This window comes from Bradyrhizobium sp. BR 10289, from assembly GCF_019455385.1.
GTDB lineage: Bacteria > Pseudomonadota > Alphaproteobacteria > Rhizobiales > Xanthobacteraceae > Bradyrhizobium.
Genome location: NZ_JACOFR010000010.1, coordinates 55,952 through 170,266 on the forward strand (window position 1 = coordinate 55,952; position 114,315 = coordinate 170,266).

Genomic DNA, 114,315 nt, shown 5'->3' on the forward strand with positions numbered 1-114,315 from the left:
CGGTCGCGCGGGAGCCATCGGCGATCGCGAGGCGGTGCGAGGGGGAGGGCGAGCACAGGGAGAAGCGCCAGCCCTGGGGATCGTCGGCGATATCGGGCTTGAAGCTGATCTCGATGGCCTCGCGCGAGACCTGCATTGCGAAGGCGTCGAGCGGCAGATTGAGCCCGAAGCCCCTGGCCTTCAGATAGGCCTCCTTGAGTGTCCAATAGTCGAAGAAGCGCTCGATCGCCGCCGGCTCCGGCAGGCTGCGCAGAGTCTCGACCTCCTCCGGCGCAAAGAAGCGCAGTGCGGTGGAGAGCGGCGCGACCCGCCGCGACACGGTCTCGACGTCGACGCCGACGGCTTCGTGCCCGGACACCACGCAGGCGACGCAGCCGTCTGCATGCGACAGGCTGAAATGCAGCGCGGTGGAGGTCTTGGGCGATGCGACGAACGGCCGCCCATAGCGGCCGGCCGCGAAGGACCAGTCGGTGGGGGCAACGTCGGGCGCAATCTGCGACAGCGCCAGGCGCAGCATCGCGTGGGCGAAAACATACTGGCGCCGGTGCCGCTCGAACATGAAGCGGTCGGCGCGGTGTCGTTCGTCGACCGAGAGCAAACGTCGGCACGCGTCGGCTGCGCCCGGCGCGTCAATGGTCTCGATCAGTCCGACAAACAGTTCAATCCTGTCGTCTGCCATCAATCAGGCCTTTGGCGTCAGGCAGAGGCCCAATCCCCGGCCCTGACGGAAGAATCAACTGAGCAAGAAACAACTGAGCGGAACCCGTCTAACGGTCCACCCGGGCGAATTCTTGTCGATCGTTGGACGGTTTACGGGCGCAAGCTTGTGCGAGCCCCCCAAGCGCGGCAGGCGTGCGGCCGTTATCCGAAGATTCGTGCGGCGTCTCCGCCGACTGGTCTTACTTTTTCTTCTTGGCCTTCTTCGCGCCGCCCAGCACCGACAGGCTGGCATCGACTTCCTTCAGCGCCGACTGGAGCTTCTTCTTCTCGTCGGTCAGCAGCTTCTGCAGGGCCTTGCGGTCCTTGTCGCTCAACGAGGTGCCTTTGGTAAATTTGATGAAACCCATAATACGCACTCCCCCGGTTGAAAATAATCGTCCAAATCAAAAGGCGAGAATAATCTTGCGCGGTCGCGCCAAATAATCAAGATGCAACTTGATCATTCACAGCTTTGACGAGTGAACCCGTATTCGCCCGTCCTGCACGGCCGGTCATGCCGCCCGGCGCGCGAGCAATCGGCCGAGCGGCGTGTTGGGTTGGGCGACGGCAGCCCCCAGCAGCGCGACGAGATCCTCCATCCACGCGCCGACCCTGTGACCATCGAGCAGCTCGCCCTTGTAGTTGCATGAACCGGTGATTCCGGTCGGGCGCTCCTTGAGCATCAGCGACAGCCAGGTCTGGTCGATCGGCAGCACCGGCTGCCCCTCGCGCGCGACATTGCCGATCGAATGCGTGACGATCTCCGGCAAATCGAGCGGCTGGCGCAGCGGATTTTGCAGGGTGAAATAGACCTGGAGCAGCCTGGCCGGGTCGATCCCGGCCTGCTCCAGATGGTCGGCCAGCAGGTTGAACGGCAGCTCCTGCCGCGCATGTGCGTCGAGCACGCTCTGGCGCACCCGGACGAGCGCCTGCGCGAACGACAGATCCGGCGTGATCTGCGTGCGGACGATCACCGTGTTCTCGAACGGTCCGACGATTCGGTCGGTGTCCGGCTGGGCGCGATTGGCCATGGCCGTGGCAACCGCGATGTCGCTGCGGCCGGTCTGTGCCAGCAGCAGCGCCTTCAGGCCGGTGAGCAGGCACATGAACAGCGTGGCGTTGTGCCGGCCGCTGAATGCCGTCAGCCTGCCGATCAGATCCGGCTCCAGGCTGATCGGATGGTGCCCGGTGGACGCGCCCGGGCTTGCCTCGCCGTCAAAGATCGGCGCCGCACCGCGTAAATTCTCGGTCCACTCGGCGGCTTGCCGGCGGGCGGCGTCGGTGCCGCACCACCAGTGCTGCCAGCGGGCGACGTCCGAAAAGGCCGGTGGCGGCTTTGGCAGCGGTGCCGAGGGACGTCCCGCCAGCGCCGCATAACGGCTCGACAATTCCTCGAACAGCACGCCGATCGACCAGCCGTCGGCAACGGCATGATGCAGCGTCAGCAGCAGCACGTGTTCCTCGGCGTGGAGCCGCAACAGCCGCGCCCGCAGCAGCGGCGCCCGCGCGGTGTCGAACGGGGTGTAGGTCTCCTGCTCGATCAGCAGATCGATCTTTCGGGATTCGAGGGCCTGGCGCCGCTTGTTGTTGTGGCGACGCCCGTCGCCGATGGTCTCGACGGCAAGGACGGGTCCGAGCTCGCTGGGCGTGGCGATGCGGCTGACGGGTTCACCGTCACGCCAGCCGAACCCGGTCCGCAGCGATTCGTGGCGGCGCACGATGTCGCCGAAGGCCTGGGCGAGAGCAGCCGGATCTAGCGGGCCCTCGAGACGGAAGGCGAAGGGCAGGTTGAACAGCGGCAGCCCCGGCAGGTTCTGCTCGATGCGAATCATCTGGTCCTGCGCGATCGAGAGCGTCGGCGGGCCATGTTCGGCCAGCTTTGCATGCGCCAGATTCGGCAGGCTTGCGGCAGGCTGGTGCGGCTTGGCCGCCACTGCCTCGTCGACCCGGCGGGCCAGCTCCTCGATCGTCGGTGCCTCGAAGATGGTCTTGATCGGCAGCGACACGCCGAGTGCGCGGGCAACGCGCGCCATCGCTTGGCCCGCCAGCAGCGAATGGCCGCCGAGATCGAAGAAATTGTCGGTGACGCCAAGACTCTCGACCTTCAGCAGGTCGACCCAGATGTCCGAGAGCACTTTTTCGGTGAAGCGCCGTGCCGGCACCGCCGCATCCGGTCCTGCGGCTTCCTGCTGTGCCGGCGCGAGCAGCGCCGACCGGTCGATCTTGCCATGCGCGTTGAGCGGCACCTGATCGAGGAACAGGAATGCGGACGGGATCGCGTGGCTCGGCAGCCGGCTCTTCAGGAAGTCGCGCAGCGCGCTGGCGCTGGTCCGGGTGCCAGCCCTTGCGACGATATGGGCGATCAGCCTGACATCGCCGCTGGCTTCGCGGCGCGGCTCGACGATGCCGGCGCGCACGGCCGGATGGTCGGCCAATGCGTTCTCGACCTCCTTGAGCTCGATCCGGTAGCCGCGGATCTTGACCTGATGGTCGGCGCGTCCAAGGCACTCGATTGTGCCATCGGCGCGTCGGCGGGCGAGGTCGCCGGTCCGGTACAGCCGCGCGCCCGCATGGCGCGCGAACGGATCGGGGATGAAGCGCTGCCGGCTCTGCGCGGGATCGTTGACATAGCCCCGTCCGACTCCGGCGCCGGTGATGCAGAGCTCGCCGGTCACGCCGACCGGCAGCGGCTGAAGGTTGTGATCGAGCACATGGAGCTGGGTATTCGGCAGCGGCGCACCGACCGGAACGTTTGTCGTGGTCACGGTCGGTGCCTTGGTCAGGCGATGCAGCGACACGTCGTCAGAACATTCCGATGCGCCATAGGCATTGATCAGCGGCACCTTCGGGCAGCGCGCGAACCAGGCGCGGCAGAGATCGACCGGCAGCGGCTCGCCGGTCGAGATCAGCAGGCGCAGCCGCGCAAAGGCGCGTTGGACCTTCGCCTCGTCCATGCGGTCGAGGATCACGCGGAGCAGCGATGGGACGATCTCCAGCACGGTGATGCCCTCGCGCTCGATCTCCTGCGCGAGCAGGAGCGGGTCCTGCACGACCGCGTTGCCGCAGACATGCACGCGCGCACCGACCATAGGCCCTGCGAGGAACTGCCAGATCGAGATGACGAAGCTCTGCGGTGCTGTTTGGGCGATGACGTCCTTGGCCGACAGCCCAAGCTCGGAAATCAACGAGGCCAGATGGTTCGAGAGCCCACGCTGTTCGATCATCACGCCTTTCGGCGCGCCTGAGGAGCCGGAGGTGTAGATGAGATAGGCAAGGCTCGAGGCTGCGCGCCGCACCGCGCGCGCCGGCTTGGTCGATGCAGGCGCGAGCACGTCTTCGAGCTCCGCCACATGGATGCGCTCGACCAGCGGTTCGAGCAGCGCCGTGACCATCGGTGATTGCGCGCGCCCGGTCAGCAGCACGCGGGCGCAGCTCGATCCGAGGATGGTCGCCAGCCGCGCCGGCGGCTGCTCCGGGTCGAGATTGAGGAAGGCCGCGCCCGCGCGCTGCACGCCGGTCATAGCGGCGAGCAGATCGGGCCCGCGCTCGGCAAGCAAGGCGACCACGTCCTCCGCACCGATGCCTTCTCGGGTCAGCCAGCGCGCGACTGCCTGGCTGCGGCGCGCCAGCTCCCGATAGGTCAGGGACCTGCGGCCGTCGGACGCCGCGATCGCGTTCGGCGTTGCCTTGGCCTGGCCATCGAAGCGTTCGCTCAAATTTCCGCGCACGGTGAAATTCGCCTGTAAGCCCCGGCCCTTCGCCAGCAGCTGGCGCTGTTCCGCCGCGGTCAGGAGCGGCAGCCGCGAGATACGCTGCTCCGGATTGGCGATGACGGCCTTGAGCAGCGTCTTGAACTGATCGGCCATGCCCTCGATCGTCGCCGCGTCGAACAGATCGGTGGCGTATTCGAAGAAGCCGGTGAACCGGCCGTCGGCCTCGACCAGCTCGAGCGTGATGTCGAAGCGTGCGACCTTCGGATCGACCTCCAGCCGCCATGTCGACAGGCCGGGAAAGCGGGCCGCCTCGATCGAGGCGTTCTGGAGGATGAACATGATCCGGAACAGCGGATTGCCGTCGTTCCGCCGCGCGATCTGCAATGCGCGAAGCACTTCCTCGACCGGCAGGTCCTGGTTGCGATAGGCATCAAGCGTGACTTGCCGGACCCGCCGCAACATCTCGCCGAAGCTTGGATCGCCGCCAAAATCGTTGCGCAGGATCAGGGTGTTGGCGAACAGCCCGATCAGGCGCTCGCTCTCGATCTGGTTGCGGTTGGCGATCAGCGATCCCGTCGCGACGTCCTCGTGGCCGGTGTGGCGGAACAGCAGGCACTGGAACACCGCGAGCAGCGTCATGAAGGGCGTGACGCCCTGATCCTGACTCAGCGCGCGGACCTCGCCCGAGAGCGCCTTGGAGAACTCGAAATAATGACGGGCGCCGTGGCCGCTCCAGATCTCCGGCCGTGGCCGGTCGGTGCGCAGCGGCAGGGTGGTGACGCCGTCGAGCTGCGTCCGCCAATAATCGAGCTGCTCCTTCGCCGCCGGTGTCTCGGCCCAGCTCTGCTGCCACAGCGCAAAGTCGCGATACTGGAAGGCGGACGAGGGCAGTGCTGCCACGCTCTTGCTGCGCGCGGCGGAATAATGCGCGGCAAGCTCCTCCCAGAACAGCCGCTGCGACCAGCCGTCGGTGACGAGGTGATGCACGTTCACGACGAGCGCGTGGCTGGATTTGTCGAATGACAGCAGCGTGACTTTCAACGGCGGCTCGAGCGCCAGGTCGAATGGATGTTGCGCGAGCTTGAGCGCCTCGCGCCGGATCGTGGCGGTCCGCTTGTCCGCAGGGCAGGGCTTGAGTTTGATTCTCTCGAAGCACGGCGGCGACTGCAACACACGCTGCGCCGGCTCGCCCTGATGTTCGATGAAGACCGAGCGCAGCGCCTCGTGGCGGGCGCAGATCGCGGTGAGGCTCGCAGAGAGCGCCGCGACGTCGACCAGGCCCTTGATGACCGCGACCTCGACGACGTTATAATTGTAGCGGGTCGGATCGAGCCGCGAGAGCACGTACATCCGCTGCTGCTGGAACGAGAGCGGCGCATCGGCTGCGGCTGTCCGGCGCCACGCCGGCAGCGCCGTTTGGCGGTGGGTTGTGGCAGTCTCGATCCGCTCCGCCAGAGCCGACACCGTGGCGCAGTCAAAAATGTCTTCGAAGGAGAAATCGACGTTGAAGCGCTCGCGCAGGCGCGAGCGCATCTGCGTCACTGCGAGCGAATCGGCGCCGAGCCCAAAGACGTCCTGGTCGATCCCGACCTGCGGCAGCTCCAGCAGGCCGGCCCAGATCTCCGCAAGCTGGTTCTCCAGCGCATTGCGCGGCAGGTGCGCTTCGTCGGGGTCGTCGCCCGTGGCGATCAGCTCGGCCAGCGCATTGCGCTTGACCTTGCCGCTGGCGCCCTTCGGCAACGCGCCCACACTGCGGATCAGGCTCGGTACCTTGTAGGCGGCAAGACGCTTTCGCGCGAACTGGCGCAACTGATCCGAGCTTGCCTCGGAGTTTTGCCTGAGCACCACGACCGCCGCGACGTTCTCGCCGAGCTTTGGGTGCGGGACGGCGAACACGCCGGCCTCCAGCACCGCGGGATGGCTGAGCAGGACCTCTTCGACCTCGAGCGGTGAGATCTTCTGGCCGCCGCGGTTGATGACGTCCTTGATGCGGCCGACGATGAAGAGATAGCCGTCGGCATCGAGATAGCCGAGATCGCCGGTCCGGAACCAGCCGTCGCGGAACGCGGCCTCTGTCGCCGCCTCGTCATTATAATAGCCGCGGCTCATGTTGGGCCCGCGCAGCATGATCTCGCCGTGCTCGCCGCTTGCGAGCGTGCGGCCCGTCTCGTCCATGATCGCGATCTCTGGACCCGCGGCACGGCCGACCGATCCGACCTTGCGCAGCTCGAACGGATTGGCCGCGATCTGCGAGGCCGCTTCCGTCATGCCATAGGTTTCGAGCACGGGAACGCCGAACGTCGCCTCCAGCCCGTTCAGAATCGCGGGCGCGAGTGAGGACGAGGCCGAGCGGATCACGCGCAGCGAGGACGCTCGAACGCGATCCGGGTTCGCTTCGGCCGCCGTCAGCAGCGCGCGATGAATGGTCGGCACCGCCGTGTACCAGGTCGGTTGCAGCTCTCGCATCCAGCCGAAGAACGACAATGCGTCGAAACCGTCGGTGCAGATCACGCTGGAGCCGGCGGCCAGCGCCGTCAGCAGGCCGGAGATCAGGCCATGGGCGTGAAACAGCGGCAGCGCATTGAGCAGGCGATCGCGGGGTCCGAGCGACAGCACGTGGCCGGCATTATAGGCGGACAGGCATACATTGCGGTGCGTGAGCGGCACCATCTTCGGCCGGGCTGCCGTGCCCGAGGTCAACAGGATGAACGCATCGTCGTCGCCGCGCGAGGCCCCGCTGGCGCTCGCGGGCCCGATCACCGGGCCCATGAACGCGCAGCCGCCGAGATCGTCTTTCGGCCCCGGCACGAAATCGATCACCGCAATATCCAGCGCCCTGGCAACATCACGGCTCGGTGAGTTCATGTCGGACCGGGTGACGAGCGCCTTTAGTTCCAATTCGCTGAAATAGCGCTGCAGCTCGTCCGCGGTGAGATCGGGATTGACGGGGACGCAGGCGCCGCTCGATGCGACCGCGATCATGGCCAACGCGCTGTCGGCGCCGCGCGGCAGTGCAACGCCAATCCGGTCGGAAGGTGCGATGCCGAGCCCGCGCAGGGTACGGATGAGGTCCTGCACCCGCTCGCCAAGTGCGCCATAGCTGAGAGCAGGCCGGCTAGGCGCCATAAGGGCGGGCGCAACTGGTGTCTTGCGGGCGTAGAAATCGAGAAGGCCGCCGATACTGGCGAATATCTTCGTTTCGGGGCTTGCGCCGTCCGATCCCTCTCCCGCTCCGGATGCAATGTCTGACAACGCCATTCCCTTTTGATCCGATTGAGCTATTCTTCCCAAGACTTAGGGAACGCGTCCAGTCTGAGGTGAAGTTTGAGCCCCAAAATCTGTGGTTGAGGGGCCCTAAAGCCCTTCGACGGAGTGATGGTCGGGCAGAATCACCATGCTGGAGAATGAGCCTGTTACGGGGATGGACGGCGGGCTGAAGCGCTGGCTCGAGGGCATCGGCCTCGGCCACTATACCGATCTGTTCGCGCAGCACCGCCTCGATCTCGACGTCATGGGGGACCTGACCGAGGCTGACCTGGTCGAGCTCGGCCTGCCGCTCGGCGACCGCAAGCGGCTGCGGCGGGCGATGGCGGCGCTGTTCCAGGCCGAAACCGCCGAGCCGCCGGCGCCAGTGGCGCGTCCGCAGAGCCGGACGGAGGCCGGTGCCGAACGGCGCCAGCTCACCACCATGTTCTGCGACATGGTCGATTCCACCGCGCTCTCGGCGCAGTTCGATCCGGAAGACGTACGCGACATGATCGCGAGCTTCCGCGAGACCTGCGTCCGCGTGGTCAAGCATTACGAAGGATTTGCCGCCCGTTTCGTCGGCGACGGTATTCTGGTCTATTTCGGCTATCCGACGGCACATGAGGACGACGCCGAGCGCGCCGTGCGGGCGGGGCTCGAGATCGTGCGGGTGCTGTCGACGGCGCGCGCGATCGAGCCGCGTGGCACGCTCAGCCACTCGCCGGCCGTCCGCATCGGGATTGCGACCGGCCTCGTCGTGGTCGGCGATCTCGTGGGCCAGGGTACGGAAGAGCGCGACTCCGCGGTCGGCGAAACCGTCAATCTCGCCGCGCGCCTGCAAGCCCTGGCGCCGCCCAATGGCGTTGTGATCTCGTCCTCGACGCAATCGCTCCTGAAGGGGAAATTCGACTATCGCAATCTCGGTGTCCATGCGCTGAAGGGCATCTCGGAGAAGGCGCAAGCCTGGCACGTGGTGCGCGCCACCCGGGTTGAAACCCGCTTTGCCGCCGCCATGGGCGGACGCTTGACGCCGCTGGTCAACCGCGAGGAAGAGATCGCGCTGCTGATGGGCCGCTGGCAGCAGGCGAAGGATGGTGACGGCCAGGTCGTCGTCAAGTTCGGCGAGCCCGGCATCGGCAAGTCGCGCATCGTCCAGGAGATCTTCGAGCGGATCGCGGGCGACCGCCACGGCCAGGTCTCGTTTCAGTGTTCGCCCTATTACACCTCCACCGCGTTCTATCCGTTCTCGGAGCAGCTCAAATTCTCCCTCGGCCTTGATCGTGAGGATACCTCCGCGCTGTCGCTGGCCAGCCTTGAGACCGCGATCGCGGCCGCGCATGGCGACGTGGAACAAGTCGTGCCGCTGTTTGCCGCGCTTCTGTCCATCCCGACGGGAGACCGCTATCCGCCGCTCGAGCTGTCGCCGCAGCAGCAGAAGGATGCCACCGTCGCGGCATTGGTCAGTCATTTTCTTGGCCTCGCGCGCGAGATGCCGCTGGTGATCGCGTTCGAGGATCTGCACTGGATCGACCCGACCTCGCGAGAGGTCCTCGATCTCCTGGTTGACCGGGTGCAGAACCGGCCGATCCTGGTCGTCATCACGGCGCGCTCCGAATTCCAGCCGAGCTGGAATGCGCATTCGCACATCACCACGCTGGTGCTGAACCGCCTGAGCCGGCAGCTGCGCACGACGCTGGTTGAGCGGGTCGCCGGACGGGAGCTGCCCAAGGAGGTCGTCGAGGAGATCATCGTCAAGACCGACGGCGTGCCGCTGTTCCTGGAAGAGCTCACCAAGACCGTGCTCGAATCCAACCTCCTGACCGAGCGGCACGGGCGCTACGTGCTGTCGGGCCCGTGGCGGCAGCTCGCGATCCCCGCGACGCTGACGGACTCGCTGATGGCGCGGCTCGACCGGATGGGTCCGTTCAAGCGGATCGCGCAGATCGGCGCCACCATCGGCCGCGAGTTCTCCTACGAGACGCTCCAGGCCGTCGCCAACACGCCGGCCGAGCAGATCGAAGCCGCGCTCAATCATCTGGAGGAGGCCGGGCTGATCATGCGCCGCGGCCATCCGCCCGATGCGCTCTACACCTTCAAGCATGTGATGATCCAGAACGCCGCACATGCCAGCCTTTTGCACAGTGAACGGCGCAAGCTGCATGCGCGGATCGCGCAGGTGCTCGCCGAGATGTACCCGGAGAAGACCGATCGCGAGCCGGAGCTGCTTGCCCATCACCTGACCGAGTCGGCCCAGAGCGAGGGCGCCGCCAGCTTCTGGCTCAAGGCCGGCAAGCAGTCGGCCAAGAGCGGCGCCAATCTGGAGGCGATCGGCCATCTCAGGCGGGGCCTCAGCGTCGTGCAGGCCAATCCGCGCATGCAGGGTGCCGACGAGATGGAGCTCGAGCTGCGCATCGCGCTCGGCAACGCGCTGATCGCGGCCAAAGGCTACGCCGTGCAGGAAGTCGAGGAGAACTACATCCGCGCGCTCGAGCTCGGCCAGCAGCTCGACGACGATGAAAAGGCGTTTGCCGCCACCCGGGGGCTCTGGGTCTGCCATTTCATCCGCGCCGACCTCACCCGTGCGCACGATCTCAGCGTCGAGCTGTTGAAGTTCGCCAAGCGCGAGCGGCTCAACGAACGGGCCGATCCGGCGCAGCAGACCGGCTATCTGATCGAGGCGCATCGCTCGATCGCGATGACCATGCTCTATCGCGGACGCTTTGCCGCCGCGCAGCACCATCTGCATCGCTGCATCAACCTCTACAGCCCAGATCTGCACTCCGATCTGATGGAGCGGCACGGCACCGATCCGGGCGTCGTCTCGCTGTCCTATCTCGGTTATCTCCTGTGGTTCCTGGGCCGGCCCGACGCGGCGCGCCAGCACAGCGAGCAGGCCATTCTGCATGCGGAGAAGCTCCGTCATCCGTTCTCGCTCGCCTTCGCGCTCGTGTTCGGCGCCTATCTCTGCCAGCATCTGCGCGACATCGAGGGCACGCGCGATCATGCCAACCGCGCCATGATCATCGCCACCGAGCACAATTTCCTGCACTGGAAACAGCAGGCCGCGATCCTGCGCGGCTGGGCGCTGGCGCAGCTCGGCGAGGCCGACGAGGGCATCAGCCAGATGCGCTTCGGCCTCGACGAATACGAGGCGATGGATTCCTGGCTCGCCGGCTGCTGGTTCCGCTGCCTGCTCGCGGAAGCCTATGCCAAGGTCGGGATGCGCGATGCCGCGTTGCGCGCGCTGGACGGCGCGCTCGCGACCGCAAGGCGCACCGGGGATCACTCCTACCTCGCCGAGGTCTATCGCTTGCAAGGGGAGATCACACTGTCGGACGGCGACCCGGCGTCGGTGCAGGAGGCCGAGGAGCTGTTCGCGCTGTCGCTGGAGACCGCGCGCAAGCAGGGCGCGTTGTCCTGGGAGCTTCGCACGGCGGTCAGCCTCGCACGCCTGTCGCACGAAGCCGGCAAGCGCGAGCATGCAAGTCTTCTTCTGGTACCGATCGTCGGCAAGTTCAGTGAAGGTTTTTACACGTCGGACCTGAAGCAGGCGATGCAGCTGGTCAACGAGATCGCGGGGGACGTGCCCGTTCGCGAACGCGTCGATCCGTGACATGGGAGATATCGATGCCGCTCGTGCGCGCTACGTCGAAAGAATCGCAAAGCGCGAGCGGATTTCCTCAAAGCGTCTGCTCGCAGCCCTCGGTGCCGTGCCGCGCGAAAACTTTCTGCCGAAGGGGCCTTGGCGCATCAAGAGCGAGGCGGGGAACAGCTACCGCCTGACGCCGGACGCCGATCCGGTTCATCTCTACGACAATGTGCTGGTCGCGATCGACGCGCGCCGCAAGCTCGACACCGGACTGCCGAGCCTGTGGGCGCATTTCATCGATTTGCTCGACATCGGAGAGAAGGATCGCGTCATCCAGATCGGCTGCGGGCTCGGCTATTTCTCGGCGGTGTTGTCAGAGATCGTGGGACCGAAGGGCGGGGTCCATGCCATCGAATGCGACGAGCGTCTCGCGGCCCGCGCTGCGGCCTACCTTCGCGATTATCGCAATGTCGAGATCATTAACGGCGACGGCTGCGAAGACATCAGCGAACCCGCCGACGTGATCATCGTCCATGCCGGCTTCTCGCACCCGCATCCGCTCTGGCTCCGGTCGCTCCGCCCCCGCGGCCGACTCCTGGTGCCACTGACCCAGCGCGACCGCGAAGGCGCCGCCCTCAAGATCACTCGCAAGGGCAAGGGTTTTGAAGCCGAAGCGGTCCAGCAGATCCGGATATTCCCCGGCCAGGGCCGCGGCGCGACCGCGCTCGACGACCGCGTCGCCGACTGGTGGCAGCGCGCCTCCGCCCTGGCGCCGCTGCGCTTTCGCGAGATTGAGCAGGGGTTGCCGTCGGATGGCTAACGCTTCGTTTCATTTTACCTTGATTGCGAATCCAAGTTTCCAACGCCACCCGCCACAGCTATGACTGCCGCCTGATGGCCATTTGAGCGCGCTCCATGCATTCCGTTGCACTGCTGACTGCCAGCTATGCCAAGGATATCGAACGCTTTTCGCTGCTCAGCGAGAGCATCGACACCTGGCTGACGGGATATACGCGGCATTATGTTCTCGTTAACGATGAGGACGTGCCACTGTTTGCGCGGTTCGCGTCCGACAAGCGCGTCATCGTTCCGGCCTCCCATTATTTGCCGAAGTGGCTGTGGGCACTGCCGCCGGCGCTTCAGTTTCTGAGCAAGCGCCGCGTCTGGTTGTCGATGCTGTCGTTGCCGGTGCATGGCTGGCACATCCAGCAGATCCTCAAGATCGCCGGCGTCCTCAACGCGTCCGAGCAGCGCGTCTGTATTCTCGACTCGGACAATCTGTTCTTCCGCGAATTCGACGTCGGCCAATATGCCGGCGGTGAAAAGACACCGCTATTCGTCACGCGCAAGGGGATCGACGAAGGCCACCCGTTGCACGTGCTGTGGCTCCGCACCGTCGATCAGCTCCTCGGTATCAAGCAGCGCTCGTTTCCGGCAGACGATTATGTCGGCAACGCGCTGGTCTGGGACAAGGATGCCGCGCGGGCGATGACGGACGCCATCAAGTCGGCGACCGGCCTCAGCTGGGCTCTTGCGCTGTGCCGGAAGAAAAAGTTCTCCGAGTATCTGCTTTACGGAAACTTCGTCGCGAGCTCGCCGGAATATCTGGCGAGGCATCGTGTCACCGAGGACAGCATCGCCGTCTCGCACTGGGACGACACCCGTCTCGATCGTCCGGCGATCGAAGCGATGATGGCTGCCGCCTTGCCCGAACAGGTCGCGCTCTGCATCCAATCCTACTCGTCGACCTCGATCGACGACATCCGCGACGTATTCCGTCTCAGCTCGCGCGATCGTCGCGGCCCGAGCCTGTCGCCGGATGACATGGGCGACACGGCACACTTCGAAATGCCGAAAACGCGCTGAGCCGCGTCTTCAAGCGTCCTTCGTGAACTTGCTGATCACGTCCATGAAGGGCTTCGGCTTGAACTCGCCGTCGAGCGGCAGCGGCCGGTTCGGCTGCTTGTCCTTGCGGGCGAAGGTGCCGTTGATCCAGCTGTAGCGGTCCGAGAGGCCCCAGGTCAGAATCGAGCGCACCGGCCCGCTGGTCGATATCGAGGTCAGGAGATCGTCGACGCGCTTGGCGACGATGGCGTCGCGCTCGGCCGGATTGCCCGCCAGCTTCTGGTCGTCGACGTCGAGCTCGGTGACATACACCTCGAGGCCCCAGGAGCGGACTTCGGTCACGAACTCCGCAAGCCCGTGCGTGTCGATCTCGAGCTCGGCATGCAGATGCGATTGCAGTCCGACCGCGTGTAGCGGCACGCCTTGATCGAGCAGATCCATGATCAGGTTACGATAGGCCGCGCGCTTGGCGATGAACGAATCCTTTGCCGATTCGATGTCGTATTCGTTGATCGCGAGCTTGACGTAGGGATCGGCGGCCGCGGCGGTACGGAAGGCCAATGGAATCCAACGGTCGCCAAGATGCTGCGTCCAGAACGTATCGCGGCGGTCCTTGATGCCCCTGGGATTGTCAGGGATGGGTTCGTTGACGACGTCCCACGATGTCAGCTTGTCCTTGTAGTAGGACACGACGGTGTTGATGTGATCGACATAGGCACGCTCGACGGCCTTCGAATCCTTGATCTGCTTGGTCCAGTCGGGAATATCGTGATACCAGGCGAGCGCATGACCGCGCATGGTCAGGTCGTTCTTCTGGGCGAAATCATAGATGGCGTCGGCGCGCTCGAAGGCAAACGTATGCGCATCCGGCCGCAGCATCGGCCATTTCAGTTCGAGCACCGGCACGACCTGCGTGCAATAGGTGCTGATCGCTTCGCCAAGCCTGGGATCGGCCTGCAGATCCCAGAGCGTCGCCGCCGCACCGAAGCCGGGGCGGCGCTGCGCGAGCTTCGAGGCGGGCAACGCCGACGCGGATGCGCCCGCCGCGAGCGTTGCGGCGCTGCCGAGAAGAAATTCGCGTCTGTCGAGCCTGGTCAATTGGCGCGTTCCTTTGGGAACCAACGCGCCATCGTACCAAGTGGCGGCTTACAACGCCGGGCTTTTGCGTCGTTGGGTTAACCAACATGGCGCTGTTCCAGTGTGGATCAGGATTTTTGCGCCCTGCTTGCGAAAACAGCTTGAGTGAAAGGGCAAATTTAACGCTAACGGGCGAAAGAGGCGTCCAACCTCCATTCGCCGCCCGATCTGCAAACTTATGTGACACTCTTACGCGATGCTGCGGCGCATTTCGTTCGCCCGCCAAGATTCCGTTAAGGCCCGTTGGTCGACGGCCGTCATCATCGTAACGGTCCCGTATGCTGAACCGCCATTTCTCGATCTATCTCGTCGCCTACATCCTGCCCGCGGCGGTGGGCTTCTTCGCGGTCACCGCCTATACGCGGCTGCTCACGCCCGCTGAATACGGCGTCTATGTCGTCGGCATCAGCCTGGCCGGCATTCTGGGCGCGATCTTCTTCGCCTGGATCAAGCTGTCGGTATCTCGCTATCAGGCGATGTCGGCGGAGGTGGACTTTCGCGGAACGGCGATGGTCGCTTTCGCCCTGACGGTCGCGGTGCTCTGCGCCACGACTCCGCTGGTCTTCCTGTTCCGCAGCGACGTCAGCGTCGAGCTGCTGCTGGCCAGCATGTTCGTGGCGATCATGGCCAATGCGGTCGACGTCGGCCAGGAGTTCGAGCGCGCCAAGCTGCGCCCCTATCGTTTCGCGGCGATCTCCATCGTGCGCAGCGTATCGAGCGTCGGTTTTGGCCTCGTCGGCATCTGGCTCGGCTGGGGCGGCATGGGCCTGCTCGCGGCCTTTGGCCTCGGCTCGCTGACCGGCATCATTCTCAATCTCGTCGGCGACCGCACCAGGATCGCGCGCTTCCAGCGGAGCCAGTTCATGCAGCTGGCACGCTATGGCCTGCCGCTGACGTTGGCCGGTCTCTCGGTCGCGCTGTACTCGACCTGCGACCGTCTGATCGTTGCCTATCTCCTCGGCAAGGACGCCGCCGGCATCTTCGGCGTCGCCGCCGATCTGCCGCGCCAGTTCATGGTGATGGTCGCCTCCAGCGTTGCAGCGGCCACCGTGCCGCTGGTGTTCCGCTCGCTGGCGGAGAAGAACATCGAGACGACGCGGGAGCGGCTGAACGAGAGCCTCGAACTGCTGCTCGTCGTCGTCGCGCCCGTCGCGATCTGGCTGGCGCTCGCGGCGGATCAGGTCGCCGGCACGCTCGTCGGTGTCGATTTCCGGGCCGGCGTGTCGGCACTGCTGCCGACCCTGGTGCTTGCCCGCTTCTTCGGCATTGCCAATCAATTCTACGTCCAGATCAGCTTTCAGCTCGCCGAGCGGCCGTTCATGCTGGCGGCGCAGTCGTTCGTCACACTGGTCCTGAGCGTGGCGCTGATGTTCGCGCTGGTCGCGGGCTACGGCCTCTATGGTGCGGCGCTGGCGACGCTTGCGACCGAGGTACTCGGCTTCGTCGTCGCCGTCGTCCTGATGCACCGCGCCCATCCGGTGCCGTTCGATCTCAACCGTCTCGCCGGCGTGGCAGCCTCCGCCGCGGCGATGGCCGGTGCGATCCTGGTTGCGCGGTCGCAGGTGGCGGGCACCGGCCTCGTCGCGTTGATCATCGTGAGCCTGGCCGGCGGGCTGGCTTATGCCGCTGCGGCGTGGCTGTTCAACGTCGCGAATATCCGGACGCTGTCGCTGCGCTTCGTCCGGGGCTTCGATCGGAAGGCGCTGGGCGTCTGAGCTTTCGACGGGGCGCCGCCTCGTTGCCCCTACCATTGTAGTCAACGCCGAGCGCGCGGGGCAGGAGTTCCCTTGCGCTCTATTCCTCGCCGCGGAATGTCGCCAATGATGCGGGCCGTCGCGTGACATTTCATAGCGGCGGCCCGAGCCATGTCCGGTTGCGCTTGAAAAGCAAAGGTCGTTCTGCTCATAAAGGGCCTGAAATTGCGCTCCATACGCGCAAAAGAGCCCATCGACTAAAGTCGATAGCCAGCGAGGAAACAAACCAATGCGCAAGCTCACTTTGGCCATTGCCGTGATCGCCCCGATGCTCGGTCATGCCGCATCGGCCGAGGACACCGTCAAGATCGGCTACATCGATCCGCTCTCCGGCGGCGGCGCCAGCGTCGGGGAGGGGGGCCTGAAGACCTTCCAGTATCTCGCCGACGAACTGAACGCCAAGGGCGGCATTCTCGGCAAGAAGGTCGAGATCATTCCGCTCGACAACAAGACCAATCCGCAGGAGAGCCTGGTTCAGGCCCAGAAGGCGATCGACGCGGGGGCCCATTACATCACGCAGGGCAACGGCTCGTCCGTCGGTGCGGCGCTGTCCGACTTCGTCACCAAGAACAACACGCGCAATCCCGGCAAGGAAGTTCTTTACTTCAACTACGCCGCCGTCGATCCGAGCCTGACCAACGAGAAGTGCAGCTACTGGCATTTCCGCTGGGATGCGAGCTCCGACATCAAGATGGAAGCGCTCACCAACTACATGAAGGACACCCCATCGATCAAAAAGGTGTACCTGATCAACCAGGACTATTCGTTCGGCCAGTCGGTGCGCACCGATGCGCGCAAGATGCTGGGCGCCAAGCGTCCCGATATCCAGATCGTCGGCGACGAGCTGCATCCGCTGCTCAAGGTCACCGATTTCTCGCCCTACATTGCCAAGATCAAGGCCTCAGGCGCCGACAGCGTCGTCACCGGCAATTGGGGTCAGGACATCGCGCTGCTGCTCAAGGCCGCCGCCGATGCCGGTCTGAAGGTCAACTGGTACACCTATTATGCCGGCGGCGCCGGCGGTCCGACCGCGATCAAGCAGACCGGTCTCGACCACCAGGTCTTCCAGATCACCGAGGGCTTTGCGAACTCCGGCAACAAGGCTGCGATGGAGTACGAGAAGGCGTTCCGCGCCAAGGTGAACCTCTCGCTGTGGTACCCGCGCGCGGTCAACGAGATGCGGATGTTCAAGGCCGCGGCCGAGAAGGCCAACTCGATCGATCCGGTCAAGGTGGCGGCGGCGCTCGAGGATCTCAAGTTCGAGGTTCTCGACGGCGGCCAAGGCTTCATGCGCAAGGACGACCATCAGTTCTTCCAGCCGATCTACATCTCCTCCTTCGGCAAGCTCACCGAAAGCGAGCCGTTCGACGAGGAGGGCACCGGCTGGGGCTGGCATCTGGTCTCCAAGGTCGATACCGCCCAGGCGATGGTCTCCACGACCTGCAAGATGGCGCGGCCGTAATCATCGGGCTTGCCGTCCTCCCGCGGCCGCGACGGGCAATGGGAGGACGGCAACCGGACGACGTTTGATCGGATTTGCCGGGACCGCCGGGCCCCGGCCAGAGACGAGTGCGCTGTGCTTGAACTCATTGTCATTTCGACCCTGAACGGTGTGCTGTTCGGCATGCTGCTCTTCCTGCTGTCGAGCGGGCTCACCGTCATCTTCAGCATGATGGGCGTGCTCAACTTCGCCCATGCCAGCTTCTACATGTTAGGTGCCTTCTTCGGCTTCCAGCTCACCAAATGGATCGGCTTCTGGCCGGCGCTGGTGCTGGCGCCGCTGCTGGTCGGCGCCATCGGCATGGCCGTGGAGCGCTATGGCCTGCGCAACACCCACAAGCACGGCCATGTCGCCGAATTGCTGCTGACCTTCGGCCTTGCCTTCGCGATCGAAGAGATCGTGTCAATGATCTGGGGCAAGAGCCCCGTGGACTATCGCGTGCCGGCGCTGCTCGACTTCCCGGCCTTCACGATCTTCTCGACCAACTATCCCGCCTACAAGATCTTCATGCTGGCCGTGTCGGTCGTGATCTTCGTCGCGCTGCTGATCGTGCTCAAGCGCACCCGCGTCGGCCTGATCGTGCAGGCGGCCCTCACCCATCCGCACATGGTCGGCCATCTCGGCCATAATGTCGGGCGCGTGTTCATGGTGGTGTTCGGCGTCGGCAGCGCGCTGGCTGGCCTTGCCGGCGTCATCGCCGGCCCCGCGCTGGTGACTCAGTCCGACATGGCCGCGGCGCTCGGGCCGATCCTGTTCGTGGTCATCGTGTTCGGCGGCCTCGGCTCGTTGCCTGGCGCCTTCATCGCCTCGCTCGTCATCGGTCTGGTGCAGACCTTTGCGGTCGCGCTGAACGGCTCGCTCGCCGGCGCCTTCGGTCCGCTCGATCCGTCGGCCGGACCATCCGTGCTCACCGACATCTGGAACGTCACGATCGCCCAGGTCGCGCCGATCGTGCCTTATCTCTTGCTGGTGATCATTCTGATCGTACGCCCCCTGGGCCTGATGGGGACGCGCGAATCATGACCACGGCGACGACTTCGACATCAAAGCTCGCCGACAAATCCTCCGGCGATGGCTTGCGCTTCTACGCTGTCTGGCTGATGGGCATCGCCGCGCTGATCGTGCTGCCGATGATCTTTTCCTCCGGCGGCTCGCTGACGTCGTTCAGCCTGATCGGCATCGCGATCGTGTTCGCGCTGTCCTACAACATCCTGCTCGGTCAGACCGGCCTGTTGTCGTTCGGTCACGCCGTGCATTACGGTCTCGGCGGCTTCGCCGCCTGCCACATGATGAATGCGGTGGTCTCGCATGGCTGGCCGATCCCGCTGCCCTTCATTCCGCTGTTCGGCGGGCTCGGCGGCCTCGTCTTCGCGATCATCATCGGCTGGGTGATGACCAAGCGGGCCGGCACGGTGTTCGCGATGATCTCGCTCGGGATCGGCGAGCTCGTCGCATCGTCCTCGCTGATCCTCCGCTCGGTGTTCGGCGGCGAGTCCGGCATCACCACGGATCGTACCGCGCTGCCCAAAATGTTCGGCTGGTCGTTCGGCCCGCAGCTCCAGGTCTATTACCTCATCGCGTTCTGGCTGGTGCTGTCGGCGATCGCGATGTACGCGCTGACCCGCACGCCGCTCGGCCGGATCAGCAACGCGGTTCGCGACAATCCCGAGCGCGTCCAGTTCATCGGCTACGATCCGCATGTCGTCCGGTATCTCGCCTTCTGCTTTGCCGGGTTCTTTGCCGGCGTTGCCGGCGGCCTTGCCGCGATCAATTTCGAGATCGCCAACTCCGCCTATCTCGGCGCGATCCAGTCCGGCCTCGTGCTGTTCTCGACTTTCATCGGCGGCACCGCCTATTTCTTCGGCCCGATCCTTGGTGCGATCCTGGTGACCTATCTCCAGCTCGGGCTGACCAGCGTCACCAGCGTCTGGCAGCTCTATTTCGGCATCATCTTCATCGGCATCGTGATGTTCTCGCCTGGCGGGATCGCCGGCCTGCTCATGATGCATCGGCCGCTGGTTCGGGCGGGAACACTGTGGACGGTGATCCCATCCTATTTCGTCGCAATCGTGCCGACTGTCGCGCTCGCCTGTGGTGTCATCCTCACGATCGAGACCGTCTCGCGCTATTCCGGCGGAGAAGCCATCAACCTGTTCGGCATCGGTTTCAAGCCGCAATCGCCGGTGACCTGGATCGTTGCCGCGGTTCTTGTCGTCGGCGGGGCGTTCGTTGCGCGGCTGACGTGGCGGAGGATCGCCGATGCATGGGATCGCGCAGCCACGGTCGCCCGTGACCGGGGGTACCTCGCATGAGCGCAGCAGCCATCGAAGTCCGCGCCGTCGAAAAACGCTTCGGCAATGTCGGCATCATCCGCGACCTCAATCTGAGCGTCGCGCAAGGCGAGCGCCACGCCATCATCGGTCCGAACGGTGCCGGCAAATCCACGACGTTCAACCTGATCAGCGGCCACATCAGGCCGACCTCGGGCGAGGTGAAGCTGAACGGCGATGTGATCTCGGGCCTGCGGCCCTTCGAGATCAACCGCCGCGGCCTGTCGCGCTCGTTCCAGGTCACCAACGTGTTCGCGCGCATGTCGGTTTGGGAAAACGTGCGTTGCGCCGTGCTCTGGGCGACCGGGCATCGCTACGCGTTCTGGAAAAACGTCGACAGCCTGCCCGAGGTGCGCGAGCGTACCGCCCGGATCCTGGACGACATTCATCTCACGCATCGGCGCGACGTTCCGGCGGGCCTGCTCACCTATGCCGAGCAGCGCGAGCTCGAGATCGGCATCACCATCGCCAGCGGCGCCACGGTCGTCATGCTGGACGAGCCGACCGCCGGCATGAGCAATGCCGAGACCGAGCGGGCCGTGGCGCTGATCCGGCGTCTGACGGAAGGAAAGACGCTCGTCATCGTCGAGCACGACATGAGCGTCGTGTTCGGTCTCGCCGACCGCATCTCGGTGCTGGTCTACGGCCACATCATCGCCTCGGGCACGCCGGAGGAGATCCGGCGCGATCCCAAGGTCAAGGAAGCCTATCTCGGCGAGGAGGCACACTGATGCTCGAGGTCAGGGATCTCCACGCCTATTATGGCAAGAGCCACATTCTCCAGGGAGTCGACCTCGATGTCGCCGCGGGCGAGGTCGTCAGCCTGCTCGGCCGCAACGGCGTCGGCCGCTCCACCACGGTCAAGGCGATCATGGGCGAGGTCGCGCCGCAAGGCACGATTCGCTTCAAGGGCAAGGACATCGCCGGCCTGCCCAGCTACAAGATCGCGCGCCTCGGCCTCGGCTATGTGCCTGAACATCGCGATATCTTCCCGAGCCTGACGGTGCGGCAAAACCTGCTGCTCGGCATCAAGGACACGCGCCGACCCGGCAAGTGGCGGCTGCAGGACATGCTCGACATGTTCCCGAATCTCGCCGCGCGCGCCGATACGGCCGCGGGCGTGCTGTCCGGCGGCGAGAAGCAGATGCTCACGACCTGCCGGACGCTGATGGGCGATCCGGATCTGATCATGATCGACGAGCCGACCGAGGGTCTTGCGCCGCTGATCGTGCAGCAGGTCGGCGATCTCATTGCGCGGATCGCGCAAGCCGGCGTCGCGATCCTGCTGGTCGAGCAAAAGCTCTCGATCGCGATGCGGATCTCCAAGCGCGTCTACATCATGGGGCACGGCCGCGTCGTCTTCGAAGGCACGCCGGACGAGCTCAAGGCCAATGCGGCCGTGCGGCAGGAATGGCTCGAGGTCTGACGCTCACATTGCCGTGTGACGCCCACGCAGGACAGGATGGCTGCGTGATGCGCATACGCATCTGAGTTCTAGGCTACATCTCGGGCTTCATATTCGGGCTATCGTGATGTCCGCCGCCATCGCATCGATGCGGCCGATGATAACCAAAAAGACAAGGGAGGGCGCTGACGCTGGCCTGTGCGCCCGCGCGTCGCGCTGTGCCTGGGAGGAGATGCATGCCCGGAAATCAACTCGTCCGTGGGGCCATTGCTCTGTTCGCGGTTTTCGGAGCTGCCTCGGTAGCTGTCGCCGGAAACTACGACACAGGCGCGACCGACACGACGATTAAGCTCGGGCAGACCATGCCCTACTCAGGACCGGCCTCGGCCTATTCCGCGATCGGCCGCGCCGAGATCGCCTACTTCAAGATGCTCAACGACAAAGGCGGCATCAACGGCCGCAAGGTCGAGCTGCTCAGCATGGACGACGCCTATTCGCCGGCCAAGACCGTCGAGCAGGTGCGGCGGCTTGCCGAGAGCGACGAAGTGTTCGCGATGTTCTCGATGCTTGGCACCGGCCCGAATATCGCAGCGCAGAAATATCTCAATGCCAGGAAGATCCCGCAGCTGTTCCCGTCGAGCGGCGCCAGCCGCTGGAATGATCCGCAGCATTTCCCGTGGACCACTGGCTCGCAGCCGACCTACCGGACCGAAGGCCGCATCTACGCCAAGTGGATCCTGGCGAACAAGCCCGATGCCAAAATCGCCGTCATCACGCCGAACGAGGATCCGGGGCGTGACTATCTCGCCGGCTTCAAGGAGGGCCTCGGCGAGCACGTCAACCAGATCGTGTCGGAGGCGACCTACGAGACATCGGATCCAACCGTGGACTCCCAGATCGTCAAGTTCAAGGCGGCCGGCGCCGATGTCGTCTTCAACGAGTGCACGCCCAAATTCGCGGCGCAGGCGATCAAGAAGATCGCGGAGCTCGGCTGGAAGCCGCAGATCATTCTTCCCGCGGTCTCCAACTCCGTCGGTTCCGTATTGGTCCCGGCCGGGCTCGACAATTCCGTCGGTATCGTCACCGGCGCCTTCCAGAAGGACCCCGGCGACCCGCGCTGGGAGAACGACCCCGGCATGAAGGCGTGGCGCGAATGGATGAAGACTTATAATTCCGGCGCCGATCCCGCCGACATCTTCAACGTCACCGGCTACACCATGGCGCAGATGATGGAGCTGGTGCTGGAGCGCGCCGGCAACGATCTGACGCGGGCCAACGTGGTGAAGCAGACCCAGTCGTTCAAGGACGTCGAGCTGCCGATGCTGCTGCCGGGCATCAAGCTCAACACCTCGGCCGAGCAGGTGACGCCGATCCGCCAGCTGCAGATGGCGCGGTTCAACGGCAAGTCCTGGGAGTTGTTCGGCGACGTGATCGGCGAATAGGATCGGCGCATCGTGACGGGTGGGCTGGCAGTCAGCCTTACCCGCTTGTCATGCCCGCCTTGATGCTTCCTCCAGCCACGGTGAAGAGACGATGACTGGCCCCCTCAGCGGTATCCGCGTTCTCGACCTGACGAGCGTGCTGTTCGGCCCCTATGCCGCGCAGATGCTCGGTGACTGGGGCGCCGACGTCATCAAGATCGAGCCGCTCTCGGGCGATACTTGGCGCTACACCGGCGTGTTCCGCAACCGCGGCATGAGCGGCCAGTTCATGGCGGTCAACCGCAACAAGCGCAGCCTCGCGCTCGATCTGAAGCATCCGGACGGCAAGGCGGCGCTGGCGAAACTGATCCCGACGGTCGATGCGCTTGTCACCAACGTGCGGCCCGCCGCGATGGCGCGGCTTGGCTTCGGCTATGAGGCCTGTGCAAAGCTCAATCCGCGGCTGATCTATGCCGCCGCCACCGGCTTCGGCCAGGACGGTCCATGGGCGGCGCGGCCCGCCTTCGACGAGATCATCCAGGCCGCGTCCGGCCTAGCTTCATCGATCGGATCGGACGACGAACCGGAATTCGTCCCGAGCCTGATCGGTGACAAGATCTGTGGCCTGGCGATGGTCGGCGCGGTGTCCGCGGCCTTGTTCCGGCGCGAGCGCAGCGGGCAGGGCCAGATGGTCGAGGTGCCGATGCTGGAAACCATCGCCGGCTTCAACAGCATCGAGATGCTGGGCGGCCATGCTTTCGATCCGCCGATCGGCCCGACCGGCTACAAGCGGATGAAGAACCGGCGCCCGGTGCAAACCAAGGACGGTTGGCTGACGATGTTGCCTTATTCCGGAGACAATTGGTGCGCCTTCTTCGAGGCCGTCGGCCGTCCCGAATTGAGCGACGAACTCGGCGTGCGAGATCCCGTGCTGCGCTCCCAGAACATCGACAAGATCTACGACCGCATGAGCGAGATCGGTCCGACCCGGACCACCGCAGAATGGGAAGAATTGCTGCTGCGGCTGGACGTGCCGCACACCGCTTTCGCGCGGCTCACCGAGATCGGCGACCAGCCGCATCTCGCCGCCGTCGGGCTGTTCGCCGATATCGATCATCCCACCGAAGGCCGCATCCGGCAGGCGCGCCCGGCGACGAGGTTTTCCGAAAGCCCGGCCGCTATCCATCGCATGCCGCCGCGCCTCGGCGAGCATTCGCGCGAGGTGCTGCGCGAGGCGGGTCTGAGCGATGCGGAAATCCAGGCGGCGATCGACAGCAAGGCGGTCGGCGTCGGCTCCTGAAGCGTTTTCGAGTGAAGCAGATATCGGTACGCGGTAAGAAAATTTGGAATGCAGTTCAAGATCCGAAATTGCGGATCGCGGTGATCAGCACCGCTGCGAGCATGGCGAGCGATACCGACAGGGCCATGTTCCTGGCCAGGCTCTTGGTGCGGCTCCCGGGAAGGACCACGAGGCCGGTGGTCAGGAGCGCGACGCCGGCTGCGGCTGCCGCAATCTGAGAAAGAATATGCGCCATCTGCTCACGCTCCGATATGCGGCCGGCGGGCTAGACTCGACGATAAGGGGCGCGTCGCACAATTTTCTGTGATGACGGTCACATCCGGTGGACATTGTGCCGCAGCGATTCGCGACCAGCTCCAGACCGGCCCGAGCCTCCGGCCACCTTCCGCCTTCGCGAACCCTCGTATATGAGAGGTTTGCTGCCCGCAGGTCCTGATATCGCCGGATAGGGAACGCAAGGTGGCTGCGATTTCTTAATCCAATGATCGCAATCTGATCGATACAGCGCGGACTGGTACTGGACCGGGGTATGGCATGAAAGACCTGATGACGACGGCGCAATCCACCTCGGCAATGCGGCGTTGGCGGCCCCCCGGACTGGTCGCACTGGCAACTTTCGCCGCCCTGGCGGCGCTGACCGTCAGCGCCGAGGCCGCCAAGCAGGCGCGCCAGCCGGCCGAGGCGGTGGCGCCGCGCGAGGCCGGCGAGCCGATCATGGCGATCGTGTCGATCAAGAGCCAGCAGGTCACCTTCTACGATGCCGACGGCTGGATTTTGCGCGCGCCGGTCTCGACCGGCACGACGGGCCGCGAGACGCCGGCCGGCGTCTTTGCCATTGTCGAGAAGGACAAGGACCACCACTCGACCATGTATGACGATGCCTGGATGCCGAACATGCAGCGCATCACCTGGAACGGCATTGCGCTGCATGGCGGGCCGTTGCCCGGCTATGCCGCCTCGCACGGCTGCGTGCGGATGCCCTTCAACTTCGCCGAGGGCCTGTTCGACAAGACCAACATCGGCATGCGGGTGATCATCTCGCCGAACGACGCGGCGCCGATCGATTTTTCCCATCCCTCGCTGTTCGTGCCGAAGCCGGAAGCCATTGCGGCCGCGCCCGGCCGTATCGGCAAGCTGTCCGCCGAGGCCGAGGAGGCCACGCGCGCGGCCGACGAAACCAAGAAGGCTGCTTCAGCCGCCGCAAAGGAAGCGCAGTCGCTTCCGGCGACGCTGCGTAAGCTGGAGCAGCAGAAGACCAAAGCCGACGTCGAGAACGCCTATGCCGACAAGCTGGTTGCGAATGCCAAGAACGACCAGGCCAAGGCAAAGGCGGACGAATTGAAGCAGAAGGCAGCCGCCAAGGCTGCGGATGCGGCAGCCCAGCTCGATGCTGCCAAGGCCGCCGCCCAACCGAAGCGCGATGCCGTCGCCGCCACCAAGGAAGCGGCGAAGGTCGCTGCGGCCAGGAAGGCCGATGCCGTGAAGGCCGCGCTCGATGCGAAACTCGCGCTCGAGCCGGTCTCGGTCTACATCAGCCGGTCGACGCAAAAGCTCTATGTGCGGCGAAACACCCACAAGCCGGCGCCGGATGGTGGCGGCGAGGTGTTCGACACCAGCATCGAGGTTCCCGTCACCATCCGCAATCCCGACCAGCCGCTCGGCACGCATATCTTCACCGCGATGGCGAAGAGCGACACGGGGTTGCGCTGGAGCGTGGTCACGATCGACGACGGCGACAATGCCAAGGACGCGCTCGACCGCATCACCATTCCACAGGAGGTATGGGACCGCATCGGGCCGACCGCATTGCCGCGTTCATCGATCATCATCTCGGACGAGCCGCTGAGTGCCGAGACCAACTATCGCACCGAGTTCGTCGCGGTGCTGAGCAATCATCCGCAGGGCGGCTTCATCACGCGCAAGCCGACCGCGCCGCCGCCGATGGAAATGGCAAGCGACGACGGCTGGGGCGGCAATGGCTTCTTCTTCTTCGGCCAGCGCGATCTCAATCCGCAGCCGGTCAATCCGCGCCGCCGCGGCCAGTATCAGTACTATCAGCCGGCTCAGCCGATGCAGCGCAGTTTCTGGTAGGGCGCGCGACTGAAGCCCGCCGCTACCGCCGCGCCTCGATCACGATCGCCTGGATCCTGGCCTCGACGGGGCCGGGGCCGTGCCGCGTCCGGATGTCCTCGGCCAGGGCGTCCGTCGCCGCCTGAAGCTTGCTCGCGTCTCTGGCCTCGATCTCGTTTCGGAGTGGCGTTCCCTGGCAGTAGGCGAATGCCACATATTCAGGCGTCGGCGCGCGGCTCACCCCGGCGAGCGTCTCGATTGCGACGTGGCGGAAGCCCGCCTGCTCCAGCTCGGCCTTGATGACGGCCTTGTCGTGATAGCCGTGCGGCGTCCGTGCCATGAAGCGAGGCGGATCGTCGGGAAAGACCTTTGCGAGCACCCGCGTCGCGTCGTCGGCGAACACATTCTCCGCGATGCGGTCCCAGACGTTGAACACGAACGTGCCGTCCGGCCGCAGCACCCGCTTTGCCTCGGCATAACCCTTGACGCGATCCGGGAAGAACATGGCGCCGAACTGGCAGCAGACCACGTCGAAGCCGGCATCGTCGAAGGGCAGGGCGGTGGCATCGGCCTGGCGCCATGTCACGCGCGGGTCCTCGCTTTGGCGCTGCGCCGCGACCGCAAGCATCGGCTCGTTGAGATCGGTTGCGATGTAGCGGACGTCGGGCGGCAGCGCTGCGGTCACGGCCCGCGTGACGGCACCGGTGCCCGCGGCGGTTTCCAGCACTGTTGTCGGGACGAGCGCGGCGATGCGCCTGGCGAGATCGGCGGCGTAGTGGGCGAAGATCAGCGGAACCAGATACTCGTCGTAGATTTTCGGAATCGAGCCGGCGAAGACCTTGTCGGTGCTGGACATGCTTGCCTCGCTGAAGGTTCGGGCACGATGTTGATGTTAACACAGCTCCCAACTGGCGCTCTAGAGGCGAGGTGAACCGAGGGCCGCTAGCGGCTCGACGCGTTTGTGACGACCTCGCGGATCGGCCGCGTGCCGTCCCAGTTCAGCGCGGCCTGGCGTACCTTCTCGAAGAATGGCCCCTTGGTGCCGCTGATGTCGGAGATCTCGATGACGGTTCCGGGATGCGCCTGCGTGTCGAAATAGGCAAAGCGGCCCTGGTCACCGCCGATCTGGCCCTCGTGGCCGATCCTGTAGCCAAGCCCGATCGCCCTGTCGTAGAGCGCCTGGTAGTCGCGGCTCCAATAGGACATGTGCTGCAGGCCTTCGTAGCCGGCGTCCAGAAATTCCTTGTACAGCGAGGGCGCGTCGTTGCGCTGCTGGATCAGCTCGATCTGGAGATCGCCGGAGTTCGCCAGCGCAATGCTCATCTCGACCGCGGACTCCTGGCCGCGATGGCGGAACCAGTCGGTCTTGACGCGGTCCATGTAATACCAGGGACCGACACCCATCACCTCGATCCAATGCGTCATCGCGGCGTGGATATCCCGCACCACATATCCGTTCTGGCGCACCGCGCCGAAGATGCGGCTCATGCCCGCGCTCCTGTTTTCAGCTTATTTAACTCGGATTGTCGGCCTGCATGGTTCGAGACGCCCGCTTTGCGGGCTCCTCACCATGAGGGTCCATATCCCGCCGCGAAACCAGTCTCATCCTGAGGAGACCGCGCAGCGGTCGTCTCGAAGGATGGTCGCACGCGAGTCTCCCGCCTCGCTTGTTCAGTTCACCTCGATGCCCGCATCCTTGGCGACCTGCTTCCAGGCTGTGATGTCGCGGGCATTGATGTCACGCTGCTCGTCGCCGGGCACGAATTGCGGGGTGATGCCGAGGCCCAGCAGCTTCTGCTTGACCTCGGCATCATCGAGCGCGTCCTTGAGCGCCGCCTGCAATTTCTGCGTGATCGGCGGAGCAAGGCCGGCCGGCGCATACATCGCCCAGGACAGGCTGCGGTCGAACGGCACGCCCTGGTCCTTGTAGCTGGCGACATCGGGCAGGCTCGGCGAACGCTCGCCGCAGGCCGCCAGAGCCTTGATCGAGCCGTCCTTCACCAGCGGCGTTGCGGTCGCCACGTCGAGTGTCGCGAGCCGGATGTGGCCGCCGAGCAGGTCGCCGGCGAGTTTCGCGATGCCGTTGAACGGCACATGCTCCATCTTGATGCCGGTCTGCTGCATCAGGATTTCGGCGCAGAACTGCCCGGTCGAGCCAATGCCCCAGCTGCCGTACTGGATCGGCTCGCCCTTCTTGGCCAGCGCGATCAGGCCCTTGATGTCATTGGCGGCGAAATCCTTGGTCGCGACCAGCATGATCGCGGAGACGCCGACGCGGCCGATCGTCGTAAAGTCCTTGATCGAATCGTAAGGAAGCTTCGGATAGATCGCCGGCGCCAGCACATGCGTGGTCATGCCGCCGACGGTGATGGTGTAGCCGTCATTCGGCGACGTCGCGACCATCTGCGTGCCGAGCGTGCCGGCCGCGCCCGTGTGGTTCTCGATATAGATACTCTGCCCGAGCGTCTTGCCCATCTTGTCCGCGAGCAGCCGTCCGACCACGTCGCCACCGCCGCCGGCGGCGTAAGGCAGCAGCATGCGAATCTTGTGGGTCGGGTAAGCGGCGGGATCCTCGGCACGCGACGGCAGCGTTGCCGACAGAAAGGCGAGAAATGAAAGCGTGACGGTGCGCAGCATCATGATGCCATTCCCTAATCTTCGAAACGAAATCTATAGGCGTCGCCGTGCCTGACGACGCGGCCGGCGGTCGGCGCCGGAAAATGGCCTGTCAGCAGATAGCTCGGCGTATCCGCAAGCTCCTCCAGTAGCGCCATTCGCGTCGCCACCGCTGCGGCCGGATCGACATCGGCGGCATTGGACAGCCACGGTGCGGCGCACTGGATCGGATGGTGGATGACGTCGCCGGACATGACCGCGTGATCGTGGCCGCCATTGAGATGGATCTGCATGTTGCCGGCGGTGTGACCCGGCGCCGGCGCGAAGCGCAAGGCGGCGTCGCTATCCCGGAACAGGCGATGATTGGTCTCGACGAATTCGGCAAGGCCGGCTGCGACCACAGGCAGCACGGAATCCTCGAACGACCCGTGGTTCACCGGGCTCTTCGGCCCGGCACTATGCGCGGCCTCGAAATGCCGGTACTCCTCGCGGCCCATCAGATAGCGGGCATTGGGGAAGGTCGGCACCCAGCGGCCATCGAGGAGCCGCGTGTTCCAGCCGACGTGATCGACATGCAGATGCGTGCACATCACGAAGTCGACCTCTTCGGGCGCGACGCCCAGCGCCTGCATATTCTGGAGATAAGGCTGGTCGAGATCGTTCCACACCGGCACGCGCGGCCGCTTCTTGTGGTTACCGCAGCAGGTGTCGACGATCGCGGTCCAGTGCGGCGTGCGCACCAGATAGGAGTGGTGGCTGAGGACGAAGCGGCCGGTCTCCGGCTCGATATAGCGATGATCGAGCCAGCTCCGGTTCTCCGCGATCACCTGATCGGTGACGTTGGCGAACAGCCAGGTCTTGTCGAACGCAAGTGACGGGATCTCGCTGACGAGATCCACCCGCATGCTGCCGATCCTGATTTGCCGCATGGTTTCAGTTCTTCAGGAGGTCGCCGAACGGTACCCAGCGCGTGCCGTCGAAACGGATCAGCTGAAGGCTCGTCATCGGCGTGTAGTGCTCCGGCGAATTGTTCACCGCGGTGCCGTTGATCAGCATCGGCAGCTTGACGTCCTGCAGGCTTGTCGCCTGCTTCATTACATTGGCGCGGGTGAGGTTGTTGCCTGAGGCCTTCAGCACCGTCACCAGCGTCTGCGCGATCGTGTAGCCATAGACGTTGAGCCAGTCGCTCTTGTTGGCCTCCGGCAGGTACTTGTCCATGAATGCCAGCCATTCCTTGTAGCCGGGGTCATCTTTGTTGGCGGGATCGGTCGCGTCCTTAAGATACTGGCTGGAGATCACGCCCGTCGAGTTGTCCTTGCCGGCCGGCTCCAGCACGCCCCTGATCGAGGCCGAGACGTTGGAGATGATCGTCGTGGGCTTCCAGCCGATCTCACCGATCTTGCGGATCGCTTGGGCTGCAAACTTTGGTGTCGCCGCGACCAGCACGACATCGGCGCCCGCGGTCTTCAGTTGCAGGATCTGGGTGTCCACCGTCGGCGCCGAGGTCTCATAGGCCGCGCGCGCGACAATCGCTTCGCCGCTGCCGAGCCCTTCCTCCAGCGCCTTCAGATAGTCCTTGCCGAGATCGTCGTTCTGGTAGAGCACGCCGATCTTCGCATTGGCGTGGCTCGCCTTGATGTACTTAGCGTAGGCAATCGCCTCGTCGCGATAGGTCGGCTGCCAGCCGACGGTCCACGGAAAATTCTTCGGGTCGTCCCACTTCGCGGCGCCGGAGCCCAGGAACAGCTGCGGCACCTTGCGGTCGTTGAGATATTTGTGGACGGCGCTGTTGGTGGGTGTACCGACGCCGCCGAAGATCAGCAGCACCTCGTCGCTCTCGACCAGTTTTCGCGTCTGCTCCACCGTCTTCGGCGGGCTGTAGGCATCATCCGCGATGATCATCTGGATGCGGCGGCCGTTGACGCCGCCGTCGTCGTTCACTTTCCGGAAATAAGCTTCGGCCGATTTCGCGATTTGCGCGAAGGCCGAGACCGGGCCGCTCAGCGGCGCGGTGGTGCCGATCTTGATGGTCTTGTCGTCGGCGCCGGGATCGTACTTGCTTTGGGCGGGGGCGGCGCTGGCGGCTAACAGCGGCAACAGCATGCAGGCCGCACGAAGGCTGGCAAAGCGCGCCATGGCGTCATCTCCCCAAATTGCTCCCCGCCTCTCAAGGGGCGGAGTTGAAACGCGAGAACAGCGCCCGCAATCAGCTTGCAGGCCGCGACCGTTGCCGCCAGACTGGCGAAACGAACGATCGTTCGTACGGTTGACTAGCGAACGATCGTTCGTTAGTCAAGCCGTCATGGCTCTCCACACCTCCAGCACGGCACACGCGGCTGCGCCCACGACGCGCCAGCGCATTCTTGACGAAGCGCTCAATCTGTTTGCGCAGAGCGGCTATGGCGGCGCCTCGATGCGCGAGCTGGCGCGCCGCGTCGGCATCCGCGAAAGCAGCCTCTACAATCATTTTGCCGGCAAGGCCGCGATCCTCGAAGCGATCGTGAGCGAGCATGGCCCCGCCAGTTCTGCGAGCCGGCTGGAAGAGCCGCGCTACAAGCAGCTGTCGCGCCAGCCGGCGGCGTTCTGCCGGCTTTTCGCGCTGGATCTCGTCGAGCAATGGTCCGAGCCGCGCGAGCACCAGTTCCAGAAGGTCATCACCGCAGAGCGCAACCGCGTGCCCGGCATCCGCGCCAAGTTCGCCGATCAGTTCTATGCGCGCGAGCAGCGCCTGATGACGGATTATTTCCGCGGTTTTGCGCTCGCCGGCCTCATCTCGACGCCTGATGCGCGCGAGACCGCGCGGCTGTTCGCGGCCGGGCTCATTTACATCCGTCTCGAGCACTACGTGATGGGTGCGACGCCGTCGCCGCGACCCAAGGTGATCGAGGCGATCGACCGCTATCTCGCCTTCTTCCTGTCGCTGATCGCGGCAGGCCATGATGACAACAAGAAACGAAAACCCAAGGGAGAGAACCGTGGCAAGGCTGCCCCTGATTGATCCGGAGACGACGAGCGGCGACATCCGCGCCTCGTTCGACCGCATGCCGGTCAAGCTCAACATCTTCCGCATGATGGCCCATGCCGAGGCCAACATGATCCCGGCGATGCGGCTCGGCAACTCGATCCTGCACAAGCAGAAGCTCTTGGCCGTCAACCGCGAGCTGCTGATCCTGCAGGCCGCGCAGCTCGAAGGCGGCGCTTATGAATGGCGCCAGCACGTGCCGATCGCGCTCGGCGTCGGTTGCACGCAAGACCAGATCGATGCGGTGGAGCGCAGCGACTACGAAGCTGCTGCGTTCAGCGATGCCGAGCGCGCGCTGCTCAAATTCGGCCGCGAGGTCGTCGAGAACGTCCGCGTGTCCGAAGCCACCTTCGCGGCTGCGCGCGCGCATTTCAGCGACCAGGAGATCGTCGAATCCATCGTTGCGCTCGGCTTCTACATGATGATGGCGCGCGTCACCGAGGCCACCGAGACCGATCTCGATCCTGCGGCCGGCATGCAGGTCTATGACGGCGGCAAGAGATAGGCGGCTGCGATGAGCGAGACCGAGAGCAAGCCGGAACGCTACGTCCGCCCGCCCAGCGCGGAGTCCCTGGGCGAGGCGCCGGGCAGGGGACGGCTGAAGGGCCGCCGGATCCTGATCGTCGGCGGTGGCCAGCGCGTGTTCGACGCCGCCACCGATCCGATCGGCAACGGCCGCGCCATGAGCATCTTGTGCGCGCGCGAGGGTGCGAAGGTCGCGGTGGCCGATCTCAACCACACCTCCGCGCAGCAGACCGTCAAGCACATCGCCGATGAAGGTGGCGAGGGCTTTGCCATCGCCACCGACGTCACGAGCGAAGCTGAGGTGCGACGCATGATCGACGAAGCGCATCGCGCGATGGACGGCCTCGACGGCATGGTGCTGAACATCGGCACCTTCGGCAAGATTGGCCTCGACAACGTGTCCCCTGAGGAGTGGAACAGGATCTACGACGTCAACGTGCGCGGCCCCATGCTGTGCTGCCGCGCAGGCCTGCCCAAGTTCGACAATGGCGGTTCGATCGTCTTCATTTCCTCGATCGCCGCGCTGAGGGCGGGATCACAGATGGCGGTCTACGATTCCTCGAAGGCCGCGCTCGGCGGCCTGATGCGCAACATCGCCCATCTCGGCGCGCGCCGCGGCATCCGCGCCAATCTCGTCTATCCCGGCCTCGTCGACACCCCCAACGGCCGCGAGGCCGGCGCCGGCCGCCCCAACCGCGGCAAGGGCCACGTCCCCTTCGGCCGCCAGGCCACCGCATGGGAGATCGCCTACGCCGTGCTGTTCTTCCTCTCGGACGAGAGCGTCTATGTCACCGCGCAGACGCTGGCGGTCGATAGCGGGTTGAGCGGGATGTAACCTCCGTAGCCCGTCGGCAGATTTGTGCATCCGGTCGGCGAGGTCAGCCATGCCGCGCACGATGTGCTAACACATCCGCTCTCATGCCTCTCGCGGATATTCCCACCCCATGAAAACCACCCTGCTCAAATCCGAAGACTACACCCGCTCACCCTGGAAGAACGGCGGCGGCATCTTCACCGATATCGCGGGTGCCTATCGCGCAGGCAGCCCGACCAGGGACTGGAATAGTCTGCTGTGGCGCTTCGCCTCGACGCCGATCGTGGCGCCCGGTCCGTTCTCCCACATGCCGGGCATCGATCGCCTCCAGATGGTGGTCGGCGGACGCGGGCTGGTGCTGAAATCGCCTACGCAGGAATTCGACGAGCGCGAGCCGTTCACGACCGTGCGCTTCACCGGCGAGATGGAGATCGTCACCGCGCTCGAGGCGGGTCCGGTCGAGGTCGTGAATCTGATGGCCCGGCGCGGCGCCGCGGAGATCGAGCTCGTGGCTCTGAAAGAGCCCGCCGACCGGTCCTTGCCGGCTGGAACGCACCTGGTTTATGCGGCTTCCGGCGATTGCGGCATTCGTCTCAATAACGAGGATTTTGCGATTTCGCACGAATGCACGCTGAAGGTGGAGTTGACCGAGGCGTCCAAGCTGACGCTTATCTCGGGGCTGGCCGTGCTGGCGTCGATCCGGCTGATCGGCTAGGCGGAAGCCGTCGCTGCGGCGTGCGAACAATCCGCGCAACTGGCCAGGTTGGCGCGGTGCCACCGGCGCACTATATCTGCGCAGATGCAGACCGCCGCCGAGGGCAGGATATGAACGCACCAGACAAAAGCCCTACACTGTCCGACGGCGTCGTCCATTGGATGATCAATGGCACGCGCGGCGAGCGCTTCATCGACAACATCTTTGCCGAGATGTGCAACCGGCTTCAGCAGGCCGGCATTCCGCTGAAGCGGGCGACGTTTCACGTGCTGATCCATCATCCGCAATGGTTAGGGGCGCGCTTCATGTGGGCCGACGGCATGCGCGAAGCGGAGATCGCGCTGGTCGATTTCGACGTCCGGGGGCGCTCCGAATATATCGGCAGTTCCGCCAACGAAATACAGGAGGGGGCGACCGAGGTGCGCGAGAATCTCGAACGGGATCCGGCACTCGGCCGCAAGCACGCGCTCTATGACGAGATGCGGGCGAAGGGCCTCACGGATTATGTCGCCTGGCCGCTGTACCACACACTCGGGAAGCAGCATCTCGTCACCTTCGCGACCGACCGGCCTGGCGGTTTCGACGAGGCCCATATCGTTGCCCTCAAGAACGTGTTGCCGGTGCTGGCGCTTGTCAGCGAAATCCGCGTCAAGAACCGCCTGGCGCGAACGCTGCTTGAGACCTATGTCGGCGCGCATGCCGGCGAGTTGATCCTGGCCGGCGCCACAAGGCGGGGCACCGGCACGACGGTGCGCGCCGCGATCATGATCTGCGACCTGCGTGACTTCACGAAAATCTCCGACAACTGGCCGCGCGACGACGTCATCGATCTCCTCAACGACTATTTCGACGCGATGTCGGAGCCGATCGCGCGCCACGGCGGCGAGATCCTGAAATTCATCGGCGACGGCCTGCTCGCGATCTTCCCGCTGAGCGACCCCAGTGCCTGCGCCAACCTGCTGCACGCCGTGACCGAGGCCCGTGACGCCATGGCCGCGCTGAATGCGCGGAACAACGGCACGGGCCGCGCGCCGCTGAACTACGGCATCGGCGTCCATGTCGGCGACGTCATGTACGGCAATATCGGATCGTCGAGCCGGCTCGACTTCACCGTCATCGGCCCCGCCGTCAACATGGCCTCGCGCCTGGAGGCGCTGACCAAGCAGGTCGGACGGCCGGTGCTGTTGTCACGCGACTTCGCCGAGCTGGTGCAGCCGAAATTCCAGCTCGAGCGAATCGGCAAATACGAGGTGCGCGGCTTCAGCGATCCGATCGAGCTGTTCGCGTTTTAGCCTGGCTCAGGGACGTGATCGCGAGCTGACGCGAGAGCTCTCCGGTTCGGAGTCCTGTTGCCAACGCGGGAGTGGGCGACTACGCTTTCCCAAAGGTAGTCTCACACGTTCCTGCGATTGGCCGCACGTTCATGCCAAAATTCCTGCGCATCGGAGTCCATCAGTCGAACGTATCGGGCTACACGTCGAAAGCGTGGTGCATCAGGCGAACGGGCTCGACGATTTTCCTGAAATGGGGCGCGGTCGAGGTCCAGGGCACCGGTGCCGTGCGAAAGGTCTACTGGACGCGCCTGCCGCAGGAGAAGACGATCCGCTGCCGCACCGCGCAGCGCGCCCAGGATTATGCCAAGGCCGCGATCGCGCGGCGGCGCAGCCATCGCTATGAACCGCTGACCGGCTCGATCGCGAACCGGCCCCGATCGGTCGAGCCCGCTGCCGGCCTCAAACAGGCTCTCGCCACCATCCTGATCGTCGACATCGTCGGTTCGACTGCAAAGGCGGCCAAACTGGGCGATGCGCGGTGGACCAAGGTGATGGGGCATTATTACGCCGCGGTCCGCAAGGAGCTGAAGAGCTCACGCGGCAAGGAAGTCGTGACGACCGGTGACGGCGTGGTCGCGACTTTCAAGGCGCCGGGCGCGGGAATCACTTGCGCCAACGCGATCCAGAAGGCGGTGCGCACGCTCGGCCTCGAGATCAGGGTGGGGCTGCACGCCGGCGAGTACACGATCAGTGGCGGCGAGATGGTCGGCCTCGCCTTCCACATCGTCACGCGCGTCGCAGCGAAAGCGCGCGCCGGCGAAGTTCTGGTGTCGAGCGCGGTAAAGGATCTGCTGAAGACCCAGTCCGCGGTCGGCTTGAGGGATCACGGCCTGCACCAGCTCAAAGGCGTGCCGGAGCGCTGGCGGCTCTATCGGGTCGAGAGTTAGTGGCTGAGCTCGGTTATGCCTCGGCTGGCAAGCGCAGGGACGGCTGTTGCGATGAGCGCCGCGCGGACACCAGGCCGTTCAGTTCGTGGCGAACATTGTCCACGACGCTGGCCCAATCGTTACGCGCAGGTTGCCGGAACAGCCGCATCGACCGGTACCACGGGCTGTCGTCGCGGTTCAGCAGCCAGCGCCAGTCCGGGTTGAACGGCAGCAACGTCCAGATCGGGGCGCCCAGGGCGCCTGCGAGATGAGCGACGCTGGTGTCGACCGAGATCACCAGGTCGAGGCAGGCCATCAGCGCCGCCGTGTCGGTGAAATCCGTCAGCTGGTCCGTCAGGTCGACGATATCAGGGTGTTGGTCGAGGAAGGCCCGGTCCCGATCGCGGGGACCCTTCTGCAGGCTGACGAACCGAACATCGCAATCGAGCAGGGGCGCAAGCGTGTCGAGGGGGATCGATCGATCCCGATCATTCTTGTGGGCCGGATTGCCCGACCAGACCAGGCCGACGCGGAAACAATCGTGCAAGCCAAGCCGGTCGTCCCATGCTGTCACGCGTGCCGCCGGGGGCGCGGGAAGATACGGCTCAGGGCTCGGGATCGTGTCGAGCTGCGTCCCAAGCGCCAATGGCAGGCTTCCAAGAGGACAATGGAGATCGAACGGCAACGCTGACGCAGACGGCCGGTCGACACACATTGCGACGCCGGACACATCGGCAAGCAGCTGCCGGATCGGCGGCTGGACCTCCAGGATCACGCGTGCGCCGAGCGCGGCCACCATCGGGACATAACGCGCGAACTGGATGGCGTCGCCAAATCCCTCGTCGGCATGCAGCAGGATGGTCTTGCCTTCGATCGATTGGTCGCCGAGCCAGAGGGCTTGCGAAAAGCCGCGATGGAGCAGGCCGACGGACAACCTCCAGCGCGCTTCGCGTCCAAGCCAGCCCGGCGCGAAGTCTCCGGTCAGCAACTGAAGTGTCGCCAGATTGTAGGTCGCCACCGCATTGTCCGGATCGACCGTCAGCGATTGGCGAAGGGTCGCGAAGGCTTGATCCAGCAATTGCAGGTTCAGCAACACCAGCGCCTTGTTGGACAGCGCGCCGGAAAATTCCGGTTGAAGTTCGAGCGCCCGATCGAAACAGGCCAACGCCCGGTCCAGTCGGTCAAGCCTCACCTGAAGCACGCCGAATTTGTTGTGCGTGTCCGCATCGCCGGGGTCGAGCGCAAGGGACGCTTCATAGGCGGCCTCGGCGTCGTCGAACCGCCCCGTCTCTTGCAGGCAATCGCCGCGAATTTGATGCAGGAGTGCGGAATTCGGATCTGCTTGCGCGGCGGCATCGAGGCATTCGAGCGCTTCGGCATACCGTCCGAGATTGAACAGCAGTCTTCCGCAGCTGTTCGCAGCCTCCAGATAGGAGGGATGCAGCTCCAGCGCCCGCCGGAAGTGCCGCAGGGCCTCGTCGGTGCGCTGGCGTTGCCAGAACATATGGCCGAGATGATTGGAGATCACCGCTTGCTGTCGTCCGGTGATCGGGGCCATGCGCCGGAGCGGGTGTGCTCCCGGCCGCCATTCGCAGACCCGCCCATCGAGCGCACTGCGAACGCGGTCCACGACACTGGCCCAGTCGCCGCGCTCAGGCTGCCTGAACAGCCGCATCGAGGAATACCACGGGCTGTCGTCGCGGCCGAGCAGCCAGCGCCAGTCCGGGTTGAAGGGCAGCATGGTCCAGACCGGCGCGCCGAGCGCACCGGCGAGATGCGCAACGCTGGTATCGACCGAGATGACGAGATCGAGACAGGCAACGAGGGCCGCCGTGTCGCTCATATCCGTGAGATCGTCCGAGAGGTCGATGATGTCAGAGCATTCGCGGAGAAACGCCAGATCCTCGTCTTGGGCACTCTTCTGCAAGGAGACGAACTGGACGTCGCAATCGAGCAGCGGCGCTAGCGTGCGCAGGGGCATCGACCGGTTGTGATCGTTCTTGTGACCCGGATTGCCCGACCAAACGAGGCCGACACGGAAACGATCGTGCGGGCCGAGCCGGTCCTCCCACGCCGCCATGCGCTCCGGCGGTGGCGCAGGAATGTAGGATTCCGCAAACGGGATCGTATCGAGCCGCGTCCCGAACGCGGACGGCAGCGTTCCCAGCGGGCAGTGCAGGTCGAACGCAAGCGACGTTGCCGACGGCCGGTCGACACAATCGGCGACGCCGGACACCTCGGCCAGCAGTTGCCGGATCGGCGGCTGGACCTCCAGGATGACCCGGGCTCCGAGCGCGGCCGCCATGGTCGCATAGCGCGCAAACTGAATGGCGTCGCCCATGCCCTCTTCAGAGTGAAGCAACAAGGTCTTGCCCGCGATCGGCTGGTCACCGCGCCAAAGGGGCTGGGAGAAACCCCGTTCGGGCAGGCCGACAGGAAGCTTCCAGCGCGCTTCGCGCCCGGCAAAGCCTCTCTCGAGGTCTCCGGTCAGCAACTGAATCGTCGCCAGATTGAAGGTCGCCGGCGCATTGCCAGGGTCGACCGTCAGCGATCTGTGAAAGGTCGCGACGGCTTCGTCCAGCAATTGCAGATTCAATAATGCCAATGCTTTGTTGTTGAGCACGGCAGAAAAATCCGGTCGAAGTTCAAGCGACCGATCGAAATGTGCAATGGCCTGCTCGTGTCGGCCCAGTCTTGCATGAAGCAGGCCGAAATTGTTGTAGGTCTCCGCTTGGCTGGGGTCCAGCGCGATCGACTTCCGATAGTCGGCTTCGGCTTCCTCGAAGCGGTTCGCTTCCTGGAGGCAAGCCCCGCGCATCTGATACAGAGCCGCGGAACCTGGATCGAGTTTCTCGGCGACGTCAAAGCATTCGAGCGCTTCCGCGTAACGTCCGAGATTGAACAGCAGTGCTCCGCAGCAGTTCGCCGCGTCCAGATCGTGAGGGTGCAGCTCCAACGCCCGCCGGAAGTGCAGCACGGCCTCGTCCGCCCGCCCGCGTTGCCGGAACATATGGCCGAGGGCATTCGATATCACCGCCTGCTGGGGTTTGGCGTCCGGAGTCTTGCTCTGGAGTTGCTGTGCCCCTGACTGCCATTCGCAGACGCGCCCGTCGAGCGCGCGGCGGACGGCGTCGACGACACTAACCCAGTCGTCTCGCTCAGGCTGCCTAAACAGCCGCATCGAGGAATACCACGGGCTGTCGTCGCGGCCGAGCAGCCAGCGCCAATCCGGGTTGAACGGCAGCATGGTCCAGACCGGCGCGCCCATAGCGCCCGCCAGATGCGCGACGCTGGTGTCGACGGAGATGACGAGGTCGAGACAGGCAACGAGCGCCGCCGTGTCGCTGAAATCCGCAAGATCCTCGGTGAGATCGACGATATCGGGGTGTCCGTCGAGAAACGCCCGGTCTTGGTCCCGCGCGCCCTTCTGCAAGGAGACGAACTGGACGTCGCAATCGAGCAGCGGTGCCAGTGTGCGCAGGGGCATCGACCGGTTGTGATCGTTGTTGTGAGCCGGATTGCCCGACCAGACGAGGCCGACGCGGAAGCGATCGTGCGGGCCAAGCCGGTCCTCCCACGCCGCCACGCGCTCCGCCGCTGGCGCAGGAAGATAGCCATCCGCAAACGGGATCGTATCGGGCCGCGTCGTGCACGCCAGCGGCAGGCTTCCCAGCGGACAGTGCAGGTCGAATGCCAGCGACGGCGTTGACGACCGGCCGATGCAGGCCGCAACGCCGGTGGTGCCGCCGAGCAGCTGCTGGAGCGGTGTTGACACCTCCAGGATGACCCGTGCGCCGAGCGCTGCCAGCATGGGTGCGTAGCGCGCGAGCTGGATCGAGTCGCCGAGGCCCTCGTCGGCATGAAGCAGGATGGTCTTATCCGCGATCGGCTGGTCACCAAGCCAAAGCGGCGCGGAAAAGCCGCGATCGACGAGGCCGAGCGACGCCTTCCAGCGGGCTTCGCGTCCGGCGAGGCCCCGCTCGAAATCGCCGGTCAGCATCTGCAGCACCGCGAGATTCCAGATCGTGTTCGCGTTGCCGGGCTCGAGCGCTAGCGATTTGTGCAAGGCCGCGAACGCCTCATCCAGCCGGTGCAGGCTCCACAGCGCCCGCGCTTTTTCAGTGAGCGCTGCGGGAAAGTTTGGCCGAATGGCGAGCGCGCGATCGAAGCTCGCAAAGGCCTGCTCCATCCGGCCCAGGCGCGAATGCAGCGTGCCGAGGTTCTTGTGCGTCTCGGCCTCGAGCGGGCTCAGCGCAATCGACCTCTCGAAATCGGCCTGCGCCTCGTCGAACCGGCCGAGCCGCTGCAGGCAAAGGCCGCGGGTCTGGTACAGCGGTGCGATGCCGGGATTGTGCGTCTCGAACAGGTTGAAGCAGTCGAGCGCTTCGGCATAGCGGCCGAGATCGAACAGCGCCTTGCCCTGTCTCAACGCCTCGAAATGTTGCGGCAATTGCCGAGGTGCGACCGTGTTGGATTGCGGCTTGGCCGCGGCCGGGCGCTCTTGGCGATTCATGATTGGACCAGAAGGAGACAAATTATCTTGCGGACCGCCGGCTTAAGATTCAACCGTGCTTGCGGGATGGACCGAGCGCGACCATGGCGTCCCGCGGAGGCAGTTTCCGCCGTGAAGCTGGCGTGAGGCTGGCGGACGCCGTCCTGGACCCCGGTTGCGGGGATGGCTCCGAGCGTCCGAACGCTTGCGCGAATGGGCGAGGCCTCATGCCGTTCCAGCTCAACTTTGATTCACGTTCGCAGCGGGAGAATCCGCGCAAAGCTCCGTTTCGCCTTCGTGAAGGGTCCGCGCGTCCCGGCCAATCGAAAACCTCTTTGTGAGTTGGGAATAGAGGCGGGGCGCCGCACGTCTGGAGATGGTGGATCGGATCTCTTGCCGCGCGAGGGATCATCCAATTGAAAGGAACAGCAACGATGCCATCAATGAGACACCCCATCGGGTCAGTCCTGCCCAAGATCCTGTTGACCGGATTGATCGTCACCGCAATTTCCAGCACGCCGCTTCAGGCGCGTGAGCACCGCACCGGCGAGCGACACGCCGAACGGAGCATGCGATCGAGCATCCCGCGCATCGCGGGGGAACGCTGGTTCGCCGCCCCCGTCGCCAGTGCCCCGGAAGCAGCGCCCGCGGACCAGCCGGGCGGCGTTTGCGACCACGGGGATGATCCGATGATCTGCTGAAGCGCGTGCCCTCGATCAGGGGCGACCGCGATTGCTCGCCTGCGACGGCCCGCCGATCGTCTGGATCGGTTCACCGGCCGCGCGGTCGAGCGGCGGGTGCGGCCTGGCAAGCCCGGTCGTGCCGGGAGGTGTGTCGTTACTGGCTGTGCGCGTGTTGACGCGCTCCATCGTGACCGTGGACGCAACCACAATGGCGACGGCCAGAGCGATCGCACTCAAAACCAGGGTTGTCCGGTTCTGGTCTTCCATGACGGGACCTCCGCGGGACGGCTCCGTAGCGAGAAGGATAACGCGGGAGTGAGGATTTGGTTCTTGCGGTGGTCGGCGATCGTTCGGGGCGTTCTACCAATCTCGCGTGCGGCCGGTGTCCCGATGGGGAGGGGTGACGAGGCCCTGCGATTCATCGAGGATCTCAGTACCCGCTTCGGCGATCCGAAATGACGGTGCTGCTTAATTCAAGGCTTTGGCTGCTCATAGCGGTCGATCATTGAGTCCACCAGAATTTCGGCGGGCCGTATTTCGTCCCTCCGGCGCGTTAGGCATGGCCTGACCCTCTGGACAGAGCGGCCAAGATGATCGCCAATCGCTGGCGCGCTCACTCCCGCGCCTCGATGCTGATCGCCGCCTTCGGCAGCGAAAGATGGCCGTTGGCTTGCTTTCTCGCAGCATGCGGACCGGATGCACGGCCGGCGGTCCGGCATGCTCGGGGCGATTTGCCTGTCAGGCGCTTGAAGGCGTTGCTGAAGGCGCTCTCCGACGTATAGCCCAGCGCTTCAGCGATGATCGCTACGGGCGTGGCTTCCTCCCGCAGGGCACGTTCGGCAAGCCGCATGCGCCAGTTGGTGAGATAGGTCAGCGGCGCGACGCCGGAGACCCTTCTGAAGTGGGAGGCGAAGGTGGTGCGAGACATGGCGCAGGCGCTTGCGAGCTCCTCGAGGTGCCAGGATCGGCCGGGTTCGCCGTGCATCAGACGCAGCGCCGGCGCAATGCGGGGATCTCCCATCGCCCGCAACCACCCGGCGGGCATGTCGGTCGCTGTTTTCAGATGGGCCCGAAGGATCTGGATGAAAAGAAGCTGCGCGAGCTGGGCCGACGCGAGCTGAGCGCCCGGCAGTTCCGAGGCCCGCTCCTCGACCAGCCGGTCGAGCAGCCAGCGAAAGTTCATCGCCTGGGGCGATGACGCCTGGATGTGAATCCAGGGCGGCAAGATATCTGCGAGCAACCTGCCGCTCAGCGGGTCGAGCAAAACGTGGCCACCGATATGGGCGAAGTCATCACCGTCGCCGAGCTCGGCCGTTGTCGCGCCGGCGCCGGAAAACAGATCCATGGCGTCGACCGGCGCGGCATTCCGATCGCTGGCCAGGATGAAGGAACGCGGCGCTGCCAGCAGTCCGACGTCGCCGGTCTCAAATCGAAAAGGCTGAGCTTCGCCGTCGATCGTGACCCAGCAGCTCCCCTTCACGACGGCGAAGAACTTGATGGTTTTCGGCACCGGAAACCGGATGGCCCATGAGCCGCCGGCCCTGAAACCACCCGTCACCAGCGTTTCTGCCTGCGTGAACCTGAGGATGTCGGAAAACGGATCGTCGGACACATCAGGACTTTCGAGCAAGTAATGCGGACTTTCGAGCATTCACAATCCGAACAGATGGCCTCACAGATCGTCCAATTCAAGGCGGGAATTGAACGCCGATGCGGCCATCAGGAGAACGACATGAACGAAGAGACGGTGCTCGTCACCGGAGGCACGGGATTTATCGCGCAACATTGCATTCTGGCGCTGCTGGATGCCGGCTATCGGGTGCGGACCACGGTTCGGTCGCCGGCGCGTGAAGCGGAAGTGCGCGAGAACCTCAGGAACGGCGGCTGCGAGGCCGGAGATCGCCTGTCCTTCGTTGCCGTCGATCTCACCGAGGACCGGGGCTGGGTCGAGGCTGCCGCAGGCTGCAGCTACGTACAGCACGGCGCCTCGCCGACCCCATCGGGACACCAGGTTCGTGAAGAAGACTGGGTCAAGCCCGCCGTCGAAGGCAATCTCCGGGTCTTGCGCGCAGCGAAAAGCGCCGGCGTGAAGCGCGTGGTTCTGACTTCCGCCTTCGGGGCGATCGGGGTCGGCCACGAACCGATGAGCCGGCCGTTCGACGAGACGGATTGGACTAACCTCAACGGCAAGGTGGCGCCCTATCAGAGGTCGAAGACGCTTGCCGAGCGCGCCGCGTGGGCCTTCGTGGGTCGCGAAGGCGACGGGCTCGAACTGTCTGCCGTCAACCCGACCACTGTCCTCGGACCTGCTCTGGGCCCGGACTATTCTCATTCCGTTCGGCTGATCAAGAACATGATGGAGGGCCAGCCGGGCTGCCCGAAGGTCAATACTTGCCTGGTCGACGTCCGTGACGTCGCCGATCTCCACTTGCGCGCCATGACCAACCCCGCCGCCAAGGGAGAACGTTTTCTTGCGGCTTCGGGCGGCAGCCTGTGGCTGGCGGACATTGCGAAGGTGCTGCGCCAAGGCATGGGAATCGCTGCCGGCAAGGTCTCGACGCGAGTCCTGCCCAACTGGTTCATACACCTGATCGCGATCGGAAACCCCGCGATGGCGCAGATCGTGCCGCACCTCGGCGTGAACATGAATGCCACGGCCGAAAAAGCGAGAAGGCTGCTCGGCTGGGCTCCACGCTCGAGAGAGGATGCCATCCTGGCCACAGCCGAAAGCCTGGTCCGGCTTGGCCTGCTGAAAGGCGCGTCGTGAACGTGGACGTCCGGGCCCCGGCTGGAATATCACATCGGCTGTGACGGGCTGGCGAACGGCGGGGGTGGCGCATCGCCGACCGCGATCATGCGCTGCGCAATGACGCCGTAGACCTTGCGCCAGGCCTGCTCCAACTCATCGGTCCAGTTTGGCCCAAGGCCACGCGCAAGGCTCCAGAGCAGTGCTTCGCCGACGACAGGATAATGCTCGGCCCTTGCGCCATATCGCTGGTGATTGCGGCCGAGAACGTCGGCACCCCCCAGCAGCCCCGTCGCCGGATCGAGGCTGCCGACCAGCACGGCGAGTTTCGAAATGAAATCCTGCTTCAGCGCGCTCAGGTCAGCGGGAAACATCGGCCGGATTTCAGGCGCCAGCTCGAAGATGCGATCGTAAAACGCCGTCATCGCGTCATTGGCATTGGGGAATACCAGATCGAACGAAGTCCTGACGCGGACGATCTCTTCAGCCGTCAACATGCGCAACTCCGACCTTGCCTGGTGCGATCGACAGCGCAACGCGTGAGCTCGGATCAGTGTGCGCGTGCCTGGCAATCGTCGATGCCGGTTGCCCGGCACCGACCATGCTCATCGCAATGACATTACGATGCGAGCCGGGAAATTTCCAGATGTCGGGCAAGCTCGTGACAGTTAACTCAATTCAGCGATCTGCCCAAATAGAGTGCACTGTAGGGCAAGCTTCACTGTGCGGTCGTGCGCAATGATCGGGCCTGCTGACAGTATTGAGTGCACTGTAATTCCGCGGCTGGAAGTTCATGGCGAGTGTGCTCTTTGATTGCTGATGGACTTGTGCGTGTTAATCGCGCCTCGTGTCTTGCTTTCCGACCTTGGGAGGCTCGAGCAGCACCTCTTTCAAATGGTCTCCGGAAGCGACGATGATCACGAAGTTGAGTTTGCCGTCCTGTCGGATCAGACCGCCGGCCAGCGCGCTGCCGGCGGTCGCTTTCTCGGCGACCTGCACGGCATCGGACAATTCCGGCTTGATCCACTTCAAGGCAAGGATGTTGGCGATGTCTTCCCGATCGAGTTCCTTCAGCGACGACGTCACCTCCTTCCCGGTGATGTTTCCGGTATTTGCGTCGATGGCGTTCTCCCATACGTGCTCATTGCGGATCGTGCGAACGCGAAAGATGGGCGGGCCGTCGATCTCGAAGCTGATGTCGGCGGCCTTCGAACCGTCATGCAGGTGCTCAGCGATCGCCATCGCCCGGCTGAGCGGGACGCGTGTCGTGCGGAATTCCCTGAGTACGCGTTGGATGGCGGCCTCTTCGGCCCGGCTTTGCGCGCTCGCGCTTCGGCTGTCTGCGTCCGCAGGGTTTTGAACGTCAGCGACGGCGGCGGTCGCGGCGAGCGTGGCGGACCACATGATCAGGGCAAACAGATGCTGCTTGGACATCGGATCAATCTCGGTGTGGTGGTTGGTCAATCGCCCACAAGGGGCTGTGCGCGACGACGATCTCCTTGTCGGAGGGCGTGGGCGGCGACTGATTGGTATCGATCCTGACGAGGGCCGGCCCCTTCACGTCGGAGTGCATGCGGATCGCAGGCCGCGCAGGATCCGGCTCCGCGAAGCGGCTTGGCGGTTGGGGCGGGAGCACCCAACCGGTCATGCAAAGCAAGCAGAGCAGGGCGCCGCCGACCGACAGAAAATAGCCGCGCAAGGGAAGGGCGGTGTCGTTCGATCGGCTCGCCTGCATTGACATGACGGATCGTCGGCTCACGGCATGGGCCTCCCGACCGTGGCATCACTCTGTTGCATCGTCAGATGCTCCACGGGCGTGGATGATGGCGCGCACGTTCGGCATCGAGATAGCCGCGCTGGTCGAGCCATTCGGTCGGACAATAGGCTGCGGCTGTCGGATTGATCATGTGTCCATCACGCTGGAGCGCTATCCGTGTTCCGGTCACACCTGTCCACACGATCTCGCCGCTGGTCGGGTCCACTTCCATCCCATCAAAGACTTCGATGAAGTTCAGCATGTCACGCCACCGGTCGTGATCTCACGTCGCTGCGCGTGGCGAGCGAATGAGCCCAGGCGATCATGGCGATCGTGATTCCCAGCAGCAGGCTCAAGGCCACGAGGCACACGGCCACAACGATGTTCAACGATGCGGCGGCAAGTCCGGGCAGCGGATTTTCGCGCATCAAGGGGAACAGCAGGCTTGACATTCCATATCTCCTTAATAAAATACACCGTATAGTTCATATAAATCACGCACCGCGAATGGTGTCAAGACGACGGCCTCACAAGCGCGTGTGCAGGATCAAGGCGGTGAGGCTCCGCCAAACCACAAGCCTCGAGCAAAGAAAGGATCCAACTTGACGAGATTGACGCAAATGCTGTTCGCAGCGGTCGTGGTTGCGCTCGGCAGCGCAGCAGCATCCGCGCAGGAGAACCAGGGCACGGCGGAGCAGAGGGCAGCCTGTACGCCCGACGCCTTTCGCCTGTGCAGCGCCTACATTCCGGACCCGGCGGGTGTCGAAGCCTGCCTGCGGCAGAGGAAACCGGCCTTAAGCGAAGCGTGCAAAGCGGTGTTCGAGCAGGCAAGCACCGGCTCTGCCAGGGCCAGATAGGATTGATGCTGCGACCGGTGTGACGGGGTTGCCGTCCTGAATTGCATCGGCATCGCGGCCAGGAGACAGGAGCGATCTCATGAGCACGGTGTACATACCGGCCCTGGCTGCCTTCGGCGGCTCTGCGTTCGGCGCGCTCTCGACCATCGTCAGCGGATGGTTCAGCGGACGCCGAAAGCGTCGCGAGCTTCATCACGCCCGCTCGTTCTCGAAGCGCGAACAATTGTACCATTGCTTCATCGAGGAGGCGTCGAGGCTCTATGCCGAGGCCCTGGTCAATGATCAGGCGAAATCCCGCAACTGGTCAGCCTCTATACGCTGGTCGGGCGCATGCGGATCTTGTCGAGCAGCGAGGTTGTTCAGGCCGCCGAGAGAGCCGGGCACCTGATCATCGAGACCTATCTCTCACCAAATCGCACATTCGTCGATCTCCCCAAATTCATCGAGGAGATGGATCCCTTGCGGGATTTCGGAGAGGCCTGCCGCCGCGAGTTGATGAACATTCCCTCGCAGTGAGAGACGTTATGCGCAGCCAGATTGAAGATCGAACGAGCCGCGCCCGCCGCAGGATCGTGCAGGCCGCCATCCATCTCTATGGCGAGATGGGATGCGACAAGACCACCGTCGCCGACATCGCGCAGAGTCTGTCGATGTCCTCGGCCAACGTCTATCGATTCTTTCCCTCCAGGCGGGCGATCGAGGAGGCTGTGGTGCAAGAGGTGCTCGAAGAGACGGTCAGTGAAGCGGCTGAGGCGGCTCGGGGCCGTGGGCCAGCGCTGCGGCGCCTGGCTGCGATCCTGAAGGCAATAGCCGACTGCAATGGAGCTCGACCGGCGAAGCATCGCCGGCTGCAGGACCTGGTAACCCTGGCCGTCCGGCAGAACTGGACCGTCGTCCTCGCCTACGACGACAGGATCCGAGGGCTGGTGCGGCCGATCATCGGCGCGGGCCAGGCACGCAGCGAACTGCAGGGCGGCAGTCCGATGGCGCTGACCTGCTGCCTGCTCGAAGCCATGGACGTCCATCTCAATCCATCGCGGATCGGAGCTGCGACTCTGCGACCAAGTTTCGAGGAGATGTTGAGTTTTTGTACGAGCGCTTTGCGTCGCACGCCATTCCTGTAGCCGGACGAGATGACAGCTCGCGCGAAGCTCGGGTGCGCCGGCTAATGCGGATGAGCTAGTGCGTCCAGTCCGTCTCGCAGGCGGCCAGGAAAAAGCCGACGCGCTCGCGCACAAAGCCACGAAGTTCTTTCTCCAGGTCCTTCGAGGTCTCGCCGACCAGCGCGCGAAACAGCATCGGCAGCAGAATGAGATCGAGGAAGATTTGCGCGGTGGAGCGGCTCCGCTTGGCGCTGAACGGGCCTCTCGGCGTGCGAGCCAGCTTCTGAGTGGCGTCGTCCAGGAGCTGGGAGACTGCCGCCAGAGACCGGTCGCGGGCAGCGTCATGAACATTGCGGCTCAGCTCCGGAAACCGCTGCGATTCCGCGATCGTGGTGCGTACCATCCCGAGCGATTCCTTCAGGAATCGTTCGATGATCGCGGCCCCGAGGCTCATCAGCTTGTCCTCGATGGTGCGCCCTTCCGGCACGAAGCCGTCGAAATCCATCAGGCCGTCGACGTTGCGGGCCACCACCGCCGCGAACAGTGCTTCCTTGCCTGGGAAGTGGGCGTAGATCGTCGGTTTGCTGGCGGGTGCGAGCTCGGAAATGTCGTCGATACTCGCGCTGCGGTATCCCTTCTCCAGAAACAATTGCTGAGCGGCATCGAGGATGCGGGTCTGTGCATCGCCGGCAAGATCCTTGGGCGGTCTGCCTCGTTTGGTCTTCTTCATTTCAGGACTCCCAATCACGAGTCTGTGCGCGTCTGCATCCCTCTTGACACGGCGCGCGAAGATAGGCAAGAAAAAGAAAATATACGGTGTAGTTTGTTTATAGAGGCCGCTTGCCGCCACAAGCGGCGCGGCCGGGAGGCCGCACAGGGCGACGCGCTCGGCCTGACCCCCGACCCGAACTGAGGAGAATGTCGTGACTGTTCTGAACCCAGAACCGCCAAGCTTGCCGGAAGGCGTGCTGCTGCGCGAGCTGCATCACAGGGTCGCCAACGGTGTTGCCTTCGCCATCAATCTGGTCTCCGCGGCCGCCATCCGTGCCGAAGGGGCGGAAGCCAAGGGCGCGCTTAGCGACGTCGCCGAGCTGCTGCACGGCTATGCCGACGTGCACCGTGCGCTCGGTATACCGCCGGGCGACACCTTGATCCAGGCTGCGACCTACATCCGCAAGCTGGGCTGTGGCATGCGCCGGGCGGTCCTGGACCGGATGAACATTCAGCTGGCCTTCGCGACGCAGCCCCTCGCGCTTCAGCCGCAGCGCTGCTGGCATCTGGGGCTGATCGTCCATGAGCTCGTGATGCATGCGGCAAGGCACGCTTGTTTCGATGCAGGGGCCGGACAGATCAGGATCAAGCTAACGCGCACCGGTGCGCTGGTGAACTGCGTGATCCTGGACAACGGCTCGCGTCCCCCGCGGGAAGCTTCCGATCGCGAATTGCGCATTGCCAGAGATATCGCACGGGCTCTCGGCGGGCGCATCGAGCATGGTTTCGGCGCTGAATTCACCTCGATCGTCGTTTCGTTCCCGCTGACCGAGCGGGAACGGCGCGCAAACTGGTCGATCGCAACGCGCCAGATGAGGGCTCCGCGCCGTACGAGATCCCCTGCTTCGAGCCGCCAATCCGCCGATGCGCTCGGCGTGCTGCTGTCACCCTCCCATCATACGGACGCGCCATGACAAGCCAATTTTCGAGCCCTGTTCGAACGCCACATGTGGGGAAGGCCCTCGCCGCGGCCGCCGTGCTTGTCAGCATTGCGTTGACAGGTTGCAACGATCACGCGGCGCAGACGACCATACGGGCAGCGCTGGTCCGGACCACGATCGTACAGCCGCGCGATCGGGAATCCTCCCGCACGTTGACGGGAGAAGTCCAGGCGCGCTTCAGTGCCGATCTTTCGTTCCGCATCAGCGGACGGGTGGTTGCGCGCATCGTGGACGTCGGTGCGCACGTTAACAAGGGCGACGTCCTCGCCCGTCTCGATCCAGCCGAGCAACAGGCTGATGTCGATGCTGCGACGGCGGCAGTGGCCTCGGCCGAAGCCCAGCTGCGCGTGGCGAAGGCCACGTTCGAGCGGCAGAAAGCGCTGATCGCAAGCGGCTTCACCACCCGGACCGTTTACGACCAGGCCCAGGAAGGTCTGCGAACCGCAGAGGGCGTGCTGGAGGCGGCTAAGGCGCAACTGGGCACCTCGCGCGATGCGCTCGGCTATACCGTCCTGCGCGCTGAAGCGGACGGCGTCATCACTGCGCGAAACCTCGAGGTCGGGCAGGTCGTTCCGGCAGCCCAATCCGTGTTCTCGCTCGCGCAGGACGGGGAGCGGGATGCCGTCTTCGAGGTCTACGAATCCGTCTTCCTTGGCCAGACCGACAGCCGCCGCGTCACGTTGGCACTGGTCTCCGATCCCGGCGTGACGGCGACGGGAGAGGTGAGAGAGATTTCGCCGGCGATCGACGCGAAGAGCTCCACGATCCGCGTCAAGGTGTCCATCGCGAACCCGCCGGCTGCGTTGACGCTGGGCAGCGCCGTCTCGGGGACAGTGAAGGCTAAAGCTCAGAACGAGATCTCCCTGCCCTGGAGCGCGCTGATGGCCGCGGGTAGCAGGCCTGCCGTCTGGACCGTTGACCCCAGGACGCAGACAGCGTCGCTGAAGCCCGTCACGGTCGGCGCTTATGAAGCCGGTCAGGTGCTGATCAAGGCAGGCCTCGAGCCCGGCGAGCGCGTCGTCGTCGACGGCGGCAAGCTCCTGAGCGTCGGTCAATCGGTCACTGAGGCGGGAGGTCAGTCATGAAGCGACGGGTCATGATGATCGCTGGCGCAGTCGCGGCGGCCGCGTTGCTGACCGGCTGCCAGCAGGAGGCGAAGGAGCCGGAGCCCGTACGCCCCGTGCTCTCGATGGTGGCCACGCCGAATAGCGGCGACGGCACGGTTGCGGTCGGCGTCGTCGAGCCGCGCTACAAGACCAGCCTTGGTTTTCGCGTGCTCGGACGGCTCACCTCGCGCCCGGTCTATGTCGGCGACATCGTCAGCGAAGGACAAATCATCGGGACGATTGATCCCATCGCGCTCGATCTCGCCGTTCGCGCGGCCAAAGCTCAGCTTGCCAAGGCCGAGGCGCAGCTTGCGACGGCCAAGGCCACGGAGGCGCGGCAACACGCGCTCATCACCAGCGATGCGACCACCAGGCAGACGCTCGACAACGCCGAACAGGCCCGCGCCGGCGCCGAAGCAAGCGTCGCGCAGGAGCAGGCGAACCTGACCAAGGCCGTCGAGCAACTCGGCTATGCCCGCATCAAAGCCGACTTCGGCGGCGTCGTCACCGCCGTCGGCGCGGAAGTCGGTCAGGTGGTCTCGCCCGGTCAAACCGTGGTGACGGTCGCGCGCCCGGACATTCGCGAGGCGGTCGTCGACATCGGTGAGGACCTGCCTGTGCCGCTCGAGATCGGTCTCCCCTTCACCGTCAGCCTGCAGCTCCTCCCCGCCGTTCAAATTGAGGGCAGGATTCGCGAAATCGCGCCGCAAGCCGATGCGGTGACGCGGCTGCGACGTGTCCGGATTGCGCTCGACAACCCGCCCGAAAGCTTCCGTCTTGGCGCGACCGTCACGGCAAAGCTCGGCAAGGATCAGAGCAAGGTCCTGCGCCTGCCCGCATCAGCGGTGCTTGCCAGGGACGGCGCCAATTTCGTCTGGGTGGTCGATCAGTCCGCCGGCACCGTCTCCCTGCAGAAGATCGAAGGCATCGCCGAACAGGCGGGCATCCGCGTCACCGGCGGGCTTGCCACAGGCACCCGAATCGTCACCGCCGGAATTCACAGCCTCAAGCCGGGACAGCAGGTCCGCTTCGAACAGGATCAAGAGCCATGAAGTCGTTCAACCTCTCCGACTGGGCGCTCGGCCATCGTTCGCTCGTCTGGTATTTCATGATCGCCTTCATGGCGGCCGGCCTGTTTGCCTATCTCCAGCTGGGACGACAGGAGGATCCTGACTTCACCATCAAGACCATGGTGATCCAGGCGCAGTGGCCGGGCGCCTCACCCGAGGAGATGACGCGTCAGGTCACCGACCGCATCGAGAAGAAGCTCGAGGAGCTGGAATCGCTCGACTACACCAAGAGCGTGACGGTCGCGGGTCAGACCACCGTCTTCGTCTACTTGCGCGATTCGACCAAGGCGGCCGACGTCAAGCCGACCTGGGTTCGCGTTCGCAACATGATCGCCGACATCAAGGGCGATTTCCCGCAAGGCGTGGTCGGCCCCGGTTTCAACGACCGCTTCGGTGACGTCTTCGGCAACGTCTACGCCTTCACCAGCGACGGCTTGAGCCAGCGACAGCTCCGCGACCGGGTCGAGGATATAAGGGCCAAGGTGCTGACCGTGCCCGATGTCGGCAAGGTCGACATTCTCGGCGCGCAGGACGAGGTGATCTACCTCGAACTCTCCACCCGCAAGGTCGCGGCTCTCGGCTTCGATATCAAGACCGTCATGACTTCGCTGCAAGGTCAGAACGCGGTGACGCCCTCCGGCGTGTTCCAGGAGGGGCCGGAGCGGATCAGCGTCCGCGTCAACGGCCAGTTCGCCTCCGAGGCGAGCCTGAAGACGGTCAATCTGCGCATCAACGATCGCTTCTTCCCGCTGACCGATGTTGCCACGATCACGCGCGGCTATGCCGATCCGCCGTCGACGCTGTTCAGATACAACGGCCAGCCCGCCATTGCGCTGGCGATCGGCATGAAGTCCGGTGCCAACCTGCTCCAGTTCGGCGAGGCGCTGAAGGAGGAGATGACGAAGATCATCGCCGACCTGCCGATCGGCGTCGGCGTGCACCTCGTTGCGGACCAGCCCGTCGTGGTCGAACATGCCGTGTCCGGCTTCACCGAAGCGCTGTTCGAGGCCGTGATGATCGTGCTCGGCATCAGCTTCCTGAGCCTGGGGATGCGTGCCGGTCTCGTGGTCGCCATCGCCATTCCGCTCGTGCTCGCGATCACCTTCGTGGTGATGGCCTATTGCGGCATCTCGCTGCAACGCATTTCACTCGGGGCCCTGATCATCGCGCTTGGTCTTCTGGTCGACGATGCCATGATCGCCGTCGAGATGATGGTGGCCCGGCTCGAGGTCGGCGATCCCCTCGAAAAGGCGGCGACCCACGTCTACACGTCGACGGCGTTCCCGATGCTGACGGGAACGCTGATCACCGTGGCCGGCTTCATCCCGATCGGGCTGAACAGCAGCAACGCGGGCGAGTTCACCTTCACCCTGTTCGTGGTGATCGCGGTATCGCTGATCGTCTCCTGGGTCGTGGCGGTGTTGTTCACGCCCTTGCTCGGCGTCACGATCCTTCCCGCCAAGATGAAGGGGCATCACGAGCAAAAAGGACGGACGGCGCAGATGTTCGCGCGCCTGCTCCTGTTCTGCATGCATCATCGCTGGAGCACCATTGCGGTCACGGTCGGCGTCTTCCTGCTTGCGCTGTTCGGCTTGCAGTTCGTGCAGCAGCAATTCTTCCCCTCGTCCGACCGCACCGAGCTGGTGATCGACTGGAACCTGCCGCAGAACGCCTCGATCGCCGAGACCAACATGCAGATGGCGCGCTTCGAGCGCGAGCAATTGCAGGGCAACCAATCGGTCGAGCACTGGTCGACCTATGTCGGCACTGGCGCGCCGCGCTTCGTGCTGTCGTTCGATGTTCAGACCGCCAACACCTGGTTCGGCCAGCAGGTGATCGTGACGAAGGGCGGCATCACGGCGCGCGACCGGCTCAAGGCGCAGTTCGAGGACTATTTGAGGAGGACGTTCCCGGGCACCGACACCTACGTCAAGCTGCTCGAGGTCGGCCCTCCAGTCGGGCGGCCGGTGCAATACCGTCTCAGCGGGCCTGACATCGCCAAGGTGCGCGATCTCTCACAGAAGCTTGCGGGAATCGTGCGGAGCAGTCCCGATCTCGGCAACGTGGTGTTCGACTGGATGGAGCCGGCTCGCGTCGTCAAGGTCGACGTGTTCCAGGACAAGGCGCGCCAGCTTGGCCTGACCTCGGAAGACATCGCCACCACGCTGAACTCCGTGCTGCAGGGCTCGCCGATCACGCAGGTGCGGGACAGCATCTATCTGGTCAACGTCACGGGACGTGCGACTGCGAAGGAGCGCGCCTCGATCGATACGCTGCGCGACCTGCAACTGACCGGGCTGGGGGGCCAACCGGTCCCGCTCGGTGCCGTCGCCAATCTGCGCTACGAGCTGGAGCAGCCCACGATCTGGCGGCGTGCGCGGATTCCGACCATCACGCTGAAGGCTGCCGTCGTCGGTAACGTTCAGCCGAAGACGGTGGTCGACCAGCTCGCGCCGAAGGTGGCGGAGTTTGCGAAGCAGCTGCCGGCGGGCTACGCGATCAAGATCGGCGGCTCGGTAGAGGAGAGTGCCAAGAGCCAGGGGCCGATCATCGCGGTCGCGCCGCTGATGCTGTTTGTCATGGCGACCGTGCTGATGGTGCAGCTGCAGAGCTTTTCGCGCCTGTTCCTGGTCTTCGCGGTCGCTCCGCTCGCGCTGATCGGCGTCGTCATGGCCATGCTGCCGAGCGGCGCGCCGCTGGGCTTCGTCGCGATCCTCGGCGTGCTCGCGCTGATCGGAATCCTGGTGCGAAACTCCGTGATCCTGATCGTGCAGATCGAGGATCTGAGAAAGGAGGGCAGGCCTGCCTGGGATGCGGTCGTCGAGGCAACCGAGCACCGCATGCGACCGATCCTGTTGACCGCGGCTGCCGCAAGTCTCGCATTGATCCCGATCGCGCGCGAAATTTTCTGGGGCCCGATGGCCTACGCCATGATGGGCGGCATCATCGTCGGCACGCTGCTGACGCTGCTGTTTCTGCCGGCGCTCTATGTGGCGTGGTTCCGGATCCATCCGGATCATGCGGATGAATCACCTTCGCGCGAGCCGGAAGCCGTTGCGAACGATGCGCCGGCCGAGAACAGGCCCGCTCACCACGCCGAGCTGCCGGTGCTCGAGCCCCAAATCTAAAATGGAGAAGACGATGCTCTCGAAGACGCTATCAACCTTTGCCCTCGCTGCGACGGTCGCGGCAAGTTAGCTCGCTCCCTCTGTTGCCTTTGTCGGCGAGCCGCCATCATTGGCAGGCGATGGGCCCGAGCTGCATCGAATCGGCGACGCTGTGACCAGCCGCAGCCCTGGACGCGCTTAGGCCCTGCGGGAATTAGCGCTGAAAAGGACGTCGAGAGCTCAATCGGGCGGACCGTTCCGGCGGCGACCACGAGTTGCCGCTCGTGGATAGTTGGTTTCCAGAGGATGCACGCGGTACTGCAACATGGAGGCGGTACAGAATCGGCTTGAAAACAGTGGCTTGAGCGCCGCAAACAAGGACTCGTGCCGACTTCGTCCGGAGTGGCCCGGCTCTTGCTACCCTTGGTATGATTGTTCCTGATAAACTTCATATTTGGGTGGCGCCGTGGATGGGCTAGGTCGCGTGGTTGAGCCCGGTAGCGTTGTACTGTTCGGCGGGCTCGTCGTCGCCAATATCACCGCCTGGGCCTGGGCTTTCGCGTTGTTCGCCGACCGGCCCGCGGTGATGGCAACTGCGCTGATCGCTTGGGTGTTTGGCCTACGCCACGCGGTGGATGCCGATCACATTGCGGCCATCGACAATGTGGTGCGCAAACTGATGCATGCGGGCGAAATACCGAGAAGCGCCGGGCTCGCGTTCGCGCTCGGCCATTCCACGGTGGTGGCCATCGCGACCATGCTGCTCGTGTTGGGCGCGGTCGATCTTGGCGGCGATAGTCTGATCAGGAGCGTCGGTAGTTTGATCGGGACATCGGTCTCCGCGATCTTCCTGCTCGTAATAGCCGCGCTCAACCTCGCCATCTTCGTCGGCCTGTGGCGGAGATTGCGCGCGGTGCGCAAGCATGACGCTCATGACGTCGAAGCACTGGATCGATTGTTGGCCGGCCGCGGCTTCCTTGCCCGGTTGCTCGCGCCGTTATTCCGTATGGTTAGGAGATCCTGGCACATGTATCCGCTCGGCTTCCTGTTCGGGCTCGGCTTCGATATCGCAACCGAGATCGGGCTTCTGAGCCTCTCTGCGACCGAAGCCGCGCGCGGCGCCTCACCGTCGGGCGTTCTGGTGTTTCCCGCGTTGTTTGCCGCCGGCATGGCGCTGGTCGACACTGCTGACTCGGCTCTGATGGTGAGCGCCTATCGCTGGGCCTTCGTCGATCCCCTGCGAAAACTCTGGTACAACATCACCATCACCGGATTGTCGGTCGTGGTGGCCCGGCAGGACTCGAACCTGCAACCAGACCGTTATGAGCGGTTGGACAGAGATGAGCTTCATTGATTTGCTGCGATTTTGTTTGGTTTCAGTCACACTTGTTATGGTTCGCTCGCGTCGTTTCTGGTGCGAAAACGGTGCGGTCCGCAGGCACGACTGAGGGGTCGAATCTCCCCGCGTTCCGGGAGTTCGCCCATCCCGCTCTCTGCAGACGCGTCGTAGCCCTTCTACCTGCGGCCATAATGCCGTAGGACAGGGTGAAGACAAGGATGTGAGATGGCAAAGCCGACCGTGAAGAAGCCGCCTGCACTCAAGGGCGTATCAGCAGCCGAACGCGCACTCGCGGTGTTGACTGCGTTCCGTCGGGGAGACGGCGCTTTGAGCTTAGCCGAGTTGGCCGAGCGGACGGGGTTAGTCAAAAGCACGATCCTCCGGCTCGCCCTCTCGCTTCAACAATATCGATTGCTCGCGCGTCTGCCGGACGGCTCCTACCGGCTTGATTCGGAGACGTTGCGCCTCGGCACCGCCTACCAGCAGGCGTTTCGTCTGGCCGACCACGTCATGCCGGTGCTGGAGCAGCTCGCGGCAAAAACCGGGGAGACGACGTCGTTCTACGTTCGCAATGGCGAGGAGCGACTCTGTCTTTTTCGGGTGGAGAGCAGCAATCGCATCCGGATGACCGTGCAGCCGGGCGATACGCGTCCCATGGACAAATCCGCCATCGCGCAAACGCTGCGGCGGTATGAGTCCGGGACGGCCGGACCGGACGAGGAGTTGCCGCTGTTCACGTCCGGCGTGACGGATCCTCATGCGGCCGCTCTCGCTATGCCCGTCTTCGGCATCGGCGATTCCCTGGTCGGAGCGTTGGCGATCTCGGGGCCGGTCAGCCGGCTCACCACAGTGCGGGCCGAGCAGATCAAGCCGGCATTGGTGGAGGCCGCAAGCAAGCTGACCCTGGCATGCGGTGGAAATCCATTCTCCGGCACGGTGAAAAGCGGACGCAGGCGCGCCGGCTCGGCCTAAAACGAAACGACGTTTCGTTTCTTCTTGCGGCGTCGGTTTCGGCGGGCTTATAAGCCTTCCTCATACAAAGATGGGGGAGGGCAAGACGCCGTGGCACCAGCACCGCTGACTCGCAGGACCGTTCTGACCGGACTGGCCGCATCCGTTATTCCCAACGCCGCGATGGGGCAGGCGGTGCGCTGGTCGAGTGGCACCGAGACGCCGCGTTTCGTGCCGCCCCCCGGCGCAGTTGACTGCCACTTCCATACCTACGACCAGACCTATCCCGCTGCGAAGGGCGCGACACTGCTGCCGGATGACGCCTCGCCCGATGATTATCGCGCGCTGCAACTTCGGATCGGCACCAGTCGGGGCGTGATCATCCAGCCCTCCACCTATGGCACCGACAACCGGCTGCAGATCGCGTCGCGACAGGCACTTGGCGCGGAGAATTTTCGCGTCATCGCTGTTGTGGCCGACGACATTTCGGATGCCGAGCTGCGACGGCTCGATGCACAGGGCGTTCGCGGCGTCCGCTTCAATCTCGGCTTTCCCGGCGTGTTGACGGTGAACTCGCTGCCGCTGCTCGCGCCGCGGCTGGCGGATCTCGGCTGGCACTGCCAGATCAACATGCGTCCGAAGCAGATCGAGGACAATGCAGAGTTGCTGGCCTCGCTGCCCGGGCGACTGGTGTTCGATCATCTCGCACAAGTGCCGCAGCCAGCCGGTGTCGAGAGTGCGCCCTACAGGATCATCCGCGGCCTGCTCGATCGCGGCAGGACCTGGGTCAAGCTGTCGGGTCCCTATGTGTCGAGCAAGCAGGGTGCGCCTGATTACGCCGATGCAGGCGCCGTTGCGGCAGCCTATGTCAAGGCGGCGCCGCAGCGTCTGATATGGGGCAGCGACTGGCCGCATCCCTCCGAGCCAAAGGAGCACAAGCCGGATGACGCGCGCCTGTTCGATCTGTTCGCGCAATGCGCAGGCGACGATGTCGCGTTCAAGCGCATCCTGGTCGATAATCCAGCCGAGCTCTATGGCTTTGCCAAGGTCGCCCCAAAGGTTAGCCCATGACGTTCTTCAGCCCACCACGCCGGATCGAGACCAGCATTTTCACGCGGCTGCCGGATCAGTTCCGCAAACCGCGCCGCACTGCCTGGGCGGATGCCAATCAGGGTGGACGCGAGATCGACTCTTTCCTCGAAGGGCCGTCCTTCGATCGGCAGGGGCGGCTGTACATCACCGACATTCCCTATGGACGTATCTTCCGCGTCAGCGCGCGAGGCGCATGGGAGCTCGTGTCCGAATATGATGGATGGCCGAACGGCCTAAAGGTTCATCGCGACGGCCGCCTGTTCATCACCGATTACAAACGCGGGATCATGCTGCTCGATCCGGACAGCGGCAACGTCACGCCGTTCCTGGAGACGGCCGCGAGCGAAAGCTTCAAGGGCGTCAACGACCTCGTCTTTGCGCGATCGGGCAATCTCTATTTCACCGACCAAGGCCAGACCGGCATGCACGATCCCACTGGCCGGGTCTGGAAGCTGACGCCCGACGGCCGGCTCACCTGCCTCATCGACACGATCCCCAGTCCGAACGGCATCGTCGTCGATCCCGAGGAAAGCTTTCTGCTGGTTGCGGTGACGCGGGCCAACCAGATATGGCGGGTGCCGCTGCCGGCGAGCGGGCTGACCACAAAGGTCGGCATCTTCTCGCATCTGCATGGCGGTCCCGGCGGACCCGACGGGCTGGCGCTGGACGACGGTGGCAATCTCCTGGTCTGCCACACCGGCTTCGGCTCGGTGTGGCGGTTGTCGCCATTGGCCGAGCCACTCGACCGCATCGTCTCCTGCGCCGGCGTTGGTACCACCAATCTCGCCTTTGGCGGACCGGAGCGAAAGAGCCTCTTCATCACCGAGAGCCGCACCGGCAGTCTGCTGCGCGCGGAGCTCGAAACGCCGGGCCTGGAGATGTTCTCGCACAAGGATTAGTGGCTACACACTCGCTGTCATCGCCCGGCTTGATGTTTGGACCGGGCGATCCAGTACTCGGAGACAGTCGTGATTGAGCCGAAAGGCCGCAGCGTACTGGATGCCCCGGACAGCGAGATGGAGGCCCCGGCGACGCGCGTTAACCGACGGTCGGCGCTGTACTTTTTTACGGGGAACGCCCTCGGCGAAGAAGCCACGCACGCCAAAACGAAACGCCGTTTCAAAACGAATTGCAACGCCGTTCTATTTTTGCTAAAGCCCGTCCCATAGCCGGGAAACACCGGCCATCCCGGAGGGAACCGATGGCTAGCGTTGCTGCCACTTCAGTCCAGCAGGGCTTCACACCCGAGGAGACGAAGATCCTCTCAAAGGTGCTGTGGCGGATCGTGCCGTTTCTGCTGCTTTGCTACATCGTCGCCTATCTCGACCGGGTCAACGTCGGCATCGCTAGCCTGACGATGAACCACGACCTCGGCATCTCGCCGTCGGAATTCGGCTGGAGCGCCGGGCTTTTCTTCTTCGGCTATTTCCTGGCGGAGGTCCCGAGCAATCTCGCCTTGCAGGCGCTCGGCGCCCGCAAATGGATCGCCCGCATCCTGATCACCTGGGGCCTGATCTCAGCCGCCACGGCGTTCGTGGTCGGCCCCGTGAGCTTTGGCGTGATGCGCTTCCTGCTCGGCCTCGGCGAAGCCGGCTTCACGCCCGGCGTGTTCCTCTACTTCACCTACTGGTTCCCGGCGCGCATCCGCGGCACGGCGACCGCGGCGTTCCTGCTCGGCATCCCGATTGCGAACATCGTCGGCGCGCCGATCTCGAGCGCGCTGCTGACACTCGACGGGCTGGGCGGTTTGCATGGCTGGCAGTGGCTGTTGATCCTTGAAGGCCTGCCGGCGACCCTTTTGGGCTTCGTGTGCTTCTTCACGCTCACGGACAAGCCAGCGCAGGCCAAGTGGTTGAGCCCTGACGAGCGGCGTTGGCTCGCCGAAGTGCTGGCAGCAGAGCGCGAGGCCATTGCCACAAAACATCCCTCGCGATTGCGGGATGCCTTCATCAATTGGCGCGTCCTTGTCTGCGCTGTCGTCAACTTCTGCGCCATCATCGGGTCCGTCGGTCTCGGCCTCTGGATGCCGCAGATCATCAAGGGGCTCGGCTTCGGCGTCGTCGCCGTCGGCTTCATCGCCGCCGTGCCCTACATCTGCGGCGCCATCGCGATGATGCTGTGGGCGCGGCTGTCGGACAAGGGCGGCGAGCGGAGCTGGTTCGTGGCATCCGGGCTGCTCGTCGGCGCGGCCTCGCTGATCGTCTGCGGCTTCGCGACATCGTCGGCGCTGATCTCCATCCTCGCGCTCTGCGGCGCCGTGATCGGGATCATGTGTTACCAGTCAACCTTCTGGCCGATTCCGTCGAGCTTCCTCACGGGTAGCGCTGCCGCAGGCGGTCTCGCGATGATCGTGTCGATCGGAAATCTCGGCGGCTTCGTCGGTCCTTATCTGATCGGCGTGATCCGGCAAGCAACCGACAGTTTCTCCTGGGCCCTGATCTCGGTGGCCGCATTTCTCACCCTGGCCGCCATCCTGATCCGGGTGGTTGGCGTCAGCTTGCAGCGACAGGCGGGGACGGCCGAAGGTCGCACCAGCCAAATCGTACCTCTTTCGAAAGGAATCTGAAGATGAGCGACAAACAGCAGTTTCGTCTCGGCCTGGTCGGCTATGGCGAGATCGGCAGCACGTTGGGCAAGGGGCTCCGCGGCGCCGGCCTGCAGCAGATCTTCTGCTATGACAAATACGCTTTCGATGGCCCCTACGCCGATCTGATCCAGAGCCGCGCCAAGGCGGCAGGCGTCACGCTGGTCAAGTCCAACCAGGAATTGGCCGATGCGGCCGAGCTGATCTTCAGCGTCACGCCTGGCTCTTCGTCGCTCGAAAGCGCAGCGGCGTTCGCACCTGTGCTTGATGGCCGCCACACCTTCCTCGACTTTGCCTCGGCCACGCCGAAGGTGAAATACGGCGTCGCCGAACGGCTCGCCGCGACGGGCGCCACGCTCGGCGACGGCTCCATCATGGGGACGCCGAAGCACGGCTATGCGATGCACATGATGTCGAGCGGTCCCGCCGGCCGGCGCGTGGTCGATCTGCTCGTGCCCTGGGGCATGAGCATCGAATTCGCCGGGGACAAGCTCGGCACCGCGTCGGGAATCAAGATTCTGCGCTCCGTGCTGATCAAGGGCATCGAGGCGTTGATCGACGAGACGTTGCTGGCCGCCCGATCCTATGGTCTCGATGAGACCGTCCTGGCGTCGGCCTCGAAGACGCTGACGCGTCCGTTCATGGACACGGTCGAGAGCCTGACGCCCTCAGGCGTGATCCATGCCAAGCGGCGCACCGAAGAGGTCGAGATGGCGGCCGAGGCGGTCGAGGATGCCGGGATCGAACCGCTGATGGCTCGCGCGACGGCGGCGCGGCTGCGCTGGAAGGACGGACTAGGCCTGAAGGAGCATTTCAGGGGCGTCGTTCCCGAGAACTACAAGATCGCCATCGATGCGATCGCGACTAAAATGCAGGCCGGCGCCAAGGCGGCCGAATAAAACAAACAAAAAAGGGAAGAGAAACGTGACGGCAGCTCGAATGGACATCGACCCGATCGAGACGGCGACGATGCGCAGGGTGATCCTGCGCCTCGTGCCGTTCCTCATGATCTGCTACTTCTTCGCGCTGCTCGACCGCGTCAATGTCGGCTTCGCGGCGCTGCAAATGAACAAGGATCTCGGGCTCACGCCGGCGATGTTCGGCTTTGCGGCCAGCCTGTTCTTTTTCTCCTATTTCCTGGTGGAAGTGCCGAGCAATCTGGCCCTCCAGAAATTCGGCGCCAGGCGCTGGATCGCCCGCATCATGATCACCTGGGGCCTGGTGACGGCGTGCATGGCGTTCGTCATCGGGCCATATTCGCTCTATACGATGCGCTTCATCCTCGGCGCGGCGGAAGCCGGCTTCTTTCCCGGCGCGATCCTCTATCTGACCTATTGGCTGCCCGCCAAGTATCGGGCGCGCATCCTGGCGACCTTCACGGTCTCGATTCCGCTTGCGACCTTCCTGGGCTCACCGTTGTCGGTCGGCTTGCTCGAGCTCGACGGTGCGCTCGGCCTGCGCGGTTGGCAGTGGCTGTTCATCCTGGAGGGATTGCCGACCGTCCTGCTCGGGCTTGCCTGCCTGTTCGTTCTCACCGACAGGCCCGAAGCGGCGTCCTGGCTGACGAAGGAGCAGCGGGATTGGCTGACGGTGCGCATGGCGGCGGATGCGGCCGCGCGCAAGCCGGTCGGGCATCTCTCGCTCTGGCAGCTTGCCACCAACAAATATTTCCTCGTCATGGCCCTGGTCTGCTCCGGCGCCTCCGCCACCGGCAGTGTGCTATCGGTCTGGCAACCGCAGTTGCTGAAATCGTTTGGCCTCTCGAATCTGCAAACCGGCTTCGTCAATGCGATTCCCTACGGCGTTGCAACCGTGCTCATGGTGCTGTGGGGACGCCATTCGGACACTTCAGGCGAGCGCCGCTGGCATACGGCCATTCCGCTGCTGTTCGCCGCAAGCGGCTTCACGGCATTGGGTCTGACCGGAACGGCGGTTGCGCCGACCATCGTCATGGTGACGTTCTGCCTGGTGGGCGCCTATGCCTTCAAGGGCCCGTTCTGGGCGCTGTCGGCGAGCTGGCTTTCGACCAGCACGCTCGCGGCCGGCCTCGCCGGCATCAACGCGATTTCCAATCTGATCGGCGGCGGCTTGATGGTGAACGTGGTTGGCCTGGTCAAGGAGCAGACCGGCAGCTTCGTGCTTGGGATGCTGCCGCTGGCGCTGCTGTGCGCCGTGGCCGCGACCTTGGTCCTCGTGCTCGGCCGCAACGTCGCGCGCGCCGCCGACATGGTGGCGGTGAAATCGTGAGCGCGCGCGGCACGACCTCGCAGCACGCCATCACCCGGCGCGGCGTCCTTGCGGGCATGATGGCTGCGAGTACGGGCGCCTGGGCCGGCGGGCTCGAGCAGGCCGTGCCCAACAGCACCGGCTCGGCACCGCCGCGCTTGAACGCGCCTGCGGATGCGTGCGATTGCCATCACCATATTTACGACGGAGGGTTTCCCGTGTCGCCGCACTGGCACCAGGGCTTTCCGCCTGGTGCAACCGTGGCTGATTATCGAAATCTCCAGCGCCGGCTCGGCATTGCCAGGAGCGTGGTGGTGCAGCCCTCGACCTATGGCATCGACAACCGATGTCTTGTGGACGCGCTCGGGCAATTGGGGTCAGCAGCACGGGGCGTTGCTGTCGTCGACACCGAGGTCAAGGATGCGGAGCTGCGCCTGCTAACGGATGCCGGCGTTCGTGCCATCCGGGTCAATTTCGTGTCTCCGCAGAGCTGGGGAACGACGACGCCGGAGATGCTGGCCGCACTCGCCAGGCGCGTCGACCCGCTGGGCTGGCACGTCCAGATCCTGATGACCGGCGATCAGATCGTCACCTATGAGAGCGTTATCCGCTCACTTCCCACCAAGGTGGTGGTCGACCATCTCGGACGCATTCCCCAGCCTGATGGCGTCAAGCATCCAGCATTCGCCGCGGTTCGCCGCATGCTCGATGAGGGCCGCACTTGGGTGAAGGTCACGGAGCCCTATGAGGACAGCAAGCTCGGTCCGCCCTACGCGGATTCCAGCGAGGTGGCGCGGGCCTATGTGCAGGCTGCGCCGGAGCGCATCCTGTGGGGCACGGACTGGCCACATCCGACCCAGCGCGGCACCAAGCCGGACGACGCCTTGCTGCTCGATCTGCTCGCAGACTGGGCGCCGGACGAGCGCACGCGCAGGCGCATCCTGGTCGAAAATCCGGCCGAACTGTTCGGCTTCTAGGATCTCATCACTTCACTTGCCAGACATCGGGAAGGATAATGCATGTCCGTAGGTTTCAGGATCCTCAAGCGCCAGAGAAAAGTGGCTGCCGACATCGTCGAACGCTTCGCTAAGCTGCCGGTGGCAAACGTCAGCGACAGCATGTCCCGGATGACAGCGGCGGGCGCGCGGCTTCGGCCACGCCATCAATCCGGAGGGATGGCCGGCCCCGCGCTGACCGTGAAGACGCGGCCGGGCGACAATCTCATGCTTCACAAGGCGATGGCGATAGCCGAGCCCGGCGACGTCATCGTGGTCGACGCAGGGGGCGATCTCACCAACGCATTGATCGGCGAGATGATGCTGATGCGCATCATCAAAAGCGGCCTTGCGGGGATCGTGATCGATGGTGCGGTTCGGGACGCGGGCTTCATCCGCAACCAGAATTTTCCTGTTTTCGCGGCAGGCGTCACCCATCGCGGTCCTTACAAGAACGGCCCCGGCGAGATCAATGTTTCGATCGCGATCGACGGCATGGTGATCAACCCGGGCGATCTCATCATCGGTGACGATGATGGCCTGCTCTGCGTACCCTTTGACGACGTGGATGAGGTGCTGAAGGGGGCCACCGCGAAATACCAGGCCGAGCAGAAGCAGATCGCCAACATCAAGGCCGGAACGCATGACGCGTCCTGGGTGGACAAAACGCTGCGCGAGTTGAATTGCGAAGGTCTGGAGTGAGGCCGGGATGATTGGAGGGACAGTGGCTGGCCTGCGCCCGTGGGGCGCCGGCGCGCCTTGTTCCGAATTTTCTCCACAGGTCATGTCGGAACCCGGGCCGGCCATTCGTCTTGAATCCAAGACGCCTCGAACCGGAGTTCTGCGTAAATGGCCCCGCGCGCCAACTGGAAAGGCTTCCTGAGACTGTCCCTCGTCACCTGTCCGGTGGCGCTTTATCCGGCAACGTCCGAGAGCGAGAAGATCTCGTTCAACCAGCTCAACCGGCAGACCGGTCACCGCGTCAAATACCTGAAGGTGGACGCCGAGACCGGCGACGAGGTGCCGAATGAGGACATCGTCAAGGGCTACGAGCTGGACAAGGGCCAGTACATCGAGGTCTCCAAGGAGGAGCTCGAGGAGATCGCGCTGGAGTCCACGCGCACCATCGAGATCGACGAGTTCGTCGCCCGGTCGGACATCGACCCGCGCTATCTGATCCGCCCCTACTACATCCGCCCCGACGGCAAGGTTGGTCATGACGCCTTTGCGGTGATCCGCGAGACCATCCGCGAGATGGACAAGGTCGCGATCGGGCGCGTCGTGCTGACCAACCGCGAGCACATCATCGCGCTGGAGCCGATGGACAAGGGCCTCGTCGGCACCCTGTTGCGCTACCCCTATGAGGTGCGCAGCGAGCAGGACTATTTCGACGACATCCAGGACGTGAAGGTCACCAAGGACATGCTCGATCTCGCACGGCACATCGTCAACCAGAAGGCCGGACGCTTCGAGCCCGACAAGTTCGAGGACCATTACGAGACCGCGCTGATCGAGCTGATCAACGAAAAGCGCGCCGGAAAGGTCATCCGGCCGAAAGAGCGGCCGAAGGGCGAGAACGTCGTCGACCTCATGGAGGCGCTGCGCCGCAGCGTCGGCAAGGAGGCGGGCAAAGATGAAGGCAAGCAGGCGGCGCCTGCGAAGGCGGACAAACCCGCCAGGAAGCCGAAGAAGGCGGCGGCCGGCCAGAAGGAGATGCTGATGCCGATCGCGGGAAAGAAGCAGCCGAAGGAAGCGGCGACGAAAAAGCCTGCCACGGGAGCGCGGCGGAAGTCGGCTTGAGCGTAAAACATCCGGTGACACCGGACGGTCGATACTTCGTCGTGCGCGGACGGCTGTAGCGGATGTCAAATCCGGATTTGGGCGAGCGGGACAAATCGGAGCTGGTCAAGCGCCTGATGACCGCCCGGCGCGCCGTCCGCGATGCCAAGGCGGCCGCCGACGCGGATCGCGAAGCGGCAGCGCATCGCGCTGTCGAGGACGCCAAGCGCGCCCTCGGCGAGCGCGGCCCGGTCTGGTGGCCGGACGGCGCTCCCGACCTCAACCGGCACATGGCGAAAAACACGCCCTACGCCGAATGGTACGCCGAGGTGCAGCGGCGGAGAGAGAGGCAGCCGGGGATTAGCCACCGAATGAAAGCCGGCGGCTCGGATATCGCGATCGGGTGCCGCTTCAGCAATCTCCGTCCCGGCACTCCGGACAGATGTCTCCGATCGAATCGAGCACGTCGCGTATCTCCGCGATCGCCTCATCGGGAGAAACACCGGCCGGCGGTTCCTCGCGGGCGAGATCGATGGCACGTGCGCGGGCGTGAGGATCAGCCCGGTCCTTGGCCCAGCCATGCTCCTCGCATTCGTGGATGGCGCCGGCCTCCTGCAACACGCCGAGCGCCCATCCGCGCAGCGTGCGGATCGCGGGCCGTCTTTCCCTGGTCATCAGCATCGAGAGCGCTCCTTGGCCAGGACGAATCCCTCTGCTGGCCTGCTCGTTCCCCGCGCTTAGCACGGGTCAGGGATTCCCAAACGGCAGGGCCGGGCTTGTCCACGTGTTCCCCGGGGGGCTGTGGAGAATGTGAAGGATGGGCTGGAGGGATCTGCACATTGCAGCACTCGGCCATCAGGCGGGATTTCACCCGAAGGAACCCGGTGCCGACAGCCGGCTTATGTCGTCATCGATCTCAGAGGACAAGCCATGGCCATTGATGCATTCGCCGGCACCACGCCGGTATTCCTCCCCGAGCGGTTCTTCGTCGGCCGCTTGGAAGGATGGGCGGTGGTTGAAAGTCTCGTCGGCGGTCTTCTGAAGCGCGCGACGATCGCGGCTCACGGCGAGCTGGACGCGGACACCGACACCGTCGTCCTGACCGAGACCTACACCTTCGATGACGGCCATAGCGACACGCTGCGCTGGACGATTCACAAGCTCGGCGAAGGCCAGTACATCGGCCACGAGAATCGCCTGGACGGCGAAGCCACCGGCGAGCAGGCCGGCTGCGTATTCCATTGGACGTACACGCGTGACACGCCGCAGGGCGACGGCAAGTCGTTCAAGCTGAACTTCGATGACTGGTTCTACGCGATCGACGACCGCGCCTGCATCGTGCGCGGCAGCGCCGGGCGGGCGGGGATTCCGTTCGCAACCGGGCATGTGACTTATAGGAAGCTCTAGGTTCGCCTGACGCCCCCCGCAGCCCGCTCCCGCGCGCGCCCCGGGGCTATCGCGCTTCAGTACCCTCTGAAACTGCAGCCACAGACTCCGCCCTCATCATGAGGAGCCCGCCTCAAGCGGGGGTCTCGAAGGATGGCCGCAAGAAAAGCTCTCAAATACGACAGCCCTGCCTGCGCCTCTCGTCCTCGCGATTAACATTTTTGAATCGCGAACGCAGCGAAGCAAAGTACGTTGCGCGCTTCGCGGGAGGAGATCCTCTGGCGCTGATGGACCAGAGCGGGGGCGGGGGCGTTGAATTTCCAGGTGACGGTATTGAAGATCCTGGCGGCCTATCCCGACGGCTTTGCCGTCATGGAAGACCTCAAGCGCGACATGGCCGTCCTCGCAACCAGCGGCCGCGATTGGGCGGACCGGACGCGGCGCCTCGCCAGCCGGGTGCCGGACCTCGACATCTTTTCGCAAGGCCTGGTCGAGCGCATCAGCGGCGGCTGGAAACTGACGTCCAAGGGGCGAGACGTCTTGGCGTTCATGGAAGCCCGCCCGGCGCCCGGCGAGCCGAGCCTCGCGTCGCCGGTCAATGAGGCGCCCCAACCCGTATTCGAGATTGCTCCGGTTTCCCCGCTGCCGCAGCCAACTGACCGTGCCAAGCGGCGGCGCGAGCGCCGAGAGCGCCGCCGCGAAGCCCGCGAACGGGCGAGGGCGAACGCGTCGTGTCAGGGCGTTGGTTAGTTGTCCTCAACGTCAGTCGACGCCGGAATGATCGTGCGTCCGCCCGCGTCGACCCGCCGCGTCGCCGGCCCGATCAGGCCCTCCACGGCATCGTTGCCGCCGACCGCAACGATCCTGCCGTCGCGCACCGCGAGGGCCTGCGCGATCTTCGATGCGGGATCGAGCCTCACGATTTTTGCGTTGGTCACAACGAGATCGGCCTTTTGGGCGTGAGAGGAAGTGGCCCAGCACGAGATCAGCAAAATCGCGAGGAGCTTGCGCATGTTGAATCCTGAAATGAGAGCCGGGAGTGAGAATGGATATTACAGCCCGCCTTCGCCTTTGCTTCGTTCAAGCTCCGCCGGCAACACTTTCCTTAGCGCAGCGGACAATTGAAAGACGTGACGATATAGATTCCACGGCGCATCCGTTTCGAGGCAGCGTGTAGGATGGGTTGAGCCTTTGAGAAACCCATCTCTTTTCGGTCTTCGCTCGCCGTAGTCGTGGTCCCCATCAGACTTGAACGTTGGCCCAATTCAGGAGGGGTGTGGCCAAGTCTCCCCATGTAACGATGACACTAGGACGGCGTCTGGTGGGTGGACTTGACCGAAGTTACTACCAGACAAGTGTGATGGGTTTCGCTAGAGCTCAACCCATCCTACGCGCTTAAGTCTCGCCATCCACACATCAGAAGCGGCTGGCTCTCATTGAGTGCACTATCCCGTAATCACGCTGGATTGTCCGCCTGACCTCTAGGCCGCGCCGTCTCCGCTTTCGCTGTCCACTGCCTTGATACCCAGCTTGGCGAGTTCATCTCGGAGGAAACTGAGATCAGAGCCGGGACCGGGAAAAATCTCTGTGATCGTGCCTTCCGCCATGGCTCTCCGAAAATCAAAGCCAAGCTCAAGGCCAGGAGGAAACTCCAGCTTCGTGCCGTCAGCCAAGACATAATGTCCTATGCCGAGCACCGAAAGTGAAATGCGCATTTCGCGCTCATCGGTATAGCTTTTGTCCTTGATGTATGTGTACCGGATCGGGTTGGGCAGCCGCTCCATATTTTCTCGCGCCTCAGCCCATGGCAGGTATTTTACGACTCCGTAGTTTACGGAGAATATCTGCTTGCAAAGGCTTCCCAGGAGTTCGAGCCCGCTACCGGCTCTGATGGTATCGTTGACGACGGCGCGTAGCTTGGCGAAGTCGAAGGCGATGCCGACCTTTCCGTGCGCGCTCCCATTCCCATACTCGCGCCATATGTGGTCGGAGTTCTGCAGCGAAAAGCAGCACGCATAAGTCCGGTTTCGGGAACGGTCATAATAATCCGCCCCCGAGAAGTCAGGTGCTCTTTCAAACCGTGCGGCCGTGTTGGTCGCACGATCTTGCTGCAATTGCTCGCCGTCGTGAGCATCGGCGTTCGGGAAGTCCTTATAGCTATCAACCCGGTTGAAATAGAGGTACCCGCCAGTGACCGACCGGAGTAGGTTCTCGACCGTCATGATCTTGTAGAGAATTTGCCCGTCGGGGGGCGCGGTCAGCAATCCGGCGTGCGGTTCGACAACCCCCAGCGCAGGATCAAACGGAGCATTGTCAGTGTTTCCGGTCATGGCCACAGCTTGAGAAATCGGCCTGCGATTGTCCATAGTCAGCGATTACGGTGCGCTTAAATGACAGGTTTTCGACTCCCTACATTTGGTATTCTGTCACCTAATCTCTAGAACTTGTTCGTCCGTAACTGATCCGTGAGAGCAAGACGGCAGGCCTCGGTTCTCATTTCACACTCGCGAAACCATCCGCCGCATACACCACCTTGCCACCCACCACCGTCAGCAGCGACGCCGTCGCGCCAATCTCCTCAACCGGCACCGACATGAAATCCCGATCAAGCACCGCAAAGTCCGCCAGCTTGCCTATCTCCAGCGTGCCCCGCCGCGTCTCGTCGAAGCAGAACCAGGCGCTTCCGACGGTGTAGAGGCGAAGAGCGTCTTCGCGGCTGGGTGTCTCGTCCGCCCCGCGCGTCGGCAGGCCGCCGACGGTCTTGCCGTCGAGCATCCATTGCAGCGCCACGAACGGATTGTAGGACGCGACCCGATGCGCATCGGTGCCGGCGCCGACATGGACGCCCGTGCGTAGCGCCGTGACGATGGGGGGCATGCTGCGCGCGGCTTCGCCGGCCTGTGCCACGATCCGGTCGCCGCCGAGATACATCGCGTCCTGCATGGTCCAGCCGATGCCGAGGGCCTTCATCCGGAGCAGGGTTTCGGGCGTGGCATTGTCGAGATGGGCGATGGACCAGCGCAGCGGCGCGATCGGGGTCTCCTTGTTGACCTCGTCATAGAGGTCGAGAAGCTCATGGACGGATTTGTCCTCCTGCCAATGAATGGTGACCGTCAGCCCTTGCCTGGCCGCCCAGCGAACGATCTCGAGGAATTTGTCCTTGGCGGCAGCATCAGGTGCGTTGTTGTTGTACATGGCGCCGGTAATGCGCTCGCCGATGCCGTTGAAGCGCAGCATGTCGTCGCCAAACCCCATCGGCAGGAATGGCGTGAGGCTCTTGTACTCCTCGAACTCAGCGCCGACATTCTGCGCGAACAGGCTGTAGGCAACGCGCACCGTCAGCGATTTCTCGCGCCAGAGCTTTTGCAGGGCGGCGTAATGGCCGGGATAGATGCTAAAGCCGCCGGGATCGACGATCCCGGTGATGCCGAGACGATTGAGCTCGGTGAAGAACTGCCGGGTGCCCGCGACATTGTCCTCGAAAGTCGGCCGCGGCAGACGGTCGAACAGCGCGGAAATGCTGACAATGGAGCCGTTGAACCAGCCCGTGGTTTCACCCGATGCTGTGCGCTCGGCGGTGATGCCGGCCGGTAGTTGATCCGCTGATAATCCGAGCGCCTGCTGCGCTTTCGGCGTCATCAACAAGGCCGAATAGAACAGCTGGATGTAGGCCGGATTATCAGAGACGGCCGACATGACCTCGGCGAGCGTCGGCCGCCGTTTCTCCGCAAACTGCAACTCGCTCCAGCCGCCGGCCACGATGATCCAGGCCCCGGGGCGCGCTTGTGCCGCCTGGCGCAGGCGGTCCATCGCCTCGGCAATGGTCTTTGCGCCGATCCAGTTGACCTCGGTTGCGTAGGTGAGGCCGGCGCGCACGGCGTGAATATGGGAATCGATCAATCCCGGAATGATCGTGCGCCCGCCCGCGTCGACGCGGCGTGTCGCCGGCCCGATCAAGCCCTCGACGGCATCGTTGCCGCCGACCGCAACGATCCTGCCGTCGCGGACCGCGATGGCCTGCGCGATCGTGGATGTCGGATCGAGCGTCACGATCTTTGCGTTGGTGACAACGAGGTCGGCCTGTTGTGCGTGGGCCGCGGCGGACCAGCACGAGATCAGCAAAATCGCGAGGAGCTTGCGCATGTTTAAGTCCGCAATGAGAGCCGGGAGTGAGAATGGATCTTACAGCCCGCCTTCGCCCGTTGGGCTTCGGCGCGGCAGCCTTCGTCCGCTTCGCTATTCGTATGTGGCACGGGTTTGCCGAGCCGAAGCTCGCGAGCGGTCCGTCTTCGCTTCCGCTGCGCTCCAGCTCCGCCGGACACCACGCGTAGCCTTGATCCGTCCGCCTTCGCCCTGCGGGCTTCGGCGCGACAGCCTTCGCTCGCTTCGCTTTCGATGTGTGGCACGGGCTTGCCGAGCCGAAGCTCGCGAAGCGAGCGAAGGCTGGTGGGCCCGGCAGGACTCGAACCTGCAACCAGACCGTTATGAGCGGCCGGCTCTAACCATTGAGCTACAGGCCCCGCCGCAAGACGGCTCGCGGGAACGCGTCGCCGGCAACGGTGCGCGGTTCGTTTACAGGGATGGAGGCGGGGGTGCAATGCCGCGAGCGGACGACGCACGGGATGCGCGCCCGCGCCAGAGGCTTGCCGATTTCGGAATAATAGCATTATGCCCCTGTTTTGCCCGACGTGTCAACCGGTTTTGCCGGTCATCGCGCGGTCTCCCTCATAACCCCTTGTAATTCCTCGCCTCTCTACTGTGCATGGGGTTGTTTTCGAGATTTTGGCCGGAGGGGCTTTTCCGTCCCCTCCAGCCTCGCGGTCCTAGTCCACCGACACCCCTGCGAACTCCACCACCTTGCGCCACTTCTCGGTTTCATCCGCGACCAGCTTGCCGAACTCGGCTGATGTCATCGGCTTGGGAATGCCGCCGTTCTCGGTCAGCCGCGCGATAACCTTCGGATCCTTCAGCGCCTCGCCGACGGCCTTGTTGAGGATCTCGACCACTTCGGGTGGCGTGCCCTTCGGCGCGGAGATGCCGTAGAAGCCGACCGATTCGAAGCCGGGGACCGTCTCGGCGATGGCGGGCACGTCGGGGACAGTAGGCCAGCGCTGCGGCGACGTGACGCCGAGGGCGCGGACGTTGCCACCCTTCGACTGCTCCAGCGCCGACGGCAGGTTGTCGAAGATCAGCTGCACCTTGTTGGAGATGATGTCGGGGAACGCGATCGCCGAGCCGCGATAGGGCACGTGGATCATGTCGCACTTGGTCATCGCCTTGAACAGCTCGGCCGACATGTGCACCGAGGTGCCGTTGCCGGACGAGGCGAACGAGATCTTGCCGGGGTTGGCCTTGCAATAGTCGATGAACTCCTGGACCGTCTTGGCCGGGAACGCGTTGGAGACGACCAGCATGTTGGTGAGCTGCATGATGCTGGCGACCGGCACCGTGTCGCGCAAGAAGTCGAACGGCAGCTTCTTGTAGAGCGAGGTCGAGATCGCGTTGTTGGGCGCGACGAACAGCAGCGTGTAGCCGTCGGGCGGCGAGTTGATCGCGGCGGCAGCTGCGATGTTGCCGCCGGAGCCGGCCTTGTTCTCGACGATGAATTGCTGGCCGAGGCGATCGGAGAGCGCCTGCGCCATGATCCGCGCCACGATGTCGACCGGCCCGCCGGCGGCAAAGCCGATCATCCAGTGCACGGGGCGGTCGGGATAGGCGGCGGACGCGGGAGGGGCGGCACCGAGGAGAGTTGAAAGAAAGACCAGCCCGAAAACACTGTTACGCAAAATTCGCAACATGACGCCTCCCATTGTTCTATTGTCGTTGGGGCGCATGCTTTCACAAAAACAGGCCGCTGCCTACATCGTCGCAAGTCGGTGTTGACGCAGGCCGCCGGGACCCATCATGAGATTCGCTTTTCCCATTCTTCTCGGCGCGGCGCTGCTGGCCAGCCCCGCCGCTGCTCAAAGCGGAGGCAAGGCCATTCCGACCACGACACTCAGCTTGGGCACCGCGACGCCTGGCGGAGGCTTCCCGCTCTATGGCAACGCCTTCGCCGAGGTGATGAACGCGGCCGATCCGCACATCACCATCGCTCCCCGCAACACCAAGGGCAGCAACGAGAACATTCCGCTGCTGGAGAAGGGCGAGCTCGATCTTGCGCTGGTCGCGGGCGAGCCGGCCTATGAAGCCTTCGCCGGCATCGGCCGCCCGCCGACGCGGCTGAAGATATTGACGGCGATCTATTCCAACCCCGGCATGTTCGTGGTGCGCGCCGACAGTCCCTACAAGACCATCCGCGATCTGGTCGGACAGCCCGTTGCGTTCGGCGCCAAGGGCTCGGGCCTGCCGATCCTGGCGCGCTATGTGCTGGATGGCTTGGGGCTGAAGCAGGACGAAGACTTCAAGGCGATCTATCTCGACCGGGCCGGCGACGGCCCGGCGATGGTCGAAGACGGCCGCGCCGCTGCGCTCTGGGGCGCCGGCATCGGCTGGCCCGGCTTTGCCGCGGTGGCCTCCAGCGCATCAGGCGCGCGCTTCATCGCGCCAGGGCCAGAGGAGATCACGCGCATTCGCGCCAAGCATGCGTTCCTCAAGCCGCTGCTGGTGCCGGCCGGTTCCTACCCAAAGCAGTCCGAGCCGATCGCTTCGCTCGGCTCGTGGAGTTTTGTGCTGACGCGCGAAGACCTGCCCGACGATGTCGCCTATCGCCTGGCCAAGACGCTGCATGGTGTCGAGGCAACGTTCTGTAAGCAGCTCGCGCAGGCCTGCGAGACCACGGCGGCAAACACCGTTGCAGCCGCGCCGAAGCCGGAGCTGATCCATCCGGGCGTGATGAAGTATTTTCGCGAGATCGGGGTGATGAAGTGACCGCGTAGCGGTCATTCCGGGGCGGTCCGCGGGACCGAACCCGGAATCTCGAGATCCCGGGTTCACGCTTCGCGTGCCCCGGGATGACGATCGCTTTAAGCGATCGTCACTTCTTCACCATCGCGCATGCCGGGTCCGGCGGGCCAAAGGCTTTCTCGCCGGAGATGGTCGTGAGGATCTTGTAATAGTCCCACGGATATTTGCTTTCCTCCGGCGTCTTCACCTGCACCAGCCAGAGGTCGTGCACCATCAGATTGTCCTCGCGGATCTTGCCGTTGCGGGCGAAGAAATCCTCGACCGGTTTTTCCCGCATCTTCGCCGCGACCTTGAGCGGATCGTCGGTGCCGGCTTCCTTGATGGCGTTGAGGTAATGGATGACAGACGAGTAAACGCCGGCCTGCCACATTGACGGCATCTTGTTCATCTTTGCGAAGTAGCGCTTCGACCATTCCCGCGTCTTGTCGTCCATGTCCCAGTAGAACGACGTCGTCAGCAACAGGCCTTGGGCGGCCTGCAGACCGAGGCCGTGGATGTCGGTGATCAGCGCCAGCAGCGCCGCCATCTGCTGGCCGCCCTTGAACACGCCGAACTCCGAGCCGGTCTTGATCTCGTTCATGTTGTTCGGGGGACCTGCGGCGATGCCGATGATCTTGGCCTTGGAGGCCTGCGCCTGCAGCACGAAGGAGGAGAGGTCGGGCGTCGCCAAGGGCGGCTTCACCGAGCCCAGCACCTTGCCGCCGTTGGCGGTGACGACGCTGGAGGCATCGCGTTCGAGGGAGTGACCGAAGGCATAATCGTCGGTGATGAAGAACCAGCTGTCGCCGCCGCGCTTGACCACGGCATCTGCGGTGCCGACCGCGAGCGCGCGGGTGTCGAACACCCACTGCATCGCGTAAGGCGAGCAGAATTTTCCGTGGAAGTCCGCTGTCCCCGTGGAGTGGGTGATGAACAGCCGTTTCTTTTCATTTGCGATATTTTGCACCGCGAGCCCGACCGCAGAGACCGGCACGTCGACGATCAGGTCGACCTGGTCCACATCGTACCAGCGCCGCGCGATAGCGCCGCCGACATCGGCTTTCAATTGATGGTCGCCGATCACGATGCTGATCGGCTTGCCGAGCACGGTGCCGCCGAAATCGTCGATCGCCATCTGCGCCGCCGTCACCGAGCCCTGGCCGGTCGGCGCCGAGGCCGGGCCGTTCATGTCGGTGAGCACGCCGATCTTGATGACGTCATCGGACACCTGCGCCGCAACTGTGCCCGGCAGCAGCGTCGCCATCAAGGCGGCCGCGACCGGCAGTCCAAATCTCGCTGGATTCAACGCTCGTCCTCCCCTGATCCGGCGCGTTGGCCGAAAGTTGCTTGTGCCGGGTATGGCCCGGCTGAATTGGTTTCTTTTGCAACTATTTGGGGGTGGGCGTCAATCTCAGGCCGCGAAGCGGATCTGTCCGGCGGGCGAGGGATCGTAGCCGGTCAGCTCTTCCGCGCGCTGGCGCAGCCGCCGCTCGCTCAGGAACCGGATCAGGGCCTGCATCGGTGGGCGGAAATAGCTGCGCTGCCGCATCGCAAGGTCGAAATTCTCCCAGACCAGCGGCACGAAATCGAGCCCGGCCGAGCGCGCCGCCGCGCGCGTCGCGATGCCGCAATCGGCTTGTCCCGCGCGGACCAGCTCGGCGAGGTCAGGCCCGGTGAGGGCCGGCGTCTCGACCCGCCGCAAATCGCGCGTCGTGGCGCCGGCGCGCGTCAAGAGCACGTCGAGCAGCATCTGCGCACCCGTGCCCTGCTGCCGCATCGCCATCCTGGCGCCGAGCGCGAGCACGTCGGACAGGCCGCGCAGCCGTTTCGGATTGCCCGGCGGCAGCACGAGACCCTGCTCGCGGCGCACGAACGCGACCAGCACGGCGTCATGCAGGTCCGGGGCGTCGCGCAGCGCCGTGGCACTGGCATCGGCGGCGAGATTGCCCTCGGCGTCGAGGCTGTGGAAGTGTACGGCGACCGCCATCACCTCGTTGCGTTGCAGCCGCGCGAGCCCGCGCGCGCTGCCTTCGCTCATCGATCCGAGGCCGGAGCCTGACTCGCGGAGGCTCCAGTCCAGGAGCTCGTCCTGACTGCCGCCAACGACCGGCGGCGGCTCCGCGATCAGCATGCCGGCCGGACGGGCCATGCCCGATAGCACCCAGAGATCGAGCTCATGCCGCGGGAAGAGCCATTTGCCTGTCACCTTGGTGCAGGGGATCGCACCGTTGGTGACGAGTTCGTAGAGTTTGCGTTCGCCGAGCCGAAGATAGTCCGCGGCTTCGCTAGTCGTCAGGAATTCCATCCTGCATTCCTATGCAAATTATTGCTTCTTTTTGACGTTCGACGCAGGTGGAATTCTGCATTTCAACTGATGTCGGCGGGGACCATGCCTGATCATCTCGCTGCTTTGCAACACATCCCGGCGCGCGATTTCTGCTTTGGTGAACGATCTTGGAGTGCTCGCGTGGTGCGGGCCTTGCCCTGCGGGGACTCGCCGCGCGCAGTTGCAATCAGCGTGCCGCTCGGCGCCTTGCCGAAATTTCCCGAATGGAGCGCGTTGCCGACGAGCGCGTCACGAGTGCGGCGTAATCGAGCATCATCATGGCGGCGTCACAATGAATGGAACCTGACCATGGGCCGCCTTTTCGTTGCATGCGCAGTTCTCTGCGGTCTTGGCTGCGGTCTTGTCTTGGGCGCTGTGGCCTCCTCTGCGGATGACCGAACGATTGTGCTGGGCTCGACTATTTCGACGCAGGAATCCGGCCTGCTCGATCATCTCCTGCCGGAGTTCCGCGACAAGACCGGGATCGACGTCAAGGTAATCGCGCGGCGCGCCGACGAGGTGCTCGACGGGGCGCGAAAGGGTGAGGCCGACGTCGTGCTGACACATGCGCGGCCGCAGGAGGAGAAATTCGTCGCAGACGGCTTTGCCGTAAAACGCCTCGACGTGATGTACAGCGACTACGTGCTGATCGGGCCCAGAAGCGATCCGGCCGGCGTGAAAGGCAAGGACATCGCAACCGCGCTGAAGGCGATCGAGGCCAAGGGCGCGCCGTTCGTCACGCGCGGCGATCGTTCCGGCACCCACGCTGCCGAGCTCGCGCTCTGGATCGTCGCCGGCATCGACATCGCCGCTGCCAAGGGGGCCTGGTATCGCGAAGCGAAGCAGGGCATGGGCGCAGCGCTCGAGGCTGCGCGCGCAGCGAACGCCTATGTCCTGTCGGACCGCGGCAGCTGGATCTCCTTCACCGAGCGCGGCGATCTGGACATCCTTGTCGAAGGCGACAAGCGGCTGCTGAGTCAGTACGGTGTGATGCTGGTAAACCCGGACAAATTTCCGAACGTAAAGAAGGAGCTCGGGCAGGCCTTCATCGACTGGCTGGTCTCGCCGGATGGGCAGGCCGCGATCGCCGGCTACAAGGTCGGCGGGCAGCAGCTGTTCTTTCCGAATGCGAACCAGTCGGGCGGCTGATCTCTGTATCGCGGGTGGTTGCCAAACCCGGCGATGCATGGTCCATCTTGGCGCATGACCCAGCGCCTGCCACCATCGCTGACGCCGCTCGATGCCGCACTCGCTGCGTTGCTGCGAGGCATTGATCCCACCAGGCCCGTGGAGTTGCCGCTGACCGAGGCGGCTGGCTGCGTTGCGGCGGGCGCCCCGCTGCTTGCGGCATATCCGCAGCATGACATCGCGGCTACGGACGGCTGGGCCTTGCACGCCAACGAACTCATCGGTGCGTCCGCCTATTCTCCGCTGCTGCTGGCAACGGCGCCTGTCCGGGTCGATGCCGGCGACGCAATGCCCGCAGGATGCGATTGCGTGCTCGACATTGACGCCGTCGAGATGTCCGGGCCGCTGGCGCAAGTGCTCGCGGAGGGCGTTCCGGGGCAGGGGATCAGGCGGGCCGGCAGTGACATCGCCGCGGGCCTGACGGCCGGTGCAGAGGGGCATCCGGTCGGTCCGGCCGATCTGTTGCTGGCAGACCTCGCGGCTGTGGACAGGCTGAGCGTCCGACGGCCGCGCCTGCGCATCGTCAATGTGCCTGATACGGCGACGACGGCGGATATGATCGCCGGGATCGCGCGTGCTGCGGGAACGGACGTGAAGTCGTTTGAGACCGCCGCGCGCGATGAGGCATCGGTTGCCGATGCGCTCGATGCGTCCTCTTGTGATCTGCTGCTGACCATTGGCGGCAGCGGCGTCGGTCGGCATGATGCTGTCGTTACTGCGTTGGCTCGACGCGGCGAGGTGATTGCCCATGGCCTTGCGCTGCAGCCGGGCCGCACCGCCGCGATCGGACGGGTTGGAAATGTGCCCGTTGTTGCCTTGCCCGGCTCGCCGGATCACGCGCTCGCGGCCTGGCTGGCGTTGGTGATGCCGCTGATCGATCGATTGTCGGCGCGCCGGCTGCGCCGCCAAGTGACCTGGCCACTCGCGCGAAAAATCGCATCGAGCGTCGGCATCGCCGAGATCGCGCTGCTCGCCGAGGAACATCAAACGTGGATGCCGCTTGCCGTGGGTGAATGGCCGCTTCAGGCGATGGCCCGCGCGGATGCATGGTTGCTCATTCCCGCCAGCCTTGAGGGATTTGCGGCAGGCGAGCCGGTCGATGCTTATCTGATGCGGGAATGATATGGGTTCCGGCATGATGATGATCCCGAGGCCGCCAGACCGCGGTGCGACCGAACAAGAGCAGTTCCTGAAAATCCTCTCGCGCGAGGACGCGATCGCGCGCTTCGAGGCGGTGTTGTTCCCGCGGGCGATCCCGGGCGAAACGCGCCGGCTCGCCAATGTGCTCGGTGCGGCGCTTGCCGCGGATGTCACGGCGCCGATCGACGTGCCGCCGTTCGACCGTTCCAATGTCGACGGCTTTGCCGTCCGCTCGGCGGATCTGACAAGCGCCGGTGAAGGCGCGCCCGTTCGTCTCGCGTTGAATGATGAGACCATTCACTGTGGCACCGCGCCGAAGCTGCAAGTTGCCGGCGGCACCGCAACCCCGATCGCCACCGGTGGCCCGTTGCCGCGTGGTGCCGATGCCGTGGTCATGGTCGAGCACACCCAACCTGCCGGGCCGGATGCGATCGATGTCCGCCGCGCCGTCTCGCCGGGACAGTTCGTCTCCTATGCCGGATCCGACATCGCGCGCGGCGAAGCGCTGCTGCGCGCGGGCACGATCATCGGCTCGCGCGAGATCGGCATGCTGGCGGCCTGCGGCATTGCGGAGGTGATGGTCGCGCGAAAGCCACGCGTCGCGGTGATTTCGACCGGTGACGAACTGGTCCAGCCCGGCGGGCTGCTCGGGCCTGGGGCGATCTATGACACCAATGGCGCGATCGTCGCCGCCGCGATCGACGAGAATGGCGGCGAGGCCGTCTTCCTCGGCGCCATTCCCGACGATGAGGCGAAGCTTGAATCCGCGATGCGCAGTGCGCTGGCGGATGCCGACATGCTGGTGCTGTCGGGCGGCACGTCGAAGGGCGCTGGCGATGTATCCCACCGCATCATCGGCCGGCTCGGAGCGCCTGGCATCATCGCGCATGGCGTTGCGCTCAAGCCCGGCAAACCGTTGTGCCTTGCTGTGTGCGACGGCAAACCGGTGGTGATCCTGCCGGGCTTTCCGACCTCGGCGATGTTCACCTTCCACGACATGATCGTGCCTGTGCTGCGCAAAATGGCCGGCCTGCCGCCGCGCTCTGACGCCAAGGTGAATGCCACCGTGCCAGTGCGCGTTACCTCCGAGCTCGGCCGCACCGAATTCGTCATGGTCTCGCTGGTCGAGGGCAAGGACGGTCTGATCGCTTATCCCACAGGCAAGGGTTCTGGTGCGATCACGTCGTTCGCACAGGCCGACGGCTTTCTGCGCATCGATGCGCTCGCCGACCAGATGCCGGCGGGGACGGCAGCCGAGGTGATGCTGTTTACGCCGCATGTGCGCGTGCCCGATCTCGTCATCGTGGGCAGCCATTGCACCGGCCTCGATCTCGTCACCGCACAGCTCGCGCATGCGGGCCTTGCCGTGCGTTCGATTGCAGTCGGCAGCCTCGGCGGACTTGCTGCGGCCAAGCGCGGCGAATGCGATCTCGCGCCGATCCATTTGTTTGACGACAAGAGCGAGACCTACAACACGCCTTACCTCGTCGATGGGCTCGAACTCGTGCCGGGCTGGCGGCGGATGCAAGGCATCGTCTTCCGCAAGGGCGACACGCGTTTTGAGGGGCTCGGCGCGCGGGAGGCGGTTGCCGCCGCACTCGCAGATACTGCCTGCATCATGGTCAACCGCAACCAGGGCGCGGGCACGCGCATCCTGATGGACCGCCTGCTCGGCGGCGCGCGGCCGGAGGGCTATTGGAACCAGCCGCGCTCGCACAACGCCGTTGCTGCCGCCGTCGCGCAGCATCGCGCCGACTGGGGCATGACGATTGCGCCGGTCGCCCATGCGGCCGATCTCGGTTTCATTCCGTTCGCGGAAGAGCATTATGACTTCGCCCTCGTGACAGCGCGCAAGCAGCGTCCGGCCGTGCAGGCGTTTCTCGATGCACTCGGTTCGGACAAGGCACGCGCCGCACTGGAGCAGGCGGGCTTCCGGCCGGCGTAGACGTTAAATAGCGACGCGGCGTTCAAGCCGCGCGAACAACAGGGTGGGGAGGCGCGATGGCAAGGCCGCTTTCGGTTGCGATCGTCGGTGCGGGCATGGGCGGGCTGGCGACTGCCGCGGCGCTCAGGCGCGTCGGCGTCGATGTGATGGTCTACGAGCAGGCTTCTCAATTCGCCCGCATCGGTGCCGGCATCCAGATCGGCTGCAACGCGATGAAGGTGCTGCGTGCGCTGGGGCTCGAGCAACGGATGCGCGGCCAATCATTCTATCCGCGCTCCTGGAACAATCGCGACTGGAAGAGCGGTGATGTCAAATTCGACATGATCTTTGGCGAGAGCGCGGAAGAAAAATTCGGCGCGCCCTATCTGCTCGCCCATCGCGGCGATTTGCACGCGGCGCTGGCGAGCGCGGTGCCGAGTGAGTTCGTCAAGCTCAGTCACAAGCTCGTCGGCCTTGACGAAACCGGCGAGGGTGTCCGGCTGAGCTTTGCCGGCGGCACCAGTGCTGTCGCGGATGCCGTGGTGGGCGCGGATGGCGTGCATTCGGTGGTGCGCGACATCCTGTTCGAGACGGCGCCGGTCAAGTTCACCGGCCGCATCGCTTATCGCACAACGTATCCCGCGGCGCTGCTCGGCGAGAAGATCGACGATTGCACGAAATGGTGGGGCGAGGATCGCCACATCGTGATCTATTACGTCAAACCCGACCGCAGCGAAGTCTATCTCGTCACCAGCCAGCCCGAGCCGGATTTTCGCATCGAGTCCTGGTCGGCGAAAGGCGACGTGCGCGATCTGCGCGCCTCTTTCGAAGGCTTTCATCCGCAGGTCGGGCAGGTGCTGGCGGCGTGCCCCGACGTGCACAAATGGGCGATCATGGATCGCGAGGCGCTGGAGCGATGGGCCGACGGCAGGGTGACGCTGCTGGGTGATGCCTGCCATCCCATGACGCCGTACATGGCGCAGGGCGCGGCGATGGCGATCGAGGATGCCGCTGTCTTGTCGCGCTGCCTCGACGGTGTCGACCGCGACGGTGTCGCGGACGCGTTCCGCCGCTTTGAGGCGACGCGGAAAGAGCGGACCACGCGGGTGCAGGAGACCTCGCGCGCCAACATCTGGCTGAGGGAGCGGACCGATACCAGCTGGGTCTACGGCTACGACGCCTGGTCGGTGCCGCTGGCGGCTTGAGCAGCGCGCTCTCGCCCCTCGGCCTCCGCGAGCGCACGCGCCGCGGGCGGCAGCGGCCTCGTTGGTCGCAGCCCTCCTCGGTCCGGTTGGTCCGATTCGAACCCGGATGGCCGCCGCTGCGACACAGGGGCATGAGCCAAGCCATGACCATCCCAGCACCCCTCAATTTCCGCAAGATTGCCGCCCTGGTGGCCGCGGCCGGCACGTTGTTCTGGCTCTACACTTTCCATTACATCGCCCATGTCCCGCAGGGCGATGGCAGCGGTTTTCAATGGCTCGCGGTGTTTCCGCTCGGCATGGTCTTCGGACTGTTCTTCCTGCCGGTCTGGCTGCTGGTGGCGATCAACCGGTTGCCGCGATTCACCACGCTGGTCGGAGTCTGCGGCCTAATCGTCTTCGCGATCATCTGGGCACAGCTCATCAGCGAGTTTCCAAAATCGTAAGGCGGCTCAGGCCGCATCATCCAACGCCGCCAGCCGTTCGGCCTCGGCGATGTCCTCGACCGTGTTGGCGTTGAAAAACGGGTCGAGCGGCTCGGCAGGCCATGTCACCGTCGCCAGCGGATAGCGCGCGGTCCAGCGGTCGATCTTGCGGAGATCCTCGACCACCAGCGCGCGGCGGAGTTCGTCGCGCAAGGCGACGCGCCACAGCCCGATCACCGGATGCGACTGGTCGCCTGACGCGGCGACCGCAAGCTGCGCGTTCTCCTTCGCCCGCGCCTCGTGCAGGCGGGCGACGAGATCGCGCGGAAGGAACGGGCAATCGCCGGCCGCGCTGAGCACCCATTCGATGTCAGGCCGGTTCGCTGCAGTCCAGTCGAGCGCGGCCAGGATGCCGGCGAGCGGACCGGGGAAACCCGGCACATCATCGGCGATCACTTGCAAGCCGAACGCGGTGAAGCGTGCGGGATCGCCGTTCGCATTGAGGATCAGCCCAGTGCATTGCGGCGACAGGCGCGCGATCACGCGCTCCAGAATCGTGCGGCCGCCGATCGTGCGCATCGGCTTGTCGCCGCCGCCCATGCGGCGTGCGAGGCCGCCGGCGAGCAGCACACCTTGCGTCGCGGGAATGTCAGTCGTCACCACTTTCACCCTTGCGCTTGTGCCTGGCCGATTCCTCCTCGACGTAAGCGAGGTTCTGGTCGTAGACGATGCGATCCTCGCCCGCGAGCGCGATGAAGCGCTTTCCGCGCGTGCGTCCGACCAGGGTCAACCCGACCTGCCTTGCGAGATCGACGCCCCAGGCGGTGAAGCCGGAGCGGGACACAAGGATCGGAATGCCCATCCGCACCGTCTTGATCACCATCTCCGATGTCAGGCGACCCGTCGTGTAGAGGATCTTGTCGCTGGCATCGACGCTATGGCGGTACATCCAGCCTGCGATCTTGTCGACGGCGTTGTGGCGGCCGACATCTTCGGTGTAACAGAGCGGCTCGCCTTCCTTGCAGAGCACGCAACCGTGGATCGCGCCGGCTTCGAGATAGAGTGAGGGCATGGTGTTGATGGTCTGCGTCATCTGGTAGAGCCAGGAGGTGCGTAGCTCCCCCTTCGGTAGCGCGACGCTCTCGACCGCCTCGAGGAGGTCGCCGAAGGCGGTGCCCTGCGCGCAGCCCGAGGTCTGCGTGCGCTTCTTCAGCTTGGCTTCGAAATTGGTGTGATGCTCGGTGCGCACCACGACCACTTGCAGGTCGTCGTCGTATTCGACCTCGGTGACCGCGTCGTTATATTTCAGCATGTTCTGGTTCAGCAGATAGCCGAGCGCGAGATATTCGGGATAGTCGCCGATCGTCATCATGGTGACGATCTCCTGCGCATTCAGATAGAGCGTCAGCGGCCGCTCCATCGGCACCTTGATCTCCACCCTGGCGCCGGTCTGGTCGGTGCCGGTCACGCTCTGGGTCAGGCGCGGGTTATCCGGATTGGGGACGATCAGGGGCACCGGGGTCTTGTCGATCTTCATCATGGCTGCGACGTTAGCATGACATTCGGTTCAAGCCGATATAAGCATGCTCACGACGATGGAGAAGGCGGTTCCGGCCGCGGAGATCGAGTAGCGATGAAAGTCATCGGCCTTGCAGGCTGGAGCGGGGCGGGCAAGACCACGCTGTTGACGCGGCTGATCCCGCATTTCAACGCGCAAGGTGTGCGCGTTTCCGTCATCAAGCATGCGCATCACCAGTTCGACGTCGACGTGGCCGGGAAGGATTCCTGGCGGCACCGCGAGGCAGGGGCGGCGGAGGTGCTGGTGGCCTCGTCAAATCGCTGGGCCTTGATGCACGAGTTGCGCGGCGCGGCGGAGCCGCGTCTGCCGGAGCTCCTGGGCAAGCTGTCAGCCGTCGATCTCGTCGTGGTCGAGGGTTTCAAGCGCGAACCGCATCGCAAGATCGAGGTGCATCGCGTCGCCAACGGCAAGCCGCTGTTGTTTCCCGACGATCCCGGCATTGCCGGCATCGCGACCGACGCCGTGGTTGACACCAAGCTGCCGACTGTCCATCTCGATGACATCGAGGGCGCCGCCGCGCTGCTGTTGCGCGCGGCGATGCCGGTCGAGGAAGCGGTCGCGAGAAGCACCGCAATGCGCTGACGAGGCACCATGGCGCAACTGTCAGACGATTGCTTTGCCTTCGGCGGACCGATGATGTCGGTCGACGAGGCCGTTGGCCTCATCACGACCCGCGTCAATGCGATCGCCGATCTCGAAACGGTGGCGCTCGTCGACGCCGACGGGCGCGTGCTGGCGCGCGATGTTGCGGCCCCGTTGCCGCTGCCGCCGTTCACCAATTCCGCGGTCGACGGCTATGCGGTGCGAAACGTCGATGTTCCCGATGGCACGGAGCAGGCATTCCTGCTGGATGGCCGCATCCAGGCCGGCGGCCTTGCGCACGTCCCGATCAAGCCCGGCCACACCGCGCGGATCTTCACGGGTGCGCCGATGCCCCCGGACGCCGGGACCGTCTTCATGCAGGAAGATGTTCGCATCGACGCTTCAGGCAAGATCGTACTGCCGGCGGGGCTGAAGCCGGGCGCCAATGTCCGCCCCGCAGGCGAGGACATCCCGCAGGGACACATCGCGCTGCGCGCCGGTCAGCGGTTGCGGCCGCAGCATGTCGCGCTGGCCGCGGCGTTCGGCTCGGTCGGGCTCGATGTCGTCAGGCGCATCCGCGTTGCCGTATTCTCGACCGGCGACGAGATTGCATCGCCCGGCGAAGCACGCGCCGCCTCGCAGCTGTTCGATTCCAACCGCTTCATGCTGATGGCGATGCTGCGCCGGCTCGGCTGCGAGGTCAGCGATCTCGGCATCCTGCGCGACGAGCGGACGTCACTCGCGCAAGGCCTGAAGCGGTTTGCGGGCGGCCATGATCTGATCCTCACCACCGGCGGCGTCTCGACCGGCGAGGAGGATCATGTGAAGGCTGCGGTCGAGAGCATCGGCTCGCTGGTGCTCTGGCGGATGGCGATCAAGCCGGGCCGTCCTGTAGCGATGGGCATCATCGACGGCACGCCGTTGATCGGCCTGCCCGGCAATCCCGTCGCGAGCTTTGTCACGTTTGTCCATGTGGTGCGGCCAACGGTGCTCGCGCTGGCAGGCAGTCTGCCGGAACCGCTGTCGCCGATCCCGGTGCGCGCGGCGTTTGCCTACAAGAAGAAGATCGGCCGCCGCGAATATGTCCGCGCCTCGTTGCGGCGCGGAGACGCCGGCGTGCTGGAAGCCGTCAAGTTCCCGCGCGAAGGCGCCGGGCTGTTGTCGTCGCTGGTCGAGACGGATGGGCTCGTCGAACTCGGCGAGGACATCGTTCATGTCGAGCCGGGACAGAGTGTAGGTTTCTTGTCCTACGCCGGTCTGCTCTGAGGGCCCGCGTTGACGCCATTGCCTCGCCCCGCCATGTTGCAGCCATGACCAGAACCACGCTCGATCTCACCGGGCTGAAATGCCCGCTGCCCGCCCTCAAGACGCGCAAGGCGCTGAAGCCGCTACAGCCCGGTGATCAGCTCGAAGTGCACTGTACCGATCCCCTGTCGGTGATTGACATTCCGAACCTGATCCGCGAGACCGGCGACACGGTGGAGATCACCGAGCGCAACGAGGCGCGCATCGTGTTCTTGATAGAAAAAGCAAATCGCTCGATAGAAGGCGTCAATGCTGCGCTGCGTTCGTGAGAACGTTACCGCGCTGATACCGACCTTTTGTCAATCGACACCGATCGCGGCTTCTGCCCCAATTGACATTCTCCGTGCAGGCGCGGAGGTTGAGTCGTGTCCGCGATACGCGGATCAACGGGCCGTCCACGAAGCCTGCATGTCGTATCGGGCATAGAGCCCCGCTCGAGGGGTTAATTTTTCGGACGCGCGTGACGATCCTGGCGCGCGTCGGATGATTGTGCGGAGCAGCAGGGACAACAGCTGTACCGCAACGGGCTGAGGACCAGGACAGTAGCGGCATGCTGCTCAGAAGGGCGGCGGCAGGGGAGGAATGTATGACGACAATCGAAAGCGCTGGAAGGATTACGGGCGCTGGCGCAGGCTTTCTTGATCGCGAGCGGACCATCGCGACCGCCGGCTTCAATCGCTGGCTGGTACCGCCGGCGGCACTCTGCATCCATCTCTGCATCGGCATGGCCTACGGCTTCTCGGTGTTCTGGCTGCCGCTGTCGCGCGCGATCGGTTTGACCGCACCGAAGGCCTGCCCGGATATCTCGCTTTGGCAGGAACTCTTCACCACGACCTGCGACTGGAAGGTCGCGAGCCTCGGGTGGATGTACACGCTGTTCTTCGTGCTGCTGGGCGTTTCCGCCGCGATCTGGGGCGGCTGGCTCGAACGCGCCGGTCCGCGCAAGGCCGGCTTTGTGGCCGCCCTGTGCTGGAGCGGCGGTCTGCTGATTGGCGCCTTTGGCGTCTACATCCACCAGCTCTGGATCATGTGGCTCGGCTGTGGCGTGATCGGTGGCGTCGGTCTCGGCCTCGGCTACATCTCGCCGGTCTCGACGCTGGTGAAATGGTTTCCGGACCGGCGGGGCATGGCGACCGGCATGGCGATCATGGGCTTCGGCGGCGGCGCCATGATCGGCGCGCCGTTGGCCAATTGGCTGATGGATCTGTTCCGGACCCCGAATTCGGTCGGCGTCTGGGAAACCTTCCTTACCATGGGCGCGATCTATTTCGTCTTCATGATGATCGGCGCGTTTCGCTATCGCCTGCCGCCTACAGGGTGGAAGCCGGACGGCTGGACGCCGCCGAGCGAGAAGAAGACGATGATCTCCGAGCATCACGTCCATCTCAACAACGCGCACAAGACGCCGCAGTTCTGGCTGATATGGTGGGTGCTGTGCCTCAACGTCTCGGCGGGTATCGGCGTGATCGGTATGGCCTCGCCGATGCTCCAAGAGATCTTCGCAGGCAAGCTGATCGGCCTGCCGGATGTCGGCTTCAACGCGCTGAACGCCGCGCAGAAGGCGCAGATCGCCGGCATTGCGGCGGGCTTCGCCGGCCTGCTGTCGCTGTTCAACATCGGCGGCCGCTTCTTCTGGGCCTCGCTGTCGGACTATATCGGTCGCAAGAACACCTATTACACGTTCTTCATCCTCGGCATCGTGCTCTATGCGCTGGCACCGACCTTTGCGGCGATGGGCTCGAAGCTGCTGTTCGTGCTCGGCTTCGGCATCATCCTGTCAATGTACGGCGGCGGCTTTGCGACCGTGCCGGCCTATCTCGCCGACATGTTCGGAACCCAGTTCGTGGGTGCCATCCACGGCCGGCTGCTGACGGCGTGGTCGACCGCCGGCATCATCGGTCCGGTCGTGGTCAACTACATTCGCGAGTTCCAGCTGGCGGCCGGTGTGCCGCGCGACCAGCTCTACAACACCACCATGTACATCCTCTGCGCCATGCTGATCGCAGGCTTGATCTGCAACTATCTGATCAAGCCGGTCGATGCGAAGTGGTACATGAGCGAGGCGGAGGTGGCGAAGCTGCAGGCCGCGACGGCCGGCGCAAACGCCACGCAGAAGAGCGGCTCTTTCGGGATCGGCACGGGGGGCCTCGACGGCAAGGCGGCCTTGTTCTGGCTGTTCGTTGCGGTTCCGCTGGCCTATGGCGTCTACAAGACGCTCGAAAGCGCAGTGAAGATCTTCTGATCGCAAATCCTCACCGCCGCGGGACGCTGCGCGCATCCCGCGGTGCTCGTCTGAAAAACATCGAGAATGGAATCTAGGGGGATTCTGATGCTTCGCACCCGTGTTTGTCTTGCCGCCATGCTGCTGGCCACAATCGTTCATGCCGCCTCCGCGCAGACAACGGCGCCCGCTGCTCCGGCACCTGCCGCGACGACCGAAGCCAAGCCGGGCAAGATCAAGCTCACGATGCAGAAGCTGAAGGACATGAAGGCGAAGTGGGCGGCCAACAAGCCGAAGCTGAAGGCCTGCCGCGCTGACGTGAAGTCCAAAGGCCTCATCGGCGACGACCGCTGGTTCTATATCGAAGAGTGCATGAATAAGACTTGAGGCGAGCAAAATCGGCTCACGAGAGGGCATGGAGCCGAACGGTTACGTGCCTCCTAAATACTTATCGGAACGCATGAATTCTCTTGGCATCTGGTATGCCAAAGGCTAGAGTTGGACGTGTTCTAAAGAAGGTCTACGAGACGCATCGATGAGCCACGACGTGCATGAGGTTCGCTCGTTCGAACATCCGGGCGAGGGACGCAAGCGAGCCAAGGCCACGCCCAAGGGGCGGCAGGTCGATCCCACCGCCGCGCACGAGATCGAGCAACTGCTCGGCGACGGGCCGCGGCGGCGGGACCTCCTGATCGAATATCTGCACCTGATCCAGGACAAGTACTATCAGATATCGGCCGCGCATCTGGCCGCGCTCGCCGACGAGATGAAGCTCGCCTTCGCCGAGGTGTTCGAGACCGCGACCTTCTACGCGCATTTCGACGTGGTGAAGGAAGGCGAGCCCGACGTCGCGCCGCTGACCATCCGCGTTTGCGACTCGCTGACTTGCGCCATGCTCGGCGGCGAAAAGCTGCTTGAGGATTTGCAGAGTGCCTCGGGTCCGGGAATCCGCGTCGTGCGCGCGCCGTGTGTCGGTCGCTGCGATACCGCGCCTGCGGCGGAAGTCGGTCACAACTTCGTCGACCATGCGACGGTCGCTAATGTGATGGCGGCGGCGAAGGCCGGCGACACCCATGCGCATCTGCCAAAGTACGTCGACTACGACGCTTACGTCGCCGGCGGTGGCTACAAGCTGCTCGGCCGTGTGCGCTCGGGTGAGCTGTCGACGGACGATCTCTTGAAGGCGCTCGACGACGCCTCGCTGCGGGGCCTCGGCGGCGCCGGTTTCCCGACGGGGCGCAAATGGCGCGCGGTGCTCGGCGAGCCCGGTCCGCGATTGATGGCGATCAACGGCGATGAGGGCGAGCCCGGCACGTTCAAGGACCGCATCTATCTCGAAAGCGATCCGCACCGCTTCATCGAAGGCATGCTGATCGGCGCACATGTGGTGCAGGCCTCCGACGTCTACATCTATCTGCGCGACGAATATCCGGCCTCGCGTGAGATTCTCGCGCGCGAGATCGCAAAGCTGCCGGCAGGTGGCCCGACGCTGCATATGCGCCGCGGCGCCGGCGCCTACATCTGCGGCGAGGAATCCTCGCTGCTCGAAAGCATCGAGGGCAAGCGCGGCCTGCCCCGGCACAAGCCGCCTTATCCGTTCCAGGTCGGCCTGTTCGGCCTGCCGACGCTGATCAACAACGTCGAGACGCTGTGGTGGGTGCGCGACATCGTCGAGAAGGGGGCCGACTGGTGGAAGGGCAATGGCCGCCATGAGCGTCATGGCCTGCGCAGCTTCTCGGTCTCGGGGCGCGTGAAAAATCCCGGCATGAAGCTCGCGCCTGCCGGCATCACCGTGCGCGAGCTGATCGACGAATATTGCGGCGGCATGGCGGACGGCCACACCTTCTACGCTTACCTGCCGGGCGGCGCGTCCGGCGGGATTCTGCCGGCGTCGATGGACGACATCCCGCTCGATTTCGGCACACTGGAAAAATACGGCTGCTTCATCGGCTCGGCTGCGATCGTGATCCTGTCGCAAAAGGACAGTGTGCGCGCGGCGGCGCTCAACCTGATGAAGTTCTTCGAGGACGAGAGCTGCGGCCAGTGCACGCCCTGCCGCGTCGGAACCCAGAAGGCGGCGCAGCTGATGCAGAAGCCCGTCTGGAACCGCGCATTGCTGGAAGAATTGAGCCAGGCGATGCGCGATGCCTCGATCTGCGGGCTCGGACAGGCGGCATCGAATCCGCTGTCCTCCGTGATCAAATATTTCCCTGACGAGTTCAAGGAAGCGGCCGAATGACCAAGATTACCTTCGAGCTCGACGGCAAGCAGGTCGAGGCCAAGCCCGGCGAGACGATATGGCAGGTCGCAAAGCGCCAGGGCCGCGAGATCCCGCATCTGTGCTATTCGCCCGCGCCCGACTATCGCCCCGACGGCAATTGCCGCGCCTGCATGGTCGAGATCGAGGGCGAGCGCGTGCTGGCGGCGTCCTGCAAGCGCACCCCGTCGGTCGGCATGAAGGTGAAGACCGAGTCGGCGCGTGCGACTGCGGCGCAGAAGATGGTGATGGAGCTCCTGGTCGCCGACCAGCCGGCGCGCGAGACCTCGCACGATCCGGATTCGAAGTTCTGGCACTGGGCCGAGGCCACCGGCGTCACCGAGAGCCGCTTCCCCGCCGCAGAGCGCTGGGAGACCGACGCCAGCCATCCAGCGATGCGCGTCAATCTCGATGCCTGTATCCAGTGCGGCCTCTGCGTGCGCGCCTGCCGCGAAGTGCAGGTCAACGACGTCATCGGCATGGCTTACCGCAATCACGGCGCCAAGATCGTGTTCGACTTCGACGATCCCATGGGCGAGTCCACATGCGTCGCCTGCGGCGAATGCGTGCAGGCCTGCCCGACCGGCGCGCTGATGCCGGCCGTGATGCTGGACGAGAAGCAGACCCGCGTTACTTATGCCGACAAGAAGGTCGACTCTCTCTGCCCGTTCTGCGGCGTCGGCTGCCAGGTCACCTACGAGGTCAAGGACGAGAAGGTGATTTACGCCGAGGGCCGCGATGGCCCCGCCAATCACAATCGTCTTTGCGTCAAGGGCCGCTTCGGCTTCGACTATATCCATCATCCGCATCGCCTGACGAAGCCGCTGGTGCGGCTGCCGAATGCGAAGAAGGATGCCAACGATCAGGTCGACCCTGCCAATCCGTTCACTCACTTCCGCGAAGCAAGCTGGGATGAAGCGCTCGACATCGCGGCCAACGGCCTGGTCAAGATCCGCGACGAGAAGGGTGTGAAGGCACTCGCCGGCTTCGGTTCGGCCAAGGGCTCGAACGAAGAAGCCTACCTGTTCCAGAAGCTGGTGCGCACCGGTTTCGGCTCCAACAATGTCGATCATTGCACCCGCCTGTGCCACGCCTCATCAGTCGCGGCGCTGTTCGAGGGCCTGAGCTCGGGCGCAGTGTCGGCGCCGTTCTCGGCGGCGATGGACGCCGAAGTCATCATCGTGATCGGCGCCAATCCGACCGTGAACCATCCGGTCGCCGCGACCTTCATCAAGAACGCGGTCAAGCAGAACGGCGCGAAACTGTTCGTGATGGATCCGCGCCGGCAGTCGCTCTCGCGCCATGCGACCAAGCATCTCCAGTTCAAGCCGGGCTCCGACGTCGCGATGCTGAACGCGATGATCAACACGATCATCACCGAAGGCCTGACCGACGACCAGTACATCGCGGGCTACACCGAGGGGTTCGAGGACCTCAAGGAGAAGATCAAGGAATTCACGCCGGAGAAGATGGAGGCGATCTGCGGCATCCCGGCGCAGACGTTGCGCGAGGTGGCGCGAAGCTACGCCCGCGCAAAATCGTCGATCATCTTCTGGGGCATGGGCATCAGCCAGCACGTCCACGGCACCGACAATGCGCGTTGCCTGATTGCGCTGGCGCTGATCACCGGCCAGGTCGGCCGTCCCGGCACCGGCCTGCATCCGCTGCGCGGCCAGAACAACGTGCAAGGCGCCTCCGACGCCGGCCTGATCCCGATGTTCCTGCCGGACTACCAGCCGGTCGGCCGCGACGACATGCGCGGCGCCTTCGAAAAGCTCTGGCAGCAGGATCTCGATCCCGTCCGCGGCCTCACTGTGGTCGAGATCATGAATGCGATCCACGCCGGCGAGATCAAGGGCATGTATATCGAGGGCGAAAATCCCGCGATGTCCGATCCCGACCTCCAGCACGCGCGGCAGGCGCTGGCGATGCTCGATCATCTCGTGGTGCAGGATCTCTTCGTCACCGAGACCGCGTTCCACGCCGACGTCATCCTGCCGGCCTCGGCCTTCGCCGAGAAGGACGGCTCCTTCACCAACACCGATCGCCGCGTCCAGCTCGCGCGCCAGGTGATCAAGCCGCCGGGCGATGCGCGGCAGGATCTCTGGATCATCCAGGAGATCGGCAAGCGCATGGGCCTGCCGTGGAATTATGCCGGCCCTGGCGACGTCTTCACCGAGATGGCGCAGCTGATGCCGTCGCTGAAGAACATCACCTGGGAACGCCTGGTGCGCGAAGGCGCGGTGACCTATCCGGTCGACGATCCGAACAAGCCCGGCAACGAGATCATCTTCACCACGGGCTTCCCGACCGCGAGCGGCCGCGGCAAGATCGTGCCGGCCAAGGTCATCCCGCCGGACGAGCTGCCCGACGCCGAATATCCGATGGTGCTGTCGACCGGCCGTGTGCTGGAGCACTGGCACACGGGATCGATGACGCGCCGCGCCCAGGTGCTCGACCAGATCGAGCCGGAGGCGGTCGCCTTCATGAGCCCGAAGGACATGCGGAAGAAGAAGCTCGCGCCAGGCGATTTCATTCGCCTCGAGACCCGCCGCGGCGCCGTGGAGGTCAAGGTGCGGTCCGACCGCGATGTCCCCGAGAACATGGTGTTCATGCCGTTCTGCTACGCGGAAGCCGCGGCGAACCTGCTGACCAATCCGGCGCTCGATCCGTTCGGCAAGATCCCGGAGTTCAAGTTCTGCGCGGCAAGAGCCGAGCGGGCGGAGATGCGGGACGCGGCGGAGTAGTTGGGCGGGTATCTGTCGCCACATCGTCATTGCGAGCCAAGCGAAGCAATCCAGTCTGCCTCGGGCAAGATTCTGGATTGTTTCGTCGCTTCGCTCCTCGCAATGACAGTGGTAGATATCACCCCATGTCCAAAGTCACCCCCGCCACCCGTGCGCTCACGGCCGCCGGTGTCGCCTTTACGGTTCATACTTACGACTACGACCCCGATGCCGAAAGCATTGGCCTTCAAGCGGCCGCCGCGCTCGGTGAGGACCCCGCGCGCGTGCTGAAGACGCTGATGGCGCTGGTGGATGGCAAGCCGGTTTGCGCCATCGTCCCGTCCGATCAGGAAGTCTCGATGAAGAAGCTCGCCGCGGCTGTGCGCGGCAAGTCGGCGCAGATGATGAAGCCCCCGGAGGCCGAACGCGTCACCGGCTACAAGGTCGGCGGCATCAGCCCGTTCGGGCAGCGCAAGCAGGTCCGCACCGTGATCGAGCAGAACGCGCTCGCACATGACCTCGTCTATCTCAATGGTGGCCAGCGTGGCTTGCAGGTGCGGATGAAGCCGACCGACGTGCGGGACGTCGTGAAGGCCGTCGTGGCCGACGTGCTGGCGTGAGCGTCGGCGCTACTGCTTCTGCAGCAGCTTGAGCCGGCAGCGCAGCGCCTCCCGGATGTGCGCGCGGGCGAGCTGCTCGGCCTTGTCGCCGTCGCGCGCGGCGATGGCCTCGATGATGGCCTTGTGCTCGCCGTGGCTGGTCGAAGGGCGGCCTGTGACGGTGAAGGTGGTCGGGCCGAGCAGTGCGATCCAATCCTGCAATTCGCGCGAGGCGTTGTCGAGATAGCGATTGCGCGCAGCGCGGCAGATCGCCTCGTGGAAGGCGCGGTTGAGCCGCGCCATGTCGGCGGTATCGGTCTCGGACGCCTCGACAAAGGCCTGCTCGATATCCCGGAGCGCGTCGACCTCCGGCGTTGAGGCGTGTGCGGCCGCGAGCCGCGCAGCGGCGCCCTCCATGATCTCGCGCATGGCGTAGAGCTCGAGCACCTCCGAGATGTCGAGATTGCGCACGATCAGGCCGCGGCCGCCGGCGGGCTCGACGAAGCCCCGGGCTGCCAGACGGCCCAGCGCCTCGCGAACCGGCGTGCGGCTGACCTTCAGACGCTGCGCGACCTCTTCCTCACGCAGGCGGTCGCCGGCGCGATAGCTGCCGGCCTGAAGAGCCTCGCACAGCGAGCGGAACACGGCTTCGCCCAGCGCTACGCCGCTGCCGCGCGCGATCGATCCGCCTGCCTTTGCCGGACGCCTGGCCATGTTCCCTCGAAGCGCGCTGCGCATCCTGCCCATGCAGAGATGCCGCTTGCACAGCCTCTGTATATCTCTGTATACAAAAGTACGCAATGGCTGTCCGGATTGACCGCGGCCGCCGTCGGGCAGAATGTCTCTAACTTCGTCGCATCGGGCGGACGGCATGAGCAGCAAATACGATGTGCTGGTGATCGGCGGCGGCAACGCGGCGCTATGCGCGGCGATCTCGGCGCGGCGCGGCGGTGCCTCCGTCCTGGTGCTCGAAGGCGCGCCGAAATTCTATCGCGGCGGCAATACGCGCCACACCCGCAACATGCGCTGCGCCCATGACGCGGCGACCGAAATCCTGACCGGCCCCTACACCGAGGACGAGTTCTGGGAGGATCTGCTGCGCGTCACCGGCGGGCAGACCGACGAAGTGCTCGCGCGTCACATGATCCGGGAGTCCAAGGACATCCTCAACTGGATCGTGCAGCAGGGCGTGCGCTGGCAGCCTTCGCTCGGTGGCACGCTGAGCCTTGGCCGCACCAACTCCTTCTTCCTCGGCGGCGGCCGGGCGATGCTGAACGCGCTGTATCTCACTGCGGAGCAGCTCGGCGTTGACGTCGAATACGACGCGGAGGTCACCGACCTCGTGATCGCGGACGGCATGTTCCTCGCCGCGCGCCTCAAGCGTCCCATCAACGGCGAGAGCGAGATCCGCGCGACCTCGCTGGTGGCTGCGGCTGGCGGCTTCGAGGCCAACATCGAATGGCTGAAGCAATATTGGGGCGAGGCCGCCGACAATTTCCTGATCCGCGGCACGCCCTATAATCGCGGCTCGATCCTGAAGATGCTGCTCGACAAGGGCGTGCAGGAGGTCGGCGACCCCACGCAATGCCACGCGGTCGCGATCGATGCCCGTGCGCCGAAATTCGACGGTGGCATTATCACGCGCCATGACTCCGTCGTGTTCGGCATCGTGGTTAACAAGCACGCGCAGCGCTTCTACGACGAAGGCGAGGACATCTGGCCGAAGCGCTACGCGATTTGGGGCCGGCTGGTCGCCGCGCAACCCGACCAGATCGCCTACATCATCTTCGACTCGACCGTCGTCACCAGCTTCATGCCGACGCTGTTCCCGCCGATCGCCGGGCAGACCGTGGCTGAGCTCGCCGCCAAGCTTGAACTCGATCCGGCCGCGCTGGAAAAGACCATCACCGATTTCAACGCTGCGGTGCGGCCTGGCACCTTCGATCATACCATTCTGGATGACTGCGTGACCGAGGGCATCACGCCGCCCAAGACGCATTGGGCGCGCAAGATCGAGACGCCGCCCTATCTCGCCTATCCGGTGCGCCCAGGCATCACCTTCACCTATCTCGGCACACGCGTGAACACGGATGCGCGAATGCTGATGGCGGATGGCAAGCCGTCGGCCAACATGTTCGCCGCGGGCGAGATCATGGCCGGCAACGTGCTTGGCAAGGGGTATGCGGCCGGCATGGGCATGACCATCGGCAGCGTGTTCGGGCGGATCGCGGGACGTGAAGCGGCACGCCACGCCAGGAACTAGGAACCAGAACCAGAATCAAGAAAAGACGTCAGGAGGACTCATGTTGCGCATTGCCATCGCTTCGATCACGGCGCTGCTGATGGTCGGCCACGCCCATGCCGCCGAGCCGATCACCCTGCGCGACATAGGCTCGTTCCATGTCGGTGGGCGTCTCGTCGAGATCTCCGGCAAGCCGGTGAGGGAAGTGGTGTTCGCACCCGGTGGCGTGCCGGCCAAGGTCGATCCCAACGGCACCTATCAGGTCGAGCAGATGTATGTGCAATATTTCCTGCCAGCCGTTGAGCGGGGCGCCTATCCGTTGCTGATGTGGCACGGCGGCGGGTTGACCGGCGTCACCTATGAGACAACGCCTGACGGCCGAGAAGGTTGGCTGAACTATTTCCTGCGCAAGGGATGGGCGGTCTACAACTCCGATGCGGTCGAGCGCGGACGCGCGGGCTGGGCGCAATATCCCGACATCTTCAAGGGCGAGCCGGTCTTCCTGACCACGGCCAATCCGTTCGAGCGCTTCCGAATCGGCGATGGGCCGAACTCCTACGATCCGGATCCCGCCAAGCGAAAGCTGCTGCCGGGCAACCAGTTTCCCGTCGAGGGCTACGAGAATTTCGTCAAGCAGAACGTGCCGCGCTGGACCACGACTGATGATGCCACCATCGCAGCCTATATCGCCGAGATCGATCGCGTCGGCCCCTCGGTGATCCTGTTCCACAGCCAGGCTGGCACCTTTGGCTTCAAGGTCGCGCAGGCCCGGCCCGACAAGGTGAAGGCGCTGATTGCGATCGAGCCGGCCGGGATCGGCGATATCGCCAAGGCGGACGCGCTGAAGAACATCCCGACCCTGATCATCTATGGCGACTATATCGAGCGCGATTCGCGCTGGCCAAAAATTCGCGCCAACGGCGTCGCCTTTGCGGATGCCGTCAGGGCCGCTGGCGGCAGCGTCGATATCGTCGATCTCCCGCAGGCCGGCATCAAGGGCAATTCGCACATGGTGATGATGGACAAGAACAACCTCGAGGTCGCTGGCCTGATCCAGAAATGGCTCGAGGGAAAGAACCTGACGAAGTAGGGCCATGCACGGAACCCAAATCCTGGACGAAGCCGACCGTCTGATGACGGTCTGCAATTCCTGTCGCTACTGCGAGGGGCTGTGTGCCGTGTTTCCGGCGATGGAGATGCGGCGCGCTTTTTCCGACGGCGACCTCAACTATCTCGCCAACCTCTGCCATTCCTGCGGCGCCTGTTACGTCGACTGCCAGTTCTCGCCGCCGCACGAGTTCAACGTCAACGTCCCGAAGACGCTCGCGGTCGCGCGCGCCGAGTCCTATGCGGCCTATGCCTGGCCACAGGCGCTGTCCGGCGCCTTCGCGCGCAACGGGCTCGTCATCAGCATCATCGCCGCGCTCAGCATGGCGGCCTTCATCCTCGGCTTTGCCGCTCTCAACGACCGCAGCGTGCTGTTCGGTGTCCACACAGGGCCGGGCGCCTTCTACAGGCTGATGCCGCACAATGCGATGGCCGCGCTGTTCAGCGCCGCGTTCCTCTACGCAGTCCTGGCGCTGGTCATGAGCGTGCGCGCCTTCTGGCGCGACATCGGTCCGGCGATCGGTGGCCGGGCCGACGGTGGTTCGATCTTTCAGGCAGTCCGCGATGCCGGCGAACTGCGCTATCTCGATGGCGGTGGCGTCGGCTGCTACAACGAGGACGACAAGCCCACCGACCGGCGCAAGCTGTATCACCACCTGACCTTCTACGGCTTTCTGCTGTGCTTTGCTGCGACGTCGGTTGCCACGCTCTATCACTACGTCTGGGGCCGCGAGGCGCCGTATCCGTGGTGGGACCTGCCGGTGGTGCTCGGAACGCTCGGCGGCATCGGCCTCATCGTTGGTCCGATCGGGCTGCTCGTCGCGAAGACGCGCCGCGCGCCGGAGCTGCTCGACGAGCAGCGCTACGGCATGGATGTCGGCTTCATCGCCATGCTGTTCCTGACCGGGTTGACCGGCATGGCGCTGCTGGCCCTGCGCGAGACCGCCGTGATGGGGCCACTGCTGGCACTGCATCTCGGCGCGGTGTTCGCGCTGTTCATCACCATGCCCTACGGCAAGTTCGTGCACGGCATCTATCGCTTCGCGGCGCTGGTGCGTTACGCGCAGGAGCGGCGCAGCGAAGGCGGCTCTTGATTCAGCTTGTCCGGAAGCGGCCGTCGTGCAGGAACGCGATGGTCTGCTCGATCGCGACTCTGTGGCGCAGCAGTCCCGGGTGGGACGTCTTGACGACGACGTGATCGGCCATATCGGCAAGCTTCGAGCTCGCGACCGAAACCTTGCCGTCATTGGGGCGAGGCAGGACAAAGGCCGAAGCGATCGGCGCGATGGTGCGGCATCCTGCGATGATCCCAACTTCGTAATCGGGTGGCGGCAGGGCGGCGAGCACGGGGGCCGGGGCGGTCGTGAGCTGCAGGCCCGCCGGGCCGAACACAGCACGGTAGACGGAAAGGTCCTTTAGGAGATCGGCGACCTCGCTGCCGCCATTGGGCGTTCCCAGCATCACGACGCGGCCAAGGCGCGATGGCCGATGTCTTGAAAGATAGACCCGCGTGAGCAGCCCGCCCATCGAATGTGCGACGAAGTGGGTCCTTCCGTCGCACTGCTCCGCAAATGCGGCGATCGGCGCGTGGATGTCCTCCGCGAGCGCCTCGAGCGGCTTCTTGCGGCTGGCATAGTCGAGATTGAGCGTGGCGTAGCCGCGACGCTGCAACGTTCGCTCCAGCTTCTTCAGCGTCCAGGAACCGACGCCGATGCCATGGAGCAGCACCACGCCGTCGCACCGCGCATCCGCCGGTGCGACAGGCATGGACCTGGCCTCACGCCACCTCGCGCTCCGGCGCGGACGCCTGCTCGCGCGCCATCGCCGTCGCCGTGACGTAGTCGGTCTTGCCGGTGCCGAGCAGCGGCACCTTGTCGACCACCATAATGGTCGCGGGCACCGTCAGCTCGGACGCGCCGATCGCCTTGGCCTGGGCCTGTATCGCGCCGCGCTCGGCATTCTTTTCCGTCGTCAGCAGCACGATGCGCTCGCCCTTGCGCTGGTCGGGGATCGACACCGCGACCGAGCCGGCCTGCGGCCACAGCGTCGTCGCGATAGCTTCGACCGCCGACAGCGAGACCATTTCGCCCGCGATCTTGGCAAAGCGCTTGGCGCGGCCCTTGATGGTGATGAATCCGGCTGCGTCGATTGCGACGATGTCGCCGGTGTCGTGCCAGCCCTCGGGAAGCTTTTCGAGCACGCCGGGATTTTCGGCCCTGAGGTAACCCAGCATTACGTTCGGTCCGCGCACCGACAGGCGGCCGCCTTCCTCGATGCCGGGGACCGGATCGAGGCGGCTTTCCATCAGCGGCGAGAGGCGGCCGACGGTGCCGGGGCGGTTGGCCATCGGCGTGTTCATCGCCAGCACGGGCGCCGTCTCGGTGACGCCATAGCCTTCGAGGATGCGGATGCCGTAGCGCTCCATGAACACTTGCCGCGTGCGGTCCTTGACCGCCTCGGCGCCGGCGATCACGAGGCGCAGCGTGCGGAAGTCGTAGGCATGCGCGGAACGTGCATAGCCGGTGAGGAAGGTGTCGGTGCCGAACAGGATCGTGGCGCCGGTCTGGTAGATCAGCTCGGGCACGATGCGGTAATGCAGCGGCGAGGGATACATGTAGATCGGAATGCCCGCGAGCATCGGCATCATCATTCCGCCGGTCAGGCCAAACGAGTGGAACACCGGCAGCACGTTGAAGACCTTGTCGTTGGCATTGGCATCGACCCGCGCCAGCGCCTGCGCCGCATTGGCAAGGATGTTGCGGTGGGACAATACGACGCCCTTGGGCGTGCCTTCCGAGCCTGAGGTGAACAGCACGACGGCAGGATCGTTGGCCTGGCGGGCGACGCGCGGTGCGGTGCCGTCGAGCAAGCCCTTGATCTTGTCGGCGGTGCCGATCGAAGCACGGACGTCCTCAAGATAGACGACACGCGCCTCCGCGGAGATGGCGGCCATCAGCTTGTCGAGCTTGCCCTTCTCGATGAAGGCCTTCGAGGTCAGCACGGTCTTGACCTGCGCGGCCTTCATGGCGGCGAGGACGTTGACCGGGCCGGCCGAGAAGTTGAGCATGGCCGGGACCCGGCCGATGCTTTGCAGCCCCATGAAGACGACGGCGACGCCTGCGGAATTCGGCAGCAGCACGCCGACATTCTCGCCGATTGCGGTGCCGGTCTCGAGCTTGCGGCTCAGGACCTGCGCGCCGAGGATCAGCTTGCGATAGGTCAGCTTGGTGCCGAGCGCGTCTTCGATGATGACCTTGCCGGTGTCGCGATCGCGATAGGCGTGTCCGAGGGCCTCGAACAGGGAGTGATCGAGCATGGCGTTCTTGACCAGCGCGTCGATCATCACGTCCTGGAGCGCAGCGCCCGCAGCGTTGCGGCGCGCCTTGCCCTTCAGCGCCGGATCGACGGGCAGCTTGACCGGCGGCAGGATCGTGACCGTCACTCTGGGGAACCACGAGCGCTTGATCTGGCTGGAGTTGAGATAGCTGAGATGCGAGCGCTGCGCACCTTCGATGCGAACGGGCACGACGACGGCGTCGGCCTTGTCCGCGATCATCGCGGTGCCGTCATAGACCTTCATCAGCGAGCCCGAAACGGTGATGCGCCCCTCGGGAAAAATCACCACCGGCTCGCCGGCAGCGACCAGCTTGATCAGGTCACGCGCGGCCAGCGGCTTGGTCGGGTCCATGGTGTAGTGCTTGACCACGCGCAGGAACGGTTTGGCCCACCAAGCCTTGGAGATGCCGGTGTCGACCGCGAAGCTCGCGTCGATCGGCAGCACGGCGTGCAGCAGCGGGCCATCGATCAGGCTGACATGATTGGGCGCGATCAGCATGCGCGTGCCTGCTGGAGGCAGGTTCTCGAGGCCGCGAACCTCAGTGCGGAACAGCGCGCGGAACAACAGGCCGCCGAAATCGCGCACGCCTTCCTTGCCCCATTTAGTCAGGACGAACCACACCGCGCCGAAGCTGGCGACGCCAAGGCCGAAGAAGATCCAGCCGACATGCAATCCGCCAGCCTGGAGCAGCGCGACGAACAGCGAGCCGACCACCATGAAGGCGGCCTGCAGCACGTTGCCGGCGGCGATGATGCGGGCGCGCTCGTTCGGCGCCGACCAGGCCTGGACGGCGGCGAAGGAGGGAACGACGAACAGGCCGCCGCCGAATGCGAAGGCGACGAAGTCGGCCAGCATGCGCAGGCCGGCGAACGAGGTCGCAAAGCCGGCTGCCGTGATGTCCTGGCCCTTGCTGGTGACAGCGATGGCCCAGGCGAGGTCGAGGCCGGAACAACCCATGATGATGGCGCCGATCGGTACCAGCGCGAGGTTCGGGCGAACGTGGCTGAGGCTGGCTGCGAACAGAGAGCCGATGGCGATGCCGATCGCGAAGATCGCAAGGCACAGTGTCACCACGCCCTCGGAGCCACCGACGACGTCCTTGACCAGCGCCGGCAGCAGCGACAGCACGATGGCGCCGACCAGCCAGAACCAGGACACGATCACGGTGCCGTCCCACAGCCGGTGATCGGCGTGGAGGGTCTTGAGCAGGTTCACCGTCGAGGTCCAGGGATTGGCATCGATGGGCAGATCAGGCGCGGACGGCGTCGTCTGCGGAATGCGGGAGGCAAAGGCCCAGGACAGGAGCGCGAGCACGACCACGGCCGATGCGACCCAGCCCATGTGCGCCGAGCTGGCCACGAACTGGCCGCCGGCGACGGTGCCGAGCAGGATGGCCATGAAGGTCGCGCCTTCGACCAGCGCGTTGCCGGTGGCGAGCTCGCCGAGCTCGAGCTGATCCGGCAGCATCGCATATTTCACCGGGCCGAACAGGGCGGCGACGATGCCGAACAGCGCGAGCGCCATGAACAGCAGCGGCACCGAATGCATGAAGAAGCCGGCGGCGGCAAAGGCCGCGGCAAAAATCTCGGCGAACTTCAATCGCCGTGCGACGACGGATTTGACATATTTGTCGGCGAGCTGGCCGCCGAGCCCGGACAGGATGAAATAGGGGAAGATGAAGACGGCGCCCGCCACCGTCACCAGCGCATCGCCGTGGCCGGTTGCGGCGCTGTAAAGCAGGATGATGACGAGTGCGTTCTTGAGCAAATTGTCATTGAGCGCCGAAAAGAACTGCGCCCCAAACAGCGGCGCGAAGCGGCGTGACGACATCAATTCCCTGATCATGACCAGTCCTGTTTTGAAAGGCAGAATGAGGTAGTTACACAGTCGGTGAAACGTCACGACCGGAAGGATGCGGGATCAACGATTGCAGGATGACGACGCTCGCCGTCTGCTCTGTCCCCTCGGTCCCTCTGATCCCATTGGTCTCCAAGTGGTCTGGTTAGGTTCGCAAATTTCCGGTCGCGACCGAAGTTCGGGCGGAAACGTCGCGGCCATCAGGGATATCGCGTGGGGCGATGAGGAAAAGCTGAACCGCATCGCCAAGGATTTCCGGATCGGCTGCCAATGTCGGGACATGGTAAGCCCTTCCTTGCAACCGGATGGTGCATTCGAGCCGACAGGACCGCGCCGGCTGCGTATGCCTCAAGTGACTTGCCTCAAGTGACTTGCCTCAGGTGAGATGGGCGAGGTGGCGAAACGGCGAGAGGCGGCCGAGCAGGCTGAAGCGGCGGCCTGCGCGTCGGGCGCGGCTGCGGTTCGCCCGCCACATCCGGAAGGTCGCGCGGCGCTCACTGAGCACGCCGGCAATGTCGCAGGCATTGGCGATGCGGTCGACCGGGGCCATGGCGAACCTCAGCAGGGTGCGGCCAAGGCCGCTCACCAGCGCGGTGGCGTCGTCGACGAAGGTGGTGGCGATATCAACAGCGAGGGTTTGCATTTTGGAGGTCTCCGGGCTAAATTTGAACAATGTTCACATGAGTAGTTATGAAATGAACAATGTTCAAGAAGAATCACTGCGAGACCAGAAAAAATTTCGGAGGCGGCTCCAGATCCTCGAGGTCGCCCGCGGCATTATCGCCTCCAAGGGCTTGAGATCATTGAAGGTTCGGGACGTCGCGGAGGCCGTCGGCTGCTCCGTCGGCAGCGTCTATAATGAGTTCGGCGATTTCGACGGGGTGATCCTGACCGTCAACCGGGAGACCGTTCGCGCCCTGACGGTGCGGCTTGAGAGCGTTCCGGGCGAGGATCCCGTCCGCCAGCTCTACGGGCTGGCCGCGACCTATCTCGACTTCTTTGCCGAGCACGCCAATCTGCTGCGCTCGCTGTTCGAGCACCGGATGGAGGACGACCGTCCTTATCCCGACGACATCCTTCAGATGGTGATGGGCGCCTTCGCGCTGATGCACCCGCCGCTGGTGCGGCTGCTGCCGGATGCGGATGACGTGAAGATCGCGCTGTTGTCGCGCACGCTGTTTTCGGCGGTGCACGGCATCATCTCGCTCGGCCTCGAGGAGCGCATGGTCGCGGTGCCGCCGCAGATGCTGCGCCAGCAGGTAGAACAATTCCTCGATGCGCATCTCGCCGGTCTTGGAATTCTGCCGCTGCAGTGACAGGCAGCGTCATGCGCGCGCGGCTTCGCGCGGTCTTGCAACGAGCACGACGTCCGGCGGCACACTGTCGACCTGAACCCGGTTGCGACCCTTGTCCTTGGCGCGATAGCAGGCAGCGTCCGCGCGCCGCATCGCATCCTCGAGCGTGGTGTTGCGGTCGGCGATGCAGGTGACGCCGATGCTGGCGGTGACCGCGAAGACGCGATCGTCCCAGGCAAAGCTGAACAGCTCCAGCGATCGTCGCAGCCGCTCGGCGATATCGACGGCGTGCGCCGGCGAGCACTCCGGCAGGATCAGGCCGAACTCGTCGCCGCCGAGCCGGGCCACCAGATCGCGCGCTCGCCGGTCCTGCTGCAGCAGGCTGGAAATCTGGCAGAGCAGGCGGTCGCCGGCGAGATGGCCGCAGCTGTCGTTGACGGTCTTGAACTGGTCGAGGTCGAGCAGGATCAGGGCAAGCGAGCCCGCCGCGATATTGTCCAGCTCGCTTTGCAGCCGCGCCTCGAAGGCGCGGCGGTTGGCAAGGCCGGTCAGCCAGTCGTGCGATGCCTGCCAGGCGAGACGCTCCTTCTCGTCATGCAAGGCAGCTTCGAACGCCTGTCTTTGCAGCACCAATCGCCGGGTGTGCCAGATCAGGAGCAGGATCAGCGTTGCGGCGGTGGCGATGTTGATGCAGGTCAGCGTCAGCTTGATGGCGCGGGAGCCCTCGCCGAGGACCGTGGAGAAGCGGTTGGCATGCACCGTGAACTCGGCGTTGAGCTCGGAGAGCCGCGACGACAGGAATTGCAGGCGTGCAGCATCCTGACTGGGGCCCTTCTCCAGCTCGGACCGGATCACCTCGCCGAAGATGCTCAGCTCCAGCAGCATCGGATCGGTGGCCGCCCACTCCCGGATCGCGTCCTGGAGGAAGCTGACGCGATTGAAATAGCGAAACAGCCAGATCAACCCCGGAACGTCGTCGGGATGGTTGCCGCCTTGCAGGAGTCCTGTGCGGGCGTCCTCGACGCCGATGGGATCGCGCTCGAGCGCCCACCGCGCGTACTCGTCGCCGATGGGAACGGCGAGCGAGGCCTGGTACCGCGCGAACTGGTTCTTGTCGCCCGAATGCAGATAGAGATTGAGGAAATAGACCGCGTTCTTCTGCGAGCGCGACCAGAGCGCCTCGCCCGCGACATAGGCGCGGACCGATGACATCACTTCGAGGCTGAATCCCGCGATTGCGGCCTGGAGCACGACGACCATCACGAACGGCGAGACGAGCTTGACGACGTGAAGGAAGCTGTGCCCCTTCATCGATGACGCTGTTCTGCGAAACACCCTGCGTTCCCCAAATCGATCAACGACCCCAGCGGAGCGTTGCACCTGCAACGCAAAGTAGAGGACAAGGTTGCTTAATCCGACCTGAAAGACGTGCCGAACTGCGTTGCAAGGTGAAGGCGTTGTGAAATGGATCCGCGCAGATTGTCGCAAATGCCTGATAACCGGAATTGCCCCCGTCATTGCGAGCCAACGGGGCCGCGCGAAGCGCGGCCCCGTTGGCTCGCAATGACGGCGTGACTGTAATCCGGTCGAGCTCTAGACCAGCACCGGCTTGCGTACGCGGCCGGCGTCGCCGAACACGCGCAGGTAACGCTCGATCTCCGAGGGAAGGCCGGTCGCCTTCTCCGGATTGTCGGAGAGCTTGACGGCAGGATGGCCGTCGGCCGACGACACCTTGCAGACCAGCGAGATCGGATCGAGGTTGACCGAGCCGTCCGGCGTGCAGCCGACGAAGTCGTTGGTGAGGTTGGTGCCCCAGCCGAAGGAAAGCCGCACGCGCCCTGAGAAGTGGTGATAGGTCTCCTCGATCGAGGCGACGTCCATCGCGTCGGAGAACACCAGCAGCTTGTCCCTCGGATTGCGGCCCTTCTTCTCCCACCAGGCGATGATCTCCTCGCCGGCCTGGATCGGCGGCGCGCTGTCCGGGCGGAAGCCGGTCCAGTCGGCGACCCATTCCGGCGCATCGCGCAGGAAAGCCTTGGTGCCGAAGGCGTCGGGCAGCGCGATCAGGAGGTTGCCGCCATAGGTCTGGCGCCACTGGTCGAGAATGCGATAGGGAGCCCAGCGCAATTCCTCGTCGTCTTTGGCGAGCGCGGCTGCGACCATCGGCAGCTCATGCGCATTGGTACCGATGGCTTCGAGGTCGTTGTCCATCGCGAGCAGCACGTTGGAGGTGCCGATGAAGGAGGAGCCCAGGCCTTCCTTCACGGCTTCGACGCACCAGCGCTGCCACAGGAAGCCATGGCGGCGGCGGGTGCCGAAATCGGACAGCCGCAAATTCTCCAGCTTGCGCAGCCGCTCGACCTTGGTCCACAGCTTGGCCTTGGCGCGGGCATAGAGCACGTCGAGCTCGAAGCGGCCGCGGCCCTTCATCGCCGCGCGCGAGCGCAGCTCGTTGAGGATCGCGAGCGCGGGAATCTCCCACATCGTGGTGTGCGTCCACGGCCCGTGGAAGTGCAGCTCATACTGGCCCTCGACCTTGCGCAGCTCGTATTCGGGCAGGCGGAATTCGGCTAGCCAGCGGATGAAGTCCGCCGAGAACATATGAGTCTTGCCGTAGAAGGTGTTGCCGGCCAGCCAGATCAGCTCTTTCTTGCTGAAGCGGATGGTGCGGGCATGGTCGAGCTGGGCGCGCAGCTCGCCCTCGTCGATGATCTCTGCGAGCCGCACATGGCGCGAGCGGTTGATGACCGAGAAGGTTACCTGGTGACCAGGATAGTCCTCCCGAATCATTTGTAACATCAATAGCTTGTAGAAGTCGGTATCCAGCAGGCTGCGGATGATGGGATCCAGCCGCCAGCTGTGATTGTAGGTCCGGCTCGCAATGTCAGTCACTGTCATGGCCGAATTCTAGCGTGGTCGCCCGCGCGCAACCAGTGGGTTTGGCAAGGGGCCGGGCACCGGCTGCCACCGGGCAGGCACTGTGCGCGGCCCTGTCAGCGGCTCTGAAAGAGGCGTTTGCTCCAGCGCAAGGGCGCGGTCAGCCGCCAGGACGTCGAGCTCCGGACCGCCGCCAGTTGTGCTCGTGCGTCGTCCCGCTCGGCCAGATATCTGTCCCGCTCAGCTAGATATCCGGCGCGCTCGGCGAGATATCCGTGCCGTTCGGCCAAATATCCTTGCCGTTCGGCCGCGAGCGCCTGGAGTTCAGCCAGCGCGGAATCCCGTTCTCCTGTGACCCAGTCGCGCATGGCGGCGTCCTCGCGCCACAGGCTGAACTGGCGGGCAAACGCTTGGCGCAGCTGCGGGCTCATCTGCTCGCGGAGCGGCGCAGTCATCGCATCGACCTCGATCATCTTGAGGCGCGTCGCTGGATTGCTGATCCCGGCGTAGTGGTGGACGATCGGGTCCGGAGCCGTCGCAAGGCCGGGAATTGAATTCCAGGCCGTGTCGAGACGCGCGAGGCGCGATCGGTTCGGCTCATCCGGACGATCCGGTCCGAGTCCCAGGCAGCCATCATAGCCGAGCACGTGGAGAATGGTCGCCTGGTCGAACCAGGGATGCCGCAACTGGCCGGTCTCCCAGATCTGCTTGAAGAACGCGCGCGACCAGTCGTTCACACGGACCAGCATGACGCCCGAGTTGAAATGCGGGACGAAATCGGCGGCCATGATCTCGGATGTCTCTGGACCATGCCAGGCCATGTGCAGGTGAGCGCCGTCCACCATGGCCGTCCTGATATCGACGTCGTTGCGAAGCATGACGGCATCGACGTCCATCCACAGCACGAAGTCGAAATCGTCTTCGAGCGCAGCGCGGATCACTTCGATCTTCAACCATCCGCGGGGGCGTTTCCAGTGATCGCCGTGCGTGAACCTGTGTTCATATCCATGCGCTTCGGCGAAGCTTTGCATGCGCGGAACGGTGAAAGTTGCAAGCGGCTGCTGGACTGAGTCGTAGGCGGTCAGAAGGCAAACGCTTGGCTTCACAAGACTTCTCCGAACGCGCGGTCTGGCGTTCCAATGGTCTTGCAAATCAAGGCATTCCGCGGCGGACGTGTCGAGGCTTTCGTTGGTGACTACTCTGCGTGTGGGTGAGGCGTCGCGATCCCTGGTGGCCTCTACATCGCGTCGAACTGCCCGGTGAGCGTGACGCGCGGGCCGTGCGTATAGCGGTCGGGCGTAAAGCCGGCGTTGGACGTGCCGGTCTCGTTGAACACGTTGATGAGCGCATCGAGCCGGTAGCTGGCGCCGAGCTTCAGGTTCTGCGTCAGCCAATAGGACAGGCCGACCTGGATGTCGGCGCTCAGCACGCCGGCATACTGCCGGCTGCTGTCCGTGTTGAGAGTGTCAAGAGTTGGGAAGAGAGCTGCGAGATAGGATGGCGTGATCGTAGCCGTGGTCCTCGAGCTGCCTGTCGATAGCTGCCGGCCAAACAGAATGGCGGCGTCGCCAGCATAGTCGAATGACCATTTGCCGGCAAAAGGGACTGATCCTTCGATGCCAATGAGAGGACCGGCGCCCAGGAAGCTGGCGCGCGTCTCGTTCGCTGTCGAGAAAGTGGAGGAGAAGGCCGTGGCCGCCGGAAATCCGGGGACGACGATCGGCGCGACGCCGGAGGCCGAGAAGACCTGAACGTCCGAGTTCGAACTCCGGGTCACGAATTCGGCAACGCGGACACCACCCTTGAGCTGAAGCGCACTTGGCCCGCTGCCGGCAATCTCGTGTCCGACCGCGAGATCGGCGAGCCAGTGTGTCTCCTTGTAAGCAGCCGCCCAGGTCTCCGTGCTTGTCGCGCTGCCGCCCCCGAAGGCGCCCGTTAGCGATGTCGAGTCGATGCCGGTTGCTTTGCCTCCCTCGCCGTAGCGGAACTGGCCGCTGACGTGCCAGGGAGAACCTGCGAAACGATAGTCGAAGCCGACGGCCGATTCCCAGCCGACCTTGGGTGTCAGGTCGAACTGACCGGGGCGACCGTAAAAGCTGGAGATCGGATCGCCGCCACTGAAGATAGCGCCGCCCTCGACCCAGGCCCTGAACAGGGCCGGTCCCGTCGGCGGCAAGGCCTTGACCGGGAAGTCGGCTGCATAGGACTGCAAAGGATTCCCGTTTTGCCGCGAAACCGCCGACACGGCGAGGAATGCGCTGTTTTCCTGGTGCGATCGGGTCGAGGTCCTGGCTCCGTCGACCGCTGCGCGCCTGCTTTGCAATTTCAGCCGCGCGTTCGCTTCGATCAGGCGCTGATTCTCGCGCAAGGCGGCGTTTTCCTTGCGGATCGCCGCATTCTGCCGCTCCAGCAATTCGAGACGGGCATTGACCTCTTCGAGCTCTCCGCCAGAGGCGCTTGCCGCCGTCAATGCCGCAGCTGCGCCCAACACGACCGCCAAAGTCTTTTTCATTGCATTCACCTCGCCGCACCAGTGGCGGGACCGTGGCGTGGAATCGCGGACCTCGCTTCAACCGTTCGATTGAATTCGGCCGGTCGCTGTGCTCAGTGAGGCATTTCGGGACGCTGGTGTGGCCAATCGGACGCAGTCGATGCTCAGCCGCCCGCTGCCGTCGTCGCGACGATCTCGAGCTGGTTCCTGATCCAGCGATGGGCCGGGTCCTTCTGATAGCGCTGATGCCAGACCATGAACATCGGCAGTTCCGCCAGCGTGCGGGTGCGCGAGGCCAGCGGTATCGGCCCTTGCGCAAAACCGCGCATCACGCCCGAGGCAAGCAGGCTGGGCATGCTTGCCAGCATCTGCGAGCCGCGCAGGAACGACGGCACACCGGAGAAACTCGGCACCGAGATCGCGATGTCGCGATGAAGGCCGTTCGCCGCGAGCCTCCGGTCGAAATCGAGCCGCTCATTGTCGGTATAGACGACGGTGATGTGCCGAGCCGCGAGATAGGCGGCACGGCCGGCTGGTGCTGCGCGAGCTTTGGGATCGAAATAGCAGACGTAATGATCGCTCAGCAGCCGCTTCTGCACGATGTCGACACCGGACGGCGGCAGCGGCGTGATCAGGAGGTCGCAACGGTTCTCGCGCAGCATCGCAGGCGAGGGTGACTGCGAGGGGATCACGCGCAGGTTCAGGCTCTTCACGTGCCCGGCGATATGATTGAAGAAGCGCGGCAGCAGCAGATCGCGCTGGAAGTCATTGGCGGCGATCGTCAGCGAAAGTTGCGCGCGCGCAGGCTCGAAGGTGACACCGCCGGCAAAGCTCCGCATCTCGTCGATCAGCGCGCGTGCCTTGGCGGCCAATGCCTGCGCATGCGCGGTGGCGACGATGCCGCGGCCGGATTTGGCGAACAGCGGATCGCCGGCGATGCGCCGCAGCTTGTTGAGGCCGTGGCTAACCGCCGATTGCGTCAGGCCGAGCCGCACCGCCGCGGCCGTCACCGAGCCTTCCTCCAGCACGGCCAGGAACAGTTCGAGGGCGTGGCCGTCGAGCGCCAAATGATCGATTTCTTTCATGAAATATATTATAATCGATCTATTTATCTGTGGAATAGGCCGGCTCATGATCTTCCGATAAGCCGCGCACCCGGTCCCGGGGCGCCACAGGGAGAGACAACGCCGATGAATGCCCAGGCGCCAGCCCTAAGGGATCCCCGCCTCAACCGCCCCGAGCCGTTCACGCCGGGCGACGGCGGCCTCTTCCAGCGCGACCGCACCATCCATCCGCCGGCCTATGCGCCCGGCTACAAATCCTCGGTGCTGCGCTCGCCGCGCCAGGCACTGCTCTCGATCGAGAGCTCGATCTCGGAGATCACGGGACCGGTGTTCGGTCACAACGATCTCGGACCGCTCGACAACGATCTGATCCGCAACTACGCCAAGGACGGCGATCCCGTCGGCGAGCGCATCATCGTCCATGGCCGCGTTCTGGACGAGACCGGCCGCGGCGTGCCGAACACGCTGGTCGAGTTCTGGCAGGCCAATGCTGGAGGCCGCTACCGGCACAAGAAGGACACTTATCTCGCCCCGATCGATCCGAATTTCGGCGGCTGCGGCCGCGCGCTGACGGACGACGCCGGCTATTACTATTTCCGTACTGTGAAGCCGGGCCCCTATCCTTGGCGCAATTTCGTCAACAGCTGGCGTCCCGCCCACATCCACTTCTCGGTGTTCGGCTCCGGCTTTGCGCAGCGCCTGATCACGCAGATGTATTTCGAGGGTGATCCGCTGATCCCGATCTGTCCGATCCTGACGACGATCCCGGACAAGGCGGCGCTCGACCGTCTCGTCGCGCCGCTCGACCTCAACGCCTCGACTCCGTTCGACTCGCTCGCCTATCGCTTCGACATCGTCCTGCGCGGCCAGCGCTCCACCTATTTCGAGAACCGCCCGGAAGGGAACTGAGCTCAGGAAACTAAATCATGCCGCAGCCGCTCAACTATCTCAAGGAAACCGCCTCCCAGACCGCCGGCCCCTACGTCCATATCGGCCTGATCCCGGCCATGGCCGGCTTCGACATTTTCGAGAAGAACTTTTCCAACATGCTGGTGACGCCGAACACGCAAGGCGAGCGCATCACGCTGGAAGGCAAGGTACTCGACGGCACCGGAACGCCGCTGCGCGACGTGCTGCTGGAAATCTGGCAGGCCAATGCGAGTGGCCGCTACAACCATCCGGCCGATCGCTCGGCCGGCGGGCTGGATCAGGAGTTTCGCGGCTGGGGTCGGGCGGGCTCGGATTTCGACAGCGGCCTCGTGACGTTCGAGACCATCAAGCCGGGTGCGATCACCGACAAGACGGGGCGCACATGCGCGCCGCATGTCAATGTCTGGATCGTCGCGCGCGGCATCAACATCGGATTGAACACGCGGCTTTATTTCTCGGACGAGGAGACGGCCAACGCGGCCGATCCCGTGCTGAACCTGATCGAGCAGCCGTCCCGCCGCAAGACGCTGATCGCCACGCGCGGCGAGCGCGCCGGCAAGGTCGTGTATTCCTTCACGATCAATCTGCAGGGTCCGGACGAGACGGTGTTCTTCGACGTGTGACCTTCAGTCAGGCAAGGCCGGCTCCATCTGAAGATGAGCGGGTCTGCCTGATGGGAGAGGTTCGCCGGTTCCGGCATCATCGGGCGGAGAAGGCTAGAAACCGGTCGGGCCCACGGCGCCGATCCAGTGCTTCACCTTGGTCGGGTCCCTTTCGTCCATGTAGAAGAAGTGGACCATCGTCGGCCGCACCGGCGCAATGTTGGGGTCGTCGAAACGCATCGAGACCTCGCCGCGAAAGATCTTGAGCCGCGGGCTGTCCCAATACTCGATGACGTCGTGCAATGCGGTGAAGCCGCGGTCGATGAACTGTCGCAGATTGTTGCGGATGGTCTCACGGCCGTGCCAGTCGGCGACGCCAAGATTGCAGATCGCGTCCTCGGTGAAACAATCAAAGCCCTTGCCGAATGTCTTGTCGTCGATCTCCCTCCACATCGCGAGGAGCCATTGCGGCGGTGCGGTCTTGGTGAAAGTCGTCGTGCTCATCGATCTCCTCCGTCAGGCATCGACCGAGGCGATGCCGAGCCGAGCGGCTACGCGCCGCGCGGTCGCTTCCCGTTGCGCGGTGATGTCGGCGACTGCACGTCTGGCCTGGTCCAGGATCGCGCCGGGGGCGCGCTCCGGTGTGCCGCTGTCGAACGGCGGTTCCGGCGCGTACTGCATGTAGAGCTGGATCGCGCGCGCGGCGTCGTCCCCGCGCAGCTCGGCCGCGAGCCGCAGGGCTCCGTCGATGCCGGCGGTGACACCGGCCGCGAAGATCCAGTTGCCGTCGACCACGACCCGGTCATTGACGGCGACGGCGCCGAACAGCGGCAGCAGGTGGAACGAGGCCCAATGCGTGGTCGCTCGTCGTCCCCTGAGCAGTCCCGCTGCGCCGAGCAGCAGGGCACCGGTGCAGACCGAGAATACGTTGCGCGCGCCGCCGGCCTGCCGCGCGATCCAGGCCAGAACGTCCTGGTTCTCCATCATGGCTTCCTGGCCGAAGCCGCCGGGCACATGCAGCACGTCGAGCTGGGGAGCATCGGCCAGCGTCGCATCCGGCGTCAACCGCAGGCCTTTGACGTCACGTACCGGGTCGGTCGTCATGGCATAAACACGATAGGTCGCGTTCGGAATGCGCGACAGCACCTCGAACGGGCCGGTCAGGTCGATCTGGTCGAGGCCGTCGAACAGCAACGATCCGATTTGCAGGTGCGTCTCAAGCGGGATCATGGGTTGGCTCTCAATTGGGTCTGGACAGGGACAGGCTAACGCGGCACGCTATGGCGATAATGCCAAAGTCCCCTCGTTTCCCGCCAGATCGCGTTTTGCCCGCGTCTCCTCCCTCCGCGCGGACCGACGCGGTTCGCGTCATCGAAATGCTGGCGTATCCGGCCGTGCAGCTGCTCGACGTGACGGGACCGCTTCAGGTGTTCGCGACCGCCAACGAGCAGATCGTGCAGGCCGGCGGAACCGCGCCCTACGCCTTGCGCGTGGTTGCGAATGACCGCTCGCGCGTTCAGGCCTCGTCGGGACTGGAGATCGCAACCGAGCCGCTTCCGCGCAGCACGAGCGCGCTGGATACGCTCGTGGTCGCGGGTGGCCCGGGCGTCGATCTCGCCGTCGCCGATCCGGTGCTGCTGGCCTGGCTAAGGCGGCGCGTGAAGAAGGCGCGCCGTGTCGCCTCGGTCTGCACCGGCGCGTTCCTGCTCGGCGCCTCGGGCACGCTCGACGGGCGGCGCGCGGTAACACATTGGTCGTATTGCTCCGAGCTTGCGCGGCGTTTTCCCGCGGTGCGCGTCGAGGCCGATCCGATCTTCGTGCGCGACGGCGCCGTCTGGACGTCCGCCGGCGTGACCTCCGGCATCGATCTCGCACTGGCTCTGGTGGAAGAGGATCTGGGCCGGGCCACGGCATTGGCAGTGGCGCGCTATCTGGTCGTCTTCCTCAAGCGTCCTGGCGGACAAGCGCAATTCAGTGAGGCGCTGTCGCTGCAATCGGCCGAGGATGAATTCGGTGCGCTGCACGACTGGATTGGCCGGCACCTCTCGGGCGAGCTGTCGCTGTCGAGAATGGCGAGGCAGGCCGGCATGAGCGAGCGGAGCTTCAGCCGGCACTATGCGAGAGCGACCGGGCAGACGCCGGCGCGCGCCGTCGAGCGATTGAGGGTGGAAGCCGCGCGGCGCATGCTGTCGGAGACTCGCCTGCCTGTGAAGAGCGTGTCGCGGCGCTGCGGGTTCGGGTCGGAGGAGACCATGCGCCGCAGCTTCCTGCGCGTGCTGGCCGCGACACCGCAGGACTACCGGAGCCGATTCGGCTCGTAGCGCATGAGCTGTGCACGAAAGGCGCGCGGCGACAGGCCGGTGGCGGCGGTGTAGACGCGGCTGAAATAGGCGGGGTCCTCGAAGCCCAGGGCGTAGGCGATCGTCGAGATCGGCAGATTGGTATAGACGAGGTTGCGCCTTGCCTCGCGGATCAGCCGATTGAGGATCAAATGCGAGGCGGTGTCGCCGGTCGCCGCCCGCGTCACCCGGTTGAGATGGGTCGGCGTGATCGAGAGCGCGCCTGCGTAATCCGCAACGCTCCAGCGTTCCAAATGATGCTGCTCCAGCAGCGCCTCGAAGCGGCGAAAGAGCCCGCTCTCCGCCGTGCCGCTGCCGCCGCTCTCGCTGGTCAGCGCGCGGGCGACCAGCCCGATCATTGCCCCGGACAGCGCGCGCAGCACATGGGCGCGGCCGAAATCGCGCGCGGCGTGCTCGGCAAAAATCTGCTTCATGGTCGCGCGGATCTGCGGCGTGCCGCGCGCCACGGCCGATCGCGACAGGGCGCCGCGCAGCCCTTCGGCGGCGAGCAGCGCTTCGTCCAGCATCTCGGCGGCGATGGTCAGCACCCAGCCTTGCGTGTCGGGCACGAAACGGAAGCCGTGGACGTGCCCGACCGGTACGTTGACGATCTGCATCGGCTTGAGCGGCACCACGCGTCCGTCGAGCGTCGCCTCGCCGCCGCCGCGCTCGATCAGCAGCACCTGATGCAGCCGGGCATGCCGGTGCACGGCCAGCGTCCAGTCGTGCAGCACCGAGCGCGACGCAATCGTCTCGCAATGCACGACGTCGGGCAGGTCGCCGGACTCGCCGAACAGATTGTAGACCCGGATCGCCGGGGCGGGGGCTGCGGCTCTCATGTTCGAATTGTACAAGACAAAGGCGAAAGCCTCCATCGGTTTGCTCGGCCTGATCTGCAAAAAAGTGCCGACGGGAGGACGCAAAAATGA

Annotated in this window: 101 protein-coding genes and 1 tRNA gene (2 of these 102 only partly in view); 61 read left to right on the forward strand and 41 right to left on the reverse strand. The window is 64.6% G+C overall.

From position 1 onward, the window contains the following. The 3 genes from HYH08_RS18365 to HYH08_RS18375 all read right to left on the reverse strand — a co-directional run. On the reverse strand, positions 1 to 679 hold the 5' portion of the coding sequence (locus HYH08_RS18365; protein WP_220011206.1) for a 4'-phosphopantetheinyl transferase family protein. It extends 53 nt beyond the left edge of the window; the window shows 679 of its 732 coding nt (coding positions 1-679); its start codon is at positions 677 to 679; its stop codon lies beyond the left edge, outside the window. Positions 680 to 899: 220 nt separating this feature from the next. Next, positions 900 to 1,067, reverse strand: coding sequence for a hypothetical protein (locus HYH08_RS18370; protein WP_220011207.1), 168 nt, complete (start codon positions 1,065 to 1,067; stop codon positions 900 to 902). Between the two features lie 144 nt (positions 1,068 to 1,211). Further along, positions 1,212 to 7,670, reverse strand: coding sequence for a non-ribosomal peptide synthetase (locus HYH08_RS18375; protein WP_220011208.1), 6,459 nt, complete (start codon positions 7,668 to 7,670; stop codon positions 1,212 to 1,214). 136 nt (positions 7,671 to 7,806) lie between these two features. On the opposite strand from HYH08_RS18375, the gene HYH08_RS18380 reads away from it, so the two are divergent. From HYH08_RS18380 to HYH08_RS18390, 3 genes are all read left to right on the forward strand, one after another. Next, the gene (locus tag HYH08_RS18380; protein WP_220011209.1) at positions 7,807 to 11,271 is read left to right on the forward strand and encodes an ATP-binding protein; all 3,465 of its coding nucleotides are present in this window, start codon (positions 7,807 to 7,809) and stop codon (positions 11,269 to 11,271) included. 1 nt (position 11,272) lies between these two features. Continuing rightward, positions 11,273 to 12,067 carry a protein-L-isoaspartate O-methyltransferase family protein gene (locus HYH08_RS18385; protein ID WP_220011210.1) on the forward strand — a complete coding sequence of 265 codons (795 nt, stop codon included), beginning with the start codon at positions 11,273 to 11,275 and terminating at the stop codon, positions 12,065 to 12,067. A 95-nt stretch (positions 12,068 to 12,162) separates the two neighbouring features. Next, positions 12,163 to 13,113: a DUF6492 family protein gene (locus tag HYH08_RS18390; protein ID WP_220011211.1), complete on the forward strand. Its 951-nt coding sequence runs from the start codon at positions 12,163 to 12,165 to the stop codon at positions 13,111 to 13,113. Between the two features lie 9 nt (positions 13,114 to 13,122). Here HYH08_RS18390 and HYH08_RS18395 read toward each other — a convergent pair whose 3' ends face one another. Continuing rightward, the gene (locus tag HYH08_RS18395) at positions 13,123 to 14,190 is read right to left on the reverse strand and encodes an endo-1,4-beta-xylanase (protein WP_220011212.1); all 1,068 of its coding nucleotides are present in this window, start codon (positions 14,188 to 14,190) and stop codon (positions 13,123 to 13,125) included. Between the two features lie 317 nt (positions 14,191 to 14,507). Between HYH08_RS18395 and HYH08_RS18400 the strand changes: the two genes are divergently transcribed. From HYH08_RS18400 to HYH08_RS18435, 8 genes are all read left to right on the forward strand, one after another. Next, positions 14,508 to 15,944, forward strand: coding sequence for an oligosaccharide flippase family protein (locus tag HYH08_RS18400; protein ID WP_220011213.1), 1,437 nt, complete (start codon positions 14,508 to 14,510; stop codon positions 15,942 to 15,944). Between the two features lie 268 nt (positions 15,945 to 16,212). Next, positions 16,213 to 17,445 carry a branched-chain amino acid ABC transporter substrate-binding protein gene (locus tag HYH08_RS18405; RefSeq protein ID WP_220011214.1) on the forward strand — a complete coding sequence of 411 codons (1,233 nt, stop codon included), beginning with the start codon at positions 16,213 to 16,215 and terminating at the stop codon, positions 17,443 to 17,445. Positions 17,446 to 17,559: 114 nt separating this feature from the next. Next, positions 17,560 to 18,507 (forward strand): branched-chain amino acid ABC transporter permease, encoded by a 948-nt coding sequence (locus HYH08_RS18410; protein ID WP_220011215.1) that lies wholly within the window; start codon positions 17,560 to 17,562, stop codon positions 18,505 to 18,507. After that, a complete protein-coding gene (locus HYH08_RS18415) occupies positions 18,504 to 19,796 on the forward strand; it encodes a branched-chain amino acid ABC transporter permease (RefSeq protein ID WP_220011216.1) in 1,293 nt (430 codons plus the stop codon). The genes HYH08_RS18410 and HYH08_RS18415 overlap by 4 nt, the downstream gene beginning before the upstream one ends. Continuing rightward, positions 19,793 to 20,545 carry an ABC transporter ATP-binding protein gene (locus tag HYH08_RS18420; protein ID WP_220011217.1) on the forward strand — a complete coding sequence of 251 codons (753 nt, stop codon included), beginning with the start codon at positions 19,793 to 19,795 and terminating at the stop codon, positions 20,543 to 20,545. The genes HYH08_RS18415 and HYH08_RS18420 overlap by 4 nt, the downstream gene beginning before the upstream one ends. Next, positions 20,545 to 21,240 carry an ABC transporter ATP-binding protein gene (locus tag HYH08_RS18425; RefSeq protein WP_212299971.1) on the forward strand — a complete coding sequence of 232 codons (696 nt, stop codon included), beginning with the start codon at positions 20,545 to 20,547 and terminating at the stop codon, positions 21,238 to 21,240. The genes HYH08_RS18420 and HYH08_RS18425 overlap by 1 nt, the downstream gene beginning before the upstream one ends. Before the next feature lie 215 nt (positions 21,241 to 21,455). Continuing rightward, complete coding sequence (locus tag HYH08_RS18430) at positions 21,456 to 22,661, forward strand: ABC transporter substrate-binding protein (RefSeq protein WP_220011218.1); 1,206 nt, start codon at positions 21,456 to 21,458, stop codon at positions 22,659 to 22,661. A 91-nt stretch (positions 22,662 to 22,752) separates the two neighbouring features. After that, complete coding sequence (locus HYH08_RS18435; protein WP_220011219.1) at positions 22,753 to 23,940, forward strand: CaiB/BaiF CoA transferase family protein; 1,188 nt, start codon at positions 22,753 to 22,755, stop codon at positions 23,938 to 23,940. A gap of 55 nt (positions 23,941 to 23,995) precedes the next feature. Here HYH08_RS18435 and HYH08_RS18440 read toward each other — a convergent pair whose 3' ends face one another. Further along, positions 23,996 to 24,175, reverse strand: a complete 180-nt coding sequence (locus HYH08_RS18440; RefSeq protein WP_220011220.1) for a hypothetical protein — start codon at positions 24,173 to 24,175, stop codon at positions 23,996 to 23,998. Between the two features lie 299 nt (positions 24,176 to 24,474). On the opposite strand from HYH08_RS18440, the gene HYH08_RS18445 reads away from it, so the two are divergent. Beyond that, entirely contained in the window at positions 24,475 to 26,031 is a 1,557-nt protein-coding gene (locus HYH08_RS18445; RefSeq protein ID WP_220011221.1) for a L,D-transpeptidase, read from the forward strand. A gap of 22 nt (positions 26,032 to 26,053) precedes the next feature. On the opposite strand, the gene HYH08_RS18450 is transcribed toward HYH08_RS18445, so the two are convergent. The 5 genes from HYH08_RS18450 to HYH08_RS18470 all read right to left on the reverse strand — a co-directional run bounded on the left by HYH08_RS18450 (position 26,054) and on the right by HYH08_RS18470 (position 30,762). Continuing rightward, positions 26,054 to 26,866, reverse strand: coding sequence for a class I SAM-dependent methyltransferase (locus HYH08_RS18450; protein WP_220011222.1), 813 nt, complete (start codon positions 26,864 to 26,866; stop codon positions 26,054 to 26,056). Positions 26,867 to 26,952: 86 nt separating this feature from the next. Beyond that, positions 26,953 to 27,498 carry a VOC family protein gene (locus HYH08_RS18455; RefSeq protein ID WP_220011223.1) on the reverse strand — a complete coding sequence of 182 codons (546 nt, stop codon included), beginning with the start codon at positions 27,496 to 27,498 and terminating at the stop codon, positions 26,953 to 26,955. 183 nt (positions 27,499 to 27,681) lie between these two features. Next, positions 27,682 to 28,650: a Bug family tripartite tricarboxylate transporter substrate binding protein gene (locus tag HYH08_RS18460; protein WP_220011224.1), complete on the reverse strand. Its 969-nt coding sequence runs from the start codon at positions 28,648 to 28,650 to the stop codon at positions 27,682 to 27,684. An 11-nt stretch (positions 28,651 to 28,661) separates the two neighbouring features. Further along, complete coding sequence (locus HYH08_RS18465; protein WP_220011225.1) at positions 28,662 to 29,555, reverse strand: MBL fold metallo-hydrolase; 894 nt, start codon at positions 29,553 to 29,555, stop codon at positions 28,662 to 28,664. Between the two features lie 4 nt (positions 29,556 to 29,559). Next, complete coding sequence (locus tag HYH08_RS18470) at positions 29,560 to 30,762, reverse strand: ABC transporter substrate-binding protein (RefSeq protein WP_220011226.1); 1,203 nt, start codon at positions 30,760 to 30,762, stop codon at positions 29,560 to 29,562. A gap of 166 nt (positions 30,763 to 30,928) precedes the next feature. Here HYH08_RS18470 and HYH08_RS18475 point away from each other — a divergent pair, with 166 nt between their 5' ends. From HYH08_RS18475 to HYH08_RS18500, 6 genes are all read left to right on the forward strand, one after another. Further along, positions 30,929 to 31,624 (forward strand): TetR/AcrR family transcriptional regulator, encoded by a 696-nt coding sequence (locus tag HYH08_RS18475; RefSeq protein WP_220011227.1) that lies wholly within the window; start codon positions 30,929 to 30,931, stop codon positions 31,622 to 31,624. Next, on the forward strand, positions 31,602 to 32,153 hold the full coding sequence (locus HYH08_RS18480) for a carboxymuconolactone decarboxylase family protein (protein WP_220011228.1): 552 nt from the start codon (positions 31,602 to 31,604) through the stop codon (positions 32,151 to 32,153). The genes HYH08_RS18475 and HYH08_RS18480 overlap by 23 nt, the downstream gene beginning before the upstream one ends. Before the next feature lie 9 nt (positions 32,154 to 32,162). Continuing rightward, positions 32,163 to 33,008: an SDR family NAD(P)-dependent oxidoreductase gene (locus HYH08_RS18485; RefSeq protein WP_220011229.1), complete on the forward strand. Its 846-nt coding sequence runs from the start codon at positions 32,163 to 32,165 to the stop codon at positions 33,006 to 33,008. Between the two features lie 109 nt (positions 33,009 to 33,117). Beyond that, complete coding sequence (locus HYH08_RS18490) at positions 33,118 to 33,702, forward strand: HutD/Ves family protein (protein WP_220011230.1); 585 nt, start codon at positions 33,118 to 33,120, stop codon at positions 33,700 to 33,702. A gap of 110 nt (positions 33,703 to 33,812) precedes the next feature. Continuing rightward, positions 33,813 to 34,994 (forward strand): adenylate/guanylate cyclase domain-containing protein, encoded by a 1,182-nt coding sequence (locus HYH08_RS18495; protein ID WP_220011231.1) that lies wholly within the window; start codon positions 33,813 to 33,815, stop codon positions 34,992 to 34,994. 131 nt (positions 34,995 to 35,125) lie between these two features. Next, positions 35,126 to 35,923, forward strand: coding sequence for an adenylate/guanylate cyclase domain-containing protein (locus HYH08_RS18500; protein ID WP_220011232.1), 798 nt, complete (start codon positions 35,126 to 35,128; stop codon positions 35,921 to 35,923). Between the two features lie 13 nt (positions 35,924 to 35,936). On the opposite strand, the gene HYH08_RS18505 is transcribed toward HYH08_RS18500, so the two are convergent. Next, positions 35,937 to 40,415: a tetratricopeptide repeat protein gene (locus tag HYH08_RS18505; protein ID WP_220011233.1), complete on the reverse strand. Its 4,479-nt coding sequence runs from the start codon at positions 40,413 to 40,415 to the stop codon at positions 35,937 to 35,939. 422 nt (positions 40,416 to 40,837) lie between these two features. Here HYH08_RS18505 and HYH08_RS18510 point away from each other — a divergent pair, with 422 nt between their 5' ends. Next, positions 40,838 to 41,095 carry a hypothetical protein gene (locus HYH08_RS18510; RefSeq protein ID WP_220011234.1) on the forward strand — a complete coding sequence of 86 codons (258 nt, stop codon included), beginning with the start codon at positions 40,838 to 40,840 and terminating at the stop codon, positions 41,093 to 41,095. 15 nt (positions 41,096 to 41,110) lie between these two features. Here HYH08_RS18510 and HYH08_RS18515 read toward each other — a convergent pair whose 3' ends face one another. Both HYH08_RS18515 and HYH08_RS18520 read right to left on the reverse strand, forming a co-directional pair. Continuing rightward, positions 41,111 to 41,344 carry a hypothetical protein gene (locus HYH08_RS18515; RefSeq protein WP_220011235.1) on the reverse strand — a complete coding sequence of 78 codons (234 nt, stop codon included), beginning with the start codon at positions 41,342 to 41,344 and terminating at the stop codon, positions 41,111 to 41,113. Positions 41,345 to 41,690: 346 nt separating this feature from the next. Further along, a complete protein-coding gene (locus HYH08_RS18520; protein WP_228747914.1) occupies positions 41,691 to 42,728 on the reverse strand; it encodes an AraC family transcriptional regulator in 1,038 nt (345 codons plus the stop codon). An 81-nt stretch (positions 42,729 to 42,809) separates the two neighbouring features. Here HYH08_RS18520 and HYH08_RS18525 point away from each other — a divergent pair, with 81 nt between their 5' ends. Next, positions 42,810 to 43,844, forward strand: coding sequence for an SDR family oxidoreductase (locus HYH08_RS18525; protein ID WP_220011236.1), 1,035 nt, complete (start codon positions 42,810 to 42,812; stop codon positions 43,842 to 43,844). A 29-nt stretch (positions 43,845 to 43,873) separates the two neighbouring features. Here the strand turns inward: HYH08_RS18525 and HYH08_RS18530 are convergent, their stop codons facing one another. The 5 genes from HYH08_RS18530 to HYH08_RS18550 form a co-directional block, all read right to left on the reverse strand. Then, a complete protein-coding gene (locus tag HYH08_RS18530; RefSeq protein WP_220011237.1) occupies positions 43,874 to 44,320 on the reverse strand; it encodes a globin family protein in 447 nt (148 codons plus the stop codon). A gap of 337 nt (positions 44,321 to 44,657) precedes the next feature. Continuing rightward, a complete protein-coding gene (locus HYH08_RS18535) occupies positions 44,658 to 45,257 on the reverse strand; it encodes a PepSY domain-containing protein (RefSeq protein WP_220011238.1) in 600 nt (199 codons plus the stop codon). A 4-nt stretch (positions 45,258 to 45,261) separates the two neighbouring features. Then, entirely contained in the window at positions 45,262 to 45,564 is a 303-nt protein-coding gene (locus tag HYH08_RS18540; protein ID WP_220011239.1) for a hypothetical protein, read from the reverse strand. Between the two features lie 58 nt (positions 45,565 to 45,622). Further along, entirely contained in the window at positions 45,623 to 45,841 is a 219-nt protein-coding gene (locus HYH08_RS18545; RefSeq protein ID WP_228747915.1) for a hypothetical protein, read from the reverse strand. A 1-nt stretch (position 45,842) separates the two neighbouring features. Further along, complete coding sequence (locus HYH08_RS18550; protein ID WP_220011240.1) at positions 45,843 to 46,031, reverse strand: hypothetical protein; 189 nt, start codon at positions 46,029 to 46,031, stop codon at positions 45,843 to 45,845. 168 nt (positions 46,032 to 46,199) lie between these two features. On the opposite strand from HYH08_RS18550, the gene HYH08_RS18555 reads away from it, so the two are divergent. The 3 genes from HYH08_RS18555 (at position 46,200) to HYH08_RS18565 (ending at position 47,560) form a co-directional block, all read left to right on the forward strand. Further along, complete coding sequence (locus tag HYH08_RS18555; RefSeq protein WP_220011241.1) at positions 46,200 to 46,436, forward strand: hypothetical protein; 237 nt, start codon at positions 46,200 to 46,202, stop codon at positions 46,434 to 46,436. A 330-nt stretch (positions 46,437 to 46,766) separates the two neighbouring features. Then, on the forward strand, positions 46,767 to 46,952 hold the full coding sequence (locus tag HYH08_RS37505) for a hypothetical protein (RefSeq protein ID WP_228747916.1): 186 nt from the start codon (positions 46,767 to 46,769) through the stop codon (positions 46,950 to 46,952). A gap of 8 nt (positions 46,953 to 46,960) precedes the next feature. Next, positions 46,961 to 47,560, forward strand: a complete 600-nt coding sequence (locus HYH08_RS18565) for a TetR/AcrR family transcriptional regulator (protein ID WP_220011242.1) — start codon at positions 46,961 to 46,963, stop codon at positions 47,558 to 47,560. Positions 47,561 to 47,615: 55 nt separating this feature from the next. Here HYH08_RS18565 and HYH08_RS18570 read toward each other — a convergent pair whose 3' ends face one another. Then, positions 47,616 to 48,389, reverse strand: coding sequence for a TetR/AcrR family transcriptional regulator (locus HYH08_RS18570; protein ID WP_349631439.1), 774 nt, complete (start codon positions 48,387 to 48,389; stop codon positions 47,616 to 47,618). A gap of 115 nt (positions 48,390 to 48,504) precedes the next feature. Between HYH08_RS18570 and HYH08_RS18575 the strand changes: the two genes are divergently transcribed. The 14 genes from HYH08_RS18575 to ku all read left to right on the forward strand — a co-directional run bounded on the left by HYH08_RS18575 (position 48,505) and on the right by ku (position 65,521). Further along, complete coding sequence (locus HYH08_RS18575; RefSeq protein ID WP_349631440.1) at positions 48,505 to 49,224, forward strand: histidine kinase dimerization/phosphoacceptor domain -containing protein; 720 nt, start codon at positions 48,505 to 48,507, stop codon at positions 49,222 to 49,224. Continuing rightward, positions 49,221 to 50,336, forward strand: a complete 1,116-nt coding sequence (locus tag HYH08_RS18580; RefSeq protein ID WP_220011243.1) for an efflux RND transporter periplasmic adaptor subunit — start codon at positions 49,221 to 49,223, stop codon at positions 50,334 to 50,336. Before HYH08_RS18575 ends, HYH08_RS18580 begins: the two co-directional genes overlap by 4 nt. Continuing rightward, positions 50,333 to 51,409 (forward strand): efflux RND transporter periplasmic adaptor subunit, encoded by a 1,077-nt coding sequence (locus tag HYH08_RS18585; RefSeq protein ID WP_220011244.1) that lies wholly within the window; start codon positions 50,333 to 50,335, stop codon positions 51,407 to 51,409. Before HYH08_RS18580 ends, HYH08_RS18585 begins: the two co-directional genes overlap by 4 nt. Next, positions 51,406 to 54,555 carry an efflux RND transporter permease subunit gene (locus HYH08_RS18590; RefSeq protein WP_220011245.1) on the forward strand — a complete coding sequence of 1,050 codons (3,150 nt, stop codon included), beginning with the start codon at positions 51,406 to 51,408 and terminating at the stop codon, positions 54,553 to 54,555. Before HYH08_RS18585 ends, HYH08_RS18590 begins: the two co-directional genes overlap by 4 nt. A gap of 433 nt (positions 54,556 to 54,988) precedes the next feature. Further along, positions 54,989 to 55,888, forward strand: a complete 900-nt coding sequence (locus tag HYH08_RS18595; RefSeq protein WP_228747917.1) for a HoxN/HupN/NixA family nickel/cobalt transporter — start codon at positions 54,989 to 54,991, stop codon at positions 55,886 to 55,888. 210 nt (positions 55,889 to 56,098) lie between these two features. Next, positions 56,099 to 56,845 carry an IclR family transcriptional regulator gene (locus HYH08_RS18600; RefSeq protein ID WP_220011246.1) on the forward strand — a complete coding sequence of 249 codons (747 nt, stop codon included), beginning with the start codon at positions 56,099 to 56,101 and terminating at the stop codon, positions 56,843 to 56,845. A gap of 90 nt (positions 56,846 to 56,935) precedes the next feature. Then, positions 56,936 to 57,895, forward strand: a complete 960-nt coding sequence (locus tag HYH08_RS18605) for an amidohydrolase family protein (protein ID WP_220011247.1) — start codon at positions 56,936 to 56,938, stop codon at positions 57,893 to 57,895. Then, positions 57,892 to 58,815 carry an SMP-30/gluconolactonase/LRE family protein gene (locus HYH08_RS18610; RefSeq protein ID WP_220011248.1) on the forward strand — a complete coding sequence of 308 codons (924 nt, stop codon included), beginning with the start codon at positions 57,892 to 57,894 and terminating at the stop codon, positions 58,813 to 58,815. Before HYH08_RS18605 ends, HYH08_RS18610 begins: the two co-directional genes overlap by 4 nt. Before the next feature lie 302 nt (positions 58,816 to 59,117). Then, entirely contained in the window at positions 59,118 to 60,482 is a 1,365-nt protein-coding gene (locus tag HYH08_RS18615) for an MFS transporter (protein WP_220011249.1), read from the forward strand. 2 nt (positions 60,483 to 60,484) lie between these two features. Next, a complete protein-coding gene (locus tag HYH08_RS18620) occupies positions 60,485 to 61,399 on the forward strand; it encodes an NAD(P)-dependent oxidoreductase (RefSeq protein WP_220011250.1) in 915 nt (304 codons plus the stop codon). Positions 61,400 to 61,424: 25 nt separating this feature from the next. Continuing rightward, entirely contained in the window at positions 61,425 to 62,747 is a 1,323-nt protein-coding gene (locus HYH08_RS18625) for an MFS transporter (protein WP_349631441.1), read from the forward strand. 56 nt (positions 62,748 to 62,803) lie between these two features. Then, positions 62,804 to 63,703 (forward strand): amidohydrolase family protein, encoded by a 900-nt coding sequence (locus tag HYH08_RS18630; protein WP_220011363.1) that lies wholly within the window; start codon positions 62,804 to 62,806, stop codon positions 63,701 to 63,703. A 42-nt stretch (positions 63,704 to 63,745) separates the two neighbouring features. After that, a complete protein-coding gene (locus tag HYH08_RS18635; protein WP_220011251.1) occupies positions 63,746 to 64,423 on the forward strand; it encodes an RraA family protein in 678 nt (225 codons plus the stop codon). Between the two features lie 147 nt (positions 64,424 to 64,570). Beyond that, a complete protein-coding gene (gene ku, locus HYH08_RS18640; protein ID WP_220011252.1) occupies positions 64,571 to 65,521 on the forward strand; it encodes a non-homologous end joining protein Ku in 951 nt (316 codons plus the stop codon). A gap of 390 nt (positions 65,522 to 65,911) precedes the next feature. Here ku and HYH08_RS18645 read toward each other — a convergent pair whose 3' ends face one another. After that, complete coding sequence (locus HYH08_RS18645; RefSeq protein ID WP_220011253.1) at positions 65,912 to 66,181, reverse strand: hypothetical protein; 270 nt, start codon at positions 66,179 to 66,181, stop codon at positions 65,912 to 65,914. A 249-nt stretch (positions 66,182 to 66,430) separates the two neighbouring features. Between HYH08_RS18645 and HYH08_RS18650 the strand changes: the two genes are divergently transcribed. Both HYH08_RS18650 and HYH08_RS18655 read left to right on the forward strand, forming a co-directional pair. Continuing rightward, on the forward strand, positions 66,431 to 66,907 hold the full coding sequence (locus tag HYH08_RS18650; protein WP_220011254.1) for a DUF3833 family protein: 477 nt from the start codon (positions 66,431 to 66,433) through the stop codon (positions 66,905 to 66,907). A 291-nt stretch (positions 66,908 to 67,198) separates the two neighbouring features. Further along, a complete protein-coding gene (locus tag HYH08_RS18655) occupies positions 67,199 to 67,636 on the forward strand; it encodes a hypothetical protein (protein WP_220011255.1) in 438 nt (145 codons plus the stop codon). Here the strand turns inward: HYH08_RS18655 and HYH08_RS18660 are convergent. From HYH08_RS18660 to HYH08_RS18680, 5 genes are all read right to left on the reverse strand, one after another. Further along, positions 67,633 to 67,899: a hypothetical protein gene (locus HYH08_RS18660; RefSeq protein WP_228747918.1), complete on the reverse strand. Its 267-nt coding sequence runs from the start codon at positions 67,897 to 67,899 to the stop codon at positions 67,633 to 67,635. The genes HYH08_RS18655 and HYH08_RS18660 overlap by 4 nt on opposite strands. Before the next feature lie 468 nt (positions 67,900 to 68,367). Beyond that, complete coding sequence (locus HYH08_RS18665) at positions 68,368 to 69,216, reverse strand: hypothetical protein (protein WP_220011256.1); 849 nt, start codon at positions 69,214 to 69,216, stop codon at positions 68,368 to 68,370. 163 nt (positions 69,217 to 69,379) lie between these two features. Further along, positions 69,380 to 71,029, reverse strand: coding sequence for an amidohydrolase (locus HYH08_RS18670; protein WP_220011257.1), 1,650 nt, complete (start codon positions 71,027 to 71,029; stop codon positions 69,380 to 69,382). A 301-nt stretch (positions 71,030 to 71,330) separates the two neighbouring features. Continuing rightward, positions 71,331 to 71,406 (reverse strand) — tRNA-Ile (locus tag HYH08_RS18675). 303 nt (positions 71,407 to 71,709) lie between these two features. Further along, on the reverse strand, positions 71,710 to 72,684 hold the full coding sequence (locus HYH08_RS18680; RefSeq protein WP_220011258.1) for a Bug family tripartite tricarboxylate transporter substrate binding protein: 975 nt from the start codon (positions 72,682 to 72,684) through the stop codon (positions 71,710 to 71,712). Between the two features lie 106 nt (positions 72,685 to 72,790). On the opposite strand from HYH08_RS18680, the gene HYH08_RS18685 reads away from it, so the two are divergent. Beyond that, a complete protein-coding gene (locus HYH08_RS18685) occupies positions 72,791 to 73,756 on the forward strand; it encodes a TAXI family TRAP transporter solute-binding subunit (protein ID WP_220011259.1) in 966 nt (321 codons plus the stop codon). Between the two features lie 106 nt (positions 73,757 to 73,862). On the opposite strand, the gene HYH08_RS18690 is transcribed toward HYH08_RS18685, so the two are convergent. Beyond that, complete coding sequence (locus HYH08_RS18690) at positions 73,863 to 75,077, reverse strand: ABC transporter substrate-binding protein (protein WP_220011260.1); 1,215 nt, start codon at positions 75,075 to 75,077, stop codon at positions 73,863 to 73,865. Between the two features lie 105 nt (positions 75,078 to 75,182). Next, positions 75,183 to 76,076, reverse strand: a complete 894-nt coding sequence (locus HYH08_RS18695; protein ID WP_220011261.1) for a substrate-binding domain-containing protein — start codon at positions 76,074 to 76,076, stop codon at positions 75,183 to 75,185. Between the two features lie 330 nt (positions 76,077 to 76,406). Here HYH08_RS18695 and HYH08_RS18700 point away from each other — a divergent pair, with 330 nt between their 5' ends. The 5 genes from HYH08_RS18700 (at position 76,407) to HYH08_RS18720 (ending at position 81,997) form a co-directional block, all read left to right on the forward strand. Further along, entirely contained in the window at positions 76,407 to 77,246 is an 840-nt protein-coding gene (locus HYH08_RS18700) for an ABC transporter substrate-binding protein (RefSeq protein ID WP_502788305.1), read from the forward strand. A 54-nt stretch (positions 77,247 to 77,300) separates the two neighbouring features. Next, entirely contained in the window at positions 77,301 to 78,407 is a 1,107-nt protein-coding gene (locus HYH08_RS18705; protein ID WP_220011262.1) for a molybdopterin-binding protein, read from the forward strand. 13 nt (positions 78,408 to 78,420) lie between these two features. Then, complete coding sequence (locus HYH08_RS18710) at positions 78,421 to 80,370, forward strand: molybdopterin biosynthesis protein (RefSeq protein WP_220011263.1); 1,950 nt, start codon at positions 78,421 to 78,423, stop codon at positions 80,368 to 80,370. A 56-nt stretch (positions 80,371 to 80,426) separates the two neighbouring features. Continuing rightward, positions 80,427 to 81,554: an FAD-dependent monooxygenase gene (locus tag HYH08_RS18715; RefSeq protein WP_220011264.1), complete on the forward strand. Its 1,128-nt coding sequence runs from the start codon at positions 80,427 to 80,429 to the stop codon at positions 81,552 to 81,554. Positions 81,555 to 81,697: 143 nt separating this feature from the next. Next, on the forward strand, positions 81,698 to 81,997 hold the full coding sequence (locus HYH08_RS18720; protein ID WP_220011265.1) for a hypothetical protein: 300 nt from the start codon (positions 81,698 to 81,700) through the stop codon (positions 81,995 to 81,997). 6 nt (positions 81,998 to 82,003) lie between these two features. Here HYH08_RS18720 and mobA read toward each other — a convergent pair whose 3' ends face one another. Both mobA and HYH08_RS18730 read right to left on the reverse strand, forming a co-directional pair. After that, positions 82,004 to 82,645: a molybdenum cofactor guanylyltransferase MobA gene (gene mobA / locus HYH08_RS18725; RefSeq protein WP_220011266.1), complete on the reverse strand. Its 642-nt coding sequence runs from the start codon at positions 82,643 to 82,645 to the stop codon at positions 82,004 to 82,006. Further along, positions 82,626 to 83,516, reverse strand: coding sequence for a formate dehydrogenase accessory sulfurtransferase FdhD (locus tag HYH08_RS18730; RefSeq protein ID WP_220011267.1), 891 nt, complete (start codon positions 83,514 to 83,516; stop codon positions 82,626 to 82,628). Before HYH08_RS18730 ends, mobA begins: the two co-directional genes overlap by 20 nt. A 93-nt stretch (positions 83,517 to 83,609) precedes the next feature. On the opposite strand from HYH08_RS18730, the gene mobB reads away from it, so the two are divergent. From mobB to ybaK, 8 genes are all read left to right on the forward strand, one after another. Beyond that, a complete protein-coding gene (gene mobB / locus HYH08_RS18735) occupies positions 83,610 to 84,137 on the forward strand; it encodes a molybdopterin-guanine dinucleotide biosynthesis protein B (RefSeq protein WP_220011268.1) in 528 nt (175 codons plus the stop codon). 9 nt (positions 84,138 to 84,146) lie between these two features. Further along, positions 84,147 to 85,403, forward strand: coding sequence for a molybdopterin molybdotransferase MoeA (locus tag HYH08_RS18740; protein ID WP_220011269.1), 1,257 nt, complete (start codon positions 84,147 to 84,149; stop codon positions 85,401 to 85,403). Between the two features lie 44 nt (positions 85,404 to 85,447). Continuing rightward, positions 85,448 to 85,711: a sulfurtransferase TusA family protein gene (locus HYH08_RS18745; protein WP_220011270.1), complete on the forward strand. Its 264-nt coding sequence runs from the start codon at positions 85,448 to 85,450 to the stop codon at positions 85,709 to 85,711. Between the two features lie 317 nt (positions 85,712 to 86,028). Then, positions 86,029 to 87,684, forward strand: a complete 1,656-nt coding sequence (locus HYH08_RS18750) for an OFA family MFS transporter (protein WP_220011271.1) — start codon at positions 86,029 to 86,031, stop codon at positions 87,682 to 87,684. Positions 87,685 to 87,771: 87 nt separating this feature from the next. Further along, positions 87,772 to 88,050: a hypothetical protein gene (locus HYH08_RS18755; RefSeq protein WP_220011272.1), complete on the forward strand. Its 279-nt coding sequence runs from the start codon at positions 87,772 to 87,774 to the stop codon at positions 88,048 to 88,050. Positions 88,051 to 88,198: 148 nt separating this feature from the next. After that, a complete protein-coding gene (locus HYH08_RS18760; RefSeq protein ID WP_220011273.1) occupies positions 88,199 to 89,902 on the forward strand; it encodes an NADH-ubiquinone oxidoreductase-F iron-sulfur binding region domain-containing protein in 1,704 nt (567 codons plus the stop codon). Further along, entirely contained in the window at positions 89,899 to 92,667 is a 2,769-nt protein-coding gene (gene fdhF, locus HYH08_RS18765) for a formate dehydrogenase subunit alpha (protein WP_220011274.1), read from the forward strand. Before HYH08_RS18760 ends, fdhF begins: the two co-directional genes overlap by 4 nt. Before the next feature lie 125 nt (positions 92,668 to 92,792). Beyond that, positions 92,793 to 93,266 carry a Cys-tRNA(Pro) deacylase gene (gene ybaK, locus HYH08_RS18770; RefSeq protein WP_220011275.1) on the forward strand — a complete coding sequence of 158 codons (474 nt, stop codon included), beginning with the start codon at positions 92,793 to 92,795 and terminating at the stop codon, positions 93,264 to 93,266. 9 nt (positions 93,267 to 93,275) lie between these two features. Here the strand turns inward: ybaK and HYH08_RS18775 are convergent, their stop codons facing one another. Next, positions 93,276 to 93,959 carry a GntR family transcriptional regulator gene (locus HYH08_RS18775; protein WP_220011276.1) on the reverse strand — a complete coding sequence of 228 codons (684 nt, stop codon included), beginning with the start codon at positions 93,957 to 93,959 and terminating at the stop codon, positions 93,276 to 93,278. Positions 93,960 to 94,116: 157 nt separating this feature from the next. Between HYH08_RS18775 and tcuA the strand changes: the two genes are divergently transcribed. The 3 genes from tcuA to tcuB are packed head-to-tail and all read left to right on the forward strand — an operon-like array spanning position 94,117 to position 97,688. Beyond that, a complete protein-coding gene (tcuA, locus tag HYH08_RS18780) occupies positions 94,117 to 95,508 on the forward strand; it encodes an FAD-dependent tricarballylate dehydrogenase TcuA (protein ID WP_220011277.1) in 1,392 nt (463 codons plus the stop codon). Between the two features lie 40 nt (positions 95,509 to 95,548). Next, positions 95,549 to 96,577 (forward strand): alpha/beta hydrolase, encoded by a 1,029-nt coding sequence (locus HYH08_RS18785; protein WP_220011278.1) that lies wholly within the window; start codon positions 95,549 to 95,551, stop codon positions 96,575 to 96,577. A 4-nt stretch (positions 96,578 to 96,581) separates the two neighbouring features. After that, entirely contained in the window at positions 96,582 to 97,688 is a 1,107-nt protein-coding gene (gene tcuB / locus HYH08_RS18790; protein WP_220011279.1) for a tricarballylate utilization 4Fe-4S protein TcuB, read from the forward strand. A gap of 1 nt (position 97,689) precedes the next feature. Here the strand turns inward: tcuB and HYH08_RS18795 are convergent, their stop codons facing one another. The 3 genes from HYH08_RS18795 to HYH08_RS18805 form a co-directional block, all read right to left on the reverse strand. Then, complete coding sequence (locus tag HYH08_RS18795; RefSeq protein ID WP_220011280.1) at positions 97,690 to 98,361, reverse strand: esterase/lipase family protein; 672 nt, start codon at positions 98,359 to 98,361, stop codon at positions 97,690 to 97,692. A 10-nt stretch (positions 98,362 to 98,371) separates the two neighbouring features. After that, positions 98,372 to 101,776 carry an acyl-[ACP]--phospholipid O-acyltransferase gene (locus HYH08_RS18800; RefSeq protein ID WP_220011281.1) on the reverse strand — a complete coding sequence of 1,135 codons (3,405 nt, stop codon included), beginning with the start codon at positions 101,774 to 101,776 and terminating at the stop codon, positions 98,372 to 98,374. A 388-nt stretch (positions 101,777 to 102,164) separates the two neighbouring features. Then, positions 102,165 to 102,431 carry a hypothetical protein gene (locus HYH08_RS18805; protein ID WP_220011282.1) on the reverse strand — a complete coding sequence of 89 codons (267 nt, stop codon included), beginning with the start codon at positions 102,429 to 102,431 and terminating at the stop codon, positions 102,165 to 102,167. A 52-nt stretch (positions 102,432 to 102,483) separates the two neighbouring features. Between HYH08_RS18805 and HYH08_RS18810 the strand changes: the two genes are divergently transcribed. After that, positions 102,484 to 103,104 (forward strand): TetR/AcrR family transcriptional regulator, encoded by a 621-nt coding sequence (locus tag HYH08_RS18810; protein WP_220011365.1) that lies wholly within the window; start codon positions 102,484 to 102,486, stop codon positions 103,102 to 103,104. 9 nt (positions 103,105 to 103,113) lie between these two features. Here HYH08_RS18810 and HYH08_RS18815 read toward each other — a convergent pair whose 3' ends face one another. From HYH08_RS18815 to HYH08_RS18835, 5 genes are all read right to left on the reverse strand, one after another. Continuing rightward, positions 103,114 to 104,418, reverse strand: coding sequence for a GGDEF domain-containing protein (locus HYH08_RS18815; RefSeq protein ID WP_220011283.1), 1,305 nt, complete (start codon positions 104,416 to 104,418; stop codon positions 103,114 to 103,116). Between the two features lie 258 nt (positions 104,419 to 104,676). Then, positions 104,677 to 105,981, reverse strand: coding sequence for a nicotinate phosphoribosyltransferase (pncB, locus tag HYH08_RS18820; protein ID WP_220011284.1), 1,305 nt, complete (start codon positions 105,979 to 105,981; stop codon positions 104,677 to 104,679). A 95-nt stretch (positions 105,982 to 106,076) separates the two neighbouring features. Then, on the reverse strand, positions 106,077 to 106,991 hold the full coding sequence (locus tag HYH08_RS18825) for a putative nucleotide-diphospho-sugar transferase (protein WP_228747920.1): 915 nt from the start codon (positions 106,989 to 106,991) through the stop codon (positions 106,077 to 106,079). 206 nt (positions 106,992 to 107,197) lie between these two features. Further along, entirely contained in the window at positions 107,198 to 108,472 is a 1,275-nt protein-coding gene (locus tag HYH08_RS18830; protein WP_220011286.1) for an Lpg1974 family pore-forming outer membrane protein, read from the reverse strand. Between the two features lie 143 nt (positions 108,473 to 108,615). Next, positions 108,616 to 109,584, reverse strand: coding sequence for a LysR family transcriptional regulator (locus HYH08_RS18835; RefSeq protein WP_228747921.1), 969 nt, complete (start codon positions 109,582 to 109,584; stop codon positions 108,616 to 108,618). Between the two features lie 57 nt (positions 109,585 to 109,641). On the opposite strand from HYH08_RS18835, the gene pcaH reads away from it, so the two are divergent. Together pcaH and pcaG are read left to right on the forward strand one after the other, a co-directional pair. Continuing rightward, entirely contained in the window at positions 109,642 to 110,424 is a 783-nt protein-coding gene (gene pcaH, locus HYH08_RS18840; protein ID WP_220011287.1) for a protocatechuate 3,4-dioxygenase subunit beta, read from the forward strand. A 17-nt stretch (positions 110,425 to 110,441) separates the two neighbouring features. Continuing rightward, on the forward strand, positions 110,442 to 111,068 hold the full coding sequence (pcaG, locus tag HYH08_RS18845) for a protocatechuate 3,4-dioxygenase subunit alpha (protein WP_220011288.1): 627 nt from the start codon (positions 110,442 to 110,444) through the stop codon (positions 111,066 to 111,068). Positions 111,069 to 111,161: 93 nt separating this feature from the next. On the opposite strand, the gene HYH08_RS18850 is transcribed toward pcaG, so the two are convergent. Both HYH08_RS18850 and HYH08_RS18855 read right to left on the reverse strand, forming a co-directional pair. Further along, complete coding sequence (locus HYH08_RS18850) at positions 111,162 to 111,551, reverse strand: nuclear transport factor 2 family protein (protein WP_220011289.1); 390 nt, start codon at positions 111,549 to 111,551, stop codon at positions 111,162 to 111,164. 12 nt (positions 111,552 to 111,563) lie between these two features. Continuing rightward, positions 111,564 to 112,277 carry a DJ-1/PfpI family protein gene (locus HYH08_RS18855; protein ID WP_220011290.1) on the reverse strand — a complete coding sequence of 238 codons (714 nt, stop codon included), beginning with the start codon at positions 112,275 to 112,277 and terminating at the stop codon, positions 111,564 to 111,566. A 140-nt stretch (positions 112,278 to 112,417) separates the two neighbouring features. On the opposite strand from HYH08_RS18855, the gene HYH08_RS18860 reads away from it, so the two are divergent. Further along, positions 112,418 to 113,368, forward strand: coding sequence for a GlxA family transcriptional regulator (locus HYH08_RS18860; protein ID WP_502788339.1), 951 nt, complete (start codon positions 112,418 to 112,420; stop codon positions 113,366 to 113,368). On the opposite strand, the gene HYH08_RS18865 is transcribed toward HYH08_RS18860, so the two are convergent. After that, entirely contained in the window at positions 113,344 to 114,261 is a 918-nt protein-coding gene (locus tag HYH08_RS18865) for a helix-turn-helix domain-containing protein (protein ID WP_220011292.1), read from the reverse strand. The two genes, HYH08_RS18860 and HYH08_RS18865, sit on opposite strands and share 25 nt — an antisense overlap. A 50-nt stretch (positions 114,262 to 114,311) precedes the next feature. On the opposite strand from HYH08_RS18865, the gene pobA reads away from it, so the two are divergent. After that, a protein-coding gene (gene pobA / locus HYH08_RS18870) for a 4-hydroxybenzoate 3-monooxygenase (protein ID WP_220011293.1) crosses the window boundary here: on the forward strand, positions 114,312 to 114,315 show its 5' portion. Its footprint extends 1,169 nt past the window's final position; 4 of the gene's 1,173 nt are visible here — the first part of the coding sequence; it begins with the start codon at positions 114,312 to 114,314; the stop codon falls past the right edge of the window.

Coding starts and splice junctions, on each gene's coding strand:
- HYH08_RS18805 (WP_220011282.1), bottom strand. CDS start 102,431: ATGCAAACCCTCGCTGTTGATATCGCCACCACCTTCGTCGACGACGCC.
- HYH08_RS18525 (WP_220011236.1), top strand. CDS start 42,810: ATGAACGAAGAGACGGTGCTCGTCACCGGAGGCACGGGATTTATCGCG.
- pcaG (WP_220011288.1), top strand. CDS start 110,442: ATGCCGCAGCCGCTCAACTATCTCAAGGAAACCGCCTCCCAGACCGCC.
- HYH08_RS18750 (WP_220011271.1), top strand. CDS start 86,029: ATGACGACAATCGAAAGCGCTGGAAGGATTACGGGCGCTGGCGCAGGC.
- HYH08_RS18745 (WP_220011270.1), top strand. CDS start 85,448: ATGACCAGAACCACGCTCGATCTCACCGGGCTGAAATGCCCGCTGCCC.
- HYH08_RS18710 (WP_220011263.1), top strand. CDS start 78,421: ATGATGATGATCCCGAGGCCGCCAGACCGCGGTGCGACCGAACAAGAG.
- ku (WP_220011252.1), top strand. CDS start 64,571: ATGGCCCCGCGCGCCAACTGGAAAGGCTTCCTGAGACTGTCCCTCGTC.
- HYH08_RS18390 (WP_220011211.1), top strand. CDS start 12,163: ATGCATTCCGTTGCACTGCTGACTGCCAGCTATGCCAAGGATATCGAA.
- HYH08_RS18485 (WP_220011229.1), top strand. CDS start 32,163: ATGAGCGAGACCGAGAGCAAGCCGGAACGCTACGTCCGCCCGCCCAGC.
- HYH08_RS18430 (WP_220011218.1), top strand. CDS start 21,456: ATGCCCGGAAATCAACTCGTCCGTGGGGCCATTGCTCTGTTCGCGGTT.
- HYH08_RS18775 (WP_220011276.1), bottom strand. CDS start 93,959: ATGGCCAGGCGTCCGGCAAAGGCAGGCGGATCGATCGCGCGCGGCAGC.
- HYH08_RS18665 (WP_220011256.1), bottom strand. CDS start 69,216: ATGACCGGAAACACTGACAATGCTCCGTTTGATCCTGCGCTGGGGGTT.
- HYH08_RS18865 (WP_220011292.1), bottom strand. CDS start 114,261: ATGGAGGCTTTCGCCTTTGTCTTGTACAATTCGAACATGAGAGCCGCA.
- HYH08_RS18405 (WP_220011214.1), top strand. CDS start 16,213: ATGCGCAAGCTCACTTTGGCCATTGCCGTGATCGCCCCGATGCTCGGT.
- pcaH (WP_220011287.1), top strand. CDS start 109,642: ATGAATGCCCAGGCGCCAGCCCTAAGGGATCCCCGCCTCAACCGCCCC.
- HYH08_RS18370 (WP_220011207.1), bottom strand. CDS start 1,067: ATGGGTTTCATCAAATTTACCAAAGGCACCTCGTTGAGCGACAAGGAC.
- HYH08_RS18610 (WP_220011248.1), top strand. CDS start 57,892: ATGACGTTCTTCAGCCCACCACGCCGGATCGAGACCAGCATTTTCACG.
- tcuB (WP_220011279.1), top strand. CDS start 96,582: ATGCACGGAACCCAAATCCTGGACGAAGCCGACCGTCTGATGACGGTC.
- pncB (WP_220011284.1), bottom strand. CDS start 105,981: ATGACAGTGACTGACATTGCGAGCCGGACCTACAATCACAGCTGGCGG.
- HYH08_RS18530 (WP_220011237.1), bottom strand. CDS start 44,320: ATGTTGACGGCTGAAGAGATCGTCCGCGTCAGGACTTCGTTCGATCTG.
- HYH08_RS18475 (WP_220011227.1), top strand. CDS start 30,929: ATGGCTCTCCACACCTCCAGCACGGCACACGCGGCTGCGCCCACGACG.
- HYH08_RS18550 (WP_220011240.1), bottom strand. CDS start 46,031: ATGTCAAGCCTGCTGTTCCCCTTGATGCGCGAAAATCCGCTGCCCGGA.
- HYH08_RS18580 (WP_220011243.1), top strand. CDS start 49,221: ATGACAAGCCAATTTTCGAGCCCTGTTCGAACGCCACATGTGGGGAAG.
- HYH08_RS18440 (WP_220011220.1), bottom strand. CDS start 24,175: ATGGCGCATATTCTTTCTCAGATTGCGGCAGCCGCAGCCGGCGTCGCG.
- HYH08_RS18375 (WP_220011208.1), bottom strand. CDS start 7,670: ATGGCGTTGTCAGACATTGCATCCGGAGCGGGAGAGGGATCGGACGGC.
- HYH08_RS18760 (WP_220011273.1), top strand. CDS start 88,199: ATGAGCCACGACGTGCATGAGGTTCGCTCGTTCGAACATCCGGGCGAG.
- HYH08_RS18380 (WP_220011209.1), top strand. CDS start 7,807: ATGCTGGAGAATGAGCCTGTTACGGGGATGGACGGCGGGCTGAAGCGC.
- HYH08_RS18810 (WP_220011365.1), top strand. CDS start 102,484: ATGAACAATGTTCAAGAAGAATCACTGCGAGACCAGAAAAAATTTCGG.
- HYH08_RS18855 (WP_220011290.1), bottom strand. CDS start 112,277: ATGATCCCGCTTGAGACGCACCTGCAAATCGGATCGTTGCTGTTCGAC.
- HYH08_RS18730 (WP_220011267.1), bottom strand. CDS start 83,516: ATGATGAAGATCGACAAGACCCCGGTGCCCCTGATCGTCCCCAATCCG.
- HYH08_RS18705 (WP_220011262.1), top strand. CDS start 77,301: ATGACCCAGCGCCTGCCACCATCGCTGACGCCGCTCGATGCCGCACTC.
- HYH08_RS18545 (WP_228747915.1), bottom strand. CDS start 45,841: ATGCTGAACTTCATCGAAGTCTTTGATGGGATGGAAGTGGACCCGACC.
- HYH08_RS18680 (WP_220011258.1), bottom strand. CDS start 72,684: ATGTTGCGAATTTTGCGTAACAGTGTTTTCGGGCTGGTCTTTCTTTCA.
- HYH08_RS18495 (WP_220011231.1), top strand. CDS start 33,813: ATGAACGCACCAGACAAAAGCCCTACACTGTCCGACGGCGTCGTCCAT.
- HYH08_RS18785 (WP_220011278.1), top strand. CDS start 95,549: ATGTTGCGCATTGCCATCGCTTCGATCACGGCGCTGCTGATGGTCGGC.
- HYH08_RS18500 (WP_220011232.1), top strand. CDS start 35,126: ATGCCAAAATTCCTGCGCATCGGAGTCCATCAGTCGAACGTATCGGGC.
- HYH08_RS18600 (WP_220011246.1), top strand. CDS start 56,099: ATGGCAAAGCCGACCGTGAAGAAGCCGCCTGCACTCAAGGGCGTATCA.
- HYH08_RS18685 (WP_220011259.1), top strand. CDS start 72,791: ATGAGATTCGCTTTTCCCATTCTTCTCGGCGCGGCGCTGCTGGCCAGC.
- HYH08_RS18555 (WP_220011241.1), top strand. CDS start 46,200: ATGCTGTTCGCAGCGGTCGTGGTTGCGCTCGGCAGCGCAGCAGCATCC.
- HYH08_RS18585 (WP_220011244.1), top strand. CDS start 50,333: ATGAAGCGACGGGTCATGATGATCGCTGGCGCAGTCGCGGCGGCCGCG.
- HYH08_RS18695 (WP_220011261.1), bottom strand. CDS start 76,076: ATGGAATTCCTGACGACTAGCGAAGCCGCGGACTATCTTCGGCTCGGC.
- HYH08_RS18795 (WP_220011280.1), bottom strand. CDS start 98,361: ATGCCTGTCGCACCGGCGGATGCGCGGTGCGACGGCGTGGTGCTGCTC.
- HYH08_RS18420 (WP_220011217.1), top strand. CDS start 19,793: ATGAGCGCAGCAGCCATCGAAGTCCGCGCCGTCGAAAAACGCTTCGGC.
- ybaK (WP_220011275.1), top strand. CDS start 92,793: ATGTCCAAAGTCACCCCCGCCACCCGTGCGCTCACGGCCGCCGGTGTC.
- HYH08_RS18590 (WP_220011245.1), top strand. CDS start 51,406: ATGAAGTCGTTCAACCTCTCCGACTGGGCGCTCGGCCATCGTTCGCTC.
- HYH08_RS18645 (WP_220011253.1), bottom strand. CDS start 66,181: ATGCTGATGACCAGGGAAAGACGGCCCGCGATCCGCACGCTGCGCGGA.
- HYH08_RS18490 (WP_220011230.1), top strand. CDS start 33,118: ATGAAAACCACCCTGCTCAAATCCGAAGACTACACCCGCTCACCCTGG.
- HYH08_RS18465 (WP_220011225.1), bottom strand. CDS start 29,555: ATGCGGCAAATCAGGATCGGCAGCATGCGGGTGGATCTCGTCAGCGAG.
- HYH08_RS18425 (WP_212299971.1), top strand. CDS start 20,545: ATGCTCGAGGTCAGGGATCTCCACGCCTATTATGGCAAGAGCCACATT.
- HYH08_RS18450 (WP_220011222.1), bottom strand. CDS start 26,866: ATGTCCAGCACCGACAAGGTCTTCGCCGGCTCGATTCCGAAAATCTAC.
- HYH08_RS18825 (WP_228747920.1), bottom strand. CDS start 106,991: ATGCAAAGCTTCGCCGAAGCGCATGGATATGAACACAGGTTCACGCAC.
- HYH08_RS37505 (WP_228747916.1), top strand. CDS start 46,767: ATGCGGATCTTGTCGAGCAGCGAGGTTGTTCAGGCCGCCGAGAGAGCC.
- HYH08_RS18670 (WP_220011257.1), bottom strand. CDS start 71,029: ATGCGCAAGCTCCTCGCGATTTTGCTGATCTCGTGCTGGTCCGCCGCG.
- HYH08_RS18700 (WP_502788305.1), top strand. CDS start 76,407: ATGGGCCGCCTTTTCGTTGCATGCGCAGTTCTCTGCGGTCTTGGCTGC.
- HYH08_RS18540 (WP_220011239.1), bottom strand. CDS start 45,564: ATGTCAATGCAGGCGAGCCGATCGAACGACACCGCCCTTCCCTTGCGC.
- HYH08_RS18720 (WP_220011265.1), top strand. CDS start 81,698: ATGACCATCCCAGCACCCCTCAATTTCCGCAAGATTGCCGCCCTGGTG.
- HYH08_RS18535 (WP_220011238.1), bottom strand. CDS start 45,257: ATGTCCAAGCAGCATCTGTTTGCCCTGATCATGTGGTCCGCCACGCTC.
- HYH08_RS18455 (WP_220011223.1), bottom strand. CDS start 27,498: ATGAGCCGCATCTTCGGCGCGGTGCGCCAGAACGGATATGTGGTGCGG.
- HYH08_RS18470 (WP_220011226.1), bottom strand. CDS start 30,762: ATGGCGCGCTTTGCCAGCCTTCGTGCGGCCTGCATGCTGTTGCCGCTG.
- HYH08_RS18650 (WP_220011254.1), top strand. CDS start 66,431: ATGGCCATTGATGCATTCGCCGGCACCACGCCGGTATTCCTCCCCGAG.
- HYH08_RS18850 (WP_220011289.1), bottom strand. CDS start 111,551: ATGAGCACGACGACTTTCACCAAGACCGCACCGCCGCAATGGCTCCTC.
- HYH08_RS18630 (WP_220011363.1), top strand. CDS start 62,804: ATGATGGCTGCGAGTACGGGCGCCTGGGCCGGCGGGCTCGAGCAGGCC.
- HYH08_RS18415 (WP_220011216.1), top strand. CDS start 18,504: ATGACCACGGCGACGACTTCGACATCAAAGCTCGCCGACAAATCCTCC.
- HYH08_RS18460 (WP_220011224.1), bottom strand. CDS start 28,650: ATGATGCTGCGCACCGTCACGCTTTCATTTCTCGCCTTTCTGTCGGCA.
- HYH08_RS18800 (WP_220011281.1), bottom strand. CDS start 101,776: ATGATCAGGGAATTGATGTCGTCACGCCGCTTCGCGCCGCTGTTTGGG.
- HYH08_RS18620 (WP_220011250.1), top strand. CDS start 60,485: ATGAGCGACAAACAGCAGTTTCGTCTCGGCCTGGTCGGCTATGGCGAG.
- HYH08_RS18635 (WP_220011251.1), top strand. CDS start 63,746: ATGTCCGTAGGTTTCAGGATCCTCAAGCGCCAGAGAAAAGTGGCTGCC.
- HYH08_RS18515 (WP_220011235.1), bottom strand. CDS start 41,344: ATGGAAGACCAGAACCGGACAACCCTGGTTTTGAGTGCGATCGCTCTG.
- HYH08_RS18565 (WP_220011242.1), top strand. CDS start 46,961: ATGCGCAGCCAGATTGAAGATCGAACGAGCCGCGCCCGCCGCAGGATC.
- HYH08_RS18740 (WP_220011269.1), top strand. CDS start 84,147: ATGGCGCAACTGTCAGACGATTGCTTTGCCTTCGGCGGACCGATGATG.
- HYH08_RS18615 (WP_220011249.1), top strand. CDS start 59,118: ATGGCTAGCGTTGCTGCCACTTCAGTCCAGCAGGGCTTCACACCCGAG.
- HYH08_RS18520 (WP_228747914.1), bottom strand. CDS start 42,728: ATGCTCGAAAGTCCGCATTACTTGCTCGAAAGTCCTGATGTGTCCGAC.
- tcuA (WP_220011277.1), top strand. CDS start 94,117: ATGAGCAGCAAATACGATGTGCTGGTGATCGGCGGCGGCAACGCGGCG.
- HYH08_RS18385 (WP_220011210.1), top strand. CDS start 11,273: ATGGGAGATATCGATGCCGCTCGTGCGCGCTACGTCGAAAGAATCGCA.
- HYH08_RS18835 (WP_228747921.1), bottom strand. CDS start 109,584: ATGAGCCGGCCTATTCCACAGATAAATAGATCGATTATAATATATTTC.
- HYH08_RS18435 (WP_220011219.1), top strand. CDS start 22,753: ATGACTGGCCCCCTCAGCGGTATCCGCGTTCTCGACCTGACGAGCGTG.
- HYH08_RS18830 (WP_220011286.1), bottom strand. CDS start 108,472: ATGAAAAAGACTTTGGCGGTCGTGTTGGGCGCAGCTGCGGCATTGACG.
- HYH08_RS18510 (WP_220011234.1), top strand. CDS start 40,838: ATGAGACACCCCATCGGGTCAGTCCTGCCCAAGATCCTGTTGACCGGA.
- mobB (WP_220011268.1), top strand. CDS start 83,610: ATGAAAGTCATCGGCCTTGCAGGCTGGAGCGGGGCGGGCAAGACCACG.
- HYH08_RS18400 (WP_220011213.1), top strand. CDS start 14,508: ATGCTGAACCGCCATTTCTCGATCTATCTCGTCGCCTACATCCTGCCC.
- HYH08_RS18505 (WP_220011233.1), bottom strand. CDS start 40,415: ATGAATCGCCAAGAGCGCCCGGCCGCGGCCAAGCCGCAATCCAACACG.
- HYH08_RS18660 (WP_228747918.1), bottom strand. CDS start 67,899: ATGCGCAAGCTCCTCGCGATTTTGCTGATCTCGTGCTGGGCCACTTCC.
- fdhF (WP_220011274.1), top strand. CDS start 89,899: ATGACCAAGATTACCTTCGAGCTCGACGGCAAGCAGGTCGAGGCCAAG.
- HYH08_RS18445 (WP_220011221.1), top strand. CDS start 24,475: ATGAAAGACCTGATGACGACGGCGCAATCCACCTCGGCAATGCGGCGT.
- HYH08_RS18755 (WP_220011272.1), top strand. CDS start 87,772: ATGCTTCGCACCCGTGTTTGTCTTGCCGCCATGCTGCTGGCCACAATC.
- HYH08_RS18715 (WP_220011264.1), top strand. CDS start 80,427: ATGGCAAGGCCGCTTTCGGTTGCGATCGTCGGTGCGGGCATGGGCGGG.